The sequence below is a fragment of the Nocardioides caeni genome (genome assembly GCF_004912195.1).
Taxonomy (GTDB): domain Bacteria; phylum Actinomycetota; class Actinomycetes; order Propionibacteriales; family Nocardioidaceae; genus Nocardioides; species Nocardioides caeni.
In genome coordinates this window covers 58,340-140,989 of record NZ_STGW01000009.1, presented here as the reverse complement: position 1 = coordinate 140,989, position 82,650 = coordinate 58,340, and the positions used below count along the sequence as shown (strand labels likewise).

Below are 82,650 nucleotides of genomic sequence, written 5' to 3'. Positions count from 1 at the left end.
ACAAGCGAATCGCCTTGTTTCTAGGGGTTTTCGGGGTTCGGGGCCGGGTCTCGTGACGCCGTCGCTCGTTCCTCGCGACGGCTCCTCGACCACAGTGGGGCCGACGCCATGGAAATGACAGTGTTACTGTCATTGTCGTGGCAGAGGGTCCGGCAGCGCGGCGGCGTCAGGAGCTCGACGGCATGGACACCAGCGTGCTCGTGCAGGGCGTGAACGCGTTCGTGCTGCTCGGCGGCGCGGCCAATGTGATCATGCAGCTGGCCAACGCGCCCGTGGGGCACGGCGTGATGGAGAGCCGGGTCGACGAGGGCAACCTCTTCAAGAACCCGCGACGCCGGATGCGCACGACCGCGGCCTACCTGGCCGTCGCGCTCCATGGCACTGCCGAGGAGCGCGCGGCGATGCGCCGGGCCACCAACTCATCGCACGCGCAGGTACGGTCGGAGCCGGGCGCTCCGGTCGCCTACAACGCCTTCGACCCCGCGCTCCAGAAGTGGGTGGCGGCCTGCCTCTACAAAGGGGTCGAGGACGCCTACGTGCTGGCTCATGGGCCGCTGCCCGCTGACATCGCGGAGGACTTCCTCCAGCAGGGCAAGGTGTTCGGGACGACGCTGCAGATGGATGCGGACGCCTGGCCGGCCACGCGCGCGGACTTCGAGGAGTACTGGACGACCACCACGGCGGGTCTCGCCATCGACGACCGGACCCGCGAGTTCCTGTTGCGTGTCGTGAACCTCGACTACCTCGACGCGAGGATCCCGGCGAAGGTCCGGCGCTTCCGCGTCTGGTCGACCTCGGGCTACCTCGGTCCGGACTTCCGGCGACTGATGGACCTGCCGTGGACCGAGGAGGACCAGGCACGGTTCGACCGGTTCAATCGTCGCACCGCCCGGATCGTCCGCAGCCTGCCCGCGGCCGCACGCCAGCTGCCGGTGCGCGGCCACCTGCGCGACGTACGACGCCGGATGGCGCGCGGCGAGCCGCTCTTCTGACCTCCGTCCCCGCCCCGCGGCGGCGCAACGGTGCGACGATGGCGGGATGCGTCTCGTTCTCGGCTTCCTGCTTGCGCTGCTCGTCGGTGCGCCGACGGCCGCGGCCGTGCCACCCGGTGTCGACGTCGACTACCAGCTCGGCGGGGTGAGCGTCCCCGCCGACAACGTCGGGATCGTGGTCCGCGACCGCAAGGCCGATCCGGCGGAGGGTGCGTGGAACGTCTGCTACGTCAACGGCTTCCAGACACAGCCGGACGAGCGGGCCTTCTGGCGCGCCCGCTGGTGGCTGGTGCTGAAGAAGGGCGGTCGGCCCGTGGTCGACTCGGCGTGGGGCGAGTGGCTGCTCGACATCCGTACCCCGTTGAAGCGCCAGCGGCTCGGCGCGATCGTCGGCCGCTGGATCGACGGCTGCGCCCGCGCGGGCTTCGACGCCGTCGAGTTCGACAATCTCGACTCGTGGTCCCGCAGCCATGGCCTGATCCGCGGCCGCGACGCGAAGGCCTTCGCCCGCATCCTCACCCAACGGGCCCACGCAGCGGGGCTCGCCGCGGGCCAGAAGAACTGGGCGGGCCTCCACGGTCGTCGCGTCGGCTTCGACTTCGCCGTCGCCGAGGAGTGTGGCCGCTATCGCGAGTGCGCCGCCTATCGCGAGGAGTACGGCGACCAGGTGCTCTTCGTCGAATACCGCCGGCCCGACTTCGACTGGACGTGCGACCGCCACGGCCGCGACGTGGCCGTCGTGCTCCGCGACCGAGCACTGCGGCCGGACGGTCGTCGCGCCTGGTGCTGACGTCTCAGCGAGTAGCGTCACCCTCGTGAACGTCGCCCTCGTCGAGCTGCTGGTCGCCGACCCTCCGGACGCCTGGCGCGACGCGGGGTTCGCTGTCGATCCGGACGGCTCCTGCCGTGTCGGCTCAGCGCGGATGCGTCTCCTCGGTCCGGACGCCGGACGCGGTGTGATCGGCTGGACGCTCCGCGCCGGGCACGAGGGCGTGCGGCCGGACGACATCGACGGCATCGCCACGACCTGGATCGATGGGGCGCCAGCAGCGCCCGCCGAGGCGCCGGTCGAGCCGCCGGTCCACCCCAACGGCGTGACCGGGATCGACCACGTCGTCGTCCTGACGCCGGCTCTGGCGCGGACCGTCGCCGCCCTCGAGGCGATCGGCCTCGACGTGAGGCGTGAACGGGACGGCAGCTTCGGAGGCCGCCCGATGCGGCAGGTGTTCTTCCGCGCCGGCGAGGTGGTCATCGAGGTCGTCGGTGATCCCGACGCCGCGGGTCCGGGACCGGCGACCCTGTGGGGGATCACGCACACCGTCGTCGACATCGACCACACCGCTGCGTTGCTCGCCGACCGGGTCGGCCGGGTCAAGGACGCGGTCCAGCCCGGCCGGCGGATCACCACGCTGCGGCACCGCGATGCGGGCCTGTCCGTGGCGACGGCGTTCATCTCGCCGTACCTCCCGCGCAGCTGAGCGGGCGATCGGTCAGGCGGAGCGGGTCGCGCGCTCGTGCGCCTCGCGCACCAGGTCGACGACGGACCGGCCGGCCAAGGGCAGCGGAGCGCCGGCCTGGCGGTCGATCCACAGCGCGGCCTCGAGCGCATCGCCGGCGAGGCGGCGGAGGTCCCCGGCGCTGAGGTCCGCCAGCGCCTCGTCGTCGACCGTCGCGCTGAAGACCGGCTCCTCGTGGTCGAGGCACCAGGTGCGGATCGCCCCGAACCGGGGTCCCTCGTGCAGCCAGGAGTCCGGCTCGTCCGTCGCGTGCTCGCCCGCGGTCGTCACGCACCACGAGGGACAGGCCGGCGAGGGCGCGCGGCCGGTCTCGGGGTCGTCGGCGGTCGGAGGCACATCCCGACCATCGGCTCGGTGTCGAGCGGCCTGAGCAAACCGGTCAGTGGTGGATCGCGCTGCCTGCCTCGAGCAGCCATCGGGTCGTCTCGGCGATGTCCGGGCGTTGCAGGCCGCGGAGGTGATCGGCCTGTGCGTTGAGCCCCAGCGACACGACCCCGGCCAGGGCGTGCGCCGGATCGGTGGCAGGGGCCGCGACCATCGTGGCGACGTGATCGGCGAAGGCGGGTGGCAGCGCGTCCGCGCTCTGCCAGGTCGTCGAGAGCGCCACCGGCACCATCTCGGGTCGGACCTCGCCCCGCGCCTGGTCGGCGACCGCCTCGATGTCGAGCGCCGCGCCCAACCGCCAGGCCGCGGCCCAGGCCACCCTCGCGATCAGGTCGTCGCGGTGCCCGCACAGCCGGAGTACGACGTCCCCGACATGGGGCGCATAGGGGCTGGCCAGCAACAGGGTCGCCGCCTGGTCGCGGCGGTCGGTCCGCACGTGGAAGAGGGTCTCGAGCACCAGGCGGCGCAGCATCTGGTCCGGGTCCTGACCAGCCCGTCCGGCGGCGTCCTCGGCGTGGCCCGCCACGTGGTCGGTGAGGATCCGGGCCTCGTCGCCGTCGACGAGCAGCTGGGTGGTCCGGGCCTGTTGCAGCCACCGTCGCGTCCGCACGTCCTCGAGCGTGCTCAGCACTCGCAGGAAGGCCGGATCGGCGAGCCGTGAGGCGAGGTCGACCAGCGCCGTCCTCGGCAGGACACCGGGACCGGAGCGCGCCAGCGTGCGCCCGACGTAGAACTCCAGCACCGGGGAGTCCGCCGCGACGTGTCCCTGGTCGATCAGGGACGCGGCGACCTGCGCGGCGGCGCCGCTGAGCTCGGGCGGGGAGGTGGAGACCATCCGCAGCAACAACTCGGCCGAGGCCCCGTCCGGGGCCTGGCCGAGGACGGAGAGGACCCGCGGAGCCATCGGCGCCGATCCCGGGGCGAGGGCGAACTGGCCGACGCTCCGGCTCAGGTGTGCCCGAGCGGTGGCGTGTCCCATCATCAGCGCTGCTGCCTCGAAGCGGAGGAGCGAGGCCAGGCCGGCCGATCGCCCGAGCTCGCCGATGAGCCGGTCGGTGCTCTCCTGCCAGGTCGACGGGGCGAGATAGACCTTGTCGTAGCGGCGCAGCTCGCTGGCGAACTGCAGCCACTGCTGTCCCGTCGCCGTGCCGGCCAGGACGTATTCCATGACCTCGTCGAGGAGGCAGTCGTCGGGTTCCGGCTCGTGGGCGCGGGTGGCCAACCGGTCGTCGAGGTGGCCGCCGCGCACCAGCATCAGACGGGCCGCGGACAGACTGCCGGGGAGGGCCCCGGTGGCCGGCTCATAGGCCTGCACCACGCGGACGGGCACCGCCTCGAGACCGGACTCCCAGCGCGAGATCCGGCTCGGATCGGCGCGGACCTCCCTGTCGCGCAGGTGCGCCGCGAACTGGCTGCGCGTGGTCGAGACGGTCGGCGACATGATGCGCCGTGTCGCGAGCAGCCAGGACAGGCGTTTGGCCCCATCGACCTGGTCCGTCGCGACGGGAGTCTCGTCGCTGGGCAGGCGCTGCGGACGGCCTCGCGGCCGCCGCACCACGCGCCGGTGGTGCTGGTCGTTCATCACAAAAGTCACAGATCCCCGATCCCGTGCGCCCCACGCGCACCCGCCAGAGGGGAGCTCCTCTGGCGCTTCCGAGTGACTCCCGTCACTCGTACCCTGGGACGAGACTGCTGGATGTCACCCCGGAACGTGGGCGTTTCTGCAAACAATCGGACCTGATGCAAGTAAAGAAAGTGAGGACATAGGTCCCGAGTCAATCCATCACAAACGATGGAAATCTCGTCCGATCGGATCTTCCTGAAAGATCACGGCCCGTGCTGATGCTCCCCGGCAGTGTCCCTCACAGCACGCGCCTCCTCCTCGGCTCCCCCAGGAGTAGACGCGCGTTCGCCTCAGTCGAGGCGGCCTGCGGCGGCGCGGTTGCAGGCATACGGGGATACGAAAGGAAACGCACATGAACAGCAGCGGCTTCAAGCGTGGACTGGCCTTCTCGGCCGTGTCGGCGCTCGCGGTGGTGGGCCTCCCGCTCGCCGCCTCCGCGGACTCGGTCAACGAGCAGGTGGACCAGGCGAACGACAACTACGAGATGACGCTCTTCTCCTTCCAGGAGAGCCCGTTCGGGTCGACCGCCGACGACGGCACCGTCACCCTCGAGGCCGGCGCCACGTCCGACTTCGCCGAGGTGACCTTCCAGTACACGCTGAGCGCCGGCCCGGACAACTGGGTCGACATCGCCACCGTGTCCCGCAACGACAACGGCTCCTTCAAGTACGACTGGGCGGTTCCCGCGTCCATCCTGGACGTCGGCATCGACGTGCGGGTGACCGGCCTCTCGACCGCTCCGGGTCCGAGCCCGACTCAGATCACCTCGGACCCCGACCAGCGGGTCAACTCGGTGATCGTCCACGCGGCCAGCGACAGCGACGGCGACGACGTCGAGCTGCGCGAGGGCGACGAGATCGGCGTCTATCAGCGTGACTTCACCCCGAGCGTCCCCGGTCCGGACCCGGACGACGGCCACTTCGTGGCGATCAACGGTGTCACGTCCGCGTCCAACGCGGCGATCTCCCAGGTCGGCATGGTCGACCCGGACGACGGCCAGGTGCCCGGCGGTGCCGCGAGTGGCGTGAGTGGCGTCGATGACGGGGTGTTCGAGGGCGTCTTCGACATCGAGAACGACTACGAGTACGACACCCACACGCCGATCGTCGACGAGATCGTGATCACCGGTGGCGTCGAGGACAATCCGCCCGGACCCGGCACGGCCGACGTCATGCTGGACGTCGAGACCTACGAGCTCTACAAGCAGACGATCACCCAGATCACGGCCACGCCCGACGACCCGTCGGTGCCGGACAGCCAGTTCGGGACCGACGTCACCCTCACGGTGACCGACCAGAACGGCGAGCCGGTCGCCGGTGCGGTCGTCTACCGCGAGACCACGGCCTCCGACCCGTCGCAGCCCGACATCTACGTCGGCGTCACCAACGGCCTCGGCCAGGTGGAGACCTTCCCGGCCCGCAACGACGGCGAGGTGCAGTACTTCGTCAACGCCACGAATTCGCAGAACTTCGACGCCGGCCTGGGCGACAAGGAGGTGCGTCTGACGATCGGCCAGTATGTCGATGGCGCGGTCGACCTGCGCGACGACTCCACCGAGGGCGACGCGTTCGACATCAACGAGTACGACTTCGGTGACGTCGCAGTCCAGGTCACCGACCTGGAGGGCGACGACTTCAACGTCGGCGGCGGCTCCGAGGACCAGAACCTCCACTACCGCTGGGTCGTGACGCCCTTCGACGGCAGCGCGCCCTACGAGGACGACGGTGTGGTCACCGGCGAGACCTTCGGTCGCTTCAGCGTGCCGCTGCCGGCCGTCCCGCCGGGCGGTGGCACCTTCGAGCTGTTCGCCTCCCTCGACGGCACCGCCGGTGGTGGCAACAACGCCATCGCGGAGAAGGCGATCCGCACCTTCAAGATCGGTCAGGCCGAGGTGATCTACACCGGCTTCGAGCCGCAGATCGCCGACGTCAACACGACCGCCACGGCGACCGGAACCCTCCAGCTGGCCGACGGCACCGTTCTCCCCGGCCGCAACCTGGCCCTCACCTGGACCCGTGGCCTCGCCGCGGACGGCGACGACCCGGTCCCGGACACGTTCCTCAGCAGCGCGTCCAACGTCACCACCGACGCCAACGGCCAGTTCACCGCGCAGGTGAGGGACGTGCCCGACGGCCCGGAGAGCTCCGAGCTGGGTGGCGAGCTCAGCGTCGCCAGCAGCGGGCCGGACAACGCCGCCGTCACCGGTCGCGACCACGGGATCAACTTCGTCACCGACGCGATCCCCGCGGGCGCGACGATCCAGATCGACACCGACAGCGCCGACTACACGCCCGGCGTCCCGGTCCTGGCGGGCCTGGTCCTCAAGGACTCCGGGGGCAACGTCCTCAAGGGTCGTCGAGTGACGATCACCCTGGACCGCGGGTTCTTCCTGAAGGCCAACGAGATCCCGGCCAACCTGACCGGTCCGCTGGGCCAGCTCAACCACCTGCTCGACCCCGACCCGCAGCCGGGTGAGCAGATCAAGTGGGCGTCGGCCGGACAGTCGATCACCATCGCGACCGACTCGACCGGTCGCGCCGAGTGGGCGCAGGTCGTCCAGCGCGACGCCGGCTTCGACGACGACGGCAAGGTCACGCAGACCGCCACGGCGACCGGTGGCTCCGCCTCCGACACCGAGGACTACGCGTGGAACACCATCAACGGTGACGGTGGTCTGCTCAGCGACGCGCTCTTCATCTCCTCGATCGAGGTCGTGAAGACGCCGGCGGTCGACCAGGAGGGTCCGACCGACCCCGCCCCGGTCGCCAACGACGTGTGGTTCGACGTCTATGCCAAGGACGGCTACGGCAACCTCGTCAAGGGCGTCACGCCGACCGTCACCTGGGTGCCCGGGCCGGACGACCACCCGACCCCGACCCACGGTGGCTCGTCGGCGTCCGACTTCGACAACGGTGGCGACCTGTGGGTCCACGCCCACGAGGGCGGCGTCTACGACTTCGACGCCGTGCTCAACTACGGCCAGACGGTCTTCGACGACCCTGTCACCCTCGGCGACACCATCGAGAACCGCGACGTCACCGACTCCTTCTCGCAGGAGTGGTACGACGCGGTCCCGTCCGACTACTCGATCTCGGTGTCGCCGTCGGCGACGCTCGAGCCCGGCCAGGTCGCCCTCGTGACCGCGACGGTGCTGGACCAGGAGGGCAACCCGGTCCCCGGGCTCCAGGTCGACTTCGTCCGCAGCGGTGACCCGAACGAGATCCGGTTCGACACCAACGCCGACGGTCAGGCGACGTACGCCTTCACCAGCACCACCCCGTCGGTGGAGTCCGTGACGGCCGTCGTCCGCACCCCGGCGCCCAGCTCGACCGTGCTCCAGACCCTCAACACCCAGGTCACGTTCAAGAACCCGGCATCGGGCGAGGCGCAGGCGATCACGGCTGCGGTGCGGGCCGGGACGAGCGGCAACCGCGACATCGTGGTGTTCGACGGTCCGCCGTCGGCGGGCGGCGCGCTGGCCACGCTCTACCGGGTCGTGGGCGGCCGGCTCGTGAAGGCGGGCGCGTGGAGGCTGAACTCGCAGGGCAACAAGACCATGCCGGTCGCCGACCGCAACGGCAACCGGGTGACGGCCTACCGGGTCGTGGTCTCCGCGAACTCGGCGGTCAAGCGCTACGTCAGCAAGATCGTCCGCACCAGGTGACGATCCGGGGTTGATCCCACCATCAACCCCCCACTCAACGGCCGGCTCGGGACCCTGAGGTCCCGGGCCGGCCGGCAGGCCACCGGGGCCGCTGGCAGCTCCCCACCATTCGACGCGCCAGCCGGTCGGGAGTCCCACGACAATCCGGTGGGCACAGAAGGGCGCGGTCCGGGCCACTCTCCAGCCGCTGCGGGGTCCTGGCCCGGACCGCTTCCTTCATTCCATCACAGGCGACGAGACGATCTGCTCTCCTTGGCAGGTCGCCGTCGCCTTTTCGTTGGTACGGCGAGACGCCGGTGGTTTGCCGCCGATGCCTAGTGTCGGGACGTGGGCATGGGGCAGACGTTGGGACAGGTCGTCGACACGGTGCTCGATCGGAGCGTCGTCCTCGGCTATTCGCGGATCGGCAGTGGTCTGCGGGCTCACTGGTGGCCGGCGGACGCACCCCCGGACGCCCTGGCAGGTCGACGGGTGCTCGTGACGGGCGCGACCTCCGGGATCGGAGCCGCGGCGGTCGACGGCTACCTGTCCCTCGGTGCGACCGTCCACCTGCTCGGACGCAATGCCGAGAAGGTGGCAGCCGCTGTGGCGGCTCGGCACCTCGGGGATCGCCTCGTCGGCGAAGTGTGCGACGTCGGCGACCTCGACGCCGTGCGACGTTGGGCAGCGGACTTCACCGGCCGCGTCCCGGAGCTGCACGCTGTCCTGCACAACGCCGGCACGATGACCGGCGATCGTCGGGAGACCAGCGCGCAGGGCCATGAGCTGAGCCTCGCCGTTCACGTCCTCGGGCCGCACCTGCTGACCGGCCTGCTGCTGCCGGCGCTGCGCCATGCCGGTGACGCGAGCGTGGTGTGGATGAGCTCGGGCGGGATGTACGGCGCCCGTCTGCACGCCGACGACGAGGACGACATCGAGTACCGGACCGGCGACTACGACGGGGTCCGGGCCTACGCGCGGACCAAGCGGATGCAGGTGGTGCTCGCGGCCGCCTGGGCAGAGAGCCTCGCTGACAGCGGTGTCGCCGTCACCAGCATGCACCCGGGATGGTCCGGGACGCCCGGCGTCGTGGAGCACCTGCCGCGCTTCGAGAAGGTCGCTCGTCCGCTCCTGCGGACCGCGGCGGATGCGGCCGACACCGCGATCTGGCTGGTCGCCACCCGCCCCCGATCCGTCGCTCCTCACTTCTGGCACGACCGTGCCCAGCGGCCGGTGACGTTCCCCGGACAGCGGCCACCGTCGCCCGACGCGGTGCAGCGCCTCGTCGACCATGTCGTCGAGGCGACGGGGCAGCCACTAGTCTCCGGGCCGTGAGCGCAGCCACCGAGTTCGACCGGCACATCGACGTCAGCCCGCTCGGGGACGGCCGCTTCGCCGTCGAGCTCGACGCGGGGTGGGCGGTGGGGGCCGGCCTCAACGGCGGCTACCAGCTGAGCGTCGTCGGCAACGCCATCCGCGCCGCCTTCCCGCAGCAGCCCGACCCGATCGTCGTCAGCGCCTACTACCTCGGCCCCGCCCAGGCCGGTCCGGCGACGGTCGAGGTCACCCCGCGTCGTGCCGGACGCACCGTCACCGTGGGCGCCGACCTGCGCCAGGGCGAGGACGTGCGGCTCACCGTGCTGGCGACGTACGGCGACCTGGCGGCGCAGCCCGACGCGGTCGCGACCACGGCGGAGCCGTTGGTGCTGCCGCCGCGGGAGGAGTGCCGCCCCAACAGTGAGGCGCCGGCGGCGATCCGGACGCTCGCCCCGCTCATCGACCGCTTCGAGATGCTCTTCCACCCCGACCAGGCCGGGTGGTTCGGGGGCGAGCCGACGGGTCGCGGGGAGATCTCGGCCTGGTTCCGTCTCAAGGACGGCAGGCAGCCCGACCCGATCGCCCTCCTGACCGTGCTCGATGCGCTGCCGCCGGTGACCTTCGAGCTGGGCCGTCCGGGATGGGCGCCGACGATCGAGCTCACGGCGCACGTGCGCGCGCTGCCCGCCCCGGGGTGGCTCCGGGTCCGGCACGTCACGCGCAACATCGCCGGGGACATGTTCGAGGAGGACTGCGAGGTCTGGGACTCCGCCGACCGACTGGTCGCGCAGTCCCGGCAGCTCGCCCGACTGCCGAGGTAGCGACCTCAGGTCGCCTGGGTCATCCCCATCCGGGCGAGCACCACGTTCTCCAGCACCTGCACGACGTTGTAGAGGACCAGCGTGATCGCGGTGATCACCGCGACCGACGCCCACAGCTCGTCGAACTTCGCGGAGGCGTTGAACGCCTGGATCGACCCGCCGATGCCCTTGCCCGTGGACAGCCACTCGGCGAGCAGCGCCCCGGTGACGGCACCCGGGACCGACACGCGCGCCGCCGCGAAGAGCGACGGGAGTGCGCCGGGCAGCGCGACCTTGCGCAGGGCGGTGGCACCGCCGCCGCCGTAGACCTTCACCAGGTCCAGGCACTCCCGGCTCGCCCGACCGAGCCCGAAGAGGACCGAGGCGAGCGCCGGGAAGAGCACCACGATGGTGCCGATGACCGCCACGGACGCTGTGCTGCCGCGACCGGTGATGAGGATGATCACCGGTGAGATCGACACCAGTGGCACGCTGCGCAGCAGCAGGGCGAGGGGCATGATGCCTGCCTCGACCGCCTTCGACAGCGAGAACGCCAGCGCCAGGAGGATCGCGATCGCCATGCCGACGACGAAACCCAGCGCGGAGTCCCGCAGCGTCTGCATCGCCAGTGGTCGCAGCAGCTCGCGGTTGTCCGCGGCGAGCTGCCCAGGCCGGGCGTCGGGCTCGTCGACGAAGAGGAAGCGGAAGACGTCGGCGGGTCCCTTGGCGACGTACGGCGAGACCCCGGCGAAGCTCACCACGGCCTGCCAGAGCAGCAGGGCGATGCCCACGACCAGGAACGCGTTGACGAGCGAGCGGACGACGGTGCGCCTCATGCGGCGCTCCTCCCGGCCACCCAGGGCGTGGCGAGTCGGGCGATCAGGCCGAACACGGCGTAGCCGATCATCGCGACCAGGGCACACAGCAGGAAGACGGCCCACACCCGGACGGAGTCGAGCTGGCCCTGCAGGCGGATGAGGGTGATCCCGACGCTGCGGTCGGTGCCACCCATGTATTCGCCGAGCACGGCGCCGAGCAGCGCCGTCGGGACGGCGATCTGCAGGGCGTTGAGGATGGCGGGGACGGCCGCGACGAGGCGCACCTTGAACAGCTGCCGGACGCGACCCCCGCCGAAGACCCGGACGACGTCGAGGCTGGCCTGGTCGGCCGCCTTGAAGCCGAGCAGCGCGCCGACCACCGTCGTGAAGAAGACCGACAGGGCGGCGAGGAAGACCGCCGTCGTGGACGGGTCACCCGGCGCGGTCGCTCCGCCGAGGGCCACGATCGCGATGGTGCCGACGGCGACGATGGGCAGGCAGTAGGTGACGACGGCGATCTGCACCACCACCGGTTCGATCCGGGGGAGGACCAGGACCGTGGCGGCGAGCAGCAGGGCCAGCCCGTTGCCCCACAGGAACCCGATCGCCGCCTCGTTGATGGTGACCGAGAAGAAGTCCCAGTAGGCCGAGAAGCCATCGTCGAGGATCTGGTCGAGCACCGCCCAGGGTGAGGGCACCGGGTCGTAGGTGGTGCCGGCGTCGGGGCGGAAGCCGACCGCCGAGAAGAGCCACCAGGCGAGGACCAGGGCGACGGTCCCGAGGATCGACGTCGCCCAGCCGGGGATGCGGCCGGCGCGGCTCACGACTCGGCGTCCGCGCGGCCGTCCGCCCCGAAGAGGATCTCGGAGGCCCGGTCCACGAGTGCGTGGAACTCGGGCGTGCGCAGCATGTCGGGCGTGCGCGGGCGGGGGAGGTCGACGTCGATGATCGCCTTGATCCGGCCCGGCCGTGGCGACATCACCGCGACCTGGTCGGAGAGGAAGATCGCCTCGGTGATGCCGTGCGTGACGAGGAGTGTGGTGGCGGGCTTCTCGGTCCAGATCCGCAGCAGCTCCATGTTGAGGTTCTGCCGGGTCATGTCGTCGAGGGCACCGAAGGGCTCGTCGAGGAGCAGGACCGACGGCTTGAGGGCGAGTGCGCGGGCGATCGAGACCCGCTGGCGCATGCCGCCCGAGAGCTGGGCGGGGCGGCTGCCCTCGAAGCCCGTGAGCCCGACCAGCGCGATCAGCTCGTCGATGTAGGCCTTGTCGACGTCGCGTCCGGCCACCTCGAAGGGCAGCCGGATGTTCTTGACGACGCTGCGCCAGGGCAGCAGGGCGTGGTCCTGGAAGGCGATGCCGAGCTCGCTGGCCCGGCGCAGCTGTGCCGGCGTCCTGCCGTCGACCAGCGCCGTGCCCGCGCTGGGCTGCTCGAGGTCGGCCAGGATCCGCAGGATCGTCGACTTGCCGCAGCCCGACGGACCGAGCAGGGCGAGGAACGATCCCTGCTCGGTGTGGAGCTCGGCGTCATCGAGTGCGGTGACCTCCCGGCCCCGGCCGGTCCGGAAGGTCTTGGTCAGCCCGGAGATCTGGATGCCGGTGCCCAGCTGCTGGGCACCGGCATCCGGACCACATGTGGTGTCGAGGTTCATCGTGGGTGTCGGGAGCCTCAGGGCAGGTAGGCCTTGAGGTCCGGGCTCTCCTCATAGATCTCGTCGATGATCGAGGTGTCGAAGAGGTCCTCGACCGTCACCTCCCAGCCGGCCGCGGCGAGCGAGTCGACCGTCTGCTGCTGGAGCTCGTCGGTGATGGTGAAGAGCCCGTTGGCCTCGGTGTCGGGGGTGGAGATGAGCAGCTTCTCGGCATCCAGTCCCAGGGCCGTCTTCTCCGGGTCGAGGGCCCCGAAGACCGACTCGAGCCCCTCGGCGTTGTCGGACGCGGCCTTGTTGTAGTACTCCGTGATCAGCGCGACCGTGTCGTCGGTGGAGTTCTTGAAGACGTCCGTCCAGCCCTTGATCTCCGCGGTCAGGAAGTCCTTGAGCAGACCGCGGTTCTCGGCGAGGTACTGGTCGGTGACCGAGAAGGTCTCGGCGACGTAGGGCACCCCGTTGTCGGCGTAGGGGAGGTTCGTGACCTCGTGGCCCGCCAGCTCGACCGTGATCGCCTCGTTCGTCAGGTAGGCCATGAAGCCGTCGACCTGGCCCTCCATCAAGGGCGTCGGGTCGAACTCGACCGGCACGACCTCGACCTCGTCCTTGGCGATGCCGTTGGCGTTGAGGATCGCCTCGAACACGCTGGCGTTGGAGGTCTGCACACCGATCTTCTTGCCGACCAGGTCCTGGGGCGTGGTGATGTCGGCGCCGTCCGCGAGGGACAGGATCGTGAAGGGGTTCTTCTGGAAGGTCGCGCCGATGATCTTGAGGGGCGCGTCCTCGTTGGCGATCGCGGCGCCGATGGACGCCGCGTCGCTCAGGGCGACCTGGACCTCGCCGCTCAGCAGCTTGGCGACACCGGTGTCCGGACCCGAGATGCCGTTGACCGTGCTGAAGCCGTAGTCGTCGTAGTAGCCCTTCTCGTAGGCATAGAACTCGCCGGCGAACTCCTCGTTCTTGATCCACGAGTACTGGACGGTGATCTCGCCGTGGTCCTCGCCCTCGGCGCCACTCCCGGTCGAGTCGTCGCTGCCGCAGGCGGCGAGGGCGAGCAGGCCGACGGCCGTGGCCATCGAGGCCGCTGCGACGCGCAGGCCACGGCGGCGACTGCTCCGGGACGGGAGGCTGGACGGGTGGGTCATGTGTTCTCCTGCGTGAGCTGTCGAGTCGCCCGAGATGCAACGTCCGTTGCTGGACGGGGACGCTATGAGACGGGCGTTTCACGGTCGGGTCTCCCGGTTTCGGGTGCGTTAATTCCGCGATCTGCCTCCCGCAGGGGTGGGGATGCGGCCTACGGTGACGGTGATGAGCAGCGATCCGGGCGTGCCGATCACGCCGACTGTGCCGAGTGCCCCGAGCGCCCCGCCGAGTGTTCAGGTCAACGGGGAGACCCGGTCGCTGGCCGGTGCCCGAGCGGGGGCGAGCGCGCTCGACTGGCTGCGCTCGATCGGCCTGACGGGCGCCAAGGAGGGCTGCGCGGAGGGGGAGTGCGGCGCCTGCGCGGTGCTGCTCGCCCGGCCCGGCCTCGACACGGCCACCGAGTGGACCGCCGTCAACGCCTGCCTCCTGCCGGGGGCTGCGCTCGCGGGGCAGGAGGTCGTCACCGCCGAGGGGCTCGGCGGGCCCCGGGACCCCCACCCGGTGCAGACGGAGCTGGCCGTGCGCGGTGGCTCGCAGTGCGGCTACTGCACGCCGGGGTTCGTCTGCAGCATGGCCGCGGAGTACTACCGCCCCGGGCGCACGTCCTTCGACCACCACGCCCTGTCCGGCAACCTGTGCCGCTGCACCGGCTACCGCCCGATCGTCGAGGCCGCCGAGGCGCTGGAGGCGCCCCGCGACGACGACCCCCTCCTCGCCCGTACGACGGCCCCCGCGCCGTCGCCCGCATCGGCCCGCGGCGAGGCCTGGGTGCGGCCGCGGGACCTCGCCGAGGCACTCACCCTGCTCGCCGAGCCGGGCGCGGTCGCGATCGCGGGCTCGACCGATCTCGGTGTCGAGGCCAACCTGCGCGGGTCGCGGCCGGACCTGCTGGTCGCGATCGACGGGCTCGCTGAGCTGAGGACGCTCGTCGTCGACGACGACGCGGTGGAGATCGGCGCCGCGCTGACGTTGAGCGAGGTCGAGCGTCGGCTGGCGGGAGCGATCCCGCTGCTGGACGCGGTGCTCCCGCAATTCGCCTCGCGCCTGATCCGCAACAGCGCGACCATCGGCGGCAACCTCGGCACCGGCTCGCCGATCGGTGACCTGGCCCCGGCTCTCCTCGCGCTCGACGCGGTCCTGGTCCTGGCCTCGCCGTCGGGGGAGCGGGAGATCGCGCTGCGCGACTACTTCACCGGCTACCGGACGACGGTGCGTGCGGAGGGCGAGCTCATCGCGCGGGTCCGGGTGCCCCTCCCGCTGGCGGGAGTGACCGCCTTCCACAAGATCGCGAAGCGGCGCTTCGACGACATCTCCGCGGTGGCGATCGCCTTTGCCCTCGATGTCGTCGACGGTGTCGTGGTCCGGGCCGGGATCGGGCTCGGCGGGGTCGCCGCGACCCCTGTGCGGGCCGTGGCGACCGAGACCGCGCTGCTGGGTCGGCCCTGGACCGCCGTCACCGTCGAGGAGGCCGCGACCGTTCTCGGCGACGAGGGCACGCCCCTCGACGACCACCGGGCCAGCGGGGCCTATCGGAGCGCCATGCTCGGCCAGTCGCTGCGCAGGCTCTGGGCCGAGGGGCCACCGGAAAGGACCGGTGGTTGACGTGCGAGCACCGGCGAACCCGCCCGGCACCGGCCACGTCGGGCAGCAGCGCCCCCACGAGGCCGCCCTCCTGCACGTCACCGGACGCGCGCTCTACACCGACGACCTCGCTGTCGCGACGCCGCGTGTGCTGCACGCCCACCCCGTCACGGCACCGCACGCCCACGCCCGCATCACGCGCCTCGACCCCGTCCCGGCGTACGACGTCGACGGGGTGGTCCGCGTGCTGACGGCCACCGACGTGCCGGGCGTCAACGACGGCGGGGTCAAGCACGACGAGCCGCTCTTCCCCGTCGAGGTGATGTTCCACGGCCAGGCGGTGGCCTGGGTCCTGGGCGAGTCGCTGGAAGCGGCCCGGCTCGGGGCGGCCGCGGTCGCCGTGGACTACGAGCCGCTGCCGTCGATCATCGAGCTGACCGAGGCGATCGTGGCGGAGAGCTTCCAGGGTGCGCGTCCCCGGCTGGAGCGCGGCGACGTCGCGGAGGGCTTCGCGGCGAGCACCCACGTCCTCGAGGGCGAGCTCGAGTTCGCGGGCCAGGAGCACTTCTACCTCGAGACGCACGCGTCACTCGCCACGATCGACGATGACGGTCAGGTCTTCGTGCAGTGCAGCACCCAGCACCCCACCGAGACGCAGGAGATCGTCGCGCACGTGCTCGGGCTGTCGAGCCATCAGGTCACCGTGCAGTGCCTGCGGATGGGCGGTGGCTTCGGCGGCAAGGAGATGCAGCCGCACGCCTATGCGGCGATCGCCGCCCTGGGCGCCACGCTGACGGGACGACCGGTGCGGGTCCGGCTCAGCCGCCAGCAGGACATGACGATGAGCGGCAAGCGTCACGGGTTCCACGCGACCTGGCGGGTCGGCTTCGACGACGACGGCCGACTCCAGGCGCTCGAGGCGACGCTGACCTCCGACGGCGGCTGGAGCCTCGACCTGTCCGAGCCGGTGCTCTCGCGGGCGCTGTGCCACGTCGACAACGCCTACTGGATCCCGCACGTCCGCGTCGACGGCCGGATCGCCCGCACCCACAAGACCTCCCAGACCGCCTTCCGCGGATTCGGTGGCCCGCAAGGGATGCTGGTCATCGAGGACATCCTCGGCCGGTGCGCTCCCGCCCTCGACCTGGCGCCCGAGGAGCTGCGGCGGCGCAACCTCTACGCCGAGGGCCAGGCGACGCCCTACGGCCAGCCGGTGCGGCACGCCGAGCGGCTGGACCGTGCGTGGCAGCAGATGCTGGACACGTCGTCGTACGACGAGCGGCGGGCCGCCATCACCGCCCACAACGCCCAGGACCCCCATCGCAAGCGGGGTCTGGCGATCACGCCGGTGAAGTTCGGCATCTCGTTCAACTTCACCGCCTTCAACCAGGCCGGTGCGCTCGTGCACGTCTACAAGGACGGCTCGGTGCTCATCAACCACGGCGGCACCGAGATGGGCCAGGGCCTGCACACCAAGATGCTGCAGGTCGCCGCCACCGCCCTGGGGCTGCCGATCGAGCGGGTGCGGCTGGCGCCGACGCGCACCGACAAGGTGCCCAACACCTCCGCCACTGCGGCCAGCTCGGGTGCCGACCTCAACGGCGCCGCGGTCAAGGACGCCTGCGAGCAGATCCTCGACCGACTCGTGCCGGTGCGCGAGCGGCTGGGCGCCACAGCGCCGTGGGAGGACGTCGTCCACGCGGCCTACCTCGACCGGATCCAGCTGTGGGCGGCCGGCTTCTATCGCACCGAGGGGCTGAGCTGGGACCTGTCGACGATGACCGGCTCGCCGTTCAAGTACTTCGCCTACGGCGTCGCCGCCGCCGAGGTCGAGGTCGACGGCTTCACCGGCGCCTACGAGGTGACCCGGGTCGACATCGTCCACGACGTCGGCGACAGCCTGTCCCCGCTGATCGACCTCGGACAGATCGAGGGCGGCTTCCTGCAGGGCGTCGGCTGGCTCACCCTCGAGGACCTGCGCTGGGACGCCGGCGATGGACCGCAGCGCGGGCGGCTCGCGACCCAGGCGGCGTCGACCTACAAGCTGCCGAGCCTCTCGGAGATGCCGGCCGACCTGCGCGTCACCCTGCTCGAGCGGGCGGCCGAGGACGGTGTCGTCTATGGCTCGAAGGCGGTGGGGGAGCCGCCGCTGATGCTGGCCTTCTCGGTGCGCGAGGCCCTCCGTGACGCGGTCGGCGCGTTCGGGGCGCCCGGACGCGCGGTCGAGCTGGCCTCGCCGGCCACCCCCGAGGCCGTGTGGTGGGCGATCGAGGAGGCGCGACGATGACGTCTGCGGCATCCATGACGGGGGACTGGCTCGACGTGCTGGCCCGGCTGCGCGCCGGGCGGACCGCCGCGGTGCTGGTGACGGTGGCCGACGTGCGCGGCCACGCGCCCCGCGAGGCCGGCGCCAAGATGGTCGTCACCCTCGACGGGGCCTGGGGCAGTGTCGGGGGAGGCAACCTCGAGGAGCGGGCGATCCGCCGCAGCCGCGACCTGCTGGCTGCCGGCACCGTCGTGGCGAGCACCGAGTCGACCGACCTGTCCGACCGCGCGCCCGGCGAGTACGGCGTCCAGTGCTGCGGCGGCGAGGTGACCCTGCTGTTCGAGCCCGTGCCCGTGCGGCCCTCGGTCGCGATCTTCGGCATGGGGCACGTCGGCCTCGAGCTGGCGCTGCTGCTCAGCCGGCACGAGCTCGACCTGCACCTGGTCGACTCCCGCGCCGACCAGCTCGACGACGCCCGGCTCGCCGGCGTCGCCGCGGGCCCGGCTCGGGTGCACGTCCACCGCGAGCCGCTGCTGCCCGAGCTCGTGATCGCGACCCTGCCGCGCGGCACCGACGTGCTCGTGATGACCCACGACCATGCCGAGGACCTGGCCCTGCTCGACGCGCTCCTCCGGACGCCGGCGTCGGTCGGGTCGATCGGCCTGATCGGCCTGATCGGCTCGTCGGCCAAGTGGACCCGCTTCCGGGCCCGGCTCACCGAGCTCGGTCACGACGACCAGGCCCTGGCGCGGGTGGTCACCCCGATCGGCGATCCGTCCGTGACGCGGTCCGCCGGCGACCGAGCGAAGCGCCCGGAGGTCATCGCGCTGGCGGTGGCTGTCGACGTACTGGTGCGGGCGGGGCGCGCCGCGGCGACCCTCAGGGCGTCAGCGCCACCGTCGCCATGAGCTCGCCGACCGACCCCTGCGCGGGCCGGCGGCCCCAGAGCATCAGGAGCAGCTGCGAGGCCGACGACTGCAGCGTGACCGGCTCGCCCTCGGCGTGGGGCTCGAGGGTGAGGGATCGGTCGAGGTCGTGCGCCGTGAGCCGCAGCGGGCTGCGCAGCGGCGCGGTCCGGCCCAGCCGCACCTGACGGGGATAGAAGAGGGTCTCGACCTCCTCGACCCCGTCCCAGGCCAGCTCGCCGTCGATCTCCCAGTCGTCCTCGTCCTGCTGCGAGGCCAGGGCGTCGAAGAGGTGCATCGTCACCTCGTGGACCTGACGTCGACGCCAGAACCCGGCCGACTTCGCCGGCCCGAACGCCCAGGCGGGGGCAGCGGGATCGGTCTCGGCGAGCACGTCGACGAGTCGGCGCGCGGCGTCACGGTAGCCCGCGACCAGGGCGTCGCGGTCGAGCCCGGGCGCCGGGCTGTCGCCGTCGGGGGTGCCGTGGGTGACGGCGTGGGTCGCCCACGCGTGGGTCCAGCGCAGGTGCTCGCCGAGGTCGGCCAGCGTCCAGTCGGGACAGGCCGGCACGCCGGCCGCGAGGTCGCCGTCGGCCAGGATCTCGGCGAACTCGGCCGTCGTGGACTCCAGCAGCTCGATCCACTCCATGGTGGGATTCTCGGGACCGGTCATGAGGACATGCAACAGGATCGGCGCAACGAGCGTCGGAAGGGTGTGGAGACGACCATGACCGGTGACCCGCCGAGCGCCCCGCGGACCAGTGCGCCGCCGGACTTCGATGCCTGGGTCGCTGCGCGCGGCCCGGCGCTGCTGCGCCTGGCCATGGTGCTGACCGGCAACGCCGCCGACGCCGAGGACGCCGTCCAGGACGCCCTCGCGCGAGCCCTGCCGCGGTGGGACCGGATCGTCCGTGCCGACGACGTCGACGCCTATGTCCGCCGGATGGTCGTCAACGCGCACACGTCGTGGTGGCGCCGCTTCCGCCGCCGGGAGTCGCCCGTCGAGCCGGGGATCGGCGTGCTCGGCCACGGCACCGTCGCGGGTCCTGACGCCGCGACCGCCGACGACCGGGCCCGCGTGTGGCAGGCCGTCCGTGGCCTTCCCGAGGCGCAGCGCACCGCCGTGGTGCTGCGCTACTACGAACAGCTGGACTACGACGAGATCGCCGACCTCACCGGTGTCCGCGAGGGGACTGTGCGCTCGCGGGTCTCGCGCGGGCTCGCCGTGCTGCGGACGGCGCTCGACGCCGAAGGGGTCGGAGGAGTGGACGATGAGTGATCTCGAGCAGCAGCTCAGCGGCGTGCTGACCGACGTCGCCCACGAGGCGCCGAGCGCCGTCGGACTGGCCGACGGCGCCCGCCGCCGTCGTCGCGTACGACGCCAGCAGCGCCTCGCGCTCGGTGGAGCCGCGGTCGCGGTCGCGGTGATCGCCGGCATCGTGGCCGTCGGCGTCGGCGGCGGTCCGGACCGCGCGAGCGACCCGGTGGAACGGCCCTCGTCCTCCCCCTCCGCAGGGGCGGGCGACGACTGGCAGACCGTCGAGGTCGACGGCGGCGGATCGCTGATGTCGCTCCCGCCGGACTGGTCGCCTCACGAGTGCGGATCGCCCGGCGACGCGCAGACCGTCTACGCGCCCTCGACGGCCGATCCCTGCGTCGACAGTGTCGGCGCCGTCTTCCTGCCGGCGGGGATCCGTGGCGAGCAGGAGCAGGGCGCCCTCGTCAGCGGCGACGGGGGATGGCTCGGCTACGTCAACGCCGGGCAGTGGGAGGTGCGCGTCTTCCACGCGGACCGGGCCCTGGTCCGCCGGATCCTGGCCACGGCACGGGTCCCCGGCCAGCCCGAGGTCGACGGCAGCACCTGGGTCGGCTTCGACCGCAACGGCCTCGGCTACGAGATCCCCGCGTGGTGGGGCCTGGGTCCTGACGCCGACCTGTCGCCGTACTCCGTGTGCCTGCTGCCGCCCGGCAGCCCGAAGCTGGACGAGGGGATGCCGGGCACGGGGTTCACACTCGCCACGGAGCTGAGCTCCGGAGACGTCCTCCGCGTCGCCGCACCCACGGAGGCCGTGGCTTCCCTGGTGCTGATGACCGTCGACGACGTGACGGAGGTGACGTCGAGCGAGGACTGCGCCCCGGAGGACTTCGCCGTCGGGCTGCTTCCGCCGGAGACCGAGGACGAGTCGCTGCCCTGAGGAAATCGTTCGCGCTGGAGGCCTCGAGCGCTCACAATCATCGGTTGTGGGTCATGTCGAGGTCTCCGGAGTGCGCTACGAGCTGCCTGATGGGCGGGTGCTGCTCGAGGACGTGTCGTTCCGGGTGGGCGAGGGCGCGAAGGTCGCGCTGGTCGGTGCCAACGGCGCCGGCAAGACCACGCTCTTCAAGATCATCAGTGGCGAGCTGACGCCCCACGGCGGTGCGGTCGTCCGCTCCGGCGGGCTCGGCGTGATGCGGCAGATGGTCGACCGGGTTTCGACAAGCTCAACCAGCGGTGGTGGCTCAACCAGCGGTGGTGGCTCGACCAACGATGGGCTGCCGACGGTCGCCGACCTGCTGCTCTCCCTGGCGCCGGAGCGGGTGCGACGCGCGGCGGCCGAGGTCGACCGGTGGGAGCTGGCGCTCATGGACACCGACGACGAGGCCACCCAGCTGTCCTACGCCCACGCGCTGAGCGAGTACGCCGACGCGGGCGGCTATGACGTCGAGGTCACCTGGGACGTGTGCACCGTCAAGGCGCTCGCGGTGCCCTATGACCGCGCCAAGTACCGCGAGCTGCGCACCCTGTCGGGCGGCGAGCAGAAGCGGCTGGTGCTGGAATACCTGCTCGCCGGGCCCGAGGAGGTGCTGCTCCTCGACGAGCCCGACAACTTCCTCGACGTGCCCGGCAAGATCTGGCTCGAGCAGCGGATCGCCGCCTCCGACAAGACGATCGTGCTGATCAGCCACGACCGCGAGCTGCTCGCCAACACCGCGACCCACGTTGTGACGGTCGAGCTCGGCGCCGGTGGCGGCGGCAACAGCGCCTGGACGCACGCGGGCGACTTCGCGTCGTACCACGAGGCCCGGGCCGACCGGTTCGCCCGCTTCGCCGAGCTGCGCCGGCGCTGGGACGAGGAGCACGCCAAGATCAAGGCGCTGGTGCTGCGGCTGAAGGTGAAGGCGGAATACAACGACGGCATGTCGTCGCAGTATCGCGCCGCCCAGACGCGGCTGCGCAAGTTCGAGGAGGCCGGGCCGCCGACCGAGCAGCCGCGCGAGCAGCAGGTGACGATGCGCCTCTCGGGCGCCCGCACCGGCAAGCGGTCGGTGGTCTGTGAGGACCTCGAGCTCACCGGTCTGATGAAGCCCTTCGACCTGGAGGTCTGGTACGGCGACCGGCTGGCCGTGCTCGGGTCCAACGGCTCCGGCAAGTCCCACTTCCTGCGGCTGCTGGCCATCGGGGGCAGCGACCCCGACGTGGAGCACCGGCCCATCACCGACCGCGCGATCGCCCCGGTCGCGCACACCGGCCGAGCCCGGCTGGGTGCGCGCGTGCGGCCCGGCTGGTTCGTGCAGACCCACGAGCATCCCGAGCTCGTCGGCCGCACCCTGCTCGAGATCCTGCACCGCGGCGACGGTGACCCCAACGGCCGCCAGGGGATGGGACGTGAGCAGGCGGCCCGGGTGCTCGACCGCTATGAGCTGGCGGCCAGCTCGGAGCAGCCGTTCGAGTCGCTGTCGGGCGGCCAGCAGGCGCGCTTCCAGATCCTGCTGCTCGAGCTGTCCGGCGCGACGCTGCTGCTGCTCGACGAGCCGACCGACAACCTCGACGTCCAGTCCGCCGAGGCACTCGAGGAGGGCCTCGCCGCGTTCGACGGGACCGTGGTGGCAGTGACCCATGACCGCTGGTTCGCCCGCGGTTTCGACCGGTTCTGTGTTTTCGGCTCCGACGGCTCGGTCTATGAGGCCGACGAGCCCGTGTGGGACGAGGGAAGGGTGGTGCGCCAGCGATGAGTGATCTGCTGTCGACGTTGGAGATCGTCGAGCTCGGACCCGACGAGGTCGCGCGGCTGCGCGAGTGGGCGGCCGTGACCGCGCAGTCGGCTCGCCACGAGCTCGGCGACGACGCCACGGCGTGGGCGGCCGAGGAGATCATCGCGATCGCGCAGGAGCAGAGCCGCCGCCGAAAGCCCGGCTTCCACGCGGCGATCCTCGACGGCGAGGTGGTCGCCACCGGCTGGGTGTCGTTGCCGCTGCTCGACAACCTCGACTCCGCCGAGGTCGACGTCCACGTCCGCCCCGACCTGCGCCGGCGCGGGATCGGCACCCGCCTGCTCGAGCACGTCGAGTCGGTGGCCCGAGCCGCGGGACGGAGCCGTTTCGACAGCGAGACCTGCTGGCCGTATGCCGGCCCCGCCGATGGCGCCGGCACGCCCGGCGCCGCCTTCGCCCGGAAGCACGGCTATGGGTTCGGCCTGGTGGACGTGCAGCGCGCGCTCGCCGTACCCGTCGACGAGGCGCTGCTCGCCGAGCTGGCCGCCGAGGCCGCGCCCCGCCACGCCGATTACCGGATCGAGTCCTGGCACGGCCCCATCCCCGACCCGTGGGTCGAGAGCTGGCTGACGCTCGCCAACACGCTCAACTCCGAGGCGCCGACCGGCGACATGGAGCGCGAGGACGACGCAGGCGACGTCGCCGCGCAGCGCGAGGCAGAGGAGAGCCAGGCCCGCCAGGGCCGCACCTCCTGGCAGACCGTCGCCCTCGTGGGGGACGAGGTCGTCGCCTACACCGAGGTCGTGCTGCCGACCCACGACCAGCGCTTCGCCTACCAGTGGGGGACCCTCGTTCACCGCGACCACCGTGGCCACCGGCTCGGGATGGCCGTCAAGGTCGCCAACCTGCAGGCGATGCAGCGCGGCGCGGACGTGCGCGGGCGCCGGGTCGTGACCTGGAACGCCGAGGTCAACGACCACATGATCGGCATCAACGAGCGGCTGGGCTTCGTCCCCGTCGCCCGTGGCGCGGAGCTGCAGAAGAAGCCTGCGCGCGATCGCTAATTCGCTTGGCCGGCCGCACGTTCCGTGCGACGGTGGAGACCAGGCGAACCTCTCAGGCCCCCCGACCACGGAAGGACGCTCCCATGACCAACGACGACCTGAAGGCCAAGATGCGCGAGGCCCTCGACCGCAAGAACGGCAAGGAGCAGGGCGTCCACGAGGACGGCCCGGTCAAGGAGAAGGCCCACGGCTCCGAGGTCGTCGGTGGCGCGCCCAAGATGCACCGCCGCAAGGCCGGCGGCGGCGGGACCTGATCCCGCGCCGGGCTCCTGCCTGGCTGTGCTGGCGCGGGTTGCGCTGTAACACGCTGTTGATCGACCTTCACGACCCGTGTCGGCGATTTGGGGCGCTGTGCGGGTCGTGTACATCCGGCACGGGTCGTGTAGATGGGCGAACGACGTGTTACAGCGCCGTCCGCCGCCAACAACGTGTTACATCACCCTCAGGCGTCCGAGCCGAGCGTCAGGTCGGCGCTCTGCTCCTTGCCGTCGCGCAGATAGGTCACCGTCACCGCGTCACCCGGCCGATAGGACCGGACGATCGCGACGAGGCCGTCGGCGTCGTCGATGAGGTGATCGTCGACACCGGTGATGACGTCGTCCTGCTCCAGGCCGGCCTCCGCGGCGGCGGAGCCGCGCTCGAGCTCGGCGATCCGGGCGCCGCCTGTCGACGTCTCGCCCGATGACGCGACGACGGGCTCGATCTGGATGCCGAGACGGGCATGGGTCGGCGCGTCACCGGCCTTGAGCTGCTCGATGATCGGCAGCACGTCGTCGACGGGGATCGCGAAGCCGAGGCCGATCGAGCCCGACTCCGCCGATCCGGCCGAGGTGGTCGAGCGGATCGAGGCGTTGATGCCGACGAGGTGTCCGCTCATGTCGACCAGCGGCCCACCGCTGTTGCCGGGATTGATGGCGGCGTCGGTCTGGATCGCCGGGTACGCCGTCAGGTTGCCCTCGGCGTCCGAGGCGACCTTGACCGGGCGGTCGAGCGCGCTCACGATGCCGCTGGTCACGGTGGCATCCAGGCCGAACGGCGAGCCGATCGCGACGACCTGCTCACCGACATCGAGGTTGGCGGACTTGCCGATCGTGACCGGCGTGAGACCGTCGACGTCCTCGACCCGCACCAGCGCGGTGTCCGTCAGCGGATCCGTGCCGACGACGGTGGCCCGCGCGCGGGTGCCGTCGGTGAACTTCGCCGTGATCTCCGCCTGCCCGGCGTCGATCTCGCCGCCGAGCGTGACGACGTGGTCGTTGGTGAGGATCAGCCCGTCGGTGTCGAGGACCACGCCGGAGCCGCTGCCCGCCGCTCCTCCTGAGCTGACCTGCAGGGCCACCACCGACGGCAGCACCGTGTCGGCGACTGACTCCACGCTGCCGTCCGCGGCAGGCGCGTCCCCGGTGTCGACGACCGGCAGGGTCGACGTACTGCCGGACCCGGAGGGTCCGTCATCGGTGACCGCGTCATGGATGGCGGCGGTCCCGCCCCCGGCAGCGCCGCCGACGACCAGTGCTCCGGTCAGCACGAGGGCCGCGAACGGTCCCCGCCGGAGCCGCCGCGAGGGGTGGGTGGCGGTGGGCGGCCCGAACGGAGGGAAGGGTGGGGCCGGCGGCGGCGCAGCCGGGGGCAGGACCTGGGTCATGCACCCCAGCGTGCTGACCGGGCCTGTGAAGGTCCTGAGACGCCGATGAGGCTTCGCGAAACCGTTGGCTCAGACCTGCCGCTCCCGTCGGTCCCAGTAGGGCTTGCGCAGGTCGCGCTTGAGGATCTTGCCGGTCGGGTTGCGGGGCAGCGCCTCGACGATGTCGACGGACTTCGGAGCCTTGAAGTGGGCCAGGCGCTCGCGACAGAACTCGATGATCTCGGCCTCGGTCGCCTCGGCGCCCTCCTTGAGGGCCACGACCGCCTTGACCGACTCACCCCACCGCTCGTCCGGGACGCCGATCACGGCCACCGCGAGCGCCGCCGGGTGCTCGGCGAGGACCCGCTCCACCTCGGGGGAGTACACGTTCTCGCCGCCGGTGATGATCATGTCCTTGAGCCGGTCGGACACGAAGACGTAGCCGTCGCCGTCGACGTGGCCCATGTCGCCGGTCCGGAACCAGCCGTCGTCGGTGATGACCTCGGCCGTCGCCTCGGGCTTGTTGAGGAATCCCTTCATCAGCTGCGGCGTCCGGAGCCAGATCTCGCCGTGCTCGCCGGTGGCGACGTCGGCCAGGGTGCCGGGGTCGACGATGCGGACCTCGCACCCCGGGACCGGCTTGCCGGCCGAGACCAGCCGCTCGGGATGGCCACTGGCCTCGGCGGTGCGGTGGTCCTCGGGCATCAGGTGGGTCGCGACGCCGGACACCTCGGTGAGGCCGTAGACCTGGATGAAGTCGGTGTCGGGCCAGGCCGCCATGGCGGCGCGCAGCAGCGGCGGCGGCATCGGCGCGGCGCCGTAGGTGTAGGTCCTGAGCGCGCCGAACAGCTTCACCGCGTCCGGCCCGGCCTGCAGGACCTGCGCCAGCACAGCGGGGACCAGGAAGGTGCGGTTGGCGCCGGCGAGGATCGCTCCGGCGAGCGAGGCGGCGTCGGGCTCGCGGGTCATCACGCTCGGGATGCCGTCGTGGATCCCGAAGAGCACGTAGGAGGAGCCGCCCACGTGGAAGAGCGGCATGGCGACCATCGACTTGTCGCCCGGCTCGAACACCCAGCCGTCGTGGGCGTTGACGGTGTGGCTGACCATGTTGCGGTGCGTCAGCATGACGCCCTTGGGGCGCCCGGTGGTGCCGGAGGAGTACATGACCAGGCACACGTCGTCCTCGAGGACGTCGGGCCCGTCGTCGCAGGGCGTCGAAGCGGCGAGGAACTGCTCGTAGGGGTCGTCGTCGCCGCCCTCGGGGGTCACCTCGATGATCGTGTGCACGTTGGTCAGGCGGTCGCGGATCGCCTCGATCGTCGGCATCAGCTCGCGGCCGACGAAGAGGACCTTGGCGCCGGAGTCGTTGACGGCGTAGTCGATCTCGTCGCCCGCCGAGCGCCAGTTGATGATCGCGTTGGCGGCGCCGATCGACCCCGCCGCGAGACTGATCTCGACGCAGGCGGGATGGTTCTTGTCGAGGAAGGACACGACGTCGCCGCGCGCGATGCCGAGGTCGCGCAGGCCGCCGGCCGCCCGGTGGACGCGGTCGTGCCACTGCGCCCAGGTCCACGTCCGTCCGAGGTAGGTCATCGCCTCGGCGTCCGGCGTCGCCTCCGCCCAGTGGTTGAGGCGGTCCTCGACGTACGTGGGCTCCGGGGGTACGGCGGGCGGCCAGGCCCGGGTCGTCGGCGTCTCGTCGCTGAGAGGGGGCTGGGTCGGCGCGCTCATCGGGCGATTGTGGCCCAGATCACAGGGCGACACAACGCAGGCGCACCCCGGCGGCCACCTCCCGTTCACCTCGACCGACGACGCTGGTGAGGTGGGAGAGCTGGTGGCCGGTCGGTCACGCCTGATGCGCGGTGACGAGGCCCCGCCGGCCCGCACCCTCGTCGAGGTCTTCCGGGAGACCGTCGCGGCGAGCCCGGACGCCCTGGCGCTCGACAGCGGCAACGACCTGGTCACCTACGCCGAGCTGGCCGAGGCCGCCACCGAGGTCGCGAGCGACCTCGCCGACCTGGGGATCGGTGCCGGCGACAAGGTCGGGGTCCGGCTGCCGTCGGGCACCACCGACCTCTACGTCGCGATCCTGGGCGTCCTCTGCGCCGGCGCGGCCTATGTGCCGGTGGATGCGGACGATCCGGAGGAACGGGCCCGCCTGGTGTTCGGGGAGGCCGACGTCGCCGCCGTGATCGGCACCGGCCTCGTGATCGACGGGCGGCGCACGTCGCCGCCGCGGGAGCGTCGCGATCCGGAGCCGGCCGACGACGCCTGGGTCATCTTCACCTCCGGGTCGACGGGCCGTCCCAAGGGCGTGGCGGTCACGCACCGCAACGCCGCGGCGTTCGTCGACGCCGAGGCGGGGCTCTTCCTGCAGACGGATCCGATCGGTCCCCGCGACCGGGTGATGGCGGGCCTGTCCGTGGCCTTCGATGCCAGCTGCGAGGAGATGTGGCTGGCGTGGCGCCACGGCGCCTGCCTGGTCCCCGCCCCGCGGGCCCTCGTCCGCAGCGGTGTCGAGGTCGGCCCGTGGCTCGTCGCCAACGAGATCAGCATCGTCTCGACCGTGCCGACCCTGGTGAGCCTCTGGCCGGACGACGCGCTGGTGCGGGTGCGCCTGGTGATCCTCGGCGGCGAGGCGCTGCCGCCGGAGCTGGCAGCCCGGCTGGTCGCCGCCGACCGCGAGGTGTGGAACACCTACGGCCCGACCGAGGCGACGGTGGTCGCGTGCGGCGCGCTCGTCACCGCCGACGGCCCGGTCCGGATCGGCCTCCCGCTCGCCGGCTGGGACCTTGCCGTGGTCGACGCCGAGGGTCGTCCGGTCGCCGAGGGCGAGCGCGGCGAGCTCATCATCGGCGGCGTCGGCCTGGCCCGCTACCTCGACCCGGAGAAGGACGCGGAGAAGTACGCACCGATGCCGACCCTCGGCTGGGAGCGGGCCTACCGCAGCGGTGACATCGTGGTCAACGACTCCGCGGGCCTGCTCTTCGCGGGCCGAGCCGACGACCAGGTCAAGGTCGGTGGGCGCCGCATCGAGCTCGGCGAGATCGACTCCGCGCTCCTCGCCCTCCCCGGCGTCGCCTCGGCCGCCGCTGCCGTGCGCCGCACCGCGACCGGCAACCAGCTCCTCGTGGGGTACGTCGCCACGTCGGCCGGCTTCGACGCGGCGGCCGCGACGGCGTACCTGCGCGAGACCCTGCCGGCCGCCCTGGTGCCGCGCCTCGCGGTGGTCGGCGACATCCCGACGCGCACCTCCGGCAAGGTTGACCGGGACGCGCTGCCGTGGCCGCTGCCCTCGGTGGACCCGGAGGACGTGGGGCTGCACGGCACGGCCGCGCGGCTCGCCGGCATCTGGCAACAGGTGATCGGCGCGGTGCCCGACAGCGTCGACGCGGACTTCTTCGACCTCGGGGGCGGCAGCCTGACGGCCGCGCAGGTGGTGTCGATGCTGCGGGCCGAGCATGCCGACCTGACCGTCGCCGACGTCTACCAGCACTCGACGCTGGGCGCACTGGCCGCTCACCTCGACGCGTCGGGTCCGTCCGCGCTCGCCGAGCAGAGCCGGCGCGTCAAGCCGATCCCGCTCAAGACCCAGGCGGGCCAGGTGGTCGCGGTGCCGCTGCTGCGTTCGCTCGCGGCTCCGCGCTGGCTGGCGGCCACGCTGACGGCGGGTCACCTCGCTCACGACGCGTTCGACGTGACGTGGCTGCCGGCCGTGTCCTGGTGGCTGCTCGTGCCGGCGCTCGTGCTCTTCGTCAGCCCGCCGGGCCGAGCCCTCGTCGCTGCGAAGCTGGCGCGACTGGTGCTGCGCGGCGTCCGACCGGGCACCCATCCGCGGGGCGGCAAGGTGCACCTGCGGATCTGGGCGGCCGAGCGGCTGGCCGACGAGCTGGGCGCGACGCGGCTCTCCGGAGCGCCCTACATGACGTGGTACGCCCGACTGCTGGGGGCGAAGGTCGCCCGCGGGGCCGACCTGCACTCGCTGCCGCCGATCACCGGGCACCTGACCGTGGGCAAGGGTGCCTCCGTCGAGCCCGAGGTCGACCTGACGGGCTACTGGATCGACGGTGACGTGCTCCACGTCGGCGGCATCCGGGTCGGGCGCCGCTCCCGGGTCGGCACCCGCTCGATGCTGTGCCCGGGCGCCGTGGTCGGCGACGACGCCGAGGTGGCGCCCGGGTCGGCGGTCTTCGGGGAGGTGCCGACGGGCGAGTTCTGGTCGGGTGCTCCCTCGACCCGCGCCAGCAGTGCGGCCCGCGGCCCGTGGGCGGACCGGCCGTCGGCCTCGCGCCAGCAGCTGCGGGGCTGGGCGGCGCGCTACACGGCGGTGGCCGGCATGCTGTCCGTGCTGCCGGCCCTGGCCGTCCTCGGCGTCGCCCTCCCCGTGGTCGGACTCGCCGACCTGGGGTCGAGCGACGGCCCGGCCGATGCGGCGGGCGCCCTCCTGCCATGGTTCGTGCCGGCCGTCGTCGGAGGCTGGCTCCTGCTCGCCGGGTTGGTGCTGGTGTCCGTGCGGATCCTCGCCGTCGGCGTGCGGCCCGGGGCGCACCCGCTGCAGAGCTGGCCGGCGCTGTGCGTGTGGGGGACCGTGCGGGTCCTCGACGAGGCGCGGACCTGGCTGTTCCCCCTCTACAGCTCCCAGCTGACCCCGGTGTGGCTGCGGCTGCTCGGTGCGCGGATCGGCGACGACGTGGAGGCCTCGACGGTGCTGATGATCCCGTCCCTGACGGCCGTGAGCGACCAGGCGTTCCTCGCCGACGACACCCTCATCGGGGGCTACGAGCTCGGTGGCGGCTGGCTCCGGGCGGAGCGGGTCAAGGTCGGCAAGCGGGCCTTCGTCGGCAACTCCGCGATGGCCGCGCCGGGGCGCAAGGTCCCCAAGCGGTCGCTGGTCGCGGTGCTGTCCGCGGCGCCCGCCCGCAGCACGGTCCGGGCGGGGGAGTCCTGGCTCGGGAGCCCGCCGGCACCGCTGCGCCGCGCCGAGCAGGACGCGACCGACGAGCGGACCTACGCCCCTCCGACGCGGCTCAAGGTCGCCCGTGGCTGCTGGGAGCTCGCCCGCGCACTCCCGGTGCTGCTCGGCGTCGCCCTGCACCTGGCGATCGTCGGTGGCATCCTGGCCGTCGCCTCCCGCCACGGCGTCGTCCTGGCCGTGGTCGCGACCCCCTTCCTGCTCCTCGGCGCGGGCATCGTGGCCGCCCTGACGGCCGTGGTCGCCAAGTGGGTCCTCGTCGGGCGGGTGCGTCCCGGCAGCCACCCGCTGTGGAGCTCGTTCGTGTGGCGCAACGAGCTCGCCGACACCTTCGTCGAGGTCGTCGCGGCCCCGTGGTTCGCGGGCCTGGCGACCGGATCGCCGTTGATCGCCGCGTGGTTCCGGGCCATGGGCGCCCGGGTCGGTCGCGGCGTGTGGTTCGAGTCCTACTGGCTCCCCGAGCCGGACCTGGTCGAGCTCGGCGACGGCTCGACCGTCAACCAGGGCAGTGTGGTGCAGACCCACCTCTTCCACGACCGCCTGCTCGCGACGGACGCCGTGGTCCTGCGTCGGGGCGCGACCCTGGGGCCGAACTCGGTCGTGCTGCCGGCCGCGATGCTCGGCCGGCACGCTACCGTCGGTCCGGTGTCCCTGGTGATGAGAGGCGAGGCCGTGCCGGAGAAGACCCGATGGATCGGCAACCCGATCGGACCCTGGGTCGAGCGGGACTGACCAGGAGACCGGACGCGTGTTCCAGCACCTCCCCAGCGCCGACCCGTACCTCGACGGCCACGGCGACCGCAGCTACGGGGTCGACCACTACGACCTCGACCTCGCCTACGTGCCCGACGGCAACCGTCTGCGTGGCACCGCGCGGCTCGACCTCGTCCTGCACGAGGAGACCGCGCGCATCGTCCTCGACCTCGCCCGGCTCACCGTCGACAAGGTGCGGCTGGAGGGGGCTCGCATCCGCAAGTGGAGCACCCGCGGCGACCGGTTCGTCGTGCAGCTGGATCGCGAGCACCCCGCCGGCACCCAGCTGGGGCTCACCCTCGGCTACGGCGGCACGCCTCAACCGACGGTCGACCGCCACCACGGGGACGCCGGCTGGGAGGAGCTCGAGGACGGCGTCATCGTCGCCGCCCAACCCCACGGCGCGCCGAGCTGGTTCCCCTGCAACGACCGGGTCGACGACAAGGCGAGCTACCGGATCACGATGAGCGCTCCAGCCGGCTACACCGTGGTCGCCAACGGCCTGCTCGTCGACCGGCGCCGCTCGGCCAGCAGCGAGACCTGGACCTGGCTGATGGATCAGCCGATGGCGCCGTACCTCGCGACGATGCAGATCGGGCGCTACCGCGCCACCGAGCACGCGACCGAGCCGCCCCTGGTGACCTTCGCGCCGTCCGACGCCGACCTGTCGGGGTCCTTCGACCAGCAGGCGGCGATGATGCACTACTTCGAGCATGTCTTCGGGCCCTACCCGTTCGAGAGCTACACCGCGGTGGTCACCGACGACGAGCTCGAGATCCCGCTCGAGAGCCAGAGCCTGTCGACCTTCGGTCGCAACTTCCTCAGCACCGACTGGTCCCGCGTCCGCCTCATCGCCCACGAGCTCGCCCACCAGTGGTTCGGCAACGCCGTCACCTACGCGCGGATGCAGGACATCTGGCTGCACGAGGGCTTCGCCTGCTACAGCGAGTGGCTCTGGTCGGAGGAGTCGGACGGCCCGCACTCGTGCGACGAGTGGGCGCGCCACCACCACGACAAGCTCGACGGGCTCGACCTGGACGTCACCCTCGCCGACCCGGGTGCTGAGCAGATGTTCGACGACTGGGTCTACAAGCGCGGCGCGCTGACCCTCCACGCGCTGCGCCTCCACGTCGGGGACGCTGCCTTCTTCGACGTGCTGCGCGGCTGGGTGGCCGAGCACGCCGGCGGCTCGGTGACGACCGAGGACTTCCTGGCCTTCGCCGCCGAGCGGACCGGTGAGGACGTCGCCACGCTCCTGCACCCCTGGCTGTACGACGCCGCGCTGCCGCCGTATCCCGAGGACTGAGGAACGACGAACCCCCGGCTGCTGGGCAACCGGGGGCTCGTGACGGAACGGGTGGGCTCAGGCCCAGCGCTCCTCGGCGGGCACGAAGTCGAGCGTGCGCGCGCCGGTGTAGATCTGCTTGGGCCGGGCGATCTTCTGGTCCTTGTCCTGGACCAGCTCGAGCCACTGCGCGAGCCAGCCGGGGGCCCGGCCGATCGCGAAGAGGACGGTGAACATCTCCGGCGGGAACTCCAGGGCCTCGTAGATGAGGCCGGAGTAGAAGTCCACGTTGGGGTAGAGCCGACGCTTGACGAAGTACTCGTCCTCGAGCGCGATCCGCTCCAGCTCCTGGGCGACCTCGAGGAGCGGGTTGACCCCGGTGACCTCGAAGACGTCGTCGCAGGCCTTCTTGATGATCTTGGCGCGCGGGTCGTAGTTCTTGTAGACCCGGTGGCCGAAGCCCATCAGGCGCTCTTCGCCGTTCTTCACGCCCTCGATGAAGGCGGGGATGTTGTCCTTGCTGCCGATGCGGCGCAGCATCTTGAGGACGGCCTCGTTGGCGCCGCCGTGCAGCGGGCCGTAGAGGGCGCCGATGCCGGCGGCCACGGCGGAGTAGGGGTCGACCTGGCTGGAGCCCACGGACCGCACCGCGTTGGTCGAGCAGTTCTGCTCGTGGTCGGCGTGGAGGATGAACAGCGTGTCGAGCGCCTTGGCGATGCGCGGGTCGGGGGCGTACTTGACCTCGCTCATCTTGAAGAGCATGGAGAGGAAGTTCTCCGCGTAGGACAGGTCGTTGTCGGGGTAGACGTAGGGCTTGCCCTGCGCGTGCCGGAAGGCCCAGGCGCCGAGCGTCGGCATCTTGGCGATCATCCGCACGATCTGGATGTGACGGTTGTCCGGGTCCTCGATCCGGCCCGACTCCGGGTAGAACGTCGACAGCGCACCGACGGACGCCATCAGCATCCCCATCGGGTGGGCGTCGTAGCGGAACCCGTGCATGAAGCTCTTGACGTTCTCGTGCACGAAGGTGTGGAAGGTGATCTCGTGCACCCAGGCGTCGTACTGCTCCTTCGACGGCAGGTCGCCGTGGATGAGCAGGTAGGCCACCTCGAGGAAGTTGGACTTCTCGGCGAGCTGCTCGATCGGGTATCCGCGGTATTCGAGGATGCCCTTGTCGCCATCGATGTAGGTGATGGAGCTGCGGCACGAGGCGGTGTTGACGAACCCGGGGTCATAGGTCGCCAGGCCGGGCTCGTCGTCGTTGAGCTTGATCTGCCCGAGGTCGGCGGCGCGGATGGTGCCGTCCGTGATCGGGATCTCGTACTCCGCTCCCGTGCGGTTGTCGCGTACGGTCAGGGATTCAGTCACCCTGCCAACCTACCGGCAGGCCGCCGGAGCGCCAGATGGTGTCCCGAGGCGTGGCGCTCAGCCGCCGGGCGTCCGCATGCAGCGAGGCCCGGCCGCCCCCGTGGGGAGCGCGACCGGGCCTCGGGTTGATCAGCGGATCAGCGGTTCAGTGGATCAGCAGGAGCGGTAGGAGCGGGTCACCGCGGTGCTGCGCCGCCCGTCCTGCACGACCGCCCTGAGGGTGACGGCCCGGTTGGTCGGGACGCCCTTCAGCGTCACGCGGCGCGGGGTCGGCCGGTTGATCACGGACTTGCGGACGCCGTTGACATAGAGCGTCACCCGCGACGCGCCCCGGATCTTCGAGGTGAGGCCCACGGTGGCCCGACCCGTCGAGCAGGTGAGGTACGACGGCAGGGTGACCTGGGGGCGTGCCGTGCCCGTCGCCGCGGAGCGCGCGATGCCGGCGCGGTGGAAGGTCAACTTCACCGACTGCTTGAGCGCGATCTTCTCCAGGTCGTAGCCGTCTACAGCGGCGCCGCCCATCGAGACCTCGAAGTAGTACTCGCCGGCGGGGACGTAGATCCAGTGGTCGTAGGAGAGGTCGCGGACGGCGAAGCCGCCGAGCTCGGTGTCGACCAGCTGCCCCTGGCCGAACGCGATTGTCATGATCTGGCCGCCGACGCCGCTGCTGGTCGCCTGGACGCGCAGCCATCCGTCCGTGGTGCGGTTGATCTGTGCCCCGATGCCGCCCTGGCTGTTCGAACCGGCAGGGAACCCGCTCTGCGAGCAGGCACTCTCCGCCTTGGCGGCGGTGACCGAGCCGGTCACCGTGGAGGTGGCGGTCAGCGCGGAGAGCTGACCGCCGGCGACGGACGAGGACACGCCCAGGGTCTGGCTGCCCCTCAGACGAAGGGTGTCGGTCTCGTCGCCGGTGGCCGTCGCGGTCTGGTCGAAGGAGAGCGTCCGCTTCACCGTGGTGCCAGCGGTGAAGGCGGCCTCGATGTTGGCGGGCTCCGATGCGCCAGCGCAGTCGGTCTCGTTGTAGTTGATGCTCGACGACAGTCCGAGGTAGCCGTCGACGATCGGGTCCGCGGCCTGGGCCGGCGCGGCAGGCGAGAGGCCGGCGATCGCGAGACCGCCGATGGCGGTGGTGGCGACGAGCAGGCGCGCGGAGCGCAGGGGGGAACGACGTGGGAGCATGGTGAAGCCTTTCCGAGTGGGGAGTCCCGCGCATCGTGGCAGCGACGGACGGTGCGCCGCCGCGATTCGGCGCCCGGTCACCCGCGACGTCACCCGGTGGGTCGTGCGGAGCGGTGATTTGGACGGCGGTCCGCACTCGCCGTAATCTTCTCGCTGCGTCTCCTGCCGCTCTCCTTGCGAGGGCAGCCTCCCCACCGTTGAGGTCGGGAGCAGTGTTCGTCAGAAGACGTCTCCGGATGGATCACCAACCGGAGTCCGACACGAACGAATGGAATCCTCCATGCGTACCTATGCCCCGAAGCCCGGTGACGTCGAGCGCGCCTGGCTCGTGATCGACGCGACCGACGTCGTTCTCGGTCGGCTCGCCGTGACCGCCGCAGGTCTGCTGCGCGGCAAGCACAAGCCGATCTTCGCCCCCAACGCGGACACCGGCGACTACGTCATCATCATCAACGCCGACAAGGTGGCCCTGTCCGGCAACAAGCGTGCCGACAAGATGGTCTACCGCCACTCCGGCTACCCGGGTGGTCTGACCGCGACCCCGATCGGCGAGGTCATCGACAAGGACGCCCGCAAGGCCGTCGAGAAGGCCGTGTGGGGCATGCTGCCGAAGAACCGCCTCGGCCGGCAGATCATCAAGAAGCTCAAGGTCTACAGCGGCCCGGCTCACCCCCACCAGGCCCAGCAGGCCGTCCCCTACGAGATCACCCAGATCTCCCAGTGACTTCGAACTGATCAGGACTGAGGACTTTCATCGTGACTGAGAACACGAACAACCAGGGCGAGGTCGAGGAGACCTTCGAGACCGACGAGCAGGGTGTCGCCTACACCAGCGAGACCTCCCCGTCGGCCGTCGTCAGCGCCCGCCCCGCGACCATCGCCCCCGGCGCGGCCACCGGCCGTCGCAAGGAGGCCGTCGCCCGCGTCCGCCTCGTGCCCGGCAACGGCACGTGGACCATCAACGGCCGCACCATCGAGGACTACTTCCCCAACAAGCTGCACCAGCAGGTCGTCAACGAGCCGTTCGCGGCTCTCGGCCTCGAGGGCCGCTTCGACGTCATCGCCCGCATCCACGGCGGTGGCATCACCGGCCAGGCCGGTGCGCTCCGCCTCGGCGTGGCCCGCTCGCTCAACGGCATCGACCTCGACGCCAACCGGCCCACCCTCAAGAAGGCTGGCCTGCTGACCCGCGACGCCCGTGCGACCGAGCGCAAGAAGGCCGGTCTCAAGAAGGCCCGCAAGGCGCCGCAGTACTCCAAGCGCTGATCCTCGGATTCGCGCGTACGACGGGGCCACGCACCGCTGCTGCGGTCCGTGGCCCCGTCGCCCGTTTTGTGCACGACACGAGGGAGTAGGACGTGACCCGCATCTTCGGCACCGACGGTGTCCGCGGCCTTGCCAACGACAAGCTGACCGCCGAGCTGGCGCTCGACCTGGGCGTCGCCGCGGCGCGCGTCCTGGTGGCGCGCGGCGGCTTCGACCGGCCACGCCCGCTGGCCGTCGTCGGCCGTGACACCCGCATCTCGGGGCAGTTCCTCGAGCACGCGGTCGTCGCGGGCCTGGCCTCGGCCGGCGTCGACGTGCTGCGCCTGCGGGTGCTGCCGACGCCGGGCGTCGCCTACTTCACCGATGCACTCGGCGCCGACGTCGGTGTCGTCATCAGTGCCTCGCACAACCCGATGCCCGACAACGGCATCAAGTTCCTCGCCCGTGGCGGCGTCAAGCTCGACGACGCCGTCGAGCGCGAGATCGAGGAGCACCTCGGGCAGGACTGGGACCGCCCCACCGGCGCCGCCGTCGGCCGGGTCAAGCCCTACGGCCCCACCGTCCCCGAGTACGTCGACCACCTGATCCGCACGCTCGACGTACCGACCGGCAAGCCCCTGTCCGGCCTCAAGCTGGTCATCGACTGCGCCCACGGCGCCGCCAGCGAGGTCGGACCACGTGCGCTCGCCGAGGCCGGCGCGCAGGTCGTCACCATCGGCGCCTCGCCCGACGGCCTCAACATCAACTCCGGCTGTGGCTCCACCCACCTCGAGCTCCTGCAGAAGGCCGTCATCGACCACGGTGCCCACGCGGGCTTCGCGGTCGACGGCGACGCCGACCGCTGCCTCGCGGTCGACCACACCGGCGAGGTCGTCGACGGCGACCAGATCATGGCGATCCTGGCGCTGGCCCTCGACGACGCCGGGAGCCTCGTCGACCGCACGCTCGTCGCCACCGTGATGAGCAACCTGGGCCTGCTGCAGGCCATGCGCACGGCCGGCGTCGAGGTCATCCAGGCGGCCGTGGGCGACCGCTACGTCCTCGACGAGATGCGCCGCGGTGGCTACAGCCTCGGCGGAGAACAGTCCGGGCACGTGATCCTGCGCGAGCACGCGACGACCGGCGACGGCGTCCTGACCGCCCTGCACGTCGCCCGGCGGATGGCAACGACCGGCCGCACGCTGCGTGACCTCGCCGGTGTGATGACCCACCTGCCACAGGTGCTCGTCAATGTCTCCGGTGTCGACCGCACCCGCACCGACGACCCCGAGCTCGCCTCGGCCGTCGCCGCCGCGGAGGCCGAGCTCGGCGACTCCGGCAGGGTGCTGCTGCGGCCCTCCGGCACCGAGCCGCTCGTGCGGGTCATGGTCGAGGCGCCGACGGCCGAGCAGGCCCAGCAGGTCGCCGACCGGCTCGCGGACGTCGTCCGCACGCGGCTGGCGGTCTGACCCGGGCGCACGAATGGCCGGGCCCGAGAGCCCGGCCATGCGCACCGTGATGGGGGTGTGGGGGTCACGCGGACCCTTCGGAGGTCACTTCCAGACGACCGGTTCTCCGTCGTAGGAGTTGTAGTCGCCCTCACGCGGCGCGTATTGGGCGGCCGCGACCTCCGTGCTCTCCTGTGCCAGGTAGGTCACGCAGGTCTCGAAGGAGGCGCCGTCGCTGAAGTCGCCCGGGAAGGTCTCCTCCTCGCACGGCGCGAAGTCGCCGATGATGTAGATCGTCTGCGCCTTCTCGCCGTCGGGGAGCAGCCCCTCGATCGACTCGTTGATCGAGTAGTTGCCGAGCTCCGCGCTGCCGGAGACGCCGGTGACCGTCACCTGGATGTAGTACGGCACGAAGCCGGCTGCCTGGTCGCCCAGGTCGAGCGGCTCGAGATCCGCCGGGGTGCCCACGGTGATCTCGTCGACGACCACCTGGACCGTGCCCGACCCGTCGCCTGACGAGAACGACACGGTGGCCGCCTCCCCGAGCGCCAGCTCGGTGCCGGCGGGGGTGAGGTCCCCTGACGGCACAGCCTGCGAGGTGCTCTCGGTCGCCTCGGTGCTGGCGTCGTCGGTCGGCTCCTCGGTCTCGTCGGTGGCCTCCTCCGACGTGGTGTCCTCGTTGTCGGGCTCGTCGTCACCGCAGGCGGTGAGGGCCAGGCTGGAAGCGGCGAACAGGGCGGACATCGTGGCGATCGTCTTGCGCGTTCTCATACGCGCCCTCCTGCCCGTCGCGGTCCCCGCGAAACGCGGGGCATCTCACAGCTTGCGCAGGCGGACGTACTGGACCGAGTGGTCCTTGGCCTTGCGCAGCACGAGGGTGGCGCGTGATCGCGTGGGCAGGACGTTCTGCTCGAGGTTGGGTCCGTTGATGGCGTCCCAGATCCGGCGAGCCTCGTCGACGGACTCGTCGTGGGTCAGCCCGGCGTACTTGGCGAAGTAGGACGACGGGTCGCGGAACGCCGTCTCGCGCAGCCGGAGGAAGCGGTCGACGTACCAGTTGCGGATGTGGTTGGTGTTGGCGTCGACGAAGATCGAGAAGTCGAAGAAGTCCGACAGGCCGAGGGTGCCCCGGCCGTCCTCGCGCACCCGCGCGGGCTGCAGGACGTTGAGTCCCTCGATGATCACGATGTCGGGCCGCTTGACGACGATCCGCTCGTCGGGCACGACGTCATAGACGAGGTGGGAGTAGACGGGCGCCTCGATCTCGTCCTTGCCGGACTTGATGTCGATGACGAACTTCAGCAGCGCCCGGCGGTCGTAGGACTCCGGGAACCCCTTGCGCTGCAGCAGGCCGCGCCGCTCCAGCTCCGCGTTGGGGTAGAGGAAGCCGTCGGTGGTGACGAGGGCGACGTTGGGGTGCTCGGGCCAGCGGGCGAGCATCTGCTGGAGCACGCGCGCAGCGGTGGACTTGCCGACCGCGACCGAGCCGGCGAGGCCGATGACGAAGGGTGTGCGTGGCGGCACCTCACGGTGCAGGAAGGCCTCCTGCTGACGGTGCAGCGTGGAGGCGCTGCTCACCCGCAGGCTGAGCAGCCGCGACAGCGGCAGGTAGACGTCGCGGATCTCCTGGAGGTCCAGGGCGTCGCCGATGCCGCGCAGCCGCATCACCTCGTCCTGGGTGAGCGGGCTGCGCTCGAGGTCGGTCTCCGAGGCCAGCCGCGCCCACATGGCACGGTCGAGCTCGACGTAGGGCGAGGACTCCCGGGGCGACTCGTCGCCCGGAAGGATGCCCGTCTGCTGGCCGGCTGCCATGGGAGGATTGTTCCAGTCGTCACACCGGCCCGTGCGGGGCGTCCCCGATCCGGTCTCCCGGGGCCTCCATGACCTAGAGTTACCGGCCATGTGCGGGATCGTCGGATATGTCGGGCCCCGGTCGGCCCAGGACACCGTCATCGACGGTCTGCGGCGGCTGGAGTACCGCGGCTATGACTCTGCCGGCGTCGCCGTCGTGTCCGACGGCCGGCTGCTGGTCGAGAAGCGCGCCGGCAAGCTCGCCAACCTGGAGAAGGTGCTCGACGACGCGCCGCTGCCGACGGCCCACACCGGCATCGGGCACACCCGCTGGGCCACCCACGGCCCGCCCAACGACGTCAACGCCCACCCGCACACCGGCGGTGCCCGCCGGGTCGCGCTGGTCCACAACGGCATCATCGAGAACTTCGTCGAGCTCCGCGAGCGGATCGAGGCCGACGACCACGTGCTGCTCTCCGACACCGACACCGAGATCGTCGCCCACCTCGTCGAGCTGCAGGTGCAGTCCGGTGTCGACCTGACGACCGCGATGCAGCGGGTGTGCCAGCAGCTGGACGGCGCGTTCACGCTCGTGGCCGTCGACTCCGAGGAGCCGGACAAGGTCGTCGCCGCGCGCTGCAACTCGCCCCTGGTGGTCGGCCTCGGCGAGGGTGAGAACTTCCTCGGCTCCGACGTCGCGGCGTTCATCGAGTTCACCCGCGAGGCGCTCGAGCTCGGCCAGGACCAGATCGTCGTCATCACCCGCGAGGGCGTCGAGGTCATGGACTTCTGGGGCCGCCCCGCAGACGCGAAGCAGTTCCACGTCGACTGGGACCTCTCCGCGGCGGAGAAGGACGGCCACGACTGGTTCATGCGCAAGGAGATCTTCGAGCAGCCCCGCGCGGTCGCGGACTCGTTGATCGGGCGCCGCACGGCGCGCGGCCAGCTGCAGCTGGACGAGATGCGTCTCGCCGACGAGGAGATCCGCGAGCTCGACAAGATCATCATCATCGCCTGCGGCACGTCCTTCTACGCCGGCATGGTCGCCAAGTACGCGATCGAGCACTGGACCCGCACGCCCGTCGAGGTCGAGCTCGCCTCCGAGTTCCGCTATCGCGACCCGATCGTCGACAACACCACGCTGGTCGTCGCGATCAGCCAGTCGGGCGAGACCGCCGACACCCTGCAGGCGATCCGGCATGCACGCGAGCAGCGCGCCAAGGTCCTGGCGATCTGCAACACCAACGGCTCCTCCATCCCTCGCGAGTCCGACGCGGTCATCTACACCCACGCCGGCCCCGAGATCGGCGTCGCCTCCACCAAGGGCTTCCTGACCCAGCTCGTGGCCTGCTACCTCCTCGCGCTCTACATCGCGCAGGTCAAGGGCACCCGCTTCGGTGACGAGATCGACGAGATCATGGAGCAGCTCGAGGAGATCCCCGCACACATCGACACCGTGCTGGCCGACGCCGACCAGGTCTATGAGCTGGCCCGTGAGCACGTCTCGACGAGCTCGGTGCTCTTCCTCGGCCGTCACGCCGGCTACCCGGTGGCGCTCGAGGGCGCGCTCAAGCTCAAGGAGCTCGCCTACATCCATGCCGAGGGCTTCGCCGCCGGTGAGCTCAAGCACGGCCCGATCGCGCTGATCGACGAGGGCCTGCCGGTGCTCTGCGTCGTGCCCCCCAAGGGCCGCGACCAGCTGCACGGCAAGATGCTCAGCGGCATCCAGGAGGTCCGCGCCCGCGGCGCCCGCACGATCTGTCTCGCCGAGGAGGGCGACACCTCGATCGAGCCGTACGCCGACGTGCTGCTGCGGCTGCCGAAGGTCCCTGTCCTCCTGCAGCCGCTCGTGGCGATCATCCCGCTGCAGCTCTTCGCCTGCGAGCTCGCCACCGCGCTCGGTCACGACGTGGACCAGCCGCGCAACCTCGCCAAGTCCGTCACGGTCGAATAGCCGGGCAGGGGTCGCGGTCGTGGCGGTGGTGGGCGTCGGGATCGACGTGTGCGAGATCGCCCGGTTCACGGAGTCGTGCCGTCGTACTCCTGCGCTGGTGACGAAGCTGTTCGTCGAGGCGGAGCGGGACCGGCCGATGAGCTCCCTGGCTGCTCGCTTCGCCGCGAAGGAGGCCCTGGCCAAGGCGCTCGGCGCACCGGCCGGGATGGCCTGGCACGACGCGGAGGTCGTCTCCGAGGAGACCGGCCGCCCACGCTTCGTCCTGCGCGGCACGGTCCTCGCCCAGGCCGACCGGCTCGGCGTCGGCTCGGTCCACCTCTCGCTCACCCACGACGGTGGGATCGCCTCGGCCGTCGTGGTGCTGGAGACCTGATGCTGCGGGCGCACACCGTCGATCAGGTCCGCGCCGCCGAGGCCGCGCTGATGACCACCTTGCCCGAGGGGACGCTCATGCAGCGTGCGGCCCACGGCCTCGCCTACGCCGTCCTCGACTTCCTCGGCGGGCGGGGCTACGGACGGCGGGTGCTGCTGCTCGTCGGGTCCGGCGACAACGGCGGCGACGCGCTCCACGCTGGCGTGGTGCTGGCCCGCCGCGGTGTCCAGGTCGAGGCATGGCTGCTGGGGGAGTCCACGCACGACGCCCTCGCCGCCTTCCGGGCCGCCGGCGGCCGGGTGGGTCGTCCACGCGGGGGCCGGGACTTCGACGTGGTGGTGGACGGGATCGTCGGCATCGGCGGGCGACCGGGGCTGCGGTCGGCTGCCCAGGAGGCGCTCGCGGCGGTGGCGGACGTATCCGTGGTCGCGGTCGACACCCCGTCCGGGGTCGGGGTCGACACCGGTGAGATCCACGGCCCGCACGTCCACGCCGACCTCACCGTCACCTTCGGCACCCACAAGGCCTGTCACCTGCTCGACCCGGCGGCCGCGGCGAGCGGCGCGATCCATCTGGTCGACATCGGGCTCACCCTGCCACCGGCGCAGGTCGAGGCGCTGCAGGCGGCCGACGTCGCCTCCCTCGTGCCACGGCCCGAGCCCGACGCCCACAAGTACACCCGCGGTGTCGTCGGCGTCCGCGCCGGCTCGGCCGCCTATCCCGGCGCGGCCCTGCTCAGCGTCGCCGGGGCGTCCTGCGGCCTGGCCGGCATGGTGCGCTTCGTGGGCGATCCCACCGTCGCCGACCGGGTTCGCGACCACCACCCGGAGGTGGTCGGCGCCGGGCGGGTGCAGGCGTGGGTCGTCGGCTCCGGGGCCGACGCGGACGCGGAGGCGATGCTGCGAGCCGCCCTGGAGGACGACGTCCCGGTGGTCGTGGACGCCGATGCCCTCCGGCACGTCGACGGCCCGGTCGGCGTACCTGCTGTCCTGACGCCGCATGCCGGCGAGCTGGCCGCGATGCTCGACGTCGAGCGTTCCGAGGTCGAGGCCGCGCCGCTGGCCCATGCCCGCTCCGCGGCCCGGGAGTACGACGCCGTCGTGCTGCTGAAGGGCAGGCGGACCACGATCGCCCGACCCGACGGGCTGGTCCGGGTCACGACGACCGGGACGCCGTGGCTGGCCACCGCAGGCGCGGGCGACGTGCTGGGCGGCCTGATCGGCGCGCTGCTCGCCGCCGGCCTCGACCCGTTCGACGCCGCGTCGGTCGGCGCCTGGCTCCACGGCGCCGCGGCGACGCTGGCGAGCGGGGGCGGTCCGGTCGTGGCGAGCGACGTCGCCACCGCCCTGCCCCGCGTCGTGGCGACCCTCCCGGCTCCGTGATCGTCCGGATGGGAGAATCGACCGCATGACCTCCCCGCTCGGCCCGGCCGAGATCGTCGTCGACCTGGCGGCGGTCCGGGCCAACGCGCGGCTGCTGCGGGAGACGGCGGGGGTGCCGCTGATCGCGGTCGTGAAGGCCGATGCCTACGGCCACGGGATGGTCGAGTGCGCGCGTGCGGCACGCGAGGGCGGCGCCGAGTGGCTGGCGACGGCGACGGTCGAGGAGGCGCTGCGACTGCGGGAGGCCGGTGACGAGGGGCCGCTGCTGTGCTGGATCACCGCACCCGGCGCGCCCCATGCGGCGGCCGCCGACGCAGGGATCCAGGTGTCGGCCTATGACGTCGCCGAGCTCGACGCGATGGCCGTGGCGTTCGTCGACCGGGCCGAGCCCGCCGACATCCAGCTCAAGGTCGACACCGGCCTGTCCCGCGGCGGTGCGCCACGGTCGATGTGGGACGAGTTCTTCGTTCGCGCCCGCGCGGGTGAGCTGGAGGGACGCTGGCGGGTCCGCGGCATCTGGTCCCACCTGGCCTGTGCCGACGAGCCGGACCATCCGGCCAACGACGCGCAGGAAGCCGCCTTCAGGGACGCGCTCGACCTCGCCGCGACCCACGGCCTGCGGCCCGACCTGCGCCACCTCGCCAACTCTGCGGCCACGATCCTGCGTCCGTCCGCCCGCTTCGACGCGGTCCGCTGCGGCATCGCCCTCTATGGCCTGGACCCGGCGCCGGGGGAGGCGACCGACATCGGGCTCGTCCCGGCGATGACCGTCCGCGCCCCCCTGGCGATGGTCAAGATGCTCGCCGCGGGCGACGGCGTGTCCTACGGCCACCGCTGGGTCGCCGACCGCGCCACGACCGTGGGCCTCGTGCCGGTGGGCTACGCCGAGGGCATCCCGCGCGCCGCCTCCCGGCCCGGTGCCGGTGACGCCGCCGCCCATGTCATGGTGGCCGGCAAGCAGCGTCCGCTGCGCGGCACCGTGAGCATGGACCAGGTCATGGTCGACCTCGGCGGCGACGAGCCGTCGACCGGCAGCGAGGTCGTCCTGTTCGGCCGGCCGGCCGACGGCGTACCCACCGCCCAGGACTGGGCCGAGGCGTGCGGCACCATCAACTACGAGATCGTGACGAGGATCGGGGGCCGCATGAGCCGCAGGTACGTCGACGGCCATGTCGCCGGGGGCACGGCGTGAGGGCCCGGGGCCGGATCCTCGGGGCGGCGGCCGGGGCACTCGGTCTCGCCGCTGCCGGCACCGCGGTCGGCGTCGTGCGCCAGCAGCGGGCCATCAGCCGTCGCGCGGGCGCCGACATCCCGTTCGGGTCGCTGCGCTCGACGCCGCAGACCGTCGTCGCCGAGGACGGTCTGGCGCTCCACGTCGAGGTCGACGAGGTCGCCCCCGCTGCCACGGGCGCCGTCGACCGCCTGCTGCGGCGCGGCGACGGCACGCCGCCGGTCACCGTGGTGTTCGTCCACGGGTTCTGCCTCAACCTCGACTGCTGGCACTTCCAGCGGGCCGCCTACCGCGGTCTCGTCCGCACGGTCTACTACGACCAGCGCTCGCACGGACGCTCCGGCAACTCAGACCGGGCCCACTCGACGATCGACCAGCTCGGCCGCGACCTTCGCGCGGTGCTCGACGCCGCCGTGCCCGAGGGCCCGGTCGTCCTCGTCGGCCACTCCATGGGCGGGATGTCGATCGTCGCGTTCGCCGAGCAGTTCCCCGAGCAGATCGGGACCCGCGTCGTCGGCGTCGGCCTCGTCTCGACCACCGCCGGTGGCCTCGACCCGGGCAAGATCCTGCTGCCGATGGTGCCCGCGCGGCTCAGCGGCGCCTTCACGAAGAGCGCGGTCCGCACGTTGCAGCGCGGACACCGGGGCATCGACGTGCTGCGGCGCACCGGACGCAGCATCGCCATGGTCGCCGCCGACCGGATCTCCTTCGGCGGCCCGGTCCCCAAGGGCTACGTCGAGTTCATGGACGAGATGCTGGCGGCCACGCCCTTCGAGGTCGTCGCGGAGTTCTTCCCGTCCTTCGGCGACCTCGACAAGTTCGACCACGTCGAGGCGTTCTCGTCGGTCCCCACCTCCATCATCTGCGGGACCGCCGACCGGCTCACCTCGATCGGTCACTCCCGCAAGCTGCACTCGCGGATCGAGGGCTCGCGACTCCTCGAGTGCGAGGGCGCCGGCCACATGGTCACGATGGAGCGTCACGACCTCGTCAACGCCGAGCTCGACCAGCTGATCACCGCGGCGAGCACGAGGGCCACGCATCGATGACCTCGTCGGACTGTCTGGAGATCCGCAGCGTCGGACCCGAGGCGGCGGCGGAGGTGCTGGCCGTCGTGCAGGCGGCCTTCGCGGCGCGCCCCGCGCTCGACCCGCCGGCCGACGCGCTCGCCGAGACCGAGGAGACGATCGGCGGCCTGCTGGCCTCGGCCGGCGGACTCCTCGCCACCGCTGACGGTCGCCCCGTCGGCGCCGTGATCCTCGATCCGGTCGGGACGGCGATCTATCTGCGCCGCTTCGGCGTCGACCCGACGGCACAGGGCCGCGGGATCGCCCGTCTGCTCGTCCGGGCCGGGCTCGCCGAGGCGAGCCGGCGGGGTTGTCGTCGCGTGGTGATCCTGGCGCGACCCGAGCTGCCCCGCACCACGGGCTTCTGGCGTGACATGGGCTTCGTCGAGACGGCCCGCCCGGCGCCGTACGTCGAGATGGCGCGGCCCGTCCCCGTCGTGCGCGACGTCCCGTCCGCCGACGCGATGCGCGAGCTCGGCGGGCGGGTCGCTCGCGTCGTCGCCGCCGGCGACGTGATCGTGCTGAGCGGGGAGCTGGGCGCTGGCAAGACAACGTTCACGCAGGGCCTGGGGGAGGGGCTCGGGGTCCGCGGCGGCGTCACGTCGCCGACCTTCGTCATCGCCCGGGTCCACCCCTCGCTCGTCGACGGACCGCCGCTCGTGCACGTCGATGCCTATCGTCTTGGCGGCCACGCCGAGCTCGACGACCTCGACCTCGACGCCGACCTCGCGGACGCCGTGACCGTCGTCGAGTGGGGCACCGGCCTCGCCGAGGGCCTGGCCGACGACAGGCTCGAGATCCGGATCGACCGGGCGACGGCGACCGTCGAGGTCGACGCCGAGGCCGATCCGCGCATCGTCGAGATCGACCCCGTCGGTCAGCGCTGGCTCGACGTCGACCTCGCCGCCGCCTTGCGGATCGACCTGGCCTGAACCTCCCGGGACCCGGTCCCGCGGACCCCCGTCCCGGTACTCGTGGGCCTCCGGTGCCATCAGGACCGTCCTCGAGCAGGTCCCCCCGACCCGTGCCGGATTCCTAACCTCGACCCAGGTCCAGGACAGGGATGTCGGGGGGTGGCGCAGGATGCGCGGAACGAAGTGGAGCGTGGCGCCGATGGTGGCGTCACTGGTGGCGATGCTCGTCGTCGTGGCGTCGTTGGCGGCGACGCCGGCCGGCGCGGAGCCGACCGCGCGGCGCGCGGCGAGCCCGGTGCTCGACCGACCCGCGCCGCGGTCGACCGGCGTGGTGTTCTCCGGACGCGCCCGGCCCCGGGCCGTCGTACGGCTGCAGGTGCGGGGCAACCGCTGGATCACGCTGCGCTCGACCCGTGCGGCCCGCAACGGCGCCTATCGGCTGGTGACCACCTATCCGAAGGCGGTGCGTGCCTACCGCGTCGTCTCGGGCGGGCGGTCCAGCGCCATCCGCCGGGTCGGGCCGAAGGCGCAGCCCGCCCCCGCACCGTCCGACGCCTGCGGCGTGCGGCCGAAGCGGGCAGACGGGAGCCACTACTCCTGCACGATGGTGGAGGAATTCGACGGCACGGAGCTGGACCCCACCCGCTGGGTCGCCAACAACGTCCTCGAGTACGGCGACATCTGCTTCCGCAACGATGCCCCGTCGGTCGAGGTGAGTGGCGGCACCCTGCAGCTGCGGGTCGCCCCGGCGACCGAGGAGCGCAACTGCCCGCTGCGGCCCGACGGCACGCGCGGGAAGTACGTGTCGGGATGGATCTCGACCTTCCAGCGCTGGAGCCAGCAGTACGGGCGCATCGAGTCGAGGATGAAGGTCCAGGACACCGACTTCCCCGGCCTGCACGAGGGCTTCTGGATGTGGCCCGACATCCGCTACGGCTCGGCGAGTGACTGGCCCAACACCGGCGAGATCGACATCGCCGAGACCTACTCCTCGCACCCGGACCTGATGATCCCCTTCCTGCACTACAGCGCGGACAGCGGGGGAGCGGTCAACGGACTCAACACGGCCTGGAACTGCACCGCCCGACGTGGGCAGTGGCACCGCTATGCCCTCGAGTGGACCGCGGACCGGCTGGAGTTCCAGGTCGACGGCAAGACCTGCCTGGTCAACACCGACGGGGCGGAGACCTTCCGCAAGAGGTTCACCGTCGCCTTCACCCAGCTGCTGGGCAACGGCGTCAACGCCTACGACGGGCGGGTCCCCCTGCCCGCGACGATGGAGGTCGACTGGGTCAAGGCGTGGCAGTGACGGGCCGGTAGCCTCGACGGCGTGCTGCTCGCCTTCGACACCGCCGCGCCGACCGTCACCGTCGCCCTCCACGACGGCACCGACGTGCTGGCTCAGGCGACCTCCGAGGCGGGGATGAAGCACGGCGAGCAGCTCGCGCCGCTCGTCCAGCGGGTCCTCGACGAGGCGTCGGCGACACCCGCCGACCTGACCGGCATCGCCGTCGGTGTCGGCCCCGGGCCCTTCACGGGGCTGCGCGTCGGCCTCGTCACGGCCCGCACCATGGCGCACGTCCTCGCCGTGCCGCTGCACGGCGTCTGCTCGCTGGACGCCCTCGCGCTGGAGGCCGTCGCGGCCGGGGAGGTCGAGGGGGCGTTCCACGTCGCCACCGCCGCCCGGCGCAAGGAGGTCTATCTCGCGTCCTACGACGCCACCGGGCGGCGCGTCTCCGGACCGCTCGTCGACCGGCCGGCCGTCCTGGCGACCACCGACCCCGTCGTCGGGGAGGGCGCGCGCCTCTATCCCGACGCGTTCCCCGACGGACGCGCGCCGCTGCGCCCCGACGCCGGCTGGCTCGCCCGCGGCGTGGTGACCGGCCGGGTCGAGGTGCTGCCCGCCGAGCCGCTCTATCTGCGCCGGCCCGACGCGCAGATCCCCGCCGCGCCCAAGGCGCTCTCGTGATCCGCGCCGCCGCGCCGGGCGACGTGGACCGGCTGGTCCGCCTCGAGAGCGACTGCCAGGGAGTCGACGCATGGTCGCCGCAGCTCGTGAGCGACGGCGTGACCGGTGCCCTGCCCACGATCGCCTGGCTCATCGACGAGGGGCGCGACGGCTACGCCGTGGCCTCCTACGTCGACGACGTGGTCGAGCTGCAGCGCATCGGCGTCGATCCCGGGCTGCGCCGCTCGGGCCTCGGCAGCCGGCTCCTCGAGGCCGTCGTCGACCGAGCGGAGGGAGCAGCGCGGGTGCTGCTGGAGGTGCGGGAGGACAACGCCGCCGCCCGCGCGTTCTATGCCGCGCACGACTTCGCCGAGGTGCACCGGCGTCCCCGCTACTACCGCGACGGCGCGACCGCGCTGGTGCTGCAACGTGACCTGCGAGACGAGCGGGACGGGAGTGACGACGGTGAGTGACGAGCCCCTGGTCCTCGGGATCGAGACCTCCTGCGACGAGACCGGCGTCGGCATCGTCCGGGGCACGACGCTGCTGGCCGATGCGGTCGCCAGCAGTGTCGAGGAGCATGCGCGGTTCGGTGGCGTCGTACCCGAGGTCGCGAGCCGGGCCCACCTCGAGGCGATGGTGCCCACCATCCAGCGGGCGTGCGACACGGCCGGGATCGCCCTGGCGGACGTCGACGCGATCGCGGTGACCCACGGCCCCGGTCTCGCCGGCGCGCTGCTGGTCGGCGTGGCCTCGGCGAAGGCGCTCGCCCTGTCGCTCGGCAGGCCGCTCTATGGCGTCAACCACCTCGCCTCGCACGTCGCGGTCGACCAGCTCGAGCACGGTCCGCTGCCGGAGCCGTGCCTGGCGCTGCTGGTCTCCGGCGGGCACTCGAGCCTGTTGCGGGTCACCGACATCACCGGCGGCGAGGGGCCGGGCCTCGGGGTCGACCCGATGGGCGCGACGATCGACGACGCGGCGGGGGAGGCCTTCGACAAGGTGGCCCGGCTGCTCGGCCTGCCCTTCCCGGGCGGTCCGCACATCGACCGGGTCGCCCGCGAGGGTGACCAGGTCGCGATCGACTTCCCGCGTGGCCTGAGCAGCCGCCGCGACCTCGAGCGCCACCGCTTCGACTTCTCCTTCTCCGGGCTCAAGACCGCGGTCGCCCGCTGGGTCGAGGCCCGCGAGCGCACGGGTGAGCCCGTTCCGGTCGCCGATGTCGCCGCGTCCTTCCAGGAGGCCGTCTGCGACGTACTCGTCCGCAAGGCGCTGGACGCCGCGAGCAGCGAGGGCATCGAGGACCTGATGATCGGTGGCGGGGTCGCCGCCAACTCCCGCCTGCGCGCCCTCGCCGAGGAGCGGGCCGCGAAGCTCGGGATCCGGGTCCGCGTCCCGCGCCCGGGCCTGTGCACCGACAACGGGGCGATGGTCGCCGCCCTCGGCGCGGAGATGGTGGCGCGCGGTCGGACTCCTTCCTCCCTCGACCTCCCCGCCGACTCCTCCCTGCCCGTCACCGACGTCCTCGCCCGCTGACCCCGAGCACCGCCCGCTAGGTTGGTGACCCCCCGAACAACTCGTCGTCCAGGAGGACTGATGCAGCAGGTCAAGGCCGTCGTCGCGATGGCCAAGGGAGCGCCCGTCGAGATCGTCACGATCAACGTGCCGGACCCGGGTCCGGGCGAGGCCGTGGTCAAGGTGCTGACCTGCGGGGTCTGCCACACGGACCTGCACTACCGCGAGGGCGGCATCAACGACGACTTCCCGTTCCTGCTGGGCCACGAGGCCGCGGGCGTGGTCGAGTCGGTCGGTCCCGACGTCACCGACGTGGCGCCCGGCGACTTCGTCGTCCTCAACTGGCGTGCGGTGTGCGGCGAGTGTCGGGCCTGCAAGCGCGGCGACCTGCACTACTGCTTCGCCACCCACAACGCCACGCAGAAGATGACGTTGGCCGAGGGTGATCTGGCCGGCACCGAGCTGAGCCCGGCGCTCGGCATCGGCGCCTTCGCGGAGAAGACCCTGGTCGCCGCCGGCCAGTGCACCAAGGTCGACCCCGACGCCCGCGCGGCTGCCGTCGGTCTGCTCGGCTGCGGCGTGATGGCGGGCATCGGCGCAGCAATCAACACCGGTGCGATCACGCGGGGTCGCAGCATCGCGGTCATCGGTTGCGGCGGTGTGGGCGTGGCGGCGATCGCGGGCGCCGCGCTGGCCGGTGCGAGCCCGGTCATCGCCGTCGACATCGACGCCAAGAAGCTCGCCAAGGCCAAGGAGATGGGTGCGACCCACACGGTCGACTCCTCCCAGGTCGACCCGGTCGAGGAGATCAAGCGGATCTGCGCGCAGACCTACGACGGCGCCGACGGCGCCGACGTCGTGGTGGAGGCGGTCGGTCGCCCGGAGACGTGGAAGCAGGCGTTCTATGCCCGCGACCTCGCCGGCACCGTGGTCCTGGTCGGCGTGCCGACCCCGGACATGAAGGTCCCCGACATCCCGCTGATCGACGTCTTCGGCCGCGGTGGTGCGCTGAAGTCCAGCTGGTACGGCGACTGCCTGCCCAGCCGCGACTTCCCGATGCTGGTCGACCTCTACCGCCAGGGCCGGCTCGACCTCGACGCCTTCGTCACCGAGGAGATCGGCCTGGGTGACATCGAGGCGGCGTTCGACAAGATGCACCACGGCGACGTACTCCGCTCGGTGGTCGTGATCTGATGGCCGGGCAGGTGCGGGTCGACCACGCCGTCTCGACCGGGACGTTCTCCCTCGACGGCGAGACCTTCGACGTCGACAACAACATCTGGGTGATCGGCGACGACGACGAGTGCGTCGTCATCGACGCCCCCCACTCCGTCGACGACATCCTCGCCGTCGTCGGTGAGCGCCGGGTCAAGGCGATCGTGTGCACCCACGCCCACGACGACCACGTCCGCGTCGCCCCGGCGCTGCGGGAGAAGGTCGTCGCGCCGATCCTGCTGCACCCCGACGACAGGCCGCTGTGGGAGCTCACCCACACCGACCACCTCTGGGATCTCGACCTCGCGGACGGACAGACCCTCGACGTCGGCGGGACGACGCTCACCGTGCTCCACACACCCGGCCACGCTCCCGGCGCGGTCTGCCTCTATGCATCCGAGCTGGGCCAGGTGTTCACCGGCGACACGCTCTTCTGCGGCGGACCCGGCGCGACGGGCCGCTCGTTCAGCGACCGGCCGACCCTCGAGGACTCGATCCGGGCCAAGCTGTTCGCGCTGCCCGACGACACGGTCGTGCACACCGGCCACGGCGACGACACCACTATCGGCGCCGAGGCGGCCGCGCTCGGCCGCTGAGCCGGCGTACCGTGGGCGAACCGAGAGGAGGCGGGATGACCGACGGCTACTTCCCCGAGGGATCGATGCTGCGGTTCGTGCAGTCGCATCGCGCCGTGGGCCAGACCTATGGGCAGCGGGCACTGATCATCGGTGCCACCCATCCGGTGCCCTACGTCGGCACGTCCCAGTCGACGCTGGCGAAGGAGCGCCCGTTCGAGCGGTTGGCGCGCACAGCGCTCGCGTTCGAGACCATCTACTTCGCGCCGCGGGCCGAGGCCGATCGCCTGCTGCGGGCGGTGCACTCCATGCACCACAAGGTGCGGGGCGAGCTCGACCGCGACGAGGGCGGGTTCGGCAAGGGGACGCCGTACGACGCCTTCGACCCCGAGCTGATGCTGTGGACCATGGCCATGCTGGCCGACTCCTCGCGGGTCGCGTTCGAGACGTTGGTCCGTCCGTTGACCGCGGGCGAGAAGGACGAGCTGTGGGCCGACTGGGTCCGGTTCGGGGAGCTGTTCGGCATGCCGCGCGAGGTCGCTCCCGCGTCGGCCGCCGACTTCGAGCAGTGGATGGCCGACTGGTACGCGTCGGGTCGCCTGCACCTCACCGACGAGGCCCGGGTCGTGGGCCGCGCCATTGCCACCGACATGCCGGTGCCGCGGCTGATGACGCCCGGCATCAAGGCGACCAACCTGGCCGTGATGGGGATGCTGCCCGGTCCGGTCCGTGAGCTGTTCGGCCTGCGCTGGACTCCCGCCCACCAGGCGGCGTGGCGGCTCGTGACCGCGGGGGTGCGGCTGTCCCAGCGGGTCGTGCCCGACCGGATCCGGATCGGCGACAACGGCGACCTGCACCGGCTGGTGATCCGCAGTGAGCAGGCGGTCGTGGCGCGGGGGCGCCGGACCATGGAGCTGCCCGCGGCGTGAGCCGCACCCGTCAGTGCGGTGCGACCAGCAGCGCGGTGCCCTCGCCGGCGACCCGGGTCAGCACGATGGTCGCCTCCGCGTCGCCCTGCAGTGCGAGCCGCTTGCGGAGCGCCTCGGGTGACACCTCCACGCCGCGCTTCTTGATCGTGAGGGTGCCGACGCCGCGCTCGCGCAACGCCGCCTTCAGCTGCTTCTCGCGATAGGGGAGCTCCTCGATGACGCGGTAGCCGCGGGCGAAGGGGGTGCGGAACTGCTCGTCCGAGGTCACATAGGCGATGTGCGGGTCGAGGAGTCCGCCGTGCAGGCCGGCGGCGACCGCGGTCACCAGGCCGGCGCGGATGACCGCACCGTCGGGCTCGTAGAGGTGTGCGCCGATCGCGCGGACACCGACGGCTCCGGCGCCGGGGTCGTCCTCGTCGGTCAGCGTCGCCAGGCCGCCGGCGCCGATCACTGTCGCGCGGCGGGCCACGGTGGCGGTCCGGCCTGACCAGAGCGCCGCCTCCTTCACCTCGCCGTCGTCGCTGACCCACTCGGCCTCGACCCCCGCCGGCACCAGCCCGTGGGGGATCCCCGGAGCGACCTTGACGCACGCGTCACGGGCCAGCACCTGCTCCACCCAGCTCCACGGGGGTGTCCAGTCCTCGACGCGGAAGCTGCGCCCGGCGCCCGAACGGCGGGCGGGGTCGGCATAGGCGAGGTCGAAGCCGGAGTGGTCGAGCGTGGTCGCGTCGGCCACCTGCACGGCTCCGGGAAGTCCGAGTGCGGCGAGGTTGGCCTCCGCGATCGCCACCCGCACGGGGTCGAGGTCGACGCCCGCGACCACGATCCCGGCCCGGGCGGCGGCGAGCAGGTCGCCCCCTATCCCGCAGCCGAGGTCGATCAGCGTGCCGGCGCCGAACGCCGCTGCCCGCCCGGCCCGGTGATCGGCCACGCGGCGACGGGTCGACTGCTCCAGTCCGTCGGGCGTGAAGTACATCCGCGCGGCGTCCGGGCCGAGCTTTGCCTCGCCCCGCGCCCGCAGCTCCACCTGGGTGAGTGTCGCGGCCGCCCGGTCGCCTGTCGTCGTACGACGGAGGGCGGAGCCGGCGGCCAGGGCGTCCGTGCCCGAGGCGACGAGCGTGGTCGCCTCCGCCAGCAGGGCCTGGCCGTCGTCGGTCAGCAGCCAGCGGAAGGTGTCGAGGTCCACGCCCCGATCCTGTCAGGCCACAGGATCAGTGGCCGACGCGCTCCTCGTGCTGGGCGGCGGTCTCGTCGGCGTGGCCCGGCCACCACGCGGCGTGCCCGAGCAGTGCCGTGAGGGCTGGCGTGAAGAACAGCGACATGACGAACGCGACGATGAGGATGCCGACCGCGAGCGCGAAGCCCATCGACACGATGAGCGTGTTGCCGCCGAGCATCAGCGCCGCGAATGTGCCGGCGAGGATGATGCCGGCCGCGCCGACGGTGGGCCCGGCGTGGGTCACCGCCTGCCGCGCGGCCTCGCGCGGGTCCTTGCCCTCGCGGGCCTCCTCGCGCAGGCGCGCGATCATCAAGATGTTGTAGTCGGTGCCGAGTGCGGTCACGAACAGGTAGATGTAGATCGGCAGCATGAAGATCAGGCCGGGTTCGCCACCGATGTGCTGGAAGGCGATGACGGTGGTGCCCAGGGTCGCGGCGAAGCCCAGGCCGACCGCCGCCATCAGGAACCAGGGCGCGACCAGGCTGCGCAGCAGCAGCGCCAGGATGACCATGATGACGATCGCGGCGACCGGGAAGACGACCTTGTAGTCGCGGGCCATCGCCGTCGACATGTCGGCGAAGATGCCGGGCGTGCCGCCGACGTAGGCCTCGGTGCCCTCGGGTGCTGCGTCGTGAGCAGCGTCGCGGATCGGGCCGCCGACGTTGGTCTGCGCCGCGTCGGAGGTCGGGTCGTCGTGCAGGGTCAGGAAGAACTGGTAGGCGCCGCCCTCCTCGGAAGGCACCGGGCCCGCGACCTGGTCGACGCCCTTGGCCTCGCCGAGGGCGGTGGCGAAGTCGGTCAGTTGGTCCTCGCTGACGTCGGCGCCCTCGGCGTCGAGGAGCACCGGGACGGGCTCCGCGGCACCGGCGGAGAAGTGCTCCTGGAAGGTCTCGAGCGCCTCGGTCGACTCCACTCCGTCGGGCAGGCTGGAGTTGAAGTCGAACGACGGGTTGAAGCCGAGGGCGAAGATCGCGAGCACGGCCATCGCTCCGCCGGACGCGAGAGCGGTCGCTCCGGGGCGACGCCCGACGAGGTTGCCGAGCTTGTTGAAGGTGCCGTGCTCGGGCTCGGTCTGCCAACTCTTGGACGGCCAGAACAGCTTCTTGCCGAGGAGGGACACGATCGCCGGGACCAGGGTCAGCGCGGCGATCAGGGTGATGAACACGGCGATCGCGAGCGCCGGGCCGATCGCCCGGAAGATGCTGAGGGAGCTGAGGATCAGCGCCATGAACGCGACGATCACGGCGCCGCCGGCGGAGGCGATCGCCTCACCGGCACGGTCGATGCTGTGCTCGACCGCGGCCTTGACCTCGGCGCCCTCGCGAAGGCGCTCGCGGTGCCGGAAGAGGAAGAAGAGGATGTAGTCGGTGCCGACGCCGTAGAGCACGACGATGAGGATCTGCTGGACCGATGCGTCGGCCTTGAGGTCGAAGATGTCGTTGGCCCAGGCGATCGCGCCCGTGGCGATGACCGAGACGACGCCAACCACCACCACGGGCAGCAGGCAGATGAGCACGCTGCGGAAGATGAGGGCGAGCAGGCCGACGATGAGGACGACCGTGGCGATGCCGACGATCTGCAGGGTCTTCTCGCTCGAGTCCTGCGAGTCCAGGCCCTGGGGGACCGAGCCCGTCGCGCGGATCTCCAGACCGGTGTCCTCGGTCAGCTTCTCCAGCTCGTCGCGCAGGTCCTCGGCGTCGTCGAAGGCCTGCGGGTCGAAGCCGCTGGCGCCGTCGGCGAGCGGGATGACCGCGAACATCACGGTCTCGTCCTCGGAGAGGTTGGGCTCGCCGGCCTCGTCGACGGCGTAGACCTGCTGCTGGAAGGTCTTCTTGCCCAGTTTCGGCGCCAGCTCCTCGCCGATCGTGGCGACCTGCGCCTGGTCGTCGGCGGTGGGCGCGTCGCCGTCCTCGCGCTCGATCACGAGGATCGCTCCGGGCGTGAAGGCGTCGGAGAACTTCTCCTCCTGCAGCTGCAGCGCCTGGATCGACTCGTAGTGGTCGGGCAGGAACTCCGAGTTGTCCTGGGTGGACTCCAGGGCGGGCGCCGTGGCGCTCACGATCACGGCGATGAGCACCCAAGCGGCGATCACATACCAGCGGAAACGGGTCACGAAGCGGCCGAGGGCACCGAACATGATCAGCACGCTAGTGGGTGCCACCGGCTCAGGGTCAACCGACTTTGGTAGGAGGCCGTGTCCCCCTCCTCTGGCACTCGATTGTGTTGAGTGCTAGTTTCGGTGCTGGCACTCTCGCATCGAGTGTGCCAACGCTGGCAGGCAGCCCCGCGCTCGCCCGCCAGCGCCCCGGATGGAGTAACGACAGCACTAGAAAGTGGAGGTCGACATCGTGTCGGTCAACATCAAGCCGCTCGAGGACCGGATCGTCGTCAAGGCCGTCGAGGCGGAGCAGACCACCGCCTCCGGTCTGGTCATCCCCGACACCGCCAAGGAGAAGCCCCAGGAGGGCGAGGTCCTGGCGATCGGTCCCGGCCGCATCGACGACAACGGCAACCGCGTCCCGCTCGACGTGAACGTCGGCGACAAGGTCATCTACAGCAAGTACGGCGGCACCGAGGTCAAGTACTCCGGCCAGGAGTACCTCATCCTCTCGGCCCGCGACGTGCTCGCCATCGTCGGCTGACGCACCTGGCATCCCGGCTGGCGGCTTTGCCGCCGCTCGACGACCGCTCCGCTTTTCAGGTCGCCTTCGCGGCGGCGCCTTGCCAGCCGGGCGCCAGGCACGTCAGCTTTCCGCTTTCTTGAAGGAGTAGCAGTGCCCAAGATCCTGGAGTTCGACGAGAACGCCCGCCGTGCCCTCGAGCGCGGTGTCGACGCCCTCGCCAACACCGTCAAGGTGACCCTCGGCCCGAAGGGCCGCTATGTCGTCCTCGACAAGAAGTGGGGCGCCCCCACGATCACCAACGACGGCGTGACGGTCGCGCGGGAGGTCGAGCTCGACGACCCGTTCGAGAACCTCGGTGCCCAGCTCACCAAGGAGGTCGCGACCAAGACCAACGACGTCGCCGGTGACGGTACGACGACCGCGACCGTCCTCGCCCAGGCGCTCGTCCACGAGGGCCTGCGCGCCGTCGCGGCCGGCACCAACCCGATGGGCATCAAGCGGGGCATGGACGCCGCGGCCGCGGCCGTCAGCGAGGCGCTCCTGTCCGCTGCCCGCGAGGTCGACGACGAGAAGGACATCGCCTCCGTGGCGACCGTCTCCTCGCGCGACAGCCACATCGGCGACCTGCTCGCCGAGGCCTTCGGCAAGGTCGGCAAGGACGGCGTCATCACCGTCGAGGAGTCCAACACCCCCTCGACCGAGCTCGAGTTCACCGAGGGCATGCAGTTCGACAAGGGTTACCTGTCGGCCTACTTCGTGACCGACGCGGAGCGCCAGGAGGCCGTCCTCGACGACCCCTACATCCTCATCAACCAGGGCAAGATCTCGGCGATCGCCGAGCTCCTGCCGCTGCTGGAGAAGGTCATCCAGACCGGCAAGCCGCTCTTCATCCTCGCCGAGGACGTCGAGGGCGAGGCGCTCTCGACCCTGGTCGTCAACAAGATCCGCGGCACCTTCACCGCCGTCGCGGGCAAGGCGCCCGGCTTCGGCGACCGTCGCAAGGCGATCCTGCAGGACATCGCGATCCTCACCGGCGGCACGGTCATCTCGCCGGAGGTCGGCCTCAAGCTCGACCAGATCGGTCTCGAGGAGCTCGGCCAGGCGCGCCGCATCGTCGTCACCAAGGACAACACCACGATCATCGACGGCGCCGGCGAGGCCGACGCGGTCAACGGTCGCGTCGAGCAGATCAAGCGCGAGATCGAGGCCTCGGACTCCGACTGGGACACCGAGAAGCTCCAGGAGCGCCTCGCCAAGCTCGCCGGCGGCGTCGTCGTCATCAAGGTCGGCGCGCACACCGAGGTCGAGCTCAAGGAGAAGAAGCACCGCATCGAGGACGCCGTCTCCGCGACGCGCGCCGCGATCGAGGAGGGCATCGTCGCCGGTGGCGGCTCGGCCCTCGTCCACGCGGTCTCGGTCCTCTCCGACGACCTCGGTCTCACCGGTGAGGAGGCCGTCGGCGTGCGCATCGTGCGCAAGGCCGCCGTCGAGCCGCTGCGCTGGATCGCCGAGAACGGCGGTGAGAACGGCTACGTCGTCACCCACAAGGTCGCCGAGCTCGGCGTCGGTCACGGCTACAACGCCGCGACCGGCGAGTACGGCGACCTCGTCGCCCAGGGCGTCATCGACCCGGTCAAGGTGACGCGCTCGGCCCTGGCCAACGCGGTCTCCGTCGCCGGCATGCTGCTGACGACCGAGACGCTGATCGTCGACAAGCCCGAGGAGGAGGAGCCGGCGGCCGCCGCCGGCCACGGTCACGGCCACGGCCACTGACCCTCGTCCCGCAGCACCCGGTCGCCTCTCGCGACCACGGCCCGGCCCGTCGTACCTCCTGGTGCGGCGGGCCGGTCCCGTTCTCCCACGAGGTGTGGCACTTCGGCGTCGAGGCGAAACATCGGTGATCGCTCCCGGTGACCTCCGTCTGGCATGGTGAACCCATGTTGTGGAGAGTCCGTGCCGGCCTGCCCGATCGTCCCGGAGCGCTCGCCGACCTCGCCGCGGCGTGTGGGCGCGCGGGCGTCAACATCCAGGCGGTGCAGGTGTTTCCCGACGGCGACTCGGTCACCGACGAGTTCGTGCTCCAGGTGCCACAGGACTGGCGCGGTGAGCAGCTGCGTCAGCTTGTCGACAGCGCCGGAGGTACGACGGTCTCGGCGATCCCCGTCACCACCGCCGCCCTGGAGGACCAGCCCACGCGCTACGTGCAGGCGGTGCGCGCGATCATCGCGCAGCCGGCGACCTTCCCGGACGTGGCGGCCCACCTGTTCGACGCCGACGTGACGCCGTCGGGCGAGGACGAGGACGTGCTCGAGATGACGGTCGGCGGCTCGGCGACGATCCAGATCCGCCGCAACCCGCCGTTCACCGCGACCGAGCGGGCCCGGGCGACCGCGCTCGCGGAGCTCGTGGGCGAGGTGCTGGATGCGCAGGCCCCGCCAGCACCGCACGTCCCCGGCGCGGGCGATCCGAGCTATGCGACGACGGCGGGCACGGTCACTGCCCTGGCAGGCGGCAAGGTGGCTGGCCGGGCCGAGGTGGCTCCGGGTGAAACGGCCGACGAGCCGTGGCCGGTCGACCTGTGGGTCGACCCGGCCTGGCAGCGCCGGGGTGTCGGCACGCGGCTGCTCGCCGACGTCGCGCGGGCAGCGCGGGCGCAGGGTGCCGACGAGATCGTGCTGACGGCGCCGTCGGACTCGCAGGCCGTCCTGCCCATGGTGCTGGCTGCCGGCATGCGCGGCCGGATCCGGATGGCGGGGGACTCCGTCACCGTCCGGATCGCGCTCAACGACTTCCGCCGCTGATCGCTCCCATCTCGCGGGACGCGTTGTCCCACCTCGCGCCGCCAGATCTCCCACTTCGCGCCGCCAGATGTCCCACCTCGTGTGGCGCAGATGACAGCACCGGCGACTTTGTGAACACATTCACAAGGGATACGGTCGAGGGGTGCTGGCTCCTGATGTCGTCACCGTCGCCCTGACCGATCTCGCCGATCTGCTCGCCGTGAGCGCGAGCGGGGATGCCGAGCCTGCCGGGCTGATGCCCGCGCGGCAGCAGATGGCGCTGTCCCTGGGGTGGCACATCATCCTCGCCTGCTTCGGCGTCGCCTTCCCGGCGATGATCTTCGCGATGCACGTCATCGGCATCCGCCGCAAGGACGACACCGCGCTCGAGCTGGCCAAGCGGTGGTCGAAGGTCTCGGCGGTGCTCTTCGCGATCGGCGCAGTGTCGGGCACGGTGCTCAGCTTCGAGATGGGCGTGCTGTGGCCCGGCCTGATGGGGACCTACGGTGACGTGCTCGGGCTGCCGTTCGCATTCGAGGGCCTGGCGTTCTTCCTCGAGGCGATCTTCCTCGGCATCTACCTCTACGGCTGGGGCCGGATGCCCCCCAGGCGGCACGTGCTGATGGTGCTGCCGATGGCCGTCACCGGGATCATCGGCGCCTACTGCGTGCTCGCCGTCAACGCCTGGATGAACGCGCCCGTCGGCTTCGACATCGTCGACGGCGAGGTCGCCAACGTCGAGCCGTGGGCGGTGCTCTTCAACCAGCAGTCGTTCCTGCAGTTCGCCCACATGTGGCTCGGCGCCTACATGGTCGCCGGCTTCTGCGTCGCCGGCGTCTATGCGGTCGGCCTGCTCCGTGGCCGTCGCGATCGCCACCACCGCCTGGGCTTCCTGGTCCCGTTCGTCTTCGCCTCGGTCGCCGCGGTCGCGCAGCCGTTCATGGGCCACGTGCTCGGCGCCGGTCTCGACGAGCGGCAGCCCGCGAAGCTCGCGGCGTTCGAGCTCGCCGAGACCACCGAGAGTCCGTCACCCCTACGGATCGGCGGGCTGCTCGTCGACGGCGAGGTCAAATGGGCCATCGACATCCCGCGCCTGGGCTCGCTGCTCGCGATGAACTCGCCCGACGAGCCCGTGCCCGGCCTCGACACCATCCCCGAGGAGGACCATCCGCCGGTCAACCTCACCCACCTGGCGTTCCAGACCATGGTCGGGATCGGATCGCTGCTGATGCTCGCCGTCGTGGTCTTCTGGATCGCCCGCCGACGCGGCCGCGACCTGCTCGAGAACCGGTGGTTCCTCCGGTTCGCCGCCGTCGCCGGACCCCTCGCCGTCATCGCCCTCGAGGCCGGATGGATCGCCACCGAGGTCGGACGGCAGCCCTGGATCGTCTACGGCGTCATGCGCACGCCCGAGGCCGTCGGCGACTACACGGCGAGCCTGTGGTGGCTGCTCGGGATCACCAGCGTCGTCTACACCGCGATGACCATCGGCGCGGTCGTCGTACTCCGCTCGATGGCGCGCCGCTGGCGTGAAGGCGCCACCGACCTGCCGAGTCCCTATGCCCCCGCCGCCCACGCCGACGCCGGCGCCGAGGAGGCCGTGCGATGAGCCTCGAGCTGGCGGTCGCCGCCGCCCTCTTCGTCGGGGTCATCGCCTACGCCGTCCTCGGCGGAGCCGACTTCGGGTCGGGCTTCTTCGACCTCACCGCCGGCAGCGCCCGCCGCGGCGCCGAGCTGCGGACCCTCGTCGACCACAGCATCGGCCCGGTCTGGGAGGCCAACCACGTCTGGCTGATCTACGTCCTCGTGATCTGGTGGACCGGCTTCCCCGAGTCCTTCGCCGCTGCGATGTCGACGCTGGTGCTCCCGCTGCTGCTCGCCCTGCTCGGGATCGTGCTGCGCGGCGCCAGCTTCGCCTTCCGCAAGTACGCCGCCACGCTGGCCCAGGCGCGCCTGTTCGGCGTCGTCTTCGCGACCTCGTCCATCATCACGCCCTTCTTCCTCGGCACGGTGGCGGGCGGGATCGCCTCCGGTCGGGTCCCGCTCGAGGGCACCGGTGACCGGTGGGACTCGTGGCTCAACCCCACCTCGCTCTTCGGCGGGCTGATCGCCGTCGGGACCTGCGCGTTCCTCGCCGGCACCTTCCTGGTCGCGGACGCGCGCCGCAGCGGCAACGAGTCGCTCGCCGACGACATCCGGACTCGGGCTCTCGGCGTGGGTGCCGTGACGGGTGCACTGGTCTTCGCGGCCCTGCTGCCGATCGAGCGCGATGCGCCGACCCTGGCCGACGGGCTCGAGGGACGGGCCGCGCCACTGGTCCTCCTCGCCGGCGTCGCGGGCCTGGCGACGATGGTGCTGCTGTGGCGGCGCCGCTATGCGGTCTCCCGGCTGGCCGCCGTCGTCGCCGTGGCAGCCGTGGTGTCCGGCTGGGGCGTCGGCCAGTACCCGTGGCTGCTGGTCGACGAGGTCACGATCGCCGACGCGGCCGGTGCCACCGCCACCCTGCAGGGCCTGCTCGTCGCGGTCGGCCTGGCGGTCGTGGTCGTCGTACCGCCGCTGGTCTATCTCCTCCGGCTCACCCAGTCGGAGGAGTGGACCCACCACTCCTGAGCCTGCTCGGTCGGATCACCGGGTGAGCTCCCGGTCGGGTGGGTGGTTGCCCAGCCGCCATCCGCCCGTCGGCAGCGCCAGGGCCGCCTCCGGCCCCCAGGAGCCGACCTCGTAGGGCTCGGTCGGCGGCCGCCGGTCCAGCACCGGCTGGCAGATCTCCCAGAGCCGGTCCACCTCGCCGGAGGAGATGAAGAGGGTGCGGTCGCCGCGCATGACGTCGAGCAGCAGCCGTTCGTAGGCCTCCAGCGGATCGGCGTCCGGCACGTCGCCGACCAGGTCCAGGCGGAAGACCCCCTCCACGAGCGCCATGTCCGGGCCGGGCCGCTTCGCCCGGACGTCGATGGCGATCCGGGGCTGGTCCGCGAGCTCGATGACCAGCTCGTTGGGCGGCGGCTCCCCGCCGTCGGCGGGCTTGAGCCAGCGGTGCCGGGGATCGTGGAAGCGCACCGTGATCGTGCGCCGGCCCTCGGCGAGGGCCTTGCCGGTGCGGAGATAGAAGGGCACGCCGCGCCACCGGTCGTTGTCGATCCACGCCTCGATCGCGACGAAGGTCTCCACGTCCGAGTCGTCGGCGACGTCGGGCTCGTCGCGATAGCCGTCGTACTGGCCGAAGACGACGCGACCAGGGTCCAGCGGCCGCACCGCGGCGAAGGCGGCCGCCTTCGCCGCGCGCAGTGCCGACTCCCGGAACGCGTGCGGGTCCTCGAGTGCGACGAAGCCGAGCAGCTGGCACAGGTGCGTCGTGACCATGTCGCGCAGGCAGCCGGTGCCTTCATAGAAGCTGCCGCGTCCCTCGACCGTCAGCTTCTCCGGCACGTCGATCTGCACCGACTCGATGCTGTGCCGGTCCCACGCCGGCTCGAACAGTCCGTTGGCGAAGCGCAACGCGAGGATGTTCTGCACCGCCTCCTTGCCGAGGAAGTGGTCGATCCGGAAGATCTGCGACTCGTCGAAGACCTCGCACAGCACGTCGTGCAGCTGCCGGGCCGAGGCCAGATCGGTGCCGAAGGGCTTCTCCGCGACCAGCCGGGCCCGCGCCGTCAGGTCCTCGCGGTCGAGCATCCGCGCCATCCCCTCGACCGCACCCGGCGGCACCGAGAGATAGAACAACCGGCGTACGTCGCCCAGCAGGCAGCCGCCCGCCGACAGCAGCCGGTCCTCGGCCTGCTCCACCGCCTCCCGGAGCGCGCTGCCGTCATCGGCGGACGAGGCGACGAAGCCGATTCGGTCCAGCAGGCCCTTCGCCACGTCCTCGTCGTAGTCCCCGACGAACTCGTCGAGCGCCGCGCGCACCTCGGCCCGGAAGTCGTCCACCGAGTCGGGGGCATGGCGCCCGCTGCCGATCACCTCGAAGTGCTCCGGCAGACGCCCGGCAGCGGCGAGCCGATAGAGACCGGGGAACAGCTTGCGGGCCGCGAGATCGCCGGTCGCGCCGAAGAGGACGAGGACGTGCGGAGAAAGTTCCGAGGTCGCGGTGCTCACCCGACCAGCGTCCCGGCCGTGTCAAGGAATGGTGGTGGGGGAGTGACCCGGGACACGGCCTAGACTGAATGAGTGGAGGTTCCCGACAAGTTCGCAGCCCTTGGTCTCACCTACGACGACGTCCTGCTGCTGCCGGGGCATTCCGACCTCGCGCCCGACGACATCGACACCACGTCGCGACTGACCCGCGAGATCTCGCTGCGCTCGCCCCTCATCAGCGCCGCCATGGACACCGTCACGGAGTCGCGGATGGCCATCGCCATGGCCCGCCAGGGCGGCATCGGCATCCTCCACCGCAACCTCTCCGCGGAGGAGCAGGCCTACCAGGTCGACCTCGTCAAGCGGACCCAGACCGGGATCATCTCCAACCCCGTCACCATCGGCCCCGACGCGACACTCGAGGAGCTCGACCGGATCTGCGGCGAATACCGCGTCTCGGGCCTCCCCGTCGTCGACGCCGACAACCGTCTCCTCGGCATCTGCACCAACCGCGACCTGCGCTTCACCCCCGTCGCGGAGTGGGCGACCACCAAGGTCGACGAGGTGATGACCCCGATGCCGCTGGTCACCGGCGGCGTCGGCATCTCCCGCGACGAGGCGACCGCCCTCCTGCGCAAGCACAAGCGCGAGCGTCTCCCGCTGGTCGACGAGCAGGGCCGACTCGGCGGACTCATCACCGTCAAGGACTTCGTGAAGTCCGAGCAGTTCCCGCTCGCCTCCAAGGACGCCGACGGCCGGCTCATGGTCGGCGCCGCCATCGGCTACTTCGGCGACGCGTGGGAGCGGGCCACCGGCCTGATCGAGGCCGGCGTCGACGTCCTCGTCGCCGACACCGCCCACGGCCACGTCACCCTCCTGCTCGACATGGTCCGCCGGCTGAAGACCGACCCCGCCACCAAGCACGTCCAGGTCATCGGCGGCAACGTCGCCACCCGCGAGGGCGCCCAGGCGTTCGTCGACGCCGGCGCCGACGCCGTCAAGGTCGGCTTCGGCCCCGGCTCCATCTGTACGACGCGCGTCGTCACTGGCTGCGGCGTCCCGCAGGTCACCGCCGTCTACGAGGCCTCGCTCGCGGCCGGCCCCGCCGGCGTACCCGTCATCGCCGACGGCGGCCTGCAGCAGTCCGGCGACATCGCCAAGGCCATCGTCGCCGGCGCCGAGTCCGTCATGATCGGCTCCATGCTCGCCGGCTGCGAGGAGTCGCCCGGCGAGGTCGTCTTCCACCAGGGCAAGCAGTACAAGGCCTACCGCGGCATGGGCTCGCTCGGCGCGATGAGCTCGCGCGGCAAGAAGTCCTACTCCAAGGACCGCTACTTCCAGGCCGAGGTCACCAGCGACGACAAGATCGTCCCCGAGGGCATCGAGGGCCGCGTCGCCTACAAGGGCCCGCTCGCCGGCGTCGCCCACCAGCTCCTCGGCGGCCTCTCCCAGTCGATGTTCTACGTCGGCGCCCGCGACATCTCCGAGCTGCAGTCGAAGGGCCGGTTCGTCCGGATCACCTCCGCCTCGCTCAAGGAGAGCCACCCCCACGACATCGAGATGACCGTGGAAGCCCCCAACTACCACCGTTGAATCGCGCGAGCGCGTCGCCCAGTCGGTGAGGTCCGCACGGGCGCTCGCTGCGCTCGGCCCGCGGGCCCTCACCGACGCGGCTTCGCCGCGGGGCGCCGCGCTGCCGCGCCGCGGTTGTCTTACGTAGGTCCTGCCCTGGCCTGGCGGCAAGCCGACTCTGCAGGTCGCGAGCGGGGCTCGGTGGCGTGGGCAGGGGCATCCGGCGCGGGTTAAATCAGGTATACCTCACCTAACCAATGGAGAGGACCGCCCATGTTGTTGCTCGCACGTCCGGACGTCGTCGACGAGGCCACCCGCCGCCAGTTCCTCGGAATCATCGCCGCAGCCGGCCTGCTCACCGCCTGCGGTGACGACCGCGACAGCAAGGGATCGTCCGGCTCGTCGGGGTCCTCCACCCGGACGGTCGACGACGTGTTCGGGACCGTCGAGGTGCCGACCGACCCGCAGCGGGTGGTGGCGATGGAGCAGCAGGTCCTCGGCAACCTGCTCGCCCTCGGCTTCCCGATCGAGAGGATCGTCGGCTTCGGCAAGGACGACATCGACCTCGACAACCTGGACTTCATCGCCGCGCCGGACGTGCTGAAGGACCTGCCCAGCGTGGGCACCTTCTCCGAGCCCAACGCCGAGCTGCTCGCCGCGGCGCAGCCGGACCTGATCCTCGCGGTGGCCGACACCATCTACACCGATTTCTACGCGCCGATCTTCAAGGCGCTGAACTCCGTCGGCGCCCCCGTCTTCGCTGCCTACAACGGCTACACCACGCTCGACGAGGCGATGCGACTCCTGGCCGACGTCGGCCGCGCGGTCGGCCTCGAGGAGAAGGCGACCGAGGCCGAGCAGCACCTGCGTGACCGGATCGCGGACGTCGTCTCCCGACTGGACGCCGCGGGCGAGCGCCCCTCGGTCGGGTTCCTGCGAGCGACCAGCGACGGCCTCGTCGCCAACAACGTGATGCCACTGCTCGACGAGCTCGGACTGCCGGGCGACCGGCCGACCCCCGAGGAGTTCTACGTCGAGGTGTCGGCGGAGAACCTCACCGAGGTCTTCGTCCACGACGTCCTCTTCGTCAGCGACGGCGACGACCCCGACAAGGTGATCGCGGACCTCGAGGCGAACCCGCTCTGGAGCCGGCTCCCCGCCGTACGCGCCGGCCGGGTGCAGGTCGTGCCAGACGTCGTCTGGGGATCCAGCTACTCGGTCCAGGCCTTCGAGCGCCAGCTCGACGACATCGAGCAGGCCCTGCTCGGCTGAGACCGGGCTGAGATGGGCACGGGGCGGGAGCGTTGCGCGCCGACCGCGTGGGGCCCTAGCGTCGCGGTGTGACCGTCACCACTCGCGGCCGGGTGGTGGGACTGCTCCTCGGTGCGCTGCTCCCCGTCCTCGGCCTGCTCGCTCCCGCCCATGCCGACGAGCCGCCGGCGCCCACGCCGAACGGGACGACCAGCTCGTCCGGGCAGCTGCCGGTCACCTGGAACGCGACGGCCTGGCTGCCCGGGCTGCTCGGCCGCACCCTCGTGCCGGGATGGCACCCGCCGGGCTCCAACGACCCGGACTGCCAGCTGACGCCGGCCCGACCGCGGCCGGTGGTCCTCGTCAACTTCACGATCGGCTCCGGCTGGGAATGGGGCGCCGGGTCGCCGTTCCTCGCCAACAACGGCTTCTGCGTCCGCAACTTCACCTACGGCAACGTGACGCCGCTCCCGAACTTCCCGCTGCAGGCGCTGGGTGACATCGAGAAGTCGGCACGTGAGCTGGCGGCCTACGTCGACCGGGTCCGCGCGGAGTTCGGTGTGGCGAAGGTGGACCTCGTCGGGTGGTCGCAGGGCGGTGGGATGACCCCGCACTACTACATCAACTTCCTCGGCGGGGCCGACGAGGTGCACACCTTCATCGGGATCGCGCCGGGCAACCACGGCTCCGACGTCAACGGCGTCGTCCGGCCCACGACCCTCGGCCCGGTGTGGCAGCTGCTGCTGCGGCCCTTCCTGCCCGCGCTCGCCCAGCAGATCACCGGCTCGGAGCTCGAGCGACGGATCTATGGCGACGGCGACACCCGCCCCGGTCCGCGCTACGTCACCATCGTGACCCAGCACGACGAGATCGCGACGCCCTACACCAGCCAGTTCCTCGACGGCCCCGGCGTCACCAACATCCTGCTGCAGGACGGCTGCCCGGCGGACCAGTCGGAGCACCTGTCGATCGGGGTCAGCCGGCGCACCTGGGGCTTCGTCCTCAACGAGCTCGCCCCGGCCGAGGCCGCCCCCGTGCCGTGCATCCCCGTCCTCCCGCTGTGGGGATCCAACTGACCGGGCCGACCCGGACCGACCCGGACCGACCCGGGCCGACTCAGCGCCGCTCGTGCATCGGGGCGAACAGCCGGTCGACGTACGGCGCCGCGCCCGGCACGTCGCCCAGCCGCTCGCACACGCGCGCGAGCGCGTCCGGCTCCGGCGCCGGGACGCGCCAGCACACGTCGACGCCGGCGGCCGTGAACGGCGTGCGCTCGAAGAGCGTGACCAGCCACGGCTCCTCGTGCGCCAGCACCTGCCAGCGTGAGGTGAGCAGCCGGGTGGCGCCGACGCCCCGCCACTGCCACGTGCCCGGGCCGGTCGGGGTGTCCACGCCGAGCACCATCCGCTCCCGTCCGCGCCGTCGATAGGTCACCGTGTCGGTCACCCGGCCGTCGGGAAGCGGCGTGTAGCCGATCGCGGGGTCCGAGCGACGGCGCCAGAACGGCAGACTGGTGCGGACGACGTACCAGGTGCCCGACAAGTCGTTGCCCGCGGCGGGGCTCGGGTCGATCACAGGTCGAGTCTGCCCTCCCCGATAGTCTGCCCCGGTGAGCGACATCGAGATCGGCCGCGCCAAGCGGGCCCGGACGGCGTACTCCTTCGACGACATCGCGATCGTGCCCTCCCGGCGCACCCGCGACCCCGAGGAGGTCAACGTCGACTGGCAGATCGACGCCTACCGGTTCGAGCTGCCGATCCTCGCGGCGCCGATGGACTCGGTGATGTCGCCGGCGACGGCGATCGCGTTCGGCCGGTTCGGCGGGCTGGGCGTGCTCAACCTCGAGGGCCTGTGGACGCGCTACGACGACCCCGAGCCGCTGCTCGAGGAGGTCGCCGGCCTGCAGGGCGAGGAGGCCACCCGTCGCCTGCAGGAGATCTACACCGAGCCGATCAAGGCCGAGCTCATCGCCGAGCGGATCCGTGAGGTCCGCGAGTCCGGCGTCACCGTCGCCGGGTCGCTCTCGCCGCAGCGGACCAAGGAGTTCGCGAAGGCCGTCACCGACGCGGGCGTCGACCTGTTCGTCATCCGCGGCACGACGGTCTCCGCCGAGCACGTCTCCGGGCAGGCGGAGCCGCTGAACCTCAAGGAGTTCATCTACGAGCTCGACGTCCCCGTCATCGTCGGTGGCTGCGCGACCCACCAAGCGGCCCTGCACCTGATGCGCACCGGCGCCGCCGGCGTCCTCGTCGGATTCGGTGGCGGCGCAGCCCACACGACGCGCACCGTCCTCGGCATCGCCGTCCCGATGGCCAGCGCCGTCGCGGACGTCGCCGCCGCCCGGCGCGACTACCTCGACGAGTCGGGTGGCCGCTACGTCCACGTCATCGCCGACGGCTCGATCGGCACGTCCGGCGACCTCGCCAAGGCGATCGCCTGCGGCGCCGACGCCGTCATGGTCGGCTCGCCCTTCGCGCGCGCCACCGACGCGCCCGGTCGCGGCTTCCACTGGGGCGCCGAGGCCCACCACGCCGACCTCCCGCGCGGCAAGCGGGTCGAGTTCGAGCAGGTCGGCTCGATCGAGGAGATCCTCTTCGGCCCCTCCCGCGTCGCCGACGGCACGATGAACCTCGTCGGTGCGCTGAAGCGCTCGATGGCGACCACCGGCTACACCGAGCTCAAGGAATTCCAGCGGGTGGAGGTCGTCCGCGGCTGAGCGTCCGAGGCCAGCCAGCCCGCGAGGCACGAGCGGGCTGGCGTCGGCCGAGGAGGTTGAGTAGCGCCGCGGGTGAGGAACGAACCCGCGACCGCGCGTATCGAAACCAGGTGAGCCGATGCCGGGACCTTGCCCGGCCCGGTCCGGCGTACGGCCTGCGGGCGTCTCGAAACCAGGCGAGTTGCGTTCCGTAGGTGGGTCCGGCGGTTTCGAGGCTCGGCCGCGGGCGGCCTCGCACCTCAACCAGCGGCGCGCTGCACCCTCGTCACCGGCCGCTCGGGCACCCGGTCGGGGTGGAAGAATCGCAGGGCGAGGTTGCCACGCGGCAGGTCGAGGGTGGTGACGCCGTTGGGGTGCTCGGGCAGTGAGCGCCCGATGAGCACGGTGACCGTGCCGTCGTCGTTCAGGACGGCCGTCTCGATGTTGATCGAGGTGCGGCCGTCGGTGGCGCTGCTGCCGGCCATGTACTCGTTCCAGACGGTCAGGTTCCAGAAGCGGCACGCGGGCGGACGGAAGGTGGCCTCGAGGACCTCGTCGGGCTCGAGGTCGAAGCTGCCGAAGGAGTAACAGGCGTCGGTGGCGGACCAGCCGAAGACGAAGTCGGGCACCTGGTAGGGCTCGGCGAACTCGTTGGTGCCGTGGGCGGTCTCGTGGCCGAGCTGCCCGGGGGTGGGCTCCTCGGCGCGCTGGGCCAGCGGGGTGGGCACGATGGCGAGCATGGTGCGCATCCAGCCGAGCATGGCGCGGAGCGCGGCGGCCGTGGCCGCGTCCGAGCGGATGACGGGCCCGGCCGGCTCCACGGCCTCGATCTCCCACTCGACGGGCCGGCCGGTCAGCGGGTCGCCCTGGTAGTCGCGGGTGAGCGCGACGAAGGCGTCGTCGGCGAGCTCGATGAACGGTCCGGTCCAGTCGTCGGGGCGTGTGGGTCCCATCCGCAGCTCGAACTCGCCGTCCGGCCCGAAGGTGAGGTCGCTGTCGTTGACGACGCCGATCACCCGATCGGACCAGGCGCCGGGGGCGGGCTGGTTGTAGACGGTGAGGGAGAAGTAGACGCTGTCGTGCCGACGTCCGGTGACGCGGTAGTGGCGTGCGGGGTCGAGGACGCACAACAGGTACCAGGCGTCGGTGTTGTCCCCGCCCCACCGCCGGTCCCGACGGTGCGGCGTCACCGTCTCGACGAAGCGCGGCCGGGCGGTGTCGGGGAAGAGGTAGGTGTCGCAGGCGACGCCGAGCAGCGTAGCGAGCATCCGGTAGCCGCCGACGGCGCCGACCTCGTCCGGCGCGGCCCGCTCGCCGGTCAGGAAGGCGGCGTCGAGCTCGGCCAGGCCGGCGGTGAGCTCACGCCACGCCGTGGTGGATTCGTACGACGGTTGCTCGGTCATGTGCGGATGCCTCTCTCCAGCGTGGCGGCGAGCCGGTCGGCCCAGTCCTCGTCGGCGCCGTCGGGAACGTCGGGACCGTCGGCAGCCGGGCCGAGCAGGAGCTCGACGAGCACCGCGCCGATGACCAGCCGCAGCAGGTCCTGGGCACGGGCGTCGCTGCGGACCTGACCGGCCGCGGCGGCCTGCTGCAGCCGCTCGTCGAGGACGGTGAAGACCCCGGCGAAGCGCTCGAGGACGGCGGCGTGGATCTCGGGGTGGCGCGTGAACTCGGGGAGCAGGCCGCCGAGGGCCGCCGCGGCGATCGGGGTGGAGAGCGCGTCCCGGGTGCCGCGCACCATCTGGGCGAGGTCCTCGTGGAGTGTCGCACCGAGGTGGAAGTCGAGGGCGAGCTCGTCGGGGAACGCGGCTTCGTGGACGAGGTGGGGGAGCGAGGGCCAGCGTCGATAGAGGGCGGCCTTCGTCGTACCGGCGCGGTCGGCGACCGCGGTCATGGTGACGGCGGCGTAGCCCTCGGTCGCGAGCAGCTCGCGCACGGCGGCGAACGCCGCGGCCTCGATGCGGGGGTCGCGCGGTCGTCCGGCCGGGCGGTGCGAATTCTCGTCGGTCATCAGGCTTCCCCCATTCCGATCCGGACCGTATCGTAATCACGCCCACGTGAGGAGGGTCACATGTCAGGAGCTTCGGTGAGCGGTGCGCCGGTCGTCATCGACGATCTCGCCGCGCCGGTGTTCTCCGAGTCGGCGCGCGACGTGCTGGCCCTGATGGACGGCGCGGCCGGGCTCTGTCCGCTGGACTCGGCGGCGCTGCACGCCCAGGCGACGGAGGAGACGGGGCTCGACGACTTCGGGCCGCGCGACTACGAGGAGCGGCTCGACCTGCTGCTCGCCTGCTACCGCGACGTGCCGGGGCTGACGGCCGCCGGCCAGGTCAACATCTACGCCCAGGTCGTCCAGCTGCTCAAGAACCGACTGCTCCTCGCCGACCTGTTGCGCCGCGAGCCGGGGATCGCCGACGCCGAGCTCGCGCCGCCGGTCGTGGTCGCCGGCCTGCCGCGCACCGGCACCACCCATCTCCAGCAGTTGCTCGCCGCGACCGGACTGTTCCGCACCCTGCCCTACTGGGAGAGCCTCGAGCCGTTCCCGCTGCCCGGTGAGGCCGGCGCCGAGCCCGATCCCCGTCGGGAGCGGACGGCGCTCAACGTCGCGGTCATGAACGACGCCCTGCCGCACCTCATCAAGATGCACGAGATGGCGGGGCCCGACCACGTCCACGAGGAGATCGCGCTGCTGGCCTGCGACTTCTCGACGATGTACTTCGAGACCTTCACCGAGGTCCCGGCCTGGGTCGAGCACTACCGCACCCACGACCAGGCGCCGCACTACCGCTACCTGCGGCTGCAGCTCCAGGCCCTCCAGCGCCTGCGCCCCGGCGGCGCGACCGGCCGCTGGCTGCTGAAGTCGCCGCAGCACCTCGAGCAGCTGCCCGTGTTGGCCGAGGTGTTCCCCGACGCCACGGTCGTCGTCACCCATCGCGACCCGGCGCACGTGGTGACGTCGATGGCCACGATGGTCGCCTACACCGAGCGGATGTTCCGCGACCCGCCCGACCCGTTCGCGACCGGGCGACGCTGGGCCGACCGGCTCGAGTCGATGCTCGCGGCCGTCGTCCGCGACCGCGACGTGCTCGGCCCCGAGCGGTCCATGGACCTGCGCTTCGACGACTTCATGGCCGACCAGGTCGGTGCCGTGGAGCGGGTGCTCGCCCTGGCCGGCGTGGACCTGCCGGGCCCGGCCCGCACTGCGGTCGAGCGCTATCTCATCGACCACCCGGCCGGCCACCTCGGCCGGGTGGACTACCGGCCCGAGGCGGTGGGACTCGATGCGGCCGAGCTCGCGGGCCGGCTGTCGTCGTACTCCGACCGATTTCTCGCCGCACCACCAGTCCGTTGACAACTAGAACACGTTCTACCACGCTTCACCCAGGAGGTTCCGTGACCCAGTCGCCCCCACCCGCCGACATGACCCTGCAGCGCTCGAGCCGCGACGCCGATGACGTGCGTGCCCGGCTCACCGCCTGGCTGGCGTCCGTGCTGCCCGACGGCGCGGATCCGGACGTGACCGTCCACGACGGCATCCAGACCAACGGCATGTCGAGCGAGACGGTCCTGCTCGGTGTCACGAGCACCGAGGACGGCGCACGCGTCACCCGGGAGTACGTCGCCCGCGTGGCCCCGGCTGCCGGCGACCTGCCGGTCTTCGCCGAATACCGCCTCACCGACCAGTACGACGCCATGCGGCTCGCCGGCGAGCTGGCCGGCGTCCCGGTGCCGCCCGTCGGGCTCAACGAGACGACCGGCGACGTGCTCGGCACCCCGTTCTTCCTGATGGAGCGCCTCGACGGCGCCGTGCCGCCCGACGTGCTGCCCTATCCGTTCGGCGACAACTGGCTCTTCGACGCCTCGCCCGAGCAGCAGGCGCAGCTGCAGCGCTCCAGCGTCGAGGTGCTGGCGAAGCTGCACGGGATCCCCGACGCCGCCACGACCTTCGCCTTCCTCGACCCGGCCGTCACCGGCCACGAGGGTGCGACGCCCGTCGCGCGCAACCTCGCCAAGACGCGCGCGTGGTACGAGTACGCCCTCGCCGACAGTCCCCGCTCCCCGCTGATCGAGCGCGGTCTGGCCTGGCTCGAGGCCAACCTGCCCGACGCGGGCGAGCCCGTCCTCGTGTGGGGCGACGCCCGGATCGGCAACATGATGTATCGCGACTTCACCCCGGTCGCCGTCCTCGACTGGGAGATGGCGACCCTCGGGCCGCGCGAGATGGACCTGGCCTGGATGGTGTTCGCCCACCAGGTCTTCCAGGAGATCGCGACCATGCTGGGGCTGCCCGGGATGCCGGAGTTCCTCGCCGCCGACGACGTCGTGGCGACGTACGAGCAGGCCAGCGGGGCGCAGGTCGGCGACCTGACCTGGTACGTCCTGCACGCCGCGGTCAACTGGGGCTGCGTCTTCCTGCGCACCAGCGCGCGGCAGGTCCACTTCGGCGAGATCGAGCGGCCGGAGGACCCCGAGTCGGTCTTCCACCACCGACCCCTGCTGGAGCGTCTCCTCGAGCAGGTGGGCGCATGAGCGCCTGGGTCGCGGGGGAGGTCGGCCGCCACGGCGAGTACGTCGGCATCGGCCCGCTCGACGAGTACCCCATCCACCAGCTGCCGCAGCCGCTCGCCTGGGGTGGCAGCAGCGACCGGCACTTCTATGACCGCAGCTACTTCAACTGCCACGACCGCAGCGGCGACCTCATGCTGATCACGGGGCTCGGGTTCTACCCGAACCTCGGCACCAAGGACGCCTATGTCCTGCTGCACCGGCGCGGTGCCGCTGGTGGCGGTGCCGACACGCAGACCGCGGTGCACCTCTCGGACGCCGCCGATCCGCGCGGCGGCGACCGCATGGAGCAGCGCGTCGGCAACTACCGCGTCGAGGTCGTCGAGCCGCTGCGCGAGGTGCGGATCGTGCTGGAGGAGACCGAGGGGATCGCGCTCGACCTGCGCTGGCGCGGACTGCACCCGGTCATCCAGGAGCTCCCGCACGTCATGCGACAGGGCGCCGGGACGACCCTCAACGCCCAGCGCTTCGCCCAGGTGGGGAGCTGGGAGGGCCTGATCGCCGTCGACGGTGAGGAGATCGCGGTGACGCCCGACCTCTGGACCGGCTCCCGCGACCGCTCGTGGGGGATCCGGCCCCAGGGCGAGGCGCTCCCGGCCGGACGGCCCGCAGAGCCGTCGTTCGACGGCATGTGGTGGCTCTACGTGCCGATCGGCTTCGACGACTTCTGCCTGTGCCTGATCATCCAGGAGACCCCCGACGGCTACCGCACCGTCAACGACTGCACCCGGGTCTGGAAGGACGGCCGCGTCGAGCAGATGGGGTGGCCGCAGGTGGAGATCCGCTACGACCCCGGCACGCGGGTGCCGACGGGCGCCACCATCGCCTGCACCACGCCCGACGGCAAGCCGCTGACCTTCGAGGTCACCTCGCACCTGCCGACCCCGATCCACGTCGGCGGCGGCTACGGCGGGGACTCCGACTGGACCCACGGCACCTGGAAGGGCGAGGGGTTCACCGAGCGCGTCACCTACGACATGACCGACCCGGCCGTCGCCGGGCGGGTGATGTTCGGCGTCATCGACCACGTCGGCTCCGCCACCGTGCACGGGCCCGGCGCCGGCGTACCCGACGGCTCCGAGGGCTGGGGCCTGTTCGAGCACGGCGCCCTCGGCCGCCACGACCCGAGCGGCTTCAAGGACTGGTTCGACCTCGCGCCATGAGCATCCCCACCATCGACAGGAGCACCCCATGACCACCCTCGACCGCGACGCCCTCTTCATCGGCGGCACCTGGGCGAAGCCCGCGACCGATGCCGTGATCGAGGTGGTGTCGCCGCACTCGGAGGAGGTCGTGGCGCGGGTGCCGGAGGGCTCCGCCGCCGACATCGACGCGGCCGTCGCGGCCGCGCGCAAGGCGTTCGACGAGGGCCCGTGGCCGCGGATGGCGCCGGCCGAGCGGATCGAGATCGTGCAGAACCTGTCCATGCTGTACGCCGGGAAGCTCGACGAGATGGCGACCATCATCTCCACCGAGATGGGCTCGCCGATCTCCTTCAGCTCGCTGGCGCAGGCGCCGGCGCCGTGGATGCAGATCGAGGCCTTCCTCGCCATCGCGCGGGAGTTCCCGTGGGAGTCGACGCGACCCGGGGCGCTGGGCGCCGACGTGGTCGTGCGGCACGAGCCGGTCGGCGTGGTCGCGGCCATCCCGCCGTGGAACGTCCCGCAGTTCACGGTGCTCTCGAAGCTCGTCCCCGCGCTGCTCACCGGCTGCACGATCGTGGTGAAGCCCGCGCCCGAGTCGCCGCTCGACTGCTACCTGCTGGCCGAGCTGCTCGTCGAGGCGGGCGTCCCCGAGGGCGTCGTCTCGATCGTCGCCGGTGGCCGGGAGGTCGGCGAGCACCTGGTCCGCCACCCCGGCGTCGACAAGGTCGCCTTCACCGGCTCCACCGCCGCCGGCCGCACGATCGGCGCGATCTGTGGCGAGCAGCTCAAGCGGGTCTCGCTCGAGCTCGGCGGCAAGTCGGCCGCGATCATCCTCGACGACGCCGACGAGACCACCGCGATCGAGGGCCTGAAGTTCCTCGGCGTCATGAACTCCGGCCAGGCCTGCGTCGCCCAGACCCGCGTGCTGGTCTCCCGCGAGCGCCACGACTCCTTCGCTGCCGCCCTGGCCACGGCCATCGGCGGCATGGTGGTCGGCGACCCGCTCGACCCCGCGACCGAGATCGGTCCGATGGTCGCCCGGCGTCAGCAGGAGCGGGTGGCGTCGTACATCCGGATCGGGCAGGAGGAGGGCGCCCAGCTGCTGACCGGCGGCGACGGCCGCCCGGAGGGTCTCGACCACGGCTGGTACGTCCGCCCGACCGTCTTCGCTGGCGTCGACAACCGGATGCGGATCGCGCAGGAGGAGATCTTCGGCCCCGTCCTCTCGGTCATCGCCTACGACGACGTCGCGGACGCGATCCGGATCGCCAACGACTCCGACTACGGACTCGCCGGCACGGTGTGGACCGCGGACGCGGACGCCGGACTGGAGGTCGCCCGCGGCGTGCGGACCGGGACCTACGGCATCAACACCTACACGATGGACTTCGCGGCGCCGTTCGGCGGTTTCAAGGCGTCCGGACTGGGTCGCGAGTTCGGTCCCGAGGGGCTCGCTCAGTACACGGAGGCGAAGTCGGTCTACCTCTCCGCCCCGGAGATGTGACGTCCCGGCAGGCGGTTTCCGGAGCTTCGCAAGGGGCTTGACACGGCCTGGGGATGTGTAAAGCGGCACATTCCCTACCGATCAGTAGATTCGGTGACGGCGGTCACCTACGCTCGGACCCATGAGCGAAGCTTTCTCCGGTTCTGGCGCGGCAGGCCGACCCCTCGACCCGGCGGTGGGCGGTCCCCACGACCCGGAGCACGACCCGCGGGCGTCGTACGTCCTCGAGCCGGAGATCGTCGCGCGGCTGACCGACCGGATCCTCGCCACGACCGGCACGACCGTCCAGGTCCACTCGCCGATCGACGGGGCGCCGCTCGCCAACATCCCGCAGTCCAGCGCCGACGACGTCGACGAGGCGTTCCGCCGCGCCCGCCGCGCGCAGGCCGCGTGGGCGAAGGTGTCGCTCGACGAGCGCGCCCGGATCCTGCACCGCCTCCACGACCTCGTCCTCGACCGGCAGGCCGAGATCATGGACCTGATCCAGCTCGAGTCCGGCAAGGCCCGCAAGCACGCGTTCGACGAGCCGCTGCACATCGCGCTGACGGCCCGCTACTACGCCCGCACGGCCCACCAGCACCTCGACACCCGTCGCGTCGCGGGCGTCGTCCCGGGCCTCACCCGGGTCGAGGTCAACCGGGTCGCCAAGGGCGTCGTCGGGATCATCTCGCCGTGGAACTACCCCTTCACGATGGCGCTGTGCGACGGCCTGCCGGCGCTGATGGCGGGCAACGCGGTCGTCGCCAAGCCCGACGCGCAGACCATGCTGTCGGCACTGCTCGGTGCGCAGCTCCTCGAGGAGGCCGGCTTCCCGCGTGACCTGTGGCAGGTCGTCGCCGGCCCGGGCCGCCAGCTCGGCACGCCGATCATCGACCGTGCCGACTACATCTGCTTCACCGGCTCCACCGCGACCGGCAAGATCATCGCCCGCCAGGCCGCCGAGCGGCTGATCGGCTGCTCGCTCGAGCTGGGTGGCAAGAACCCGATCCTCGTGCTCCGCGACGCCGACATCGAGCGCGCCGCCGAGGGCGCGGTGCGGGCCAGCTTCTCCAACGCCGGCCAGCTGTGCGTCTCCACCGAGCGGATGTTCGTGGCCGACCAGGTCTATGACCGCTTCGTCGAGCGGTTCGTGGCCCGCACCAAGGCGATGAGCCTCGGCGCCACCCTCGACTGGGACGCCGACATGGGCGCCCTCATCTCCGCCGACCAGCTCGAGACGGTCACGGCTCACGTCGACGACGCCGTCGCCAAGGGCGCGCGCGTCCTGGCCGGCGGTCGCGCGCGGCCCGACCTGTCGCCGTACTACTACGAGCCGACGATCCTCGAGGGCGTCACGCCCGACATGACCTGCTTCGGCAACGAGACCTTCGGTCCGGTCGTGTCGATCTACCGCTTCCACGACGAGGCCGACGCGATCGCCCGGGCCAACGACGGCGACTACGGCCTCAACGGCTCGATCTACACCCGCGACACCGCGCGCGGCCGCGCCATCGCCCGCCAGGTCAAGTGCGGGACGGTCAACGTCAACGAGGCGTTCGGCGCGACCTTCGCGAGCATCGCGGCCCCGATGGGAGGCATGCGCGAGTCGGGCATGGGCCGTCGCCAGGGCAGGGAGGGCATCCTGCGCTACACCGAGACCCAGTCGGTGGGCACCCAGAAGCTGCTGCGCTTCGGGCCGATGTTCGGCATGTCCGACGAGGCCTACGCGAAGGTGATGACCGCATCGCTGCGGATCATGGACAAGCTCGGCCGGGCCTGAACGGGGACTGACATGACCGACTTCGACTACGACGTCCTGATCATCGGCTCCGGCTTCGGAGGCTCCGTCAGCGCCCTGCGCCTCACCGAGAAGGGCTACAAGGTCGCCGTCCTCGAGGCCGGCGCCCGCTTCGCCGACGACGACTTCCCCGACACCTCGTGGGACCTGAAGAAGTACGTCTATGCGCCTGCGGCCGGCTGCTACGGCATCCAGCGCATCGACATGGTCAAGGACTGCCTGATCCTGGCCGGCGCCGGCGTGGGTGGCGGCTCGCTGGTCTACGCCAACACGCTCTACGAGCCGCTCGAGCCGTTCTACCGCGACCCCTCCTGGGCGCACATCACCGACTGGAAGACCGAGCTGGCCCCCTACTACGACCAGGCCAAGCGGATGCTCGGCGTCGTCGAGTACGCCAAGGTCACCCCGTCGGACGAGGTGATGAAGAAGGTCGCCGAGAAGATGGGCCGTGGCGACACCTATCACCCCACGCCGGTCGGGGTGTTCTTCGGCGGACCCGCCCAGCCCGAGGGCCAGGACGTCGACGACCCCTACTTCGGCGGGGTCGGCCCCCGGCGTACGACCTGCCGCAACTGTGGCGAGTGCATGACCGGCTGCCGGCACAACGCCAAGAACACCCTGGTCAAGAACTACCTCTACCTCGCCGAGCAGAACGGCGCCGAGGTCCACCCGCTCACCACGGTGACCCGGGTCCGTCCGCTGGCCGGCGGCGGCTACCGCGTCGACACCCGCTGGACCAAGGCGAAGCTGTCGCGTCGCTCGGCGGTCAAGACGTTCACCGCGGAGCAGGTGATCTTCTCCGCCGCCGCCCTCGGCACGCAGAAGCTGCTGCACCGGCTCAAGGCCGAGGGCGACCTGCCGAACGTGTCCGACCGGCTGGGCCACCTGACCCGGACCAACTCGGAGTCGATCCTCGGTGCGATCGCGCCCGAGGGTGCGCAGGTGGACTACACCCAGGGCGTCGCGATCACGTCCTCGTGGCACCCCGACGAGCACACCCACATCGAGCCGGTGCGCTACGGCAAGGGCAGCAACGCCATGTCGCTGATGCAGACCGTGCTCACCGACGGCGACGGCCCCGAGGCGCGCTGGAAGGTGTGGCTCAAGGAGCTGTGGAAGGAGCGCAGCCGGGTCCGCGACCTCTACGACGTGAAGCACTGGTCGGAGCGGGTCGTGATCGCGCTCGTCATGCAGTCCCTGGACAACTCCATCACCACCTTCCCCAAGAAGGTCGCGGGCAAGTGGGTGCTGTCGTCCAAGCAGGGCCACGGCGAGCCGAACCCGACCTGGATCCCGGCGGCCAACGACGCGGTGCGCGCGATGGCCGAGGCGATGGGCGGCGGCACCGCCGGCGGCACGATCGGTGAGCCGTTCAACCGACCGCTCACTGCCCACTTCATCGGCGGCTGCACCATCGGCGACAGCCCCAACACCGGCGTGGTCGACCCCTACCAGCGGGTGTTCAACTACCCGGGCCTCCACGTGGTCGACGGGTCGACGATCTCCGCCAACCTGGGCGTCAACCCGTCGCTGACGATCACGGCGCAGGCGGAGCGGGCGATGGCCTACTGGCCCAACAAGGGCCAGGCCGACACCCGCCCCGCGCTCGGCGAGACCTATGAGGACATCAGCCCGGTGGCGCCGCAGGCGCCCGTCGTACCCGAGGGTGCGCCGGCGGCGCTGCGGCTGCCCATCGTGGGCGTCAGCTGACCTCACGAGTCTCGACAGCACGTCCTCTCGGGGCGGTCCGGACGGTGGTCCGGACCGCCCCGAAAGTCTTCCCGACTTCTTCACCCGCGGCGTAACCCACCCCTCCCGGGCTCGTTGATCCAGCGAGCCCGGGAATCACGCTCCCTCCCGAAGCCCGGGCTCGGTCCAGGCACTGTCCATCAGTTGCGTGGACAACCAGGGCCCGGCCACCCTCCCTCCCCGGCCGGGCCCTGGTGCTTTTGGCCGTACCGAGGCCGTACCGAGGCCGTATCGGGACCGGGTCAATCCCGGTTCGGGGGCGGGGCCCGGCGCCGATACGATGCGGCCATGACCGATGCCCCGGAGACCCAGGCGCACGTCCACGAGCACGACCTGGTCCTGGTGGTGGACTTCGGGGCGCAGTACGCGCAGCTGATCGCCCGCCGCGTGCGCGAGGCGAGGGTCTATTCCGAGATCGTGCCGCACACCATGCCCATCGCGGAGATGGTGGCGCGCGGTCCCAAGGCGATCATCCTGTCCGGGGGACCCTCGTCGGTCTACGCGGAGGGGGCACCGGCGATCGATCCGGCCATCTTCGAGGCAGGGACGCCGCTGTTCGGCATGTGCTACGGCTTCCAGCTGATGGCCCAGGGGCTGGGAGGCACGGTCTCGGCGACCGGTGCCCGTGAATACGGCCGCACCCGGGTCCACGTCGGACTGCCCGGCACGCTGCTGGCCGAGATGCCCGCCGAGCACAACGTGTGGATGTCCCACGGCGACTCGGTGACCGCGGCGCCCGACGGCTTCGAGGTCCTCGCCTCGACCGAGGTGACGCCCGTGGCCGCCTTCGAGAACGTCGAGCGCGGCTATGCCGGCGTCCAGTGGCACCCCGAGGTGCTGCACTCCGAGCACGGCCAGAAGGTCCTCGAGCACTTCCTCTGGGACATCGCGGGCTGTCGGCAGACCTGGACCATCGGCAACATCGCCGAGGAGCAGATCGCGCGGATCGCTGCGCAGATCGGCCCCGACGGTCGCGCGATCTGCGGCCTGTCGGGCGGTGTGGACTCCGCGGTCGCGGCTGCGATCGTGCAGAAGGCGATCGGCGACCGCCTGACCTGTGTGTACGTCGACCACGGCCTCATGCGCAAGGGCGAGACCGAGCAGATCGAGCGCGACTTCGTGGCCGCGACGGGCGCCAAGCTCGTCATCGTCGACGCCGAGAAGCAGTTCCTCGACGCGCTCGCCGGGACGAGCGAGCCCGAGGCCAAGCGAAAGATCATCGGCCGGGAGTTCATCCGCGCCTTCGAGGGCGCCGAGCTTAAGGTCCTCCAGGACGCCCCCGAGGGCGCAGGAGTCGGCTTCCTCGTCCAGGGCACGCTCTATCCCGACATCGTCGAGTCGGGCCACGGCGCCGGCACCTCGACGATCAAGTCCCACCACAACGTCGGTGGCCTGCCCGAGGACCTCGAGTTCGAGCTGGTCGAGCCGCTGCGTGAGCTCTTCAAGGACGAGGTGCGTGCGGTCGGTGCCCAGCTCGGCCTGCCCAACGTCATCGTCCAGCGACAGCCGTTCCCCGGCCCCGGCCTCGGCATCCGGATCATCGGCGAGGTCACCCGCGAGCGACTCGACCTGCTGCGCGAGGCCGACGCGATCGCCCGCGAGGAGATGACCCTGGCCGGGCTCGACGGCGACATCTGGCAGATGCCGGTCGTGCTCCTCGCCGACGTCCGCTCGGTCGGCGTCCAGGGCGACGGCCGCACCTACGGCCACCCGGTCGTGCTCCGCCCGGTCACCTCCGAGGACGCGATGACCGCCGACTGGGCTCGCCTGCCCTACGAGGTGCTCGAGAAGATCTCGACCCGGATCACCAACGAGGTCCGTGACATCAACCGCGTCACCGTCGACATCACGAGCAAGCCGCCGGGGACGATCGAGTGGGAGTGACGCATCGCGCATGCAATTCTTCCAACTGCTGGTAAATTTGCACGCATGTGGATGCCGCGAGACGCTGAGTCCGCGCTGCGCCGAGAACTTGGCCGCAGCGCGGTAGTGCATCTTCAGGGGCCGCGCCAGATTGGCAAGACGGCGCTCGCCCGGTCGATTGCCGAGGACTGGCCCGGGGGGGCGTCGTACCTGGACCTCGAGAATCCGAGGGACCTTGCCAGGCTCGAGGACGCGGGCTCCTACCTGCGACGCCTGAGTGGTCGACTCGTCATCATCGACGAGGCGCAGCGAATGCCCGAGCTGTTCGAGATTCTCCGTGGTGTTGTCGACGACAACCGTCGTAGCGGCCATCGGCACGGTCAGTTCCTCCTCCTGGGGTCGGCTTCGCTCGACCTGGTCGAGCTGACCGAGAGCCTGGCGGGGCGGATCACCTACCTTGAGTTGTCGGGAGTCACCGCGCTCGAGGTGGCCGCGTCGGGCATCTCCACTGATGACCTGTGGGTGCGCGGTGGATACCCGGAGAGCTTGATCGCGGCGAGTCTCGAGGATTCGCTCGCCTGGCGCGCCGCGGCCGTTGAGACCTACCTGCGGCGTGACATACCGACGTTCGCGCCGCGGGTGCCCACGGAGACGCTCCGTCGGCTGTGGACGATGGTTGCCCATGGCAGCGGAGGCCTTCTCAACGCCACCAGGCTGGCGGAGGGCCTGGGTGTGAGTGGCCAGTCCGTCGATCGCTATCTCGACCTGATGCACGAGTTGTTCCTCGTACGACGCCTGCCGCCATGGTTCGTGAACGTCGGGAAGCGAGTCACCAAGGCGCCCAAGATTCACATCCGGGACAGCGGCCTGCTCCACGCCCTCCTCGGCCTCGAGTCGTTCGAGGACGTCCTGGGGCATCCGGCGGCCGGATCGAGCTGGGAAAGCTTCGTGGTCGAGAACGTGATCACGACGCTCGGTCCGACCTTCCGCCCACATCACTACCGGACGGCACGAGGGGACGAGGTCGACCTCGTGCTGGAGAAGGGTGGTCGGCCGGTGCTGGCGGTGGAGGTGAAGCGTTCCACCGTCCCGGCCGTGGGTGCCGGGCTGCGGCGGGCGCGGGCGGACCTCGGCGATCCGGAGACCTGGGTGGTTCATCCCGACACGCCCGACGCGCCCTTCGAGCGGGATGGCATCACGGTTGGGGGACTCGCGGCATTCCTGGGTCGTTGTCGCGAGTTCTGATCCGCAGCCGCCGGCCGATCAGAAGCTCGGCATCGCCGGTGCGCTCGGCCGGGAGGGGTCGTGCGCCGGGTCGTCCGCGGCGAGGGTGCCGTCGAACCACTCATCGCGCTTCCAGTCCGGGACGGGCGGTTCCTCGTCGGCGACCGGCAC

The 82,650-nt window shown here is 71.6% G+C and carries 69 protein-coding genes (1 of these 69 running past the window's edge); 49 read left to right on the top strand and 20 right to left on the bottom strand.

Annotated elements, in window-relative coordinates; translation table 11 throughout:
* The first annotated feature begins 137 nt into the window (after positions 1-137).
* The 3 genes from E9934_RS13935 to E9934_RS13925 are packed head-to-tail and all read left to right on the top strand — an operon-like array spanning position 138 to position 2,470.
* Positions 138-992 (top strand): oxygenase MpaB family protein, encoded by an 855-nt coding sequence (locus E9934_RS13935; protein WP_238694957.1) that lies wholly within the window; start codon positions 138-140, stop codon positions 990-992.
* Positions 993-1,038: 46 nt separating this feature from the next.
* Entirely contained in the window at positions 1,039-1,782 is a 744-nt protein-coding gene (locus E9934_RS13930) for an endo alpha-1,4 polygalactosaminidase (RefSeq protein WP_136563498.1), read from the top strand.
* Between the two features lie 25 nt (positions 1,783-1,807).
* The gene (locus E9934_RS13925; RefSeq protein ID WP_136563497.1) at positions 1,808-2,470 is read left to right on the top strand and encodes a VOC family protein; all 663 of its coding nucleotides are present in this window, start codon (positions 1,808-1,810) and stop codon (positions 2,468-2,470) included.
* A 12-nt stretch (positions 2,471-2,482) separates the two neighbouring features.
* Here the strand turns inward: E9934_RS13925 and E9934_RS13920 are convergent, their stop codons facing one another.
* Both E9934_RS13920 and E9934_RS13915 read right to left on the bottom strand, forming a co-directional pair.
* Positions 2,483-2,845: a hypothetical protein gene (locus E9934_RS13920; RefSeq protein WP_136563496.1), complete on the bottom strand. Its 363-nt coding sequence runs from the start codon at positions 2,843-2,845 to the stop codon at positions 2,483-2,485.
* A 43-nt stretch (positions 2,846-2,888) separates the two neighbouring features.
* Entirely contained in the window at positions 2,889-4,475 is a 1,587-nt protein-coding gene (locus tag E9934_RS13915; protein WP_136563495.1) for a hypothetical protein, read from the bottom strand.
* Between the two features lie 394 nt (positions 4,476-4,869).
* Here E9934_RS13915 and E9934_RS13910 point away from each other — a divergent pair, with 394 nt between their 5' ends.
* From E9934_RS13910 to E9934_RS13900, 3 genes are all read left to right on the top strand, one after another.
* A complete protein-coding gene (locus E9934_RS13910; protein WP_136563494.1) occupies positions 4,870-8,181 on the top strand; it encodes an Ig-like domain-containing protein in 3,312 nt (1,103 codons plus the stop codon).
* Between the two features lie 333 nt (positions 8,182-8,514).
* Positions 8,515-9,495: an SDR family NAD(P)-dependent oxidoreductase gene (locus E9934_RS20290; RefSeq protein WP_136563511.1), complete on the top strand. Its 981-nt coding sequence runs from the start codon at positions 8,515-8,517 to the stop codon at positions 9,493-9,495.
* Positions 9,492-10,298: a thioesterase family protein gene (locus tag E9934_RS13900; RefSeq protein ID WP_136563493.1), complete on the top strand. Its 807-nt coding sequence runs from the start codon at positions 9,492-9,494 to the stop codon at positions 10,296-10,298. The genes E9934_RS20290 and E9934_RS13900 overlap by 4 nt, the downstream gene beginning before the upstream one ends.
* Before the next feature lie 5 nt (positions 10,299-10,303).
* On the opposite strand, the gene E9934_RS13895 is transcribed toward E9934_RS13900, so the two are convergent.
* From E9934_RS13895 to E9934_RS13880, 4 genes are read right to left on the bottom strand one after another with little or no spacing between them, the layout of a single operon-like run.
* Complete coding sequence (locus tag E9934_RS13895; RefSeq protein WP_136563492.1) at positions 10,304-11,113, bottom strand: ABC transporter permease; 810 nt, start codon at positions 11,111-11,113, stop codon at positions 10,304-10,306.
* Entirely contained in the window at positions 11,110-11,919 is an 810-nt protein-coding gene (locus E9934_RS13890; protein ID WP_136563491.1) for an ABC transporter permease, read from the bottom strand. Before E9934_RS13890 ends, E9934_RS13895 begins: the two co-directional genes overlap by 4 nt.
* Complete coding sequence (locus E9934_RS13885; protein ID WP_136563490.1) at positions 11,916-12,746, bottom strand: ABC transporter ATP-binding protein; 831 nt, start codon at positions 12,744-12,746, stop codon at positions 11,916-11,918. Before E9934_RS13885 ends, E9934_RS13890 begins: the two co-directional genes overlap by 4 nt.
* A 17-nt stretch (positions 12,747-12,763) precedes the next feature.
* A complete protein-coding gene (locus E9934_RS13880) occupies positions 12,764-13,888 on the bottom strand; it encodes an ABC transporter substrate-binding protein (RefSeq protein ID WP_136563489.1) in 1,125 nt (374 codons plus the stop codon).
* A 163-nt stretch (positions 13,889-14,051) separates the two neighbouring features.
* Here E9934_RS13880 and E9934_RS13875 point away from each other — a divergent pair, with 163 nt between their 5' ends.
* From E9934_RS13875 to xdhC, 3 genes are read left to right on the top strand one after another with little or no spacing between them, the layout of a single operon-like run.
* Positions 14,052-15,488 (top strand): xanthine dehydrogenase small subunit, encoded by a 1,437-nt coding sequence (locus tag E9934_RS13875; protein WP_136563488.1) that lies wholly within the window; start codon positions 14,052-14,054, stop codon positions 15,486-15,488.
* Positions 15,481-17,754 (top strand): xanthine dehydrogenase molybdopterin binding subunit, encoded by a 2,274-nt coding sequence (xdhB, locus tag E9934_RS13870; RefSeq protein ID WP_238694956.1) that lies wholly within the window; start codon positions 15,481-15,483, stop codon positions 17,752-17,754. The genes E9934_RS13875 and xdhB overlap by 8 nt, the downstream gene beginning before the upstream one ends.
* Entirely contained in the window at positions 17,751-18,641 is an 891-nt protein-coding gene (gene xdhC / locus E9934_RS13865; protein ID WP_238694955.1) for a xanthine dehydrogenase accessory protein XdhC, read from the top strand. Before xdhB ends, xdhC begins: the two co-directional genes overlap by 4 nt.
* Here the strand turns inward: xdhC and E9934_RS13860 are convergent.
* A complete protein-coding gene (locus E9934_RS13860; RefSeq protein ID WP_136563487.1) occupies positions 18,613-19,311 on the bottom strand; it encodes a maleylpyruvate isomerase family mycothiol-dependent enzyme in 699 nt (232 codons plus the stop codon). The genes xdhC and E9934_RS13860 overlap by 29 nt on opposite strands.
* A gap of 54 nt (positions 19,312-19,365) precedes the next feature.
* On the opposite strand from E9934_RS13860, the gene E9934_RS13855 reads away from it, so the two are divergent.
* From E9934_RS13855 to E9934_RS19655, 5 genes are all read left to right on the top strand, one after another.
* Positions 19,366-19,917 (top strand): SigE family RNA polymerase sigma factor, encoded by a 552-nt coding sequence (locus tag E9934_RS13855; RefSeq protein ID WP_136563486.1) that lies wholly within the window; start codon positions 19,366-19,368, stop codon positions 19,915-19,917.
* The gene (locus tag E9934_RS13850; protein WP_136563485.1) at positions 19,910-20,833 is read left to right on the top strand and encodes a hypothetical protein; all 924 of its coding nucleotides are present in this window, start codon (positions 19,910-19,912) and stop codon (positions 20,831-20,833) included. Before E9934_RS13855 ends, E9934_RS13850 begins: the two co-directional genes overlap by 8 nt.
* 46 nt (positions 20,834-20,879) lie before the next feature.
* Entirely contained in the window at positions 20,880-22,631 is a 1,752-nt protein-coding gene (locus E9934_RS13845) for an ABC-F family ATP-binding cassette domain-containing protein (protein WP_136563484.1), read from the top strand.
* Complete coding sequence (locus E9934_RS13840; RefSeq protein ID WP_136563483.1) at positions 22,628-23,674, top strand: GNAT family N-acetyltransferase; 1,047 nt, start codon at positions 22,628-22,630, stop codon at positions 23,672-23,674. Before E9934_RS13845 ends, E9934_RS13840 begins: the two co-directional genes overlap by 4 nt.
* Positions 23,675-23,757: 83 nt before the next feature.
* A complete protein-coding gene (locus E9934_RS19655; protein WP_158295004.1) occupies positions 23,758-23,928 on the top strand; it encodes a DUF5302 domain-containing protein in 171 nt (56 codons plus the stop codon).
* A gap of 188 nt (positions 23,929-24,116) precedes the next feature.
* Here the strand turns inward: E9934_RS19655 and E9934_RS13835 are convergent, their stop codons facing one another.
* Positions 24,117-25,319 (bottom strand): S1C family serine protease, encoded by a 1,203-nt coding sequence (locus tag E9934_RS13835; protein WP_136563482.1) that lies wholly within the window; start codon positions 25,317-25,319, stop codon positions 24,117-24,119.
* Positions 25,320-25,388: 69 nt separating this feature from the next.
* Positions 25,389-27,029, bottom strand: coding sequence for a long-chain-fatty-acid--CoA ligase (locus E9934_RS13830; RefSeq protein WP_136563481.1), 1,641 nt, complete (start codon positions 27,027-27,029; stop codon positions 25,389-25,391).
* Between the two features lie 91 nt (positions 27,030-27,120).
* On the opposite strand from E9934_RS13830, the gene E9934_RS13825 reads away from it, so the two are divergent.
* Together E9934_RS13825 and E9934_RS13820 are read left to right on the top strand one after the other, a co-directional pair.
* On the top strand, positions 27,121-31,002 hold the full coding sequence (locus E9934_RS13825; RefSeq protein ID WP_238694954.1) for a Pls/PosA family non-ribosomal peptide synthetase: 3,882 nt from the start codon (positions 27,121-27,123) through the stop codon (positions 31,000-31,002).
* 16 nt (positions 31,003-31,018) lie between these two features.
* Positions 31,019-32,329, top strand: a complete 1,311-nt coding sequence (locus tag E9934_RS13820; RefSeq protein WP_136563480.1) for a M1 family metallopeptidase — start codon at positions 31,019-31,021, stop codon at positions 32,327-32,329.
* 57 nt (positions 32,330-32,386) lie between these two features.
* Here E9934_RS13820 and E9934_RS13815 read toward each other — a convergent pair whose 3' ends face one another.
* The gene (locus E9934_RS13815; protein WP_136563479.1) at positions 32,387-33,676 is read right to left on the bottom strand and encodes a citrate synthase; all 1,290 of its coding nucleotides are present in this window, start codon (positions 33,674-33,676) and stop codon (positions 32,387-32,389) included.
* Between the two features lie 153 nt (positions 33,677-33,829).
* Positions 33,830-34,855, bottom strand: a complete 1,026-nt coding sequence (locus E9934_RS13810; RefSeq protein ID WP_136563478.1) for a hypothetical protein — start codon at positions 34,853-34,855, stop codon at positions 33,830-33,832.
* 280 nt (positions 34,856-35,135) lie between these two features.
* On the opposite strand from E9934_RS13810, the gene rplM reads away from it, so the two are divergent.
* The 3 genes from rplM (at position 35,136) to glmM (ending at position 37,569) form a co-directional block, all read left to right on the top strand.
* Complete coding sequence (gene rplM / locus E9934_RS13805) at positions 35,136-35,579, top strand: 50S ribosomal protein L13 (RefSeq protein ID WP_136563477.1); 444 nt, start codon at positions 35,136-35,138, stop codon at positions 35,577-35,579.
* A gap of 32 nt (positions 35,580-35,611) precedes the next feature.
* Entirely contained in the window at positions 35,612-36,121 is a 510-nt protein-coding gene (gene rpsI, locus E9934_RS13800; RefSeq protein WP_136563476.1) for a 30S ribosomal protein S9, read from the top strand.
* Between the two features lie 92 nt (positions 36,122-36,213).
* Positions 36,214-37,569, top strand: coding sequence for a phosphoglucosamine mutase (glmM, locus tag E9934_RS13795; RefSeq protein ID WP_136563475.1), 1,356 nt, complete (start codon positions 36,214-36,216; stop codon positions 37,567-37,569).
* A gap of 84 nt (positions 37,570-37,653) precedes the next feature.
* Here the strand turns inward: glmM and E9934_RS13790 are convergent, their stop codons facing one another.
* A complete protein-coding gene (locus E9934_RS13790; RefSeq protein ID WP_136563474.1) occupies positions 37,654-38,319 on the bottom strand; it encodes a hypothetical protein in 666 nt (221 codons plus the stop codon).
* A 45-nt stretch (positions 38,320-38,364) separates the two neighbouring features.
* The gene (coaA, locus tag E9934_RS13785) at positions 38,365-39,360 is read right to left on the bottom strand and encodes a type I pantothenate kinase (protein WP_136563473.1); all 996 of its coding nucleotides are present in this window, start codon (positions 39,358-39,360) and stop codon (positions 38,365-38,367) included.
* Positions 39,361-39,448: 88 nt separating this feature from the next.
* On the opposite strand from coaA, the gene glmS reads away from it, so the two are divergent.
* From glmS to E9934_RS13720, 13 genes are all read left to right on the top strand, one after another.
* Positions 39,449-41,293, top strand: a complete 1,845-nt coding sequence (glmS, locus tag E9934_RS13780; protein ID WP_136563472.1) for a glutamine--fructose-6-phosphate transaminase (isomerizing) — start codon at positions 39,449-39,451, stop codon at positions 41,291-41,293.
* Positions 41,294-41,312: 19 nt separating this feature from the next.
* Positions 41,313-41,666 carry a holo-ACP synthase gene (locus E9934_RS13775; protein WP_136563471.1) on the top strand — a complete coding sequence of 118 codons (354 nt, stop codon included), beginning with the start codon at positions 41,313-41,315 and terminating at the stop codon, positions 41,664-41,666.
* Complete coding sequence (locus E9934_RS13770; RefSeq protein WP_136563470.1) at positions 41,666-43,048, top strand: NAD(P)H-hydrate dehydratase; 1,383 nt, start codon at positions 41,666-41,668, stop codon at positions 43,046-43,048. The genes E9934_RS13775 and E9934_RS13770 overlap by 1 nt, the downstream gene beginning before the upstream one ends.
* 25 nt (positions 43,049-43,073) lie before the next feature.
* On the top strand, positions 43,074-44,240 hold the full coding sequence (gene alr / locus E9934_RS13765) for an alanine racemase (protein ID WP_136563469.1): 1,167 nt from the start codon (positions 43,074-43,076) through the stop codon (positions 44,238-44,240).
* Positions 44,237-45,328: an alpha/beta fold hydrolase gene (locus E9934_RS13760; RefSeq protein ID WP_136563468.1), complete on the top strand. Its 1,092-nt coding sequence runs from the start codon at positions 44,237-44,239 to the stop codon at positions 45,326-45,328. The genes alr and E9934_RS13760 overlap by 4 nt, the downstream gene beginning before the upstream one ends.
* Positions 45,325-46,278, top strand: a complete 954-nt coding sequence (gene tsaE, locus E9934_RS13755) for a tRNA (adenosine(37)-N6)-threonylcarbamoyltransferase complex ATPase subunit type 1 TsaE (protein ID WP_136563467.1) — start codon at positions 45,325-45,327, stop codon at positions 46,276-46,278. The genes E9934_RS13760 and tsaE overlap by 4 nt, the downstream gene beginning before the upstream one ends.
* Positions 46,279-46,429: 151 nt before the next feature.
* A complete protein-coding gene (locus E9934_RS13750; protein WP_136563466.1) occupies positions 46,430-47,569 on the top strand; it encodes a glycoside hydrolase family 16 protein in 1,140 nt (379 codons plus the stop codon).
* A gap of 21 nt (positions 47,570-47,590) precedes the next feature.
* Complete coding sequence (gene tsaB, locus E9934_RS13745; protein WP_136563465.1) at positions 47,591-48,229, top strand: tRNA (adenosine(37)-N6)-threonylcarbamoyltransferase complex dimerization subunit type 1 TsaB; 639 nt, start codon at positions 47,591-47,593, stop codon at positions 48,227-48,229.
* The gene (locus E9934_RS13740; protein WP_136563464.1) at positions 48,226-48,681 is read left to right on the top strand and encodes a GNAT family N-acetyltransferase; all 456 of its coding nucleotides are present in this window, start codon (positions 48,226-48,228) and stop codon (positions 48,679-48,681) included. The genes tsaB and E9934_RS13740 overlap by 4 nt, the downstream gene beginning before the upstream one ends.
* Entirely contained in the window at positions 48,674-49,741 is a 1,068-nt protein-coding gene (gene tsaD, locus E9934_RS13735) for a tRNA (adenosine(37)-N6)-threonylcarbamoyltransferase complex transferase subunit TsaD (RefSeq protein WP_136563463.1), read from the top strand. The genes E9934_RS13740 and tsaD overlap by 8 nt, the downstream gene beginning before the upstream one ends.
* A gap of 60 nt (positions 49,742-49,801) precedes the next feature.
* On the top strand, positions 49,802-50,914 hold the full coding sequence (locus E9934_RS13730) for an S-(hydroxymethyl)mycothiol dehydrogenase (protein ID WP_136563462.1): 1,113 nt from the start codon (positions 49,802-49,804) through the stop codon (positions 50,912-50,914).
* A complete protein-coding gene (locus E9934_RS13725) occupies positions 50,914-51,531 on the top strand; it encodes an MBL fold metallo-hydrolase (RefSeq protein ID WP_136563461.1) in 618 nt (205 codons plus the stop codon). Before E9934_RS13730 ends, E9934_RS13725 begins: the two co-directional genes overlap by 1 nt.
* 35 nt (positions 51,532-51,566) lie before the next feature.
* Complete coding sequence (locus E9934_RS13720; protein WP_136563460.1) at positions 51,567-52,439, top strand: oxygenase MpaB family protein; 873 nt, start codon at positions 51,567-51,569, stop codon at positions 52,437-52,439.
* Between the two features lie 10 nt (positions 52,440-52,449).
* On the opposite strand, the gene E9934_RS13715 is transcribed toward E9934_RS13720, so the two are convergent.
* On the bottom strand, positions 52,450-53,625 hold the full coding sequence (locus tag E9934_RS13715; protein WP_136563459.1) for a class I SAM-dependent methyltransferase: 1,176 nt from the start codon (positions 53,623-53,625) through the stop codon (positions 52,450-52,452).
* 25 nt (positions 53,626-53,650) lie between these two features.
* Positions 53,651-55,819 carry an MMPL family transporter gene (locus E9934_RS13710; RefSeq protein WP_238694953.1) on the bottom strand — a complete coding sequence of 723 codons (2,169 nt, stop codon included), beginning with the start codon at positions 55,817-55,819 and terminating at the stop codon, positions 53,651-53,653.
* A gap of 187 nt (positions 55,820-56,006) precedes the next feature.
* On the opposite strand from E9934_RS13710, the gene groES reads away from it, so the two are divergent.
* The 5 genes from groES (at position 56,007) to E9934_RS13685 (ending at position 61,672) form a co-directional block, all read left to right on the top strand.
* The gene (gene groES, locus E9934_RS13705; RefSeq protein WP_136563506.1) at positions 56,007-56,300 is read left to right on the top strand and encodes a co-chaperone GroES; all 294 of its coding nucleotides are present in this window, start codon (positions 56,007-56,009) and stop codon (positions 56,298-56,300) included.
* A 132-nt stretch (positions 56,301-56,432) separates the two neighbouring features.
* Positions 56,433-58,055 (top strand): chaperonin GroEL, encoded by a 1,623-nt coding sequence (groL, locus tag E9934_RS13700; protein WP_136563458.1) that lies wholly within the window; start codon positions 56,433-56,435, stop codon positions 58,053-58,055.
* A gap of 164 nt (positions 58,056-58,219) precedes the next feature.
* Positions 58,220-59,083 (top strand): GNAT family N-acetyltransferase, encoded by an 864-nt coding sequence (locus E9934_RS13695; protein WP_136563457.1) that lies wholly within the window; start codon positions 58,220-58,222, stop codon positions 59,081-59,083.
* 142 nt (positions 59,084-59,225) lie between these two features.
* On the top strand, positions 59,226-60,671 hold the full coding sequence (locus tag E9934_RS13690) for a cytochrome ubiquinol oxidase subunit I (protein WP_238694952.1): 1,446 nt from the start codon (positions 59,226-59,228) through the stop codon (positions 60,669-60,671).
* Entirely contained in the window at positions 60,668-61,672 is a 1,005-nt protein-coding gene (locus E9934_RS13685) for a cytochrome d ubiquinol oxidase subunit II (RefSeq protein WP_136563456.1), read from the top strand. The genes E9934_RS13690 and E9934_RS13685 overlap by 4 nt, the downstream gene beginning before the upstream one ends.
* A gap of 15 nt (positions 61,673-61,687) precedes the next feature.
* Here E9934_RS13685 and zwf read toward each other — a convergent pair whose 3' ends face one another.
* A complete protein-coding gene (gene zwf / locus E9934_RS13680; RefSeq protein ID WP_136563455.1) occupies positions 61,688-63,154 on the bottom strand; it encodes a glucose-6-phosphate dehydrogenase in 1,467 nt (488 codons plus the stop codon).
* Positions 63,155-63,226: 72 nt separating this feature from the next.
* On the opposite strand from zwf, the gene guaB reads away from it, so the two are divergent.
* The 3 genes from guaB to E9934_RS13665 all read left to right on the top strand — a co-directional run bounded on the left by guaB (position 63,227) and on the right by E9934_RS13665 (position 67,032).
* Positions 63,227-64,726 (top strand): IMP dehydrogenase, encoded by a 1,500-nt coding sequence (guaB, locus tag E9934_RS13675; RefSeq protein WP_136563454.1) that lies wholly within the window; start codon positions 63,227-63,229, stop codon positions 64,724-64,726.
* Positions 64,727-64,978: 252 nt separating this feature from the next.
* Complete coding sequence (locus E9934_RS13670; RefSeq protein ID WP_136563453.1) at positions 64,979-65,977, top strand: ABC transporter substrate-binding protein; 999 nt, start codon at positions 64,979-64,981, stop codon at positions 65,975-65,977.
* 68 nt (positions 65,978-66,045) lie between these two features.
* On the top strand, positions 66,046-67,032 hold the full coding sequence (locus tag E9934_RS13665) for an esterase/lipase family protein (protein WP_202977304.1): 987 nt from the start codon (positions 66,046-66,048) through the stop codon (positions 67,030-67,032).
* A 40-nt stretch (positions 67,033-67,072) separates the two neighbouring features.
* Here E9934_RS13665 and E9934_RS13660 read toward each other — a convergent pair whose 3' ends face one another.
* Entirely contained in the window at positions 67,073-67,531 is a 459-nt protein-coding gene (locus E9934_RS13660) for a hypothetical protein (protein WP_136563452.1), read from the bottom strand.
* A gap of 34 nt (positions 67,532-67,565) precedes the next feature.
* Between E9934_RS13660 and E9934_RS13655 the strand changes: the two genes are divergently transcribed.
* Positions 67,566-68,672 carry a GuaB3 family IMP dehydrogenase-related protein gene (locus E9934_RS13655; protein WP_136563451.1) on the top strand — a complete coding sequence of 369 codons (1,107 nt, stop codon included), beginning with the start codon at positions 67,566-67,568 and terminating at the stop codon, positions 68,670-68,672.
* 239 nt (positions 68,673-68,911) lie between these two features.
* Here the strand turns inward: E9934_RS13655 and E9934_RS13650 are convergent, their stop codons facing one another.
* Together E9934_RS13650 and E9934_RS13645 are read right to left on the bottom strand one after the other, a co-directional pair.
* On the bottom strand, positions 68,912-70,054 hold the full coding sequence (locus E9934_RS13650; RefSeq protein WP_136563450.1) for a DUF1214 domain-containing protein: 1,143 nt from the start codon (positions 70,052-70,054) through the stop codon (positions 68,912-68,914).
* On the bottom strand, positions 70,051-70,662 hold the full coding sequence (locus tag E9934_RS13645; protein WP_136563449.1) for a TetR/AcrR family transcriptional regulator: 612 nt from the start codon (positions 70,660-70,662) through the stop codon (positions 70,051-70,053). The genes E9934_RS13650 and E9934_RS13645 overlap by 4 nt, the downstream gene beginning before the upstream one ends.
* A 60-nt stretch (positions 70,663-70,722) precedes the next feature.
* Between E9934_RS13645 and E9934_RS13640 the strand changes: the two genes are divergently transcribed.
* The 8 genes from E9934_RS13640 (at position 70,723) to E9934_RS13605 (ending at position 82,500) form a co-directional block, all read left to right on the top strand.
* The gene (locus E9934_RS13640) at positions 70,723-72,003 is read left to right on the top strand and encodes a sulfotransferase family protein (protein WP_136563448.1); all 1,281 of its coding nucleotides are present in this window, start codon (positions 70,723-70,725) and stop codon (positions 72,001-72,003) included.
* A 41-nt stretch (positions 72,004-72,044) separates the two neighbouring features.
* Complete coding sequence (locus E9934_RS13635; protein WP_202977303.1) at positions 72,045-73,181, top strand: phosphotransferase family protein; 1,137 nt, start codon at positions 72,045-72,047, stop codon at positions 73,179-73,181.
* The gene (locus E9934_RS13630) at positions 73,178-74,380 is read left to right on the top strand and encodes an Rv3169 family protein (protein WP_136563447.1); all 1,203 of its coding nucleotides are present in this window, start codon (positions 73,178-73,180) and stop codon (positions 74,378-74,380) included. Before E9934_RS13635 ends, E9934_RS13630 begins: the two co-directional genes overlap by 4 nt.
* Positions 74,381-74,408: 28 nt before the next feature.
* Positions 74,409-75,866 (top strand): aldehyde dehydrogenase, encoded by a 1,458-nt coding sequence (locus E9934_RS13625; RefSeq protein ID WP_136563446.1) that lies wholly within the window; start codon positions 74,409-74,411, stop codon positions 75,864-75,866.
* A 121-nt stretch (positions 75,867-75,987) separates the two neighbouring features.
* Complete coding sequence (locus E9934_RS13620; RefSeq protein WP_136563445.1) at positions 75,988-77,625, top strand: succinic semialdehyde dehydrogenase; 1,638 nt, start codon at positions 75,988-75,990, stop codon at positions 77,623-77,625.
* 12 nt (positions 77,626-77,637) lie between these two features.
* On the top strand, positions 77,638-79,353 hold the full coding sequence (locus E9934_RS13615) for a GMC oxidoreductase (protein WP_136563444.1): 1,716 nt from the start codon (positions 77,638-77,640) through the stop codon (positions 79,351-79,353).
* 327 nt (positions 79,354-79,680) lie between these two features.
* The gene (guaA, locus tag E9934_RS13610; RefSeq protein ID WP_136563443.1) at positions 79,681-81,276 is read left to right on the top strand and encodes a glutamine-hydrolyzing GMP synthase; all 1,596 of its coding nucleotides are present in this window, start codon (positions 79,681-79,683) and stop codon (positions 81,274-81,276) included.
* A 45-nt stretch (positions 81,277-81,321) separates the two neighbouring features.
* Positions 81,322-82,500 (top strand): ATP-binding protein, encoded by a 1,179-nt coding sequence (locus tag E9934_RS13605; protein WP_202977302.1) that lies wholly within the window; start codon positions 81,322-81,324, stop codon positions 82,498-82,500.
* A gap of 18 nt (positions 82,501-82,518) precedes the next feature.
* On the opposite strand, the gene E9934_RS13600 is transcribed toward E9934_RS13605, so the two are convergent.
* On the bottom strand, positions 82,519-82,650 hold the 3' portion of the coding sequence (locus E9934_RS13600) for a pyridoxamine 5'-phosphate oxidase family protein (protein WP_136563442.1). It continues 486 nt past the right edge of the window; the window shows 132 of its 618 coding nt (coding positions 487-618); the start codon falls outside the window, past its right edge; its stop codon occupies positions 82,519-82,521.

Excerpts from the sequence above, each read along its gene's own strand:
- E9934_RS13930 (WP_136563498.1), top strand. The coding sequence starts at position 1,039 with ATGCGTCTCGTTCTCGGCTTCCTGCTTGCGCTGCTCGTCGGTGCGCCG.
- E9934_RS13615 (WP_136563444.1), top strand. The coding sequence starts at position 77,638 with ATGACCGACTTCGACTACGACGTCCTGATCATCGGCTCCGGCTTCGGA.
- E9934_RS13720 (WP_136563460.1), top strand. The coding sequence starts at position 51,567 with ATGACCGACGGCTACTTCCCCGAGGGATCGATGCTGCGGTTCGTGCAG.
- E9934_RS13725 (WP_136563461.1), top strand. The coding sequence starts at position 50,914 with ATGGCCGGGCAGGTGCGGGTCGACCACGCCGTCTCGACCGGGACGTTC.
- E9934_RS13770 (WP_136563470.1), top strand. The coding sequence starts at position 41,666 with ATGCTGCGGGCGCACACCGTCGATCAGGTCCGCGCCGCCGAGGCCGCG.
- E9934_RS13860 (WP_136563487.1), bottom strand. The coding sequence starts at position 19,311 with ATGACCGGTCCCGAGAATCCCACCATGGAGTGGATCGAGCTGCTGGAG.
- E9934_RS13605 (WP_202977302.1), top strand. The coding sequence starts at position 81,322 with ATGTGGATGCCGCGAGACGCTGAGTCCGCGCTGCGCCGAGAACTTGGC.
- coaA (WP_136563473.1), bottom strand. The coding sequence starts at position 39,360 with ATGGCAGCCGGCCAGCAGACGGGCATCCTTCCGGGCGACGAGTCGCCC.
- guaA (WP_136563443.1), top strand. The coding sequence starts at position 79,681 with ATGACCGATGCCCCGGAGACCCAGGCGCACGTCCACGAGCACGACCTG.
- E9934_RS13625 (WP_136563446.1), top strand. The coding sequence starts at position 74,409 with ATGACCACCCTCGACCGCGACGCCCTCTTCATCGGCGGCACCTGGGCG.
- E9934_RS13915 (WP_136563495.1), bottom strand. The coding sequence starts at position 4,475 with ATGAACGACCAGCACCACCGGCGCGTGGTGCGGCGGCCGCGAGGCCGT.
- alr (WP_136563469.1), top strand. The coding sequence starts at position 43,074 with ATGACCTCCCCGCTCGGCCCGGCCGAGATCGTCGTCGACCTGGCGGCG.
- E9934_RS13910 (WP_136563494.1), top strand. The coding sequence starts at position 4,870 with ATGAACAGCAGCGGCTTCAAGCGTGGACTGGCCTTCTCGGCCGTGTCG.
- E9934_RS13650 (WP_136563450.1), bottom strand. The coding sequence starts at position 70,054 with ATGACCGAGCAACCGTCGTACGAATCCACCACGGCGTGGCGTGAGCTC.
- E9934_RS20290 (WP_136563511.1), top strand. The coding sequence starts at position 8,515 with ATGGGGCAGACGTTGGGACAGGTCGTCGACACGGTGCTCGATCGGAGC.
- E9934_RS13835 (WP_136563482.1), bottom strand. The coding sequence starts at position 25,319 with ATGACCCAGGTCCTGCCCCCGGCTGCGCCGCCGCCGGCCCCACCCTTC.
- E9934_RS13830 (WP_136563481.1), bottom strand. The coding sequence starts at position 27,029 with ATGAGCGCGCCGACCCAGCCCCCTCTCAGCGACGAGACGCCGACGACC.
- E9934_RS13810 (WP_136563478.1), bottom strand. The coding sequence starts at position 34,855 with ATGCTCCCACGTCGTTCCCCCCTGCGCTCCGCGCGCCTGCTCGTCGCC.
- E9934_RS13840 (WP_136563483.1), top strand. The coding sequence starts at position 22,628 with ATGAGTGATCTGCTGTCGACGTTGGAGATCGTCGAGCTCGGACCCGAC.
- E9934_RS13895 (WP_136563492.1), bottom strand. The coding sequence starts at position 11,113 with ATGAGGCGCACCGTCGTCCGCTCGCTCGTCAACGCGTTCCTGGTCGTG.
- glmS (WP_136563472.1), top strand. The coding sequence starts at position 39,449 with ATGTGCGGGATCGTCGGATATGTCGGGCCCCGGTCGGCCCAGGACACC.
- E9934_RS13730 (WP_136563462.1), top strand. The coding sequence starts at position 49,802 with ATGCAGCAGGTCAAGGCCGTCGTCGCGATGGCCAAGGGAGCGCCCGTC.
- E9934_RS13630 (WP_136563447.1), top strand. The coding sequence starts at position 73,178 with ATGAGCGCCTGGGTCGCGGGGGAGGTCGGCCGCCACGGCGAGTACGTC.
- E9934_RS13875 (WP_136563488.1), top strand. The coding sequence starts at position 14,052 with ATGAGCAGCGATCCGGGCGTGCCGATCACGCCGACTGTGCCGAGTGCC.
- E9934_RS13880 (WP_136563489.1), bottom strand. The coding sequence starts at position 13,888 with ATGACCCACCCGTCCAGCCTCCCGTCCCGGAGCAGTCGCCGCCGTGGC.
- E9934_RS13885 (WP_136563490.1), bottom strand. The coding sequence starts at position 12,746 with ATGAACCTCGACACCACATGTGGTCCGGATGCCGGTGCCCAGCAGCTG.
- E9934_RS13670 (WP_136563453.1), top strand. The coding sequence starts at position 64,979 with ATGTTGTTGCTCGCACGTCCGGACGTCGTCGACGAGGCCACCCGCCGC.
- E9934_RS13640 (WP_136563448.1), top strand. The coding sequence starts at position 70,723 with ATGTCAGGAGCTTCGGTGAGCGGTGCGCCGGTCGTCATCGACGATCTC.
- rplM (WP_136563477.1), top strand. The coding sequence starts at position 35,136 with ATGCGTACCTATGCCCCGAAGCCCGGTGACGTCGAGCGCGCCTGGCTC.
- E9934_RS13790 (WP_136563474.1), bottom strand. The coding sequence starts at position 38,319 with ATGAGAACGCGCAAGACGATCGCCACGATGTCCGCCCTGTTCGCCGCT.
- E9934_RS13750 (WP_136563466.1), top strand. The coding sequence starts at position 46,430 with ATGCGCGGAACGAAGTGGAGCGTGGCGCCGATGGTGGCGTCACTGGTG.
- E9934_RS13645 (WP_136563449.1), bottom strand. The coding sequence starts at position 70,662 with ATGACCGACGAGAATTCGCACCGCCCGGCCGGACGACCGCGCGACCCC.
- tsaE (WP_136563467.1), top strand. The coding sequence starts at position 45,325 with ATGACCTCGTCGGACTGTCTGGAGATCCGCAGCGTCGGACCCGAGGCG.
- xdhC (WP_238694955.1), top strand. The coding sequence starts at position 17,751 with ATGACGTCTGCGGCATCCATGACGGGGGACTGGCTCGACGTGCTGGCC.
- E9934_RS19655 (WP_158295004.1), top strand. The coding sequence starts at position 23,758 with ATGACCAACGACGACCTGAAGGCCAAGATGCGCGAGGCCCTCGACCGC.
- E9934_RS13620 (WP_136563445.1), top strand. The coding sequence starts at position 75,988 with ATGAGCGAAGCTTTCTCCGGTTCTGGCGCGGCAGGCCGACCCCTCGAC.
- E9934_RS13850 (WP_136563485.1), top strand. The coding sequence starts at position 19,910 with ATGAGTGATCTCGAGCAGCAGCTCAGCGGCGTGCTGACCGACGTCGCC.
- E9934_RS13685 (WP_136563456.1), top strand. The coding sequence starts at position 60,668 with ATGAGCCTCGAGCTGGCGGTCGCCGCCGCCCTCTTCGTCGGGGTCATC.
- E9934_RS13695 (WP_136563457.1), top strand. The coding sequence starts at position 58,220 with ATGTTGTGGAGAGTCCGTGCCGGCCTGCCCGATCGTCCCGGAGCGCTC.
- E9934_RS13855 (WP_136563486.1), top strand. The coding sequence starts at position 19,366 with ATGACCGGTGACCCGCCGAGCGCCCCGCGGACCAGTGCGCCGCCGGAC.